We start from the raw sequence: 115,343 nt of genomic DNA on the forward strand, positions 1-115,343 counted from the left end.
AAGAAAACGAGTCATTAGAGCAAGCTTTAGCCCAACATAAGATAGCGGGCTTTGGGGTGTATGAAGTAAATACCAATGCTTATTTAAGCCATAGAATTCTCAGTAGTGATGCCCCTAATGAAAATCTATTAATTAGTACCACCAAAGTTGAGAAGCACAGCATTACTGAAGCATTGGCTGAAACTCAATTTACAGATTTTATTGAGAAAAATAATTTGAAAAACGCCATTGGTCTTTTTCATTGCCAAATCTCTCAGGCTTCAGTCACCCCTTCAGGTCGACCAAAAAAGAGATTCTTTATTGCATTATGTGTGAATAACCAAGTGTCAATTATTGAAAGAACTTTCATTGGAGATATGCAAGCAGTACAAATCCGCGCTGCTAAGACTGCATTATTCTTGTTATTAAAAGCGCTATAAACCTTAGTAAGCTAGGGATGTTGTAGTTGCTCTGAATGAGTAGATAAAGCCATCAGGTTTATTGAATAAACTTGATGGCTTTTTTGGTTCTAAGCTAGTTAGGATTTATTGATTTCGAATATGGTTTTCGATTAACGACTTGTTATAGCCATGAATGGTTGAGCCATTAAACTGTAATAAGGGCACAGCTTGGCCACCTAGCATTTTGAACTGCTCATAGCCTTCAGCGGACCTTTCTATGTCGTATTCGCAATAATTCACATTATGTTTGGCTAATAATTGTTTGGTCTGCTTGCAGTAGCCACACCAAACGGCACTATAAAGTACAATATCGTTTTGCTCAGAGGCATTACAAGCTAAGGCTTCAGGGACGGACTGAACTCTACTAGCGTTAATCATATAAAAGCTTGCCATTAACACGGTAGCGGTTAGCACTAAGGTAAATAATGTGATGGGTTTCATACGTCACCTGATCTTTAAAATATGTGCAAGTGAGTATAGATAGGATAGAGCTAGAAGTCTAATGAGTCTGGAAATGCTTTGTGTTGGTATCTTTCGATATGACTTATTTCAATACCAACAAATAGACCAACATTTATAACTTAGATAAGAGTTTGTTGACTACTTTGAGCTGTTAAAACAGGCATAAAAAAAGCCACTTAACTATAAGTGGCTTTTTTTAATAAAATATTTGGTGGAGATGGCGGGAGTTGAACCCGCTACGAGCTTATGCAGTCTGACACAATCCGACAAGAAGCCTTGAAACATAAGGCTTTTGATTTTTGGTTGTCAGATTACATCGGACTGTTTGACGTGATAGCACGTCAAAAATCACGTCACAGATTAATCCGTCCTAAGCTTACTCATCTCAATCTTATTCTTATCACCATGAATCCAGCGGCCGTATCTTTTCATAAGCATCTGAATACTGTGGCCTAGTTGATTAGCAACAAACACTGGATTCACTCCATCCATCAATAGCATAGTAGCATAGGTGTGCCTGGCGTTATATGCTGGGCGCTTTCTAATGCGACACGCTTCCATAGCTCTACTGATTCTTAGTCGTGGCGGTTTTTCATTAAAAAATGGCTGGCTAGTCTCAGGGCATATCATCACATAATCATTATCAAGCTTTAGTGCTTGTAGCGCTTCAAACGCTGCTTTGCTTCTGTCGTTAAGATACACTTCACGCACTGTATGAGTTTTAGTGACGCTTTTCTCAACACCGCGCACCCTCGTTTTATTGATGATAATAGACCCATTAAACCAGTCTATATCTGACCATCTCAGAGCAAGCAATTCACTGGGTCGGCACCCCGTCCAAAACGCCACCTCAAAATACCAATAATAAAAATGCTCATCACCATCAAGATTCTTATCAAGCCAGGTCAGTAGCGCATTCATCTCATCTCTGTTGAATGGGTCCGGCAACCCCGTCTGCACTTTCTTGTTATTGATGTCAGACATAGGGTTGTAGCTTTGGTCAATCAACTTCATTTCAACGGCTTTATCAAAAACCCCGCGAAGTGGTACCAAGCAATTATTTAAGGTCTTATCAGTTTTAAAACCCCTGTCGGCAATAGCATCTTTAATCTGGTCACTGGTGATTTCATCAATACGAGACAAGGCAAAGTAGGGCATCCAGTGCTTATTAAGAGCTGATAAGTAATCTTTCTTAGAGTCAGTATTGGCTTCGCAGTGCTTAAGATACTTTTGTGCGACTTCTTGAAAAAGAACGCCGCTAGTAACTATCGATTCAGCTTGATAACCCTTGGCGGCATTGATGTCGGCATCGGTTAAGATGCCCCATTCGGCTTTTGTTGCTAATTCAGCTCTAATTTTAGAGGCTGCAGCGATACCTTCCGCAGTCGGCGGGTGTGGGAGCGTGATGTTGTACCGCTGTTTGCGTCGCTCAAAGTAGATTTGGACACTGCCGGTGCGGATTCGCACTCCTGTTGGCAGTTTTTTGCTTGTTGATTTAGCCATTTGTTAAATCCAGTTACTGAGTAATAGATTCGATTGTCAACTTTAACCCAGACTTCACCTTGCTTCCAACTATCTTTTCGTAAATCATAAAACCGACTTCTGGGTATGCCGGTCAGCTCTTCGAACTTTGGTGCGCTCACCCAGTCAATCTCGACTACAGCGACATTATCATCTGACATCTTTAGATCCTCCGTTTATTTCATCAATTGAATAAACCCACGGTGCCATGTTGTCTTCATAGTGTTCGTTAATAAACACTTTGGCGCTATCAATACAAGCAAATCCACCGCAATGGTCAGTGTGGCTATCTGATAGACGGGTTTTTTTAACTAAATACTTACCATTAATGTCATCCAATATCACATATAAGTGAGTAGGGCCTTTGGCAACAATGCGAGTATCATCAAAAGGATTTGCATTCTGATAATGCCATTGTAGAGGCCTGACTGGCAGTTCATCTCGCTGGCGTCTACTGAGCACACCAGCTGTTTGAATCATCGACTCTCTAACTAAATTCATGCTAATACTCCAAACATATCTAATTGATCATCTGCTTTTGCAGGTTTAGCGCTTCGCTTAGCTGGCGCTAAATCCCTGCAAAAATGCTCTCTGCAATACTCAAACACATCAGCAATCGTTGTACTGCTATCCATGATTTCAGCTATTTGATTACTACCCAATTTAATAGTGCTTTTTAAACACTTGCCATTTTTGTAGATAGTCATAAATGAAAACCGACTACCTAAAAACACCATTATTTTTTCTTGCATTAAATGCTTGTCGTCTTCATGAGTAAACCAAACAGCCTTTTCCCATTGTTGGCCAATATTTGAATAACGGCTTTTTTCTGCTTCACATCTGTACCTATTCATTTGCGCTTCTCCCGTCTTGCTATTCTTGCAAGCTCGGCGCTTATACGCTTGTCACGCTCAATGGCCTTGCGCTGATTATTGATAGCTCTTTCTGGATCAATAGAACCATAGTTTTTTCTTGAAACTTTACCTGTTAAGCTTTCAGCTTGTTTTTCGGGGTGATCAGCAAGCCAGGCTTCGACAAGCTCAACTGGTATGCTGGGCTTACGTGGCAATGATTGATTTGTTTGTATTAGCATGAATTAATCCTCCTTAAACAAAGCCAAGCTACTGTTAACAGCTCGGCTGGCTCGACTGACTAGCTCCTTTAGACGCTCTTCGTTGCCGGCCATACTCGCAAGCTCTTGTTCGAGCGCACAAACCCTAAACTCTAGCTCATCTATCTCATAAGATAGATCATGATTTTCATCTTGTAATTTTCTGAGTTGTCCGGACTCTTCGGGGTTTAAGTTACGCTCCAGCCGACAGGCTAAAGCGTAAGCTAGTGAGTCATAACCCTCATCTGTTGCCAACGCTATCAATTCAAATTCAGATGCATTAGCGAATCGGCGGTTCATTAACAGGTCCATGATTAACCCTCAGCACCAATTTCTTCAGCAATCATATCTAGCGTGTCGCTAAGTAGCTGTAAATCAGGCTGTGCAAAGTCACCAGACTTGTCTTCAATCACACCGCGCATACGCTCAACGTCATCTAATGACTGGCATGATTTGATGTTATTCATAAGATTGGCGTACTCAAGCTCCAGCTTCTTATCTTTCCAAGTTTTACGTAGAGCTTCCAAGTCATCATTTTTGATGTTGATATCTGTATCTTCAGACATTTCTTTAATTTCTTTGCCGATACCATTAATTTGCTCTAAGTCTTCAGCTTGGCCAATGAGGTTGATTAATTGGGTGGTATCAAAATACTCAATAGCCGGCGCTTCAACTGTTGCCGCCTTTGCTTTGACACGCTCAAGGAGGGCAGAGGCACCGGCGTTTTTGGTTTTAACCGGCTTGGCTGGAGTAACGTCAATCGCACGGTCTTTCTCTTCTTCAGTGATCCCAAAGCCACTTAGCACGTCAGCGAACTTGTCACGTAGAGCGTAAGCACGTGCACGGTTTTTCATCATGCGCTTGGGGTACTGAGTCCAGGGACCTTGTTTACCAGCCAACCCTGCTTTTTTAGCGTCTTGCATACTAAAGGTTACGCTGTGGGGCTCTTGGCCAATTCGCTTAACAGTGACCGTTGCATATTCATCTGTAACTTCTTCAGTGATATCTTCAAGCATTCCTGAGCTTTGGCAAATGGCCACTACTGCATCACCCCAGATGGTAGGACGGCCATTAACTACAGCGATATTTTGCAGTGATTGCAGGGGTTTTAAGCCAATCTCGCTACCCATTTGCATGGCGATTAAAATATCAGCCGGTTTACCTTTGAAGTTCTTGGGCACCATTTCAGATGCTGCTAACATTTCGCTAAACTGCCAGGCTTCTTGATAGTTTTGAGGGTTGATAAAACCAGATGATTGAGTTTGTTGAGGTAAGTTATTCATTGTTTTATTCCTTATTTAATGATTATTTGATTCGCATCACACGGCTGGCTGACTGTTTGACGTACTTGGCAGCAAGTTCAGGCATATCTTTTTTAAAGCTATTGCTATCAAATCGGTTGCTGACCTGAGCCTTATATGTCACTGCAATATCACCATCGATTGCCAAGGCTTCATTGTCACCAATCGTGCAAATAAGCTTGGTTTGAGCAGCTTCAATCTGCTTTTTAAGTAGCTTTTCAGCTTCTTTCAGTTCTACGTACTCGTTGAACACTTTCACTTCATCACTATCAATGTTTACATCAATTACAGTATCAGGGTTATGAGTGGGGTACTTATTCTTAGCGTTTTGAAGCGTGGTTGGCTCCGGTGGTACACCTGCTAATACATTGTTAACCCAAAAGTCTTCGGCCACTTCAAACAGCACATCGATTAACTCTTGATTGCGCTCGATGCGATACTGACGGTACTTGTTACCACCGATTAAAACAGCCATGTAGCAAACTTGGGTATCAGTCACGCCCATATACCACTGCGCTTGACACATATACTGATCAGGTACTTGATCAGACTCTTCATCACCCCAGTCTTTAGCGACGTACTCAGATGCTGTCTTAATCTCTAAGATAGTATCGGTAGTAAGCTTGCCGTCTTTAAATCTAACGTTGCCGCTAATCTCTGGATTGATAACAGCGCGGTCAATGTTGGCCACTGCAAATTTATGGACCGGATGACGCATCATAAAGTTAACGTTTTGGATCTTAAGGTCGTTACGCTTGGCAAACTCAGTAGCGACCACTGGTTCTAAGGTGGTGCCCCAGTAAGCAGGTTCGCCGGCGGTATCTTCAACTGGCTGCGTTTTGCTGACATAAACATCGTAGGCGGTAGCGTAGGGGTTAACACCCATAATTGCTGATATATCACTGCCACCAATACCGGTTTGACGAGTCGTTAACCATTCTTCACGGCTCATGTTTTTGGTGCTAAGCGCAAGGTTTGATGCGTACTTTTTAAAGCTTTCTAATATTGCTAAATTACTCATAATCTTTTGCCTCCATTAAGGACATTTCGTAGTCGTAGTTATCGATGTACTGCTGCTGATTGCTTTGTTCTTTGTCTAGCGCAAGCAGCGCTACATGGGTTGAGCAGCCACCTACAATGGCTGCTAATAGGGCTGTAGCTAATGCCTTCATCATGCGTCCACCTCGCTAACTTCAACGACTTCTTGAAAATCTACCCAGCGCTTCAAGCTATGAATGATGTGACCGCGTGCTTGCATGATTGTTTCCCCATAGACGTACTCAGTAATGTACGCCCCTTGGTCGATGTAGCTGACTCGATATAACTTTTCCATCACCATCCCCTTAACCGTATAAAAAATCAGAATTTGTGAAACCAAGTGAGCCCATACTGTCGCGCTCTTCATAAGGCTCTTCACCCCATAGCATTGGCTCGATTTGGTCACGCATGATGTTGAAGATCTCGTCAGTGATTTCGAACTGCATTGGCTCTTCACCGTCTTTTAATGCTTCAATAACTTCCAGGCTTTTTACATTGCCATGTTCGTCTGATTTGAAGCCAACTTGAATCAAGTCATAACCTTGTTCGAAGAAGAAGAAGCCAGTCTTCTTGCGATAACCTTCGTTAATTTCGTAGTCATAACCAAGGTCCAACTTGAGTTTTTCTAAAATTGCTGTCATAATGCTTACCTCTCTTAAGTGAGTGAGGCCCCTTTTGATGTGGTAGTCGGAGGGGATTTTTTGTGGGTGACTGTTTAGTTAGTACGCGATAGCCGTCGATTAAAACGGCTATGACTTACTAGCTATTGCTGCACCTAAAAGGGTAGATTGACCGTAAAGCCAACCACTCTGTATTTCTGTTTACGCGCTTTAATGACATTTTTAACAGCTCTAATTGCATTGTCATCTTCTACATACATACAACCTTCGCCATTCCATAACTTAAATTTGAACCACTTGCTTCTCATGCAAACTCCTTCTTAAGCTGCTGATATATAGCTCGCTGACTAGTTTTTGATAAACTACGTGTTATTTTCTTAATCGCCTTACCTTCTGGGGTAAAAACCGTTTTCATTAACTTTTCAGTGTATGAAGTTGGCTCGGTTGATATAGCCACCGCTTGCTTACGTAGCGCTCTTGCTTTTCTTCCGTTCATATCTCTATCCTCGGTTGTGGTCATAGACCTTTGGTTAACACACAACAGCCGACTACTTGAATCGGCTGTAATTTGTTAGCCTTTAATCATGTTTTTAAATAATCAAAGCATCATCGTCTGATTGCTTGTCTTTGTTGCTGATGTTTATAAGGTAACTTAACTTACCTTTTATGTCAAGAAGGAAAGTAAGAAAAGTTACTTTTTAATTTACAAGGACAAAAAAACCGCCCTCAAGGCGGCTTCGTTCACATCATTTTGTGTTTTTTAAGAAACAAAGGATTTTGCTTCTCGAATTGCGGGCATAAAAAAACCGCCAGAGAGGCGGCTTTAATTATTCAGCGAGGATGTTGTGTTAAGAGTGGGGTATTTACAAGATTGGTCTACAAAATCATTAAGCTTTAAGAATGTATATCTATTAGAACCTGCTATGGGAGGAGTAGAATAGACATATTTAATGAAATCATTCCAATACAAATTTTTTGTATTCTCAATAACAGAGTCTAAAATCTTTTTAAGATTAGAATCTATATCAGGTATATCACCTTCATAGCGAAACATGACTTTAGGAGTGCCATAAATTGTTTGTGTCTTAACTATTTCAATTTCAGGATCCTCATTAGCTACTTCATATACATTGTGTACGAAAGGACCATAATTATCAAAGTACCAGTATATATCAGTAACTTGGTTCCCAGTTGCTTTAATAGACTCCCAATCTGCTAAATAAATCAATTTTGTTAGTCTTGCATTTGACAGTTCATGAGAATGCGGATAAACAGCACAAATATACCTTATTAGATTATTAAGTGTATTCATAATTTATCCTCGTTAACAATAGTTTTCTTTAATATAGAATGGTTATATTTTAACAGCTCGATAAGGATACCCTCATGACTCTCTAAAAAATTATTTACTTCTTCTAAATTAAAGTCTTTATCCACTGTAGTGCTTTCACAGAGAAGTACGCCGATTCTTGTACCTAGATTTTCAGTAATTATATAAGGATAAAAGCTTCTGCTTTTCATATTAAAATTTCTAGTGACTTCTTTGTTTATACCTAATTCCTTAGTTTGAGCTAAATACTCACTATCATCGCCACTCAAATAAATAGTCTGAGAGTTTATTTCTACATCAATAAAAGCCTTGCCTATAACGCCCTGGTCCTTTTGAAATCTAAGTCTGTTAATCTTTTTGAATTCAATATTATCACTATGCCGACCAAAGATATGTAAGAATTCTTGTTCATTATCGTTATTATCCACTTCTACATGCATATATAGAGATATTCTTTCGTTTACAGTAAATTTTAAATTTGAAGAGATAAATGCCAGAAACCTTGAAGTTATATTTCTAGCATCAGCTAGATGCTCGATTTTTAGGTCAGAAATTGCCTCTTGTGCTTCATTTAAATATTCCTTTACCTCATTAATAATAATATTTTTTTCTTTCAATTTAGAGTTTAGATTATTATTATCATGGTCTAATTCTTTCAGTTTGAGTTTTTCAGAATTTCTTTTTTTAATATGCCTGCATGTAAGTATTGGATATAAAGTTATAAAAGCTAATAAAACATAAAAAGATTTATTGTATAAAATGGTACTGAGGGGAATATTTTCTTGTCTTATAATCTTCTGAAGAGATTGCATGGATGATGTTAGCGTAAGACCTACAATGAAAAGAACTGGAGCTTCTATGAATTTAAAAAAATCAAATAAATTTACCTCTAACCATTTTACTAACCTTACAATTAAAGAGTCAGGTTCATTATTATCAATCATGTATTAAATATACCTTAGGTAAGTATTAAGATTCAGAAAAAAACTAATTTCATAATACAAGTTCAAACGTAAGAAATATATTATATGAATAACGGATAAAACAAAATTAAATAGTGGTATCTAATTTCTTCTTATGCTCGATCGCCACACCTAAAACATCAAAGGTTATGTTGGAAGAGTTCTCTATATGTCATTCTGCTAGTGAAAAGTTTGTTGCCTGCAGGAAAATGAGAAGGTACAGACATAAGGCCTCCAGTTTTAAATATCAAATCTTTACCAATCGGAGACGTTATAACCGTACTTCTTGGCAAGCTTAACAGTATCACCGTCAAAATTATGACAAGCTTGAGCATAAAGTATGCCATCACCATACAGAACGCCAGGCATTGCCATATCTGTATTAATAGGCAGTGTTGTGATTTGGTCCCCATTTTGAACAGTAGGTGAAGATAAAGAACAAGTTATAAATAAATTATGGGAGTTATGATTCCAAACGATTTTCTTAGAGCCCCAAGCCTGTCTACCACCGACAACGTTTAGTTTAATGAGGTGATAACCAGGCTGATTTTCAATTAATTCAAATTTCATGACCTTTGCAATACTGCAGGGGTCATGATAACAATTTTCAGAAATTGCACCTTTTTGAATACCTCTATGATCAAAGGTAGGAGCAGCGAATGCAGATGTACTTAGTGCACTTAAAATAGTAATGAATAGCATCTTCTTCATAATATATCCTTATTAATTACCCCACAAATCCCCATACACCCCACAGTTACGCTCAATAGCATCCATCGTATCTTCAGTGCTATGAACGCCATTACGCCAAGCATCGACGCTTTCTTGGATATATGCCCGGCAGTTTTTTGGCAATCCCGATTCATCGCCGTATTCTGGTTTCCTATTGAGGCCATTGCTTACTATTTTGATTCATTTGATTATACGCAAGACACCGTTCGAGGAATTTGATGTCATCTTTCAGATTCTCCTCAAAATAAGACTTTAAAAGACTGTAGGCTTTTATGATATCTTTTTTCACCCAGCACCTATCGCCACCAACATATAATTCCACATCATCTGAAGGTCCATCTTGCAATTCGACACTCAAAGGATTGGTAGTTATCTTGCAATAAGGATTGTCCACATCATAGTTTTCAGCCAGCCAACCTATTTCAAAATAAACTCCTTTATTTGCTACTTTCTCGTCATCGCTATGACACAAGCAGTCTCTAAATTTCTTAACTTTTTCAAAAAGCTCTTGATGTTCTTCCCAAGAGCCAACTAAGGAATATCTTTTTTGCATCAAATCTCTAGTAGAAATTAAAATATTCAATAAAGCGGAGTAAAAAAGAGGGTGCCCCGGCTTATCAATAATTCCAGTTGACAAAACAGTCTCAACCCTTGCGATTGAAAATTTTATACTCGGGATAAACTGATCTTTAACACCACTTAAGTCTTCATCTCCTGTCCATCTGTGAGAAGCATAAGGCATCTTCTTATCTTTCATCCTAAAGTTCCTTTAATCTGTATAGAAAGCATACCCAAAATGCCAGTCTGGCATGACAGCCTCCTTGTTATCTAAGTTTTTTCTTATGCTCAATAGCCACGCCACAAACTGCAAAAGGGGCATGTCTACTATCAATCACAGGGAAATCTGGATTCAACGGCACTAACTCTGAATATTCAACGCCATCATCATCAAACCCACGTGGGCGCCATTTCTTAAAAGTCACTTCTTTGTGACCATTCCTTAACGCAATAACATAATCACCTGGCGTAGGCTGAATATCTGGATCTACAAGCACCATATCGCCTGAATTAAAGTCCGGCATCATGCTCAGACCTTCAATAATTACCCAGTAAACGTGAGCACCATACTCGCCAATAACAGGTTCAAATACATCAGAGACTGCATCATCGTAATACTCACAAAACTCACCGGCCTGGACATAGTTTAGGACTGGTACTCTTCGTATATTTTCATTTGATACTACTTTGAAGTTGTCGCCATCTGGTATGCCATCAACAAGATAGCCTATTGAACATCCGAATACTTTTGATAGTCCATCTATAAACTCATGTTTTGGGAAGTTAGAGTCTTCCTCCCAGTTTTTAATAGCGGTTTTAGACACGCCAATCTTAGCCCCCAAGGCATCACGAGAAAGTTTTTTACTCTTTCTCAGATTAAAAAGACGTTGCCCTAAAGTTTGCATTTCAAATATTCCTATTACTTTTATTGGTAAGTTATCTTACCAGTTGATAAGGTAAGTTTTCTGTGCTTTAATAGGTAACTAAACTTACTTTTTGAGAACCAAAGGAAACTTTATGGCTATGTCTAAAGAAGAAGCTTTAAGTTACGCGAATGGGTCTGTCAATAAGCTGGCAGAGCTTTTGGGTATTTCTCATGCTGCTGTATCTCAATGGGAAGAAGATCAAATACCTGAATTGCGCGAATACCAGCTCAAAGCACTTAAACCTGAACATAAATTTAAACCACAAACCGAGGAGGCTTAATCATGTGCCACACCCCGATATATGCATTATCAGATGAATTGCGTGAAACCGCACGAGAGAACCATCGCATTTTATTGCAGCGACTTGCAGATGTTGGTCAAAAAACAGTTGCCGAAATTGTTGGTGTTACTGAAAGCAAGATGAGTCGTTTGAAAGACACGACAGACGGGAAGGGTGACCTTGAGCTCTTTGCTTCAATTGCTGCCGTGCTCGGTATAAAACTGACAGATAGGGATGCCGTTTACTGTGACCGAGACATGGCCCAGGCAATGGCCACTATGCTACGCACGAGCGTAAATAGCCCTGATTTTATCGACATTATTTTTAGCGGTGGAGATAAGAAGTAATGGCTATAAAAATTACTCATCCTTTGCAAAAGACAGTTGATCAGATTATCGAAGATGAGCTTGGCACAGAGTTGGTGGCAGGCGTGCAGATATCGCTGGCAAGTTTTGAGCATATTCGGAACAAAGAATACGTGCGCAGACGACTAGAGCAGAGGGGGTTTAAGTTGATGAGCGGTCATGCAGCTAGATACTCGTACAAGCTCCCAGATAATAAAAATGAGCTAGTCGAAGAGAGTGTCAAACCAAGGAAATACTTAAAGCAAGATGTAATGAATCGGTTTGTTGAATGTGGTCAAGTTACAACAGCGGGTTTGAATTTAAGAGAAAGGAAGCGGCTTATCACCACTATTTCCTACCTAAGACGCACTGGGATGCTTATTAAAAGCGAGCGAGTCTGGCTGCCGAAAGTAGGGTTTTATGAAATAACCTACAAAATAAAAAACCTCTGATAACTGCGAATTATCAGAGGCGTGTTAATTAACTTTTATCGGAAAACTAACGTAAGGAATTATGACATGAAACTACCAGCTATTCAAGAAAACAAAGATTTACAACAAGCAGTATCAGCCAGAGAGCTTTATCAGTTTTTAGGTGGAAATGAGCGCTTCTCCAAGTGGTTTGGCCGAATGGTTGAGTATGGATTTGAAGAAAATTTGGATTATTTAGGGTGTACATTTTGGTACGCCCCTGCCGGACAAGAGCTTCAGGATTATTTGATGTCAGTAGATATGGCAAAAGAAGTGTCAATGATCCAGCGCTCAGAAAAGGGCAAGCAAGCCAGACAGTATTTCATTGATTGCGAAAAAAGGCTTTTAAGCAATCAGGCTAGGGTGGCTAGGGTGCCACAAACTTTTGCTGAGGCTTTACAGCTAGCAGCGGACCAAGCAAAACAACTGGAATTAGCCAAGCCCAAGATTGAACACTATGACCGAGTGGTGGAGCGTAAAACACTATTAAACGCTACCCAGGTTGCATCAAAGATAGGTATGACAGCCCAAAGATTAAATAAGGCGCTATCAGTGGCCAATGTTTATGACCAGCGTATTAAACGCTCCAAGACGTTTAGCAGTTGGTTTGTAGAGAAAGGCTTGGGTGAAATGAAACAAACGGCTAGCGGCTATCCACAAGCACTATTTACCACCAAAGGCGAGGCATGGGTCATCGAAAATTTTAGTAGCGAGGTGGCGTAATGAACACCGTTAGAAAAGAGGTTTACCAAATGGAGAGATTTACAGCCAAGCCTAAATGGTGGGGGCGTTTACGTCATAAAGCTCGACTAACTCCAGCTGAGTTTTTGGTATTGGATGTGATATTCGATAAAACAATCGACTGGAAGAAAACTACAGACAGGATATCTATTTCTCAGTTTCAAGAAGAGCTGGGGATGAGTAATAAGGGCGTTATAAATTCACTCAAAAGCTTGAGCAAAAAAGGTCTTATTTTTCTGCTAAAACAGGATAGAAAGACTAACACGATTAGCATAAAAATGAGTGCAATTGAAGCTTATGCCAGCATATCAACTAGTGAACTCAGTTCACAAGACAAAAAAGCAACTAGTGAACTCAGTTCCAAAACTAGTGAACTCAGTTCATATCAACTGGTGAACTCAGTTCACACACACTATAACCTAAACCATTACCCTATCCCTTTTATATATATACAGGGTTATGCAATTTTAAAAAGCTATGACGTTTGTAAAAAAACACAAGCTAAGTTAGCTAAAAAAGAATTGGATAACCAAGCTGAAAGTTTGATTAGTTTTTGGAATAACAATCACGGTAAATCTAAATCAGCAGACGTTAAGTCTAGTGTTTGGTTGGCAACAGTAAAAGCGAGGTTGAAGAACTTCACAGTAGCAGAAATTCAGATGGCAATGCTAAGTGTGATCAAGAGTGAATGGCATCAGCAAAACGGACAAGTGTTGATTAAGAACGCAATCAGTAGTGACAAACGATGCGACGACTCAATAGCCAGATACCACCAGATGAACAATCAGAATACAGGGAACAATCATGCAAACAATCAATCAGCTAGCACCACAGGTAACGGACAGTATCAACGAGAAACACAAGAACAATTCGAGCAAAGGCTTCAGAGAGAATTTAACGAGCAATTTGGAGGGAAAATACAGTCCAATAGTGATCCAAGCAGCTACAGCTAAGGTTATGAAATTGTTTGCAGAATTTAAGAAAGAATACGATGGATTGGTGGATTACAAACAGCACAGATACACAGCACAGACAGCCAAAGAATGGGGTTTAGAGTTGCTTGAGGCAGGTATCAACAAAGAGCAATTTGCCAAAGGTGCTTACCTGTCAATCAAGCGTCAAAAGTACCCACCTGAAAGAGCCTACACGTTTATTGAATTATGCAGGGAAGGTGAAGTAAGCGAATACCCAAACACCCAGACAGCATTTGAAATCGCTTGTCGTAACTGTGGCATGAGAGGCGAGGTAAACCGAGACTGGCAACATCCAGTAATTTTAGAGACAGCAAATCGCATTGGATGGGGAGTGTTAGCTCAAGCTACAAACGGATTCATCAAGTATTTTGAGCAAGTTTATTCAGGAGTTATCGCAGAACACCAGAATGGTGCTGAATTTACCATACCAGAAGCTAGACGCATTGAGGCACCAAAGAAAACCAAGCTCGATGACGATAGCCCGGTAGCTCAAGACTGGGAAAAGCTAAGAGCAAGAATGTTAGGGAAGCGGAGAGAAACGACATGAAAAAACACATCGGTACCGGCAAGGTAGTCAAGAAGTCGGAATGGCTAGGGGTTAACAAAGTGAAAGTCACTTACTCAGACTTATCAAGCGAAGAGTTAACGCGCCAAGCCTATGATCAAGTTATTCGAGAGGTGAAAGATGCGTAAAGCTAGGGGGTTAACAGAAGACCAAGTGCAACAAGTCGTGCTCAATTGGTCAAGACGGCAAACATACAAATCACGTCCCTTGTTTGATTATCTGCATCATTCCCCCAATGGGGGCAGCCGTCATTCTTTAGAGGCTGCTAAATTCAAACGTATGGGGGTTAAGGCGGGTTATCCAGACTTAATACTTGATATTGCTAAGGGTGGTTATCACGGGCTCAGAGTTGAGCTTAAACGAGACAAGAGAAGCTACCTAACAAAGATTCAAAAAGAGCGCATACAGATGCTCAATGACGAGGGGTATCTAGCGGTGGTAGCCAAAGGCGTAGATGAAGCCATCGAGACAATCCAGACGTATTTAAATCTTAAAGATAAAGGGGAGTCGCTTGAACAAGGTGTTGCTAAATAGATTTGGTACCAGTCCTCGGTTGCAGTTGGCCTGCGGTGATTGGCTTCAGCATGGCATGCATGCTAAGACTGTTAAGTTTGATATTGGCCAAGGCGGTGAGGTGCCGCAAGTTAATTGGGAGGATAGGAGTGCGGCTATCGCTCTAATAAAACATGGTCCAACCAAAGCGCTGGCAAGCTTATTGCTGTGGGGGAGTAACGAGCATTGGAATTGGTCAGATGACTTTGACGAAGTTGTACGTTATTTGACTAACGAGATGCTAAAGCGCTGTGATGCAGACGATAGGCAAGCACCAAAGGGTTGCAGTCACAGCCGTGAGGAATTGGCTTATCTCATATCTCGCATGACATTGCATTTCGAGTTGTATAATCTGTGGGATTTGTACTCGCTTGAGGGGCAGCTACTGTTCAGTGGGATCAATGTGCCAGCTAACACTTATCGGCAAGTGTGGAAGAAGTACCAAGACTATATGCTTGATGATACCCAAAGGCTGGCACTAGACGTGGAACATGCTGTCCAAGAGTATAGGCATAGATTAGGACTATAAGGTTGCATTTACTACATAGCACAGCCATGATAGTATAGTTGAACCTATATCTAGTTAAAAATAGACACTATGAGCATACAACCTCAAACTAAAAGCATTGAAGTGCAGAGCTTTATGAACTCTTATTTGGGTTTGCTTAGTCCAAATAATTTTAGACTAAAGCTCTGGCTTAGAGATGCAGAAGCATTGCGCAAATCCAATCCAGTCGATAGTTATATGATTGAGGGTTGGGTTAGCCGCGCTCAGGGTAATCTTAATGATGCGGTGAAGAAGGTTGCAAATGCAAGTAAGCTTGATGATTCTGTGTTAGGCAACTTGGCTACGATGTACTCTTCAGCCGGTAGGTTCGATGAAGCAGAGAAACTATGCTTATCAATACTTCAGAAAGATAATTATGATTGGTATGCGTTTCATCAGATGTTAGTTAATACATCCGTTACGTTAAATCAAACTAGGTTGAAAAAAGCCATGAATCTTTTTAAGCCAGTAGATGAAAAAGCACAAGTTCTATTAAATATAGGCAATATTTATTTAGAAGATATAGTTAAGGCTCATGAGGTGCTAGAAAAAGTAGGTGTCACAATCGCCACATACCGATCTATAATGGAGATGGCCACAGTTGTTAAAAACAATAAATACCTAGGAGATAGCAAGTTAAAACTAAGCATGCAGGTCAACGAAGTCGGTAAAATACTAATCATAGATGAAACATTATTTAATGTGACTGTTGACGATTGTATTGATTTGAATGAGCAATATTTTGATTCTATTTTAAGCTTAGAGTGCCCATTTGATGAGTTGAAAAAAGTGGTGTATAACTTTAGACCAGGAGAAGAAAAAGAGGATTTAGAGTCTGAGGCCTCTAGTTATAAGGAGTTTGTCGAATGGGGGTGAGTATATCTGATCTACATAAAACTATTGATAGCTTATTCCCTGATTTAAACTCTATAGATAGCGAGGGCACTCAGAGAGCTTGTGTAAACAGAAAGTATTACGCTACCTACCATCATCTATTAGAAGTTTTAAATAACCACTTCAGTTATGACCTTAGCAATGAAGGTAGGTTTGGTAATACGGGACATCATAAAAGAGTTGTTTTGGCTTTTGAAGACGTATATATGACCACAGGAAGCAAGAATGCGCAGCAGTTATACTTAAAAATACAAAACTTCATTTCTAAACGACATAAAGCGGACTATTATTTAGATTCTGATTTTGATGAATTTGACTATAAGCAGTCAATTAAGTTTGCTAATGACATACCAGATTTGGCGAATAAATTGGTTGAAGAACTAAAAAACAAGAGGGCGTAAAATAAAGAATACTTGAACCTCTCTGACAGATAAGGTAGTATTTATATAAAGTGGTCTTACGTGTAAGTAAGGCGTTATTAAAAGCGATTGATTTAATTATCAGTCGCTTTTTTTGTGCCTGTAATTTAATAGCATCATCTGGCTGAATGCTGTTTATAACCTTATAGCTTCTACGTTCCTCATATCTGAGGAGCGAGCCAATGAGGATATCACGCTCTTTTACCTCTCCCACGTTGGCAACAGCGTGGGCTTTTTTATATCTGGAGTTTGTGTTGGCTACACCATGCCGAGCACCACGCTGTCCAAACTTAACAACACGCAAAGACAAAGGTTATTGTGATGATCACAAAGACAGACGCAGCAATTGGGCTAGACATCAACAACGACACGGCAATACAACCGAGCGTGGTTACGGACACGTATGGCGCAAACTTCGCACGCAGATACTGCAGCGTGATGATTATCTTTGCGTATCTTGTCGAGACGCGGGCAGGCTTGTACCAGCCACTGACGTTGATCACATAGTGCCTAAATCACAAGGCGGTACAGATACACCAGACAATCTCCAATCGCTGTGCAAGCCGTGTCACAGACGCAAGACGGCGACTGAAAACAAGATCGGTTACTTTATGCCTGAGTACTTGAAGCCTATCCCTCAATCGGTCATCGTTTTCGGACCGCCTGCATCGGGTAAAACAACATGGGCAGTCAAGAATACACCCAATGCATTTATTGTAGACCTGGACTTGATTGTTCAGAAGATGACAGGCAAACCTAAATACATCAAGACCGAAGAAGAAAGGTTGCTAGGTATTAATAAGCGAAATCAAATTATGCTGGAGTTAGCAGTCAGCGGCGAACCTTGTACGATAGTTTTAACAGGCTCTACGGTAGAGCAAAGAAGATGGTGGGTCGACAAATTGAAGCCCAAGCAAGTTGTACAGCTTAGAGAGCCAGACAGTGTGCTTATAGAAAGAATACATGAAGATACAAGTAGGCCTAGTAGCGTCAAAAAAAGACATTTAGAGGTAGTGCGCTGCTATGAATATGACTGAGTCAGGGGGAGGGCGGGTGAAAAGCTCAGAGGGCTTGCCGAAATGACCGACCCCCCACACAGATTTTTACGACCGCGAAATTAAAAGTTTAGGTTGCCCCGAAAAATAGGATTTATTTATGAGAGGACGTAAGCCCAAGCCAACGGCTCTAAAGAAGCTGGCAGGTAATCCGGGCAAGCGTAAGCTCAATGATGCTGAGCCGGACTTCACTGAGATAACAGATGTCGAGCCACCAGAATGGCTGCCAGACTTGGCAGTAGAAATGTGGCAAACAGTAATGCCTGAATTGTTAGCCGCCAAAGTCTTAACCGTACCGGACCTGCATAATGTTGAAGCTTTTTGCACAGCATACGCAATGTGGCGAGATGCGGAAGATCACGTTAAGCAATTTGGTGTTGTCATAGAAACGGAAAGATCCACAATTAAGAACCCAGCTGTCACTGTAATTAACGAGGCCAAAAAACAAATGCGTGAGTTCGGCGCATTGCTTGGACTTGATCCAAGTTCTCGTCAAAGATTAGTTGGACCCAAAAAGAGCGAAGACAAAGGAAACCCCTTTGATGACTTTTAAATAACAAATAACTAGATAGAGTTAACGATGAAATGTCCCGTAAATATCCTAATGTCGCAAAAGCTGAAAAGTACGCTCGCGACGTGGTTGCGGGAAAAATCATTGCATGCAAATGGATTAAGCTTGCATGTAAACGTCATTTAGACGAAAAAAAACTAAGCAGAAGTAAGGACTTCCTATACAGGTTTGACCCTGAGAGAGCTGAGCGAGTAGCTAAGTTTATCCAGTTGCTACCACATACGAAGGGCAAGTGGGCTAGAGAACGTCTGCCAATAACGCTTGAACCATGGCAGTTATTTAGTATTTGCATACCATTTGGCTGGATAATTAAGAAAACAAAAACGCGCCGGTTCCGGCGCTTACTTGTTTTTGTGCCTCGTAAAAATGGTAAATCAGTGATTGCTGCAGGTATTGGCCTATATATGTTCGTGGCCGATAACGAGTTCGGGGCTGAAGTCTACTCAGGCGCCACAACAGAGAAGCAGGCTTGGGAGGTTTTTAGGCCGGCCAAGCAGATGGTTGACCGTACGCCGGCATTAAAAGCACGCTTTGGTATTGAGTCAAATGCATCAAACATGAACGTACCGTCCGATGGTAGTCGCTTTGAGCCGGTTATTGGTAAGCCTGGCGATGGTTCGAGTCCATCATGTGCTTTGGTTGATGAATACCACGAGCATAAAGATTCGGACCTGTACGACACGATGGAAACCGGTATGGGCGCCCGTGACCAACCAATGATGGTAGTTATTACCACTGCAGGAGCAAATATTGGCGGACCTTGCTACACGTTAGTACGTGACGCACAAAAGATGCTCGATGGTGCGTTAGACATGCCCGACATGTGGGCCATGATCTACACAAAAGACGAGGAAGATGAGTGGTCTAGTGAGCTAGCACTGCGTAAAGCAAACCCGAATTACGACATATCAGTAAGCGGTGAGTTTTTAAGAGCAAGATGCCGCGATGCAATGCAGTCAGCCCACAAGCAAAACACGTTCAGAACCAAGCACGTCAACGAGTTTGTGGGCGCCAAATCTGCTTGGATGAATATGTCTAAGTGGCAAATGGCGCCAGAGCGTAAATCACTTGAGGAGCTACAAGGCAGACCGTGCTATATCGGTCTGGATTTAGCAACCAAGATTGATATTGTCGCCAAAGTGATGGTGTTTCCGCCAACGGATGACGACCCTTATTACCATGTCCACGGTAAGTACTACATTCCAGAAGCCCGCTTGATGGAAGAGGGTGAGGTGAATAGCGAGCGTTATAAAGAATATGACGCGCTAGGACTCCTTACCGTGACGGATGGCGAGGTTATTGATTTTAGCGCCATCGAGGATGACTTAGCTTGTGATCTGGAGACACACAATGTGCAAGAGATTGCATACGACCCATGGCAAGCAGCTCAGTTGGCCCAGAACATGGAAAACGAGGGAGCAGTGATGGTAGAGATTCGTCACACTGTTCAAAACATGTCAGAACCCATGAAAGAGGCTGAAGCACTGGTGTTGTCACAGCGCTTAGCACACGGCAACTGCCCTGTGATGACTTGGATGATGTCCAACGTGGTGGCGACACTGGATAAAAAAGACAACATCTATCCGAACAAAGAGCGAGCTGAAAATAAAATCGATGGCCCGGTGGCGTTAATCATGTCACTGGCACGAGCTACTTTACACAATCAATCTAACAATATTGATGATTATTTAATGGACCCTGTCATAGCATGAGTAATTTAACTGACGAATCATGGTGGTCACGCCTGAAGCGGTCCATGTTTGGGGGCGCTACACGTCTTGATAAAGGCGGCGAGTCGATACCATTTACTGGAGAATCAACAGCATCAGGTAATGCTGTAAATGCCGAAACAGCCTTGAAACTTGCAACAGTCTGGGCTTGCGTGAGAATGCGCTCACAAACTATCTCGAGTTTGCCATTACATATTTATGATAGCAATAAACATATAGCTGCTGACCATCCTCTATACCGCATTTTACACGACACTCCCAACGCCGACATGGTGGCCAGCGAGTATTGGGAGGCTATGATTGCCTCCCTGGACTTGTGGGGTAATGCATACTCATTAATTAGCCGCAATGCAGCTAAAGCTGTGGTCTCCTTGGAGATATTAAATCCTGAGAAAATGACGGTAATACGCTCAAAAAGTGGCGAGATTACTTATAAATATGAGTCTAATGGCAAGACAATAACTTATTACGAGGATGATGTTTTGCATATTAAGGGCTTTACAGTAGATGGATTGGTGGGTTTATCGCCAATAAAGTATCAAGCTAATACAATGGGCATGCAAATAGATGCGAATAATGCAGCCGCTCAAGAATTTAAGAATAATTTAAAAGTGGGAGGCTTTTTAAAGTCTGGCGAAAAGGTGCTGTCGAAAGAGCAGCGGGAGCGAATGCGCGAAAACCTAGCTACCTTTGCCCAGCCAGAAAACTCTGGAAAATGGATGGTGCTAGAAGCAGGAATGGAGCCTGCTGGCGCTGCTAATATTCGTATTAACCCTCAGGACGCCCAGCTTTTAGAATCACGTTATTTTGGTATCGAAGAAATCTGTAGAGCATTCGGTGTGCCGCCTCAGCTTATCTATCATACTGACAAAGCCAGCAGCTGGGCTTCAAGCCTAGAGCAAATGAACCAGGGCTTTTTAACTTATTCGTTGCGACCAGTATTAGTGCGAATCGAACAGACTATTGCAAGAAAGCTGCTACCCCCTGCTGATCGCATTAAGTACAAGCCTAAATACAGTGTAGAAGGTCTGCTTAGGTCAGATAGCCAAGGGCGCGCTAATTTTTATAGCCAGATGTTGCAAAATGGCGTCATGTCTCGTAACGAGGTTCGAGATCTTGAAGACCTGCCAAAGCGTGAAGGCGCTGATGATTTAACTGTGCAATTGAATTTAACACCCATTCATAAACTGGGGCTAGATAATGAAAATTAAGACTAAAGATGTAAGTTTCGAAGTAAAAGCCGTTGAAGATAACGGCTTTTTTTCTGGCTATTGTTCTGTGTTCGATGTCGAAGATAGTTATGGTGATGTCGTTAAAAAAGGTGCTTATGCAGACACTATCAAGGCATGGGCGGACAAAGGAAAGATGCCACCAATCTTATGGCAACATAACCGCGGCGAGGTAATTGGCGTTTGGACCAAGCTTTATGAGGACGATCATGGCCTATATGGAGAAGGAAGGCTATTAATAGATGATGTTGCTAAAGCCAAAGAAGCCCATGCGTTAATGAAACATGGTGCAATTGATGGTTTGTCAATTGGCTACAAGGTTAATAAATGGTCCTACAACGAAGACAGTGAAGTGCTGGAGTTGCTGGCAATCGATTTGAAGGAGGTGAGTGTAGTTACATTTCCCGCTAATGAAGATAGTCGAATAGACAATGTGAAATCAACACTGATGAAGGGCGAACTGCCCACTTTACCAGAATTTGAAAAGTTCCTGCGCGAGGCAGGCTTTTCGAAAACGCAAGCCACGGCGATTGCTGGGCATGGCTTGCGCGTACTCATTCAGGGCGAGCCTGAAGAAGCTAAACAGCAAAATGATGAATTAAGCGAAGTGCTTGATTTACTAAAGAAACTAAATACACAGGAGTCGTTATGACTGACGTAACAAAAGAGCTCGCCACTGAGTTTGCAAAATCAGTTGACAGCGTAAAAGCTTTGGGAGAAGAATTAAAGGGAAAAATGTCGGCTGGCGAAAAAGGCTTGGAGGATTTAAAAAGCCAAGTCGATGAAGCTTTGACACAGATGAACGAGGTGAAAACTCGCTTAGATGATACTGAGCAGAAGCTTGCTCGCCGAGGCAACGATGGTGAAGTTGCACAGAAGTCATTTGGGCTGCAGCTTTTTGAGTCTGATAGCTTCCGTGATTTCGCTGAAAATCCAGCAGCGGGCAAGTCTGCCAAGATCTACACCAAAGAGACAATCACGAGTGCTACTACAGATGCAGCTGGTTCAGCCGGCACACTAGTAACCGAACAGCGTTTACCTGGTATTGTGGCCACGCCTGACCGCCGTTTAACTGTGCGCGATCTATTGGCCTCAGGCACTACTAACAGCAGCTCTATTACCTATATGCGAGAGACCGGATTTACAAATAGTGCGGCTCCTCAAGTAAAAGAGGGTGATTTGAAGGCGCAATCAGACATTAAGTTCGATGAGCAGCAAGTGAGCGTAAAGACTTTGGCTCATTGGGTTAAAGCATCACGTCAGATTCTAGACGACGCACCAATGCTTGAATCTTATGTCCGTGGTCGCCTGATGTACGGTCTTAAGTTAGTAGAAGAGCAGCAGTTGTTAAATGGTGATAATACTGGCGGTAACTTGCATGGCATTATCCCTCAAGCTACTGCGTTTGCAGACCCAGCCACATTAGCTGAGTACACCATCATTGACCAACTACGCTTAGCACAATTACAAGCTGTGTTAGCTGAATATCCAGCAACAGGCCATGTGTTAAACCCAATTGATTGGGCGAAGATTGAGCTAACTAAAGATGCCGAAAATCGCTATATCATCGGCCAGCCCCAAGGTGTAGCTAATCCAACTCTATGGGGTCTGCCAGTAGTTAGCACGCAAGCAATGGGCGCTGGTAAGTTTTTGACTGGCGCATTTAGCTTGGCTGCACAGGTGTTTGACCGTCAGCAAGCAGCGGTTGCTGTTTCAACAGAAAACCAAGATGACTTTATCCGTAACTTAGTGACAATTCTTTGCGAAGAGCGCTTAGCATTAGCGGTTTATCGTCCAGAAGCGTTTGTTTACGGTTCATTAACTGCTAAAACCGCTTAAAGTCAAGACCAACGTTAGTTGAGAGGCGTTCACCATATGTGGTGAGCGCTTTTTTATTAATCCAAAGTTAATTAGCTAGTTAATTTTGCATTGATAAAAGGAGTCAGATCATGAAATACGTAGTCTTAAAGCAGCACTATGGTGACCGCCAATATTTTGAAGGCGAAGAACGTGAGGTTGACAACAAGACAGATGCTAAAGTGCTCATAGATGCTGGTCTTATCTACCTTAGTAAGGGCTCAGGCACTGAAGAGAGAGCAGCGCCAAAAGCTCGAAATAAGATGGCGCCTAAAGCAAATAATAAATCTGAGTAAATAACATGATCACACTTGAGCAAGTCAAATTCCAATGCCGTATCGAGCAAGACGTTTATTATGAGGACGGCTTGCTCAATGACTATATTGCAGCTGCTCGTAATCATGTGCAGGCCCACTTAGACCGCACGATTTATCCTGATGCGGTGCCAAGCGATGACCCGGATGGCTTGGTAGACAACGCAAGTATTGACCAGGCAATGCTATTGCTGGTTGCTCATTGGTACGCCAATCGTGAAGCAGTATCTGAGTCAGTAATGACGGAAGTGCCACTTGGTGTACGTCACTTACTGCAACCCTATAGACGCATGGGGGTTTAAATGAATGCTGGCAAGTTAAGACACCGCATTAAGCTTTATAAGAGCAAAACAAAATCATCGCCTATGGGTGGGGGCGGAGCATTAATATGGGAGCATGTACTGACACTATCCGCCGCGTTTGAACCACTATCTGTAAAAGATATGTTGGCAGCTCAAGCGGCCAGTAGTGAGGCTAAAGTACGTTGTACCTTACGGTACCGGCATGATGTGGATAGCAAAATGCGAGTTGGCCATAGAGGCCGCATGTATGAGATTGATGGCGACCCTCTGCCAGATGCCAACAGTGGCCTCGAATACATGACTTTAATGTTAAAAGAGGTGGCCAATGGCTAGTGACTGGGGTTCAGTTGATATTAAAGGGCTCGACGAACTTGACGCCAAGCTTGCACTGCTAGATAACGAGCTGGCTGGCAAGTCTCTATATAGCGCTTTAAACGTTGCTTTAACTCCAGTTGTTAAAGAGGCTAAAGCGCGAGCGAGTGTAGCACCTGAACCGCACATAATGACAACCGCCGGCGGTCGTAAGGTTGAAGTTCAGCCTGGGCTGCTTGAGTCAGCTATCCGCAAACGCAGACTGCCGAAGTCTGAGCATACAGGAGAGTTCGCCCAAGGGGCGGTGATGGGTGTTTATGTTGGTAAGGGCACAAAACAAAAAGAATACCCTAGGTATTGGCATCTTATTGAACATGGCACATCAAAAATGAGATCAGCGCCATTTTTGCGCCCTGCTTTTGATCACAACGTAGACAATATGGTGAGCCGCTTTGCTAAAAAGCTGGCTCAAAATATAGACAAGCATCTGGAGTAATCAATGATAGCGGGAGTGAGAATTAATACTCTATTGTCACCCATGGTTAATGGCCGGCTTTACCCCGATATGCTAACAGAGCACGATGACAAAAATATCCCGTATATTGTTTATCAGAATATAAGCACGGTGCCCGAAGTAACACTGGATGGTGTGACAGGGCATGAGTGGGTCCGCATGCAAATAGACGTATATCACAACGATAAATACCAGGCTGTACTACTCGCAAATCGAGTAGTGCAAAAAATTAATGACAACATACAACCAAGCATTTATAGCGCGAGACAGTCGCTTCGCGAGGGTAATTTATATCGCGAGTCGATCGATTATGAGTTCTGGCAAACCGCCCCAACAGAAGACGAAATGGAGTAATCACCATGGCAGTAGAAAATTTAGTAGATAGCTTTTACCAGCTATTAGTATCTAGCACCGAGTTAGAGTTTAAAAAAGTAAAGCATTTGCAAAAATGCGAGCCACCGACCAGCGAAAAAACATTAGATGATGTGACGGCAACTGATGATAAGCGTACAGTCAAAGCAGTTGTTGATTTCACTGAGGATAGCGAAATTGAGTTTGAATTTGTGCTTGATCCGACTGACGAAGAGCATCTGCTAATACAAAGTGCATATGAAGATAATACAGAGCTGAACTGGCAGTATAAACTCGTCAAAGCGACGGGATTGAGCCGTCAGTTCAAAGGCATGGTCAGTAAATTAACTCCGAACACTGATGATAATAAAAAGAAAGTCCGCATGACTGGGACAATCACTATCACCAGCGACCCCACAAAAGTTTTAGCCGAATAATCACCAGAGTTTAGCATAAGGATAATACAGATGAAAAAGAACGAAACTAAAGGTGTTTTAGATAAAGCCGCCATTCTGGCATTTGCCAGCAATGCCGCTTTAAAAGTTGAGAAAATCGAACTGCCAGAAATGGGGGGTGAGGTTTACATCAAAGAGCTTACAGCGGGCGAGCGCGAAGCTCTTGAAAAACAGATGCAGAGCCAAACTGATAAAAATGCTGTACGCGCCACAGTGTTTGTACATAGTGTTTGTAACGCAGATGGCGAGCTGATGTTTGATGTTGAAGACATCGAAGCAATTAAACAATTGCCAAGCCGTCCAGTCATTAAAGTGTTCAACCGCTCAAATGAAATCAACGGCATCACCCCTGAGCAAGTAGATACTGCAGAAAAAAACTCCTAAGCCATCCTAGTCGTAGATTTTTATTCAAGCTTGCAGGTCATCTTGGCATGACAGTCTCACAGCTATCATCTGAGATGACATCGCAAGAACTGACAGAGTGGATGGCGTACGATAGATTTGACCCGATTGGAGGGTTTCGACAAGATTTGCAGACAGCGCATTTGTTATATGAAAAACGGGGTGGCGATGATAAAAACATTTCTGACTTCTTACCTGTTAACCCAAATCCAATGACTGACGAGCAGCGCGCAGAGCTTGAAAAGCAGAAACGGATTGCTGAGTTGCAAGTTCAAACAGAGCAAATGATTGCTATGTTTGACAGTATGTAATGCTATAGACAGCTGGTTATTTGTGATTTTTCGTACTATGATTGAGCCTTTAATATTAATATTTGGAGGCTGAATGTTGCGCAAAATTATAAATATCATACTTTACTTAATTGCAGCGTTTGTAGCCTTCATGGCTATAGCAATGATATTTGCAGCAAATGTGAATAATTTTAAAGCATTTGTTGTGCTAATAATATCGGCTGCTGTTTTTTTGCCAGAGGTGCAGGCCTCAATTAATAGGATGGTTGGAAAGAACATTAATGCCATTGCTTATATTTTTTTAGGGTTTGTTTTATTCATCTGTGGAATACTCATTGCTGCGGGGACCGAGTCACAAGTAAAAGGGTCGAAGAGCCCCGAAGCTATTGTCCAAGATAAAGAAGCTATCGAAGTCGAAGAAGACAGTAAAGATGCAACTGCCACCCGTAAAAAAGAGGAAGATATAGAGCCCTATCAGGATGTGGTGTATCGAATGACAAAAGATGAATATCCAAAGGCATATGAAGCATGGGGTGGAGAGTGGATTGAAAGGATTAATGATAGCATGTTACCAGCTGTTAGAGCAGTAGATAAGAAAAGACAGTGTGACAAGCCTGTTATGATTAATTTATCAGAGCAAGAAAGTATTACTCAGCAAAAAGCCGTTTATTTCGTCGACTGCGAGAATGGCAGACGCTTCTACATAAATATAAACGATGTGAATGAAGGTAAAGACATATATACAGATGATGATGTCAAACGGAGAGTAAAACGAGAAGAAAATTTACGATTAGCGGACTGCCAGATAACGATTAAAAATAGCCTAAAAAACCCAAGGTCGTTTGATATAGATATTAGTACAGTTCAACATGGTTATGATGCAAGCAAAGAGCTGAACACCGTGAAATTTAGATTTTATGCTCAAAACGGTTTTGGAGCAGAAATAGCAAATATCGGCAAATGTAGCTTTGATAAAGCAGGCTCTGTGGTCAACATAGATGTCCAGTAAAAATAAAATCGAACTACTCCACTGCCAAAATAAATGATTTTTATTTAGCCAAGCCCTCAATCGAGGGCTTTTTTTACGCCCGGAATAAGGAGTATTAACATTGGGTAAAGTCTTATCACGCTTAGATATCTTACTGCATGCTAATACTGCTAATTACCGCCGCGATATCAAGCAAGCAACAAACGAGACCAAAGCAGAGCTAAAAAGCGTCTCCGATGCAGCAGTTGCAAGTGGCAAGAAGATTGATGCATCACTTAACTCGTTACTTAATATGAAAAACGCTATTGCTGGCGTGGGTGTTGCTGCATTTGCATCATCTATCATAAGTACGGCTGATCAAATGCAGGATCTTGCTAGTAAGATTCGGATTAGCACTAACAGCACTGAAGAATATGTTGCAGTCATGCACCAGTTGCGAGATATCTCGCGCGAAAACGCAGCATCTTATGGAGCAACAGTTGAACTGTATGCTGATTCACGTAGGGCATTAAAAGAGCTTGGTAAATCACAGCAAGAGACTATTGATTTTACGAATAATTTATCTAAAGCAATGCGCGTCGGTGGTGGCGAAGCACAGGCTCAAGCCGCTGCATTAACTCAGCTTGGTCAGGCTCTAGCATCAGGCGTTCTAAGAGGTGATGAATTTAACTCAGTTGCTGAGCAGGCGCCAGTTTTGCTTGATTTGCTTGCAAAAGAGTTAGACACAACGAGAGGAGCTTTGCGTAAATTAGCAGCCGATGGGGCGTTGACTTCAGATGTAATTTACAACGCTATATCATCAGCAACTGACGTTCTAGACGAAAAGATGTCTAAAGTGACAGTAACTCTCACTCAAGCAGTGGGGGTGTTTAAAGATCAGTATGCAATTTTTGTAGATGACATAGTTAACCAGAACACAACCATAGGTCAGAACCTGGGTCAAATGGTATTAGTCGCCGCTGATAACTTTGCAACACTAGCCAAGGCAGGTATAGCGGTCAGTGGCGTGTGGCTAGCAAACACAGTGGCAAGCTCAGGCCTAACAAAGTCAATAGCGGGGCTGGTGGGCGCACAAGTAGCGTCAGCAAAAGCCGCGGTCACAAATGCTATGAGCACTCAGAGTCAAATAGCAGCAATTAATAAATTGCACACAAACATGATGTTACTGCGCATGACTAAGACGCATTACATCGCATTAGCAAAGCAAGCTGTCGCAAGTACCGTGGCGTACACTCGCTCATTGGCTGGGCTGGCTAGCGGCTTTAATGCATCAACTGCGGCAGCTGCTATGCACAATAGAGCGATAGCAGCGGGCAATGCAACAAAAAAAGTTGCTGTAGCAAGTACCATGCTTGCGACAAGTGCAACCAGGAGTATGGGCAACGCGCTTAAGTCTGTTGGCAGTATTATCACCAAGCATCCTCTTATGATAGTAGCTGCGACGTTGTCAGCAATTGTCGTGCAGACACACGGCCTACAAGGTGCCCTGAATAGTCTAGGCGATGCGTTAAGCGTTGTTGGCATCTTATTTACTGACATGGTCTCAGTGGGAGTCAACGGCATTGGCTGGCTGTGGGATAGCACTACCAACTTTTTAAACAGCCTTATGGGAGACTCTCAGACTGCAACCGAAACATCTGGTGGTTATTTTGCGACTCTATTCGCCGGCACTGAAGGCGGGTTTGTTGGCATGTTGCAAGTAGCTGCTAGTGTCTTTGATGACATCCTATCTGCAGTAGTGGCTTTTGCTCGCATGAGCTGGACAAATCTAAACCAGTTTGTCATTAGTGTGAAGAACGCTTTTAAAAGCATGGGAAATCTAGCTCTAAGTGTGTTTGATGCAATGGTTAACTCTGCTTTCAGCAGGATTAACTTTGTCTTGAGCGGGATTAATTTAGTCAAGAAGGCTGCTAGTTCAGTCCAAGGATTCTTTGGAGGGGATAGTAGTTATACGCCTATTGACTTGTTGCCAGCTTATAAGTCTCAAAGATACGCTTATGAAGACACCAACTATGTTGGTTACACAGAGTCGTACACTCAAATCACTGCCGCTAGAAGCTTGACTGACAGCGCAATCGCTCGACAAAAAGACATTAAAACAAACGCAGACGCTGCAAGAGACGCGTTAAATAAAACTGGAGTAGCTGCTGAACAGGCTGGAGAATCTGCCAAGAAAGCGGCCGACAAGGCGAACAAAGGTCTTAAAAATGTCAAAAAAGGTCTGACGGATGCTGAAAAAGCAGCTCAAGCTCTTTATAGGTCTTTCCTGAGCGCAGAAGCTGAGCTTAGAAAGTCTATCTTCATGCTGGACCCGCAGACAACTTTTAGCGAACTGGCTTACGATCTATCAGATGCAACAAACGAGATGTCGAAGTTTGATGAGCAAATGAAGCAAGTTTTACGCTCGCTCGCTAAAACCAAAGATATAAAACAATTCAATAATCAAATGAGAGATGCTGACGAGGAGATTGGAAGAGAAATTGAATTGTTGCGCGCTACTAATGATCTTGAGCGTGAGCGCCTCACAATCCAGTATGAAATACAAGACGAGCTTAAAAAATACCAGTCTCTAAAAAATGCTGGGCTAACCGCTGATTACAATGCAATTGAGACGCGATTAAAATATTTAGAAGCTGACAAGCTGCAATTACTACACTACCAGACAATCGATTCTGTAGCTAAAGACTTGGAAGGTACGATAAATGATTTATATCGACAAACTGCATTGCTTGATAATGACAGCCCTGTCGAAGCGCTACTGTACGACCTCAAAGCGTCTGGAAAATTGGCGAACGCAACAGAAGAGGAAATGCAGAATCTAACCAGTGCTGTCAATGCCGCTAGAGATGCATACGAAGCGTTTACACAAGCAAAATTAGCTAGCGAAATAAAGCTAGAAGTACGTAATAGCGCGGCACAACTCCGTACAGAGTTGCTTGATTATGCAACACCAGGCACGACTTATGATCAGAATGACAAATTGCTAGCCGACTCACTTGAGAAACTGCGACAAGCTCGAGAGCTAGAGCAGATGCAGCAAGATGAGTATGACAGACTTGCTGAGATAGCAAAAAAACGTCATTACGACAAAATGATCGAGCTGAATCAGATGTATGCTAGCGACACACTAACGTCTATGGTCGGTATGACTCGAACGTTATTTAGCGAACAATCAAGCGCATATCGCTTTATGTTTGCAGCACAGCAGTCATTTGTAATGGCGAGCGCTGGCATGAATATGTATGAGGCTTGGGGTGACATGATGGCTCAGGGCGTAAGCTTACCCGACAAATTAGCTGGAGCTGCAACAATTGTTGCAGAATTCGGGAAAATTATCTCAGCAGCAAGCTCATTAACTCTTGATTTGCCGGGCTACCGCGGCGGTGGCTTTACCGGAGCTGGACGTGTGAATGAAGTCGCGGGACTTGTGCACAGAGAAGAATTTGTCGCAAACGCTGGCGTGACTCGTACGTATCGACCTGAATTGGAAGCTATGCACAACGGAACCTACAAGCGCAACAGTGGCAACACTAATATCAATGTGAGCGTTAAAGTCGAAAGTAATGGTCAGAGCACAGTTGAGTCGAATCAGCAATTGGGCAAACAGCTTGGCGCGGGGCTTGTCGAGAAGATTAAGCAGGTCTTGGTGCAAGAGAGTAAGCCTGGGGGTTTGTTATATGCTTAAAACATTCACATGGTCCGTTGACATGGGCCCTAGCGCCCAAACATCACACCGTGTTGGCAGAAACCAGTTCGGTGATGGCTACGCTCAAAAATTTAAGATGGGCATAAACAATAAAACAAAGAACTGGTCTGGCACAAAAAAGGGAGACTACAGAACAATCATCAAACCGATTATTGATTTTCTAGACGAGCATGAAGGCTACCTGCCTTTTTTGTGGACCGACCCGCACGGCGAGACTCGGCAATACACTTGCTCAGATTATCCCGTAGTCCAAACAAAAGCCAATCACTGGCAAATTACGCTTAATTTTGAGCAAAATCACAGCGTTTAACCCCTCTTAATCAACCATACGCCCCACAGCTATCAGCTCGGGGCTTTTTTTGGAGCAAATAAAATGGCGATAAAATTACCAGACCCAGGCAACGGCATTCCCGAGCAAAAAACCGGCAATGACGAATGGACTAACATGAAGATTGTGCGCGATAACTTTGCTGATCAGAGTAATGCAGCTAGTAAGCTTGTGGGATCAGCATCAGGTCAAGTACCTCTAAACAGTCATCTAGGTACAGCTTCTAAGGTGAATGTTGGTACAAGTGATGGTCAAATTCCGTTAGCTGAGGACATACAAGCAGTAGCGTTTGGGCGTACCATCGAGAGTGCACCAGAGGGAGTTGATGCCGCAAACTTAAAAAAGGGTTTTATTTACACAAATGCCAACACAACAGGGCTTCCACCGCAAATAACATCGAGTTATCTTGGCGTTTTAAACACTTTTGCAGGATATTACAGTTCCGCAGGCCCGACAGATAGTCAGTATTTCTACTCCTACTTTGACGACAATATTTATTTTAGAGGTCGGAGGTTTAGAGACGCTGCATATCGAGATTGGAGGCTTATCTACCACTCGGGCAACACAACAAAAGACTCCGCAACAGGCTTTTTAAAAGTATCAAGCCCCGTCTTGCATGTGTATAACGATAGCATCACTAAGATACATGAAGCAGAACAGCTAGATATTACAGTTGAAAAGAAGAGTGTGGGTCACTACGAGATACATGGTACTACTGGACTGCGTAAGAATGATGGTTGGTTTATGTCACCACCTCGTGATGTTCACGGAAACGTGCTTTGCATGGTTGATATTGAAGAAAAAGATGGTGTTGTTATCTTGAGAACATACAAGAAGAAGTTTGATTTTGAGACAGTGTCAATCGTGCATGATTTTGATAATCCGATGGATATCCCAGACGGGGTTTGTGTTGAGTTCCGCTTCAATGACTTACCACAAGACGAGGTGCTAGATGAGCCAGCTATCTAATGACCTCCAAAAACTCTCAGTTTCGGGTCTCGTTACGCTTTATGAGTTAGATGCAACTCAATTGGGTGGTGACATTTACCGTTGGCATGGTCACATAAGTCATCAAGACTGGGTGTATATTTTTGAGCATGCAAGCAAAAAGCAGTATGCGGACAAAACCAAATACACAAAGCCAATCGCCAAAGACGAAGTGCATAAAAGAAATATAATCTGGCAGGGCAAGACGTTCACTCCAATGCCTATAAGTGCAGATGGGCTTGAGGTGCGTGGGGATAGTAGGCCGTCATCACCGTCTTTAGCAGTTGCTAACATGATTGACGGCCAAGCTGGGGCAATAGGCATACTATGCGCTTACTTTAACGACTTTGTTGGAGCCAAGCTTAAGGTAATCCGTGTGCTCGCTAAATATCTTGATTCTGCTAATTTTGCGGACGGCAACCCTTCAGCTGACCCTACTCAGTTTAGTTTTCAGAACTGGGAAATCAATAAGAAGTTGCGCGAATCGCTTAGCGAGAAATCAAGCGAAGTTGTCTTTGAGTTGAGCACACCGCTTACTGCGCAAAATCAAAAAATACCGGCTCGCACTATCACAAAATACTGTGATTGGTGCGTCAAAGGTAAATACCGAGGTGAGTCGTGCGGCTATACGGGTGCGGCTATGTTTACTGAAGACGGCAAGCCTACAGACAACCCCGCGCTTGATAAGTGCGGTGGCCTTATTAAAGACTGTAAGCTCCGATTTGGCGAAAACCAGCCACTAAGACATGGCGGGTTCGCATCGTCTCGTATCAGCTAAGGTGAATCATGAAACTGACTAAAAAAGCAAAAGACGCAATCATTGAGCATGCAAAGCAATGCTACCCACGCGAATGTTGCGGCCTCATCATTAATCGTCAGTATGTACCATGCAATAATATTGCCAGTCGTTCAGAGGATTTTGTGATTGACCCGCGTGACTTGGTAAAAGCAGAAGAGCTTGGTAAAGTGCAAGCGATTGTACACAGTCATCCAGACGGCACTTGTCAGCCTTCTTTAGTTGATAATCAAAACATTGATAAGCATGGCGTACCGTGGGTTATTGTCGGATATCCTGAAATTGAATTTGGTATCTATTACGAGGGTGTCAAACAGCCACTTATCAATCGTCAGTATGTTCATGGCGAATTAGATTGCTTTACTATCATCAAAGACTACTATGAGCGTGAGCTTGATATTACGCTTGATGATTTTGAGCGCGTTGACCGCTGGTGGGAAACGGCAGAGTCCAGTCTGTATCTTGATAACTATAAATCACAAGGTTTCATCGAGGTTGATGAATTACAACGTCACGATATTATTTTATGTGCTGTGCAACCCACTAAGCAAGTAAACCACGCTTTAATATACTTGGGTGATGACGGCAGTCTAAAATCAGAAGATACCGAACCTTGCATTGGTGATCATATCATTTTGCATCATCCGTATGGCAGACGCTCAAAACGTGAGATTTATGGTAATGCCTGGCAAGGTCGTACAGCCTTAATCATTAGACATAAAACTTTATTTGGTGATGAGAATGCTGAAAAAGATTGAGCTACACGGAGTATTGGCTGACAAATTTGGCAAATACTTTGAACTAGACGTAGCAACCCCGCGCGAAGCATGCGAAGCCTTAAGTTATCAAATACCAGGCTTTAGAAAGTTTATGAAGACCGCTCATGATAGCGGTCTTTTTTTTGCTGTGTATAACGATGACAACAATATCGGACCTGAAGAGATTGAGCAGCAAACAGGGGCATCTATCATTCGCATCGTCCCCAAGATTATCGGCTCAGGTGGTGACTCATTGGGGATTTTGCAAGTGGTGGCAGGCGTAGCTCTTATTGGGCTAAGTTTTACGCCATTTGGTGCCCCTTTTTCAAGTGCATTGATGGGAGCAGGTGCAGGGCTATTGTTGGGGGGTGCAACAACGCTATTAATGCCTACACCAAAAATCGACCCGCGAGACCCTAGCGAGAATAAGCCAAATTACGGCTATGGCGGGGCGGTCACAAGTGTTAAATCCGGTAACTGCGTACCATTACAGTATGGCCGTGGCCGCATTGGCGCGCATCTACTAGGCGGTATGAGTGTAAGCGAGGACACATAATGCAATTAATCTATGGCTCCAAGGCTGGACAAAAAAAGCCACATACGCCGCGTATATCTGACGATACTGTTGCGTCTATTACTAAGATTACAGCCCTTTATTTGCTGGGCGAGGGTGAAATACGTGGCTTAGTTAACGGCTCAAAAAGCATTTACTTCGAAGACACACCACTTGAAGATGAGAACGGCCATCGTAACTTTGAAAACGTAGAATGGGAAATTCGACACGGTACTGTTGATCAGACTCATATACCTGGTGTGCCTAGTGCCAGTACTGAGAGAGTGATCAACACAGAGTTGCGCAGTAGTGTACCATGGACTCGCCTAATAACTGATATCGAGTTATCTAGTATCAACGTCAATGTGTCGTGGCCACGTCTGTCAAAAATGGAAGACAATGGCGATGTAAACGGTACCACAGTAGATTACGCTATCGACGTACGTACAGATGGTGGCGCTTGGGTGACTATGGTCAGCAAATCACTTACTGCAAAGACATCTGGCCGCTATCAACGTACTCACAATATCCCGCTGCCGGATGCTAATAATAACTGGCAGGTCCGTGTCCGTAAAATCACAGAGGATGGTGATAACGAGCGTCTATTTAATCAGATGCACATTGATAGCATTGCTGAGATTATTGACGCTAAATTATGCTATCCACACTCCGCTGTTATCAAGCTAACATGGGACTCACGTGCATTTGGCAACACTCCAAAAGTATCGTTTGAGACATATGGTCGTTATGTCAAGGTGCCTGTTAATTATGATGCAGAGACCCGAAAGAGCACTGGTATTTGGACTGGCGAATTCAAAGAAGCTTTTACAACAAATCCAGCTTGGATTTACTATGACCTAATCACAAATGATAGATATGGCCTAGGCAACAAATTAAAGCCGTACATGATCAACAAGTGGGCCATTGAGCATATCGCAAAAATCTGTGATGTCATGGTCGATGACGGTAAAGGTGGGTTAGAGCCTCGCTATACCTGCAACTTATATCTACAGACGGCTGAAACAGCTTTTGACGTACTGCAACATATTGCTGGCATCTTCCGTGGCATGGCATTTTGGAATGGGTCACAAATCATATTAGACGCAGATACCTATAAAGACTGTGATTATGTGATTACCCGTGCCAACGTTATAAATGGCGAGTTTGTTAAGACCGGTACAGCTGCGAACGAACGTCACACTATCGCAAAAGTTGGCTACTCGAACCCAGATAATAACTACGAAGTAGATTATGTCTTTGTACGTAACGAGCGGGCTATCGCCGAGATTGGCATCAACATACTTGATTTATCAGCTATCGCTTGTACTAGCGAGGGTGAAGCTTATCGCTTTGGCTTAGCTGCTTTATTAACTGAACAGAATAGAACGCAAACCGTATCATTTACCATGGGTTTAGATGGTGCATTACCAAGTGTGGGTGACCGTATTGATATCCCGGATATTATGTTCACTGGTCACAATACTGGTGGGCGTATATCTAGTGTTAATAAAGATCGTACAGTCATTACTGTTGACAGAGACAATGTGCCTGTATCACCAGGCGACAAGTTGGTTGTTAACTTAGAATCTGGCAAAGCACAAACTCGTGAAACTCTGTCGATCAATGGCCGAGAAATCACTGTCAGCAAGCCATTTGATGCGGTATCACGCGAGAACGTGTGGGCAGTAAGTAGCGATGAACTGCCAACTATGTCGTTTATCGTACTGTCAGTACGTGCAAACGAGGACGGCACACAGTATAGCTACACAGCACTGCAATACGATGCAACCCTGCAGCAGCAGATTGACAATGGCACTATTATTGAGAATAAGCCGCCGCTGCCACCGCTTGTGTCAATGATCATTGATGCGCCACAGTCAATAGCTCTATCTACTCGTCATCGCATTGAGCAAGCGCAAACTATCACTACGCTTGTAATAACTTGGGAGCAAGTAAAAGATGCTGTTGCGTATGACGTCGAGTGGCGAAAAGATGATGGCGATTGGATAAGCGTACCACGCACAGGTAATATTTCAGTGGAGGTTGATGGTGTGTACAGTGGCAATTATATTGCCCGCGTGCGTGCTGTCAGTGCGTTTGATGCTGTCTCAAAGCCTATCACATCTACTCTAACAAAAGTTGAAGGCAAGGCTGGCAAGCCGCCAAGTTTGTTGTCATTAAAAGCCACCGGCACTTTATTTGGCATGGAGCTTAATTGGTCATTTGCAAAAGGCTCAGGTGACGCTGCTTACACTGAAATACAAGTTGCATCTGCCCCAGATACTAATGTGGCTCTACTTGGACAGTACAGCTATCCAACCAACAACGCCAAGCTTAACGGCTTACAAAACGGACTGGTGCAGTATTACCGTGGCCGTATTGTCGACAAACTAGGTTTTAAGGGTGACTGGAGTAACTGGGTCAAAGGCCAAGTGCTTAATGACTCAAGCCAAGTGCTAGATTTAATTGCCGGTGATATTGAGCAGTCGCATCTACATCAAGAGCTAGGCGAAAAAATAGACAAGATTGACATTGTTGACGATAAAGTATCGCAGGAAACTAGAGACAGAATACAGGCAATCATTGACGCAGAGTCTAAGATTGATAAAAAAGCTAATCAAGCTGACTTTATACAGTTTCAGGAAGATACGAGCAACGAGTTCGGCGTGCAAGGCGAAAAACTGGAAGGTGTTATTGCTGACTATCGTCCGCGTCACGCCGATAAAAACCGACATGCTGATAAGAGTAGGTCTGCCCAGTGGACATACTGGAAAACTGTTGCTCGTGATAACTATGCAACAAATGAGCGTATCACTGTATTGCAGTCTGATGTCGCAGACAGCAATGCGACATACACTCAAAGTCTGAAAACCCTTGCAACATCAACCGAGGCGTTAGCCAGTAAGACTGATACCCTGCAAACCACGGTTAGCGGCAATACAGCGAGCATTCAGCAACACAGTAAGTCTATCAATGGTCTATCGGCTGAGCACACTTTAACGCTTGACGTTAACGGTTATGTTACAGGGGTTGGTAATTATAACGACGGCAAAAAAGGCAGCTTTGCAATTAGAGTTGACGAGTTTTGGATCGCTTCCCCGGATAACAAGTCCAAAGTTAGACCCTTAGTCTATTATCCAAGTTCAACCACTATTAATGGGGTTGTCGTCCCGAATGGGCTGTATCTTGACGGCAATATCTTTGCAAAAGGCTCAATTACAGCAGATAAGATACACGCTGAGTCATTATCGGCTTTAACAGCAAACATCGGTCACTTTAAGTCAGCACCATCTGGGGCTAGGCTTGAGATTAAAGATAGTGTGCTAGAGGTTTACGACAGTAATAACAGATTACGTGTTCGCATGGGGGTTTGGTAATGCCGCAAGGGTTGCAAGTTTTTGATGAAAATGGCAAAGAGGTGTTTAACTCAAGCACTAGAACCTTCCAAGTTATAAAGAAGGTAGTGTTTAAAAAAGATACTTCCCTAACTATAAGCCACCCACTTTTCAACAAAGATTCAGGGTTAACCCCTATGTTTATTGTGTCCCCTGCATTTTTTGGGGGTAAGGTAGCTAGCATTGAGCATCTCGGTGGAGACACTATCAGGCTCGACATGGTTGAAGGCGGTAAGTTTGAGCAAACAGCCCCTTGGATAGGCACTAGCTACTTTAACGACCATTCAAATATGACTCTGTTATTAGGGGTATACTGATGGCTGACTATCATGGTTTTCAGGTTCTTAGTGAGCGTGGGGATGTTCAATTATCTGACAAGGCTTACGATATAACTTGGCAAAACGCAACTGAGTTGAAGGGTGAAGGAGAGTTCTCTGGAGACTTTATAGCTGTCGAACCAAGAGATGGCGAAACCTTCTACCCTTTTCCACTTAAACTACGCATAGGTGGGTGGTCTGATGATACGGTGTTTGCAGATATTAACCCAGATAAAATACAAATGTATAAGGGTAGTGGTAGGGTACATTTTTTTGGATATACAACCACTCCGCCAGTTGGTGAGAACTTTGGGCTTCAAGTGTTCAATGAAAACAAAGAGCTGACGTTTTCTAGTGGGATGTTGAGCTTAGACATTTTAGAGGTTGTTGAGGTAGATGATGTTAGGATAAATACCAACTCTGTCATATCAAGACACTTTGTAGGTGACAGAAAGGTAGCCATAGTCCCACTAGGAAATCCCTTTCTGATGGTTAGGGAAGGGGATAAATACGACCACTTTGATGTGTGGTCTGCAAGTTTTAGTAGGGAAGGTCAATATATAGTGACAAAGTACATAAAGTCTAGGGAGTCTTATATACCCTCATTTATAGGTTTTAGGTATACCTCAAGGTCATCACTTCAATTCTTAATAATCGACTTAAAGGGGTTTTAAAATGAAGAATCTAGTTGTAATTTTCTTTCTCTTATCCTCTGGCTGTACTGCTAGAAGCGATTACAGGGAGAATTTCAATGATAAAACACACACCTCTGACGCACTTTACAAAATATCTCAAGATGATATTAAAGACAGAATAGAAGCAGACCGTTTTGAAAGGCTGCTTCTAAATAAGAAAACACAATAACCACCTTCAGGTGGTTTTTTTATATCTAAAAGGGGGCGATATGCTCAAAAAGATTTTAAGCTGCGGCATTTGCATCAAAAAACAAATGCTGTGGCTGTTAGCTGCATTGCTGCTACTAATGACAGCGGCGGTAGCAAGCTCGGGAAAACCTCCAGACACTGTAACTCTAAACAATTACGGTGTAGGAGTGCCATTCCTCAAATCGTGGATTTCGATTTGGATTTTTGCCGCGGCCGGTGGTGCAGGGTCGCTATTTTTTAAGATTAAAGCGATTGACGAGCACTTTCGCTTTTTGATGATTGCTAAACCGTTCTTAGGGCTGTTTGGCGCTTTATCACTGTGCCTGGTGCTAGCAAGCAGCGTAGAGCCGCAGCCGCCTGTAATGTCGGCTTATGCGTTTGTAGCCGCTTTATTGTCAGCACCAATTTTGCAAGCATTGTTAGCTGTTGCATCACTGCCTCGCAATCAGGCCGAGCTGTTTAATACTATAAACCCATTTAAGTTCAAAGTTGTAGTAGATGATGACAACAAAGGAGCGCTAGATGACAAGTCTTAATTTCAACTTAAGCGCTGTCGTGTGCATTTTGGCAGCAGCTTATGGGTTTCGCATCTTGATCAAACATCTGCATATTGCTCGCCGCGACATGCGCACAGTAGCTTGTGATGCATTGCCTGTCATCCTAGGTACTTTATCATGGGCAACCGCAGCACTGATATTTTTAGAAATGCCAGTAACGTACAGCTCGCCGATTGAGCTGCAAAGGGTGTTTATGGTTATAACTTGGTGTTGGTTAATTAGCAGATACCGACGATGCAAAACTAAACGATTACGCCCGCGCAACTAGCGGGCTTTTTTACGTATAAAGGATTTAAAAATGAGCAAATTTAATGAGTTTTTTGACAGATTAATGCAGCACGAGGGCGGCTATGTGAACCATCCGAACGACCCAGGCGGTGAGACGATGTGGGGCGTCACTAAACGAGTTGCACAGGCACACGGATATTATGGACCTATGCGTCAATTGCCAAAAAGTAAAGCCAGGGAGATAGCAACGACATCATACTGGTTAGCGGTTAGAGGTGATGATTTACCACCGGCTGTGGCTTGGCAGTTAGTGGATGCAGCATACAACCATGGGAACCGTAATGCGGTTAAGTTTTTACAACGTGCTGTTGGGGCGGTTGACGACGGCATTATCGGGCCACGCACGCTGTCAGCAGTAAAATCGATGGATGTTAATGACGTGGTTTTACTATTTAACGCAGAGCGATTGATGTTTTATACACAGTTAAGAACCTGGTCAGTGTTTGGTAAGGGATGGGCGAGGCGCATTGTTGGCAATCTAAGATATGCTGCTAAAGATAATTAGGATGACATGCTTTGAAGTAGAATCACGTCAAAATCTTGTCATAAAAAAAGCCCCTCTGGTGAGGGGCTTGATTTTATTACTAATATTTGGTGGAGATGGCGGGAGTTGAACCCGCGTCCGCCAGCACTACGCTCATGAATCTACATGTTTAGGGTCTGTCTTTAGTTTTAGCCCGCACCGAACCGACAGTCAGGTTGGATAGGGCGATCCTTTAAGTTTGAACCTAAGTGACTAAGGCAGACACTTAAGCGAACCCATATGCGTGCGCTTCAACTCATCTAACCCACTATGGGTAAAGGGCAGAGGAGTAAGCAGGGTTTAAGCTGCTAGAGCGTAAGTTTCGTCGTTTGCGACTATAACAATATATGTTTGATTTACGAGAGGACATATACTCTCGACATGCATCATTGAGTTTCATCACCAGCGTCGAAGCCAGAACATCCCCAATGGAACGAAACATTATATAGTTAAATTTGAATTAGTACAAGATTATCTTGGCAAATCTTACATAAGATAACATATTGATAAATTTAACTAATTAATAATTTTAGCATTAAAAAAGTCAGCCGAAGCTGACTTTTTCTTTAACAACTAAACTGTAGTAGGGCAGTTATTATTCTGCGTCTTCTTCAGCTTCTTGTTGTTGTTTTGCAGATTCTACATCACCATCTTCAGAAAGAATAGTAACTAGGATGCTAGCAAAGATGTCGTGGTGAAGTTGGATGTCAACGTTGTATTCACCCACTTGACGTAAAGTACCTTCAGGTAGCTTAACTTCAGCGCGGTCCACTTCAAGGCCAGACTTGGTTAAAGCATCAGCGATATCGCGAGTACCGATAGAACCGAATAGCTTACCATCTTCACCAGATTTAGCGCGCATGATAACGTTAACATCAGTTAACGCGTCAGCACGTTTCTGTGCAGCGGCTAATTCTTCAGCTTCGATAGCTTCAAGTTCAGCACGACGAGCTTCAAATTTCTCAACGTTAGCTGGAGTAGCTGGTAAAGCTTTACCTTGAGGGATTAAGTAGTTACGACCGTAACCTGATTTTACATCGACAGTTTCGCCAAGTTTACCAAGGTTGACGATACGCTGTAATAAAATAACTTGCATGAGTCACTCCTAAGTTGGCTTACTGATGGTTGTCAGTGTATGGAAGCAATGCTAAGTAACGAGCTTGTTTGATAGCAGTTGCTAATTGACGCTGATATTTGTTAGACGTACCAGTGATACGGCTAGGAACAATTTTACCATTGTCACTGATGTATTGTTTTAGTAGCTCTACATCTTTATAGTCGATGTGAGTGATACCTTCAGCGGTAAAACGGCAAAATTTGCGACGGCGATAAAAACGTGCCATGGATACTCTCCTTAAATGAGCTTAAATTATTCGTCAGAATCGTCGTTAGACTCATCATCCTGATCGTTGTCAAAGTTTTCGCTACGTGGAGCTTTACGTGCACGCTTCTCATCAGCGCTTTTCGCTAATTGTGAAGGCTCAGTAATAGCGTCGTCACGACGAACAACTAGGCTACGGATGATAGCGTCGTTATAACGGAACAGCTCTTCAAGCTCTGCTAGAGTTTCGCCATTACACTCAATGTTGAATAAAACATAGTGTGCTTTATGGATTTTGTTAATTGGGTAAGCCAATTGACGACGGCCCCAGTCTTCAAGACGGTGAACCATACCATTGTTGTCTTGAACCAATTTGATATATCGCTCAACCATACCGACTACTTGGTCGCTTTGGTCAGGGTGTACGATAAGCACCACTTCGTAATGTCTCATTTAGGACTCCTTACGGATTAGTAGCCATTGACCCCATGTCAACAGCAAGGAGATTTATAGCAGATACGAGGTAATTATTAGATTGTATCTACATCGAAATAAATTGGTGTTGCTGTTTATAAGCTAACAATAAATTTACTAATGCTATAAAGCGCCGGATTATAACAGTTAATGCTTTTTTTAACAAGCTTTGTATCAAATGATTTCAATTCTCAAGAACTGATTGAGACTCGCCCAAAAAATGTTTACAGTAACCTGCTGACAACATCTTTAATATTTTATCTTTAATATAAGATTGTTATTCCAATAGAAGTCTCAAATAACAATAAATAGAAGATATTGCTTTCATGATTAACAACTTTAATCCACCTTTGATTTTTATAGCTTTGATTTTTATAGCAAGGTGACCCTCAGCTGAGGCTGCACACGATAAAAAGTGTTATCAAACAGGTAAATAGGTTATGAAACGTAAAGCCATTGTAATAGGCGCAACAGGGCTAGTGGGTAAAAAACTAATTAGCCAACTTAACATTATGTATGACAGTCTGATTATTATCGCAAGAAAACCCCCAAAGCACATGTCAGCTCAGATGCAGTTTTATCAACTAGGAGATTTCAACAACCTAGAAGAAACTCTGGCCAATATATCGATTGGCCCGGATACAGATGCTTTTAGTTGTTTGGGTACCACAAAAAAGCAAGCAGGAAGCGATGAAGCCTTTAAACAGATTGATTATGACTACAATCTAAATTTCGCTAAAGCTTGCTATCAAAAAGGGGTTCAAAGATTTTTTATCTTGTCAGCCTTGGGTGCAGATACTAAAAGTCGCTTCTTTTATAATCGAGTTAAAGGCAATCTTGAGAAGTCTTTGGCGGAGATTGGCTTTAACGAACTCGTTATCTTCCAGCCGTCGTTATTACTGGGTAAGCACAAAGGTCGGCTATTAGAAAATACCGCACAGAGCGCTTATAAGCTGATTTCACCTTTGGTTCCTAAAACCATGCGTGCACGGCCTATTGAGGCTGAGCGTGTGGCTGCTGCCATGGCGATGACGGCACAAAATATATATGAGCGTCATAGAGTTTCAGGGATAGAGAATACTAGAAATAAAGTGACGGTCATTGACAATAAACAAATGCTTGCGATGACTCAGCTAAAGTCTTAAGCTAATCAGACGCTTTTTTTTATTTTATAAGCCAATAATAAATAAGGAAATAACACCATGACTGAGATGACCAAAACCAACTTTGTAACTTGTGATTTGTTGGATGCTAATCCAGAAAGCCAAGTTTGCTTGCCTAATATTGAAGGGAAGTCTTTTTATAGCTTCGGTGGTAAGGATAAATTCTGTGGTGAAATCGTTACTGTAAAATGCTTTGAAGACAATAGCAGGGTAAAAGAGCTACTGAATACCGAAGGTCGTGATAGTAATGGTGAAGGCAAAATCTTAGTGGTTGATGGCGGGGGCTCTATGCGCTGTGCCTTATTGGGCGATATGATTGCTCAATCTGCTATCGATAATGGCTGGTCAGGAGTTGTGGTGTATGGCTGTGTGCGTGATGTTGATGACATGGCGCAAATGGATATTGGAGTAATGGCTCTAGGCTGCATCCCTCGCAAATCAAACCGTCGTGGTGAAGGTCAGACTGATATTGAAATTAGCTTTGGCGATATGACCTTAAATTCAGGCATGTATGTCTATGCCGATAACAATGGCATCATCGCCAGCGAAAAGCCATTGATTTAAGAGTAGTCTCTTATTCGGCAAAACCAGTCGTTTATTAATATAGAATTACTTATTAATTAATAGCGGACGGCTTATAGCTAGTCTGTAGTTAAAACTTTAAAAGGCCAACACAGCAATGTACTGCTTTGTTGGCCTTTTTTACTAAAACTCAGGCAGTAAATTATTTTTTATAATGAATTAGCGGTGCTTTAATAATCATTTGTAGTCCTCTTTTTAGCTCGTATAATAGAGACTTTATTGATAAGTAGCTGCGACTTTCTCTCAGCCCATTGGTCTTCGTTAAGGAAATTTACCACAATATTATGCCTAAACTCTCTAAGCATCCTCTTACTGATATTTTTACCTCTACCAATGAAGCCCTATTTCCTATAGATAACTCACAAAGGCGCTGGCTGTATCCGGCTCATGCTGCTGCAGGCAGTCTTTGGTTGGCCAGTCTAACAGACTGCCCCGTAGCCAATGTTGCCAATCGACTTAAGGTAGTTGTCACCAAAGACCAAAACCAGCTCAATCAAATCGAAACGGAGTTGGCTTTTTGTGGAGTGGATGCTTATGTGTTCCCAGATTGGGAAATACTGACCTATGATGAGCTGTCGCCGCATCAAGATATTGTTAGTGAGCGAATCAACCTGCTTACAGAAATGCCAAAAAGCGGCATTTTATTAATCAGTATCCAAACTTTAATGCAGCGAGTGGCGCCGCCAAGTTGGCTGATTGGTCAGCATTTTGATTTAAGTGTGGGCGATATATTTGACATAAATGAGCAGCGAGAGATGTTGGCCGCCGCAGGCTACCGGGCTGTAGATAATGTATTTGAGCCTGGTGAATTTGCGGTACGAGGCAGCGTCATTGATATCTTCGCTATGGGTCAGCCGTTTCCACTACGCTTGGATTTGTTCGACAATGAAATTGAGACCATAAAGTTCTTTAATCCCCAAACCCAGCGCACTTTATCGACTGAGACCTTAGTTGAAATAGTGTCCTCCCGATCAGATTCGGATAGTGCGACTAAACATGATTTAACGGTCGAGTCCTTGTCTTTATTACATAAATTACCAGACGTTTCTAAGCCCATTACCGAATTTCAGATCCTGCCAGCCAAAGAATTTCCTTTGGAGGAAGGCAAGGAGATGTTCCGTAATAACTTCGCGGCCATGTTCCCCAATGTTAGCAGTCGCCGATTTGAGCTACATAAAGATGTGATGGCGGGTATAGCCAGTAGTGGCCTTGAATACTATCAGCCGCTTTTCTTTGATTTAGAGGATTGGAGTCAGACCGGACATCTATTTACTTATTTACCTCAAGATGCGCTGTTTATTATTGATGAAAACATAGCGGAGTCTCAGGCAGATTATTGGTCACAAATACAGCGCCGTTATGAAGAGCGCCGTCATGATATTGATAAGCCTGTTTTAGACCCAAAACTGCTTTATTTGCCCAGCAATGAAACCAATGAAAAGTTAAATGCTTATCCTCGTATTATTTTAAGTCAAAATGAACTACAGGCCGCAGAGAGTAGTCAAGCTGGTAAGGTACGTTTGCCTGCCGTTATGCCCCCTGAGCTGCCAGTCAGTCACCAAAAAGCTGAGCCTTTGTTAGAGCTATTAACTTATGCAGAAGGTCAGTGGGGCGATCATGAAGCAGAGCGTAAGGAAGATATAGATAAGCCGCTGCCTCGTCCCATATTGGTGGTGGCGGAAACTGCCGGTCGCCGTGAGATTTTATTAGAGCTATTCCGTGGAAAAATTGACGTTAAAACCTTTGATAATTTACAGCAGTTTCTACACAGTGATCTTTATCGAGATAATGAACAAGCCGAGGGTAATAAGCCCACGGTAGGCTTGACCATTGCCCCGATAGAACGAGGGGCAGTAATAGCCAATCATTTATCGATCATTAGTGAAACCCAGCTATTTGGTAGGCAAGTGCTGCAAACCCGTCGCCGTCGTCAAAGTGATGTGTCAGAAGAGTTCCTAATCAAAAGTGTGACTGAGCTGACCGAAGGCAGCCCAGTGGTTCATATTAACCAAGGTATTGGCCGCTACCATGGCTTAGTTACTTTGGATGCTGGCGAAGGTGAGCAAGAGTTTATTCATTTAAAATACGCTGACGATGCCAGTATCTATGTCCCAGTGGCCAATTTGCAGTTGATTAGCCGTTATAGTGGCGGCGATCCTGCCTTAGCGCCTTTACATAAGATTGGCAGTGGCAAATGGGACAAAGCAAAACAAAAAGCTTTAGAGCAAATTCATGATGTGGCTGCAGAGCTGCTGAATATGCAGGCCCGCCGTCAGGCTAAAGAGGGCATTCATTTTAAAGTCGATACGGCACAGTATGAGCTGTTTGCCAGTCAGTTTGCTTTTGAAGAGACACCGGATCAGGCTAATGCTATTGATGCAGTCATACATGACATGAAGCAAAACAAGCCTATGGACCGGCTCATCTGTGGTGATGTGGGCTTTGGTAAAACCGAAGTAGCGATGCGAGCTGCTTTTATCGCCGTTAATAGTGGTTATCAAGTGGCGGTATTGGTTCCGACGACCTTGCTGGCGGGACAACACGAGGATAACTTCAAAGACCGCTTTGCTGATTGGCCAATCCGTATCGAAACCTTGTCTCGCTTTGGTGGCAAAAAATATCAAGATCAAGTGCTAGAGGACTTGGCTGCTGGCAAGGTCGATATTGTTATTGGCACTCATAAGCTGCTGCAAAAAGACGTTAAATTCGCCAACTTAGGGCTAATGATTGTCGATGAGGAGCATCGCTTTGGGGTCCGTCATAAAGAGCGTATCAAAGCGATCCAAAGTGACGTTGACAGTTTATCGATGACCGCCACACCGATTCCTAGAACCTTAAATATGGCCTTGTCTGGCATGCGTGATATGTCAATTATTGCTACGCCGCCGGCAAGACGCTTGGCCATTAAAACCTTTGTGATGCAAAAGACGGATCAGCTTATGAAAGAGGCTATTTTGCGTGAATTATTGCGCGGTGGTCAGGTCTATCTATTGCACAACGATGTGGCCAGTATTGAGCGTATGGCAGAGAATATCCGCGAGCTGGTACCTGAAGCTCGGGTAGGGGTGGCACACGGTCAAATGAATGAGCGTGGGCTAGAGCAGGTGATGCAGCAGTTCTATCACAAAAAGTTTAACGTGCTGGTGTGTACTACTATTATTGAAACCGGTATTGATGTGCCTAATGCCAATACCATTATCATTGAGCGCGCTGATAAATTTGGTCTAGCACAGTTGCACCAGTTACGTGGCCGAGTGGGACGCAGTCACCATCAAGCCTATTGTTATCTGTTAGTTCCTTCCATCAAGGGATTAAAAGGCGATGCCAAAAAGCGTCTACGTGCCGTTGAAAGGGCCAATACCTTAGGGGCAGGCTTTATGCTGGCCAGTGAGGATCTAGAAATACGCGGTGCAGGGGAAATCTTAGGCAAGCAGCAAAGTGGTAATATGCAAGCCATTGGGTTTAGCCTGTACATGGATATGCTAGAACGGGCTACCAAAGCTATTAAAGCAGGTAAAGAGCCGGACTTAAATACGCCATTATCTTTGACCAGTGATATTAACTTGCACTGCTCAGCGCTGATTCCAGAAGACTATGTCAATGATGTGCCGCAGCGACTGTTATTCTATAAACGCATCAGTAATGCACAAGACAAAGATACTTTAACCGATATTAGAACCGAGATGATTGATAGGTTTGGGGCGCTACCCGATCAAACAAGGCAGCTATTTGCCATTCATCAGCTTCGGGTTCAGGCTGAGCCTTTGGCCATCTACAAGATAGATGCCACTAGCAGCAGTGTGGTGTTAGAGTTTGCCCCAGATACCCCAGTTGAAGCTTTAGCTATTATTCAGTTAATTCAATCAGATAGCAATCGCTACCGCATGAATGGAGCATCCGGTATTCGTTACACCAATCCGGATAAGCTGCAAACTCCGCAGCAACGTGTGGAGGTGGTACGTGAGTTGTTAAATCACTTCTCAAAACATGTGACCGAAGTGCAAAAGGAGAACAGTAACAACAACCAGTAGAATTAAGCTTACTCTATTACCAAAGTTATTATGTCGTTATGGTGCTTTAATCTAATTGTCATAGCGTTTTAATCTAACTGTCATCAACTATTAGTATCTTATAGTCATCAAACAAGAGCATGACATAAATAATAAAATAAGAGATGAATAAGGAGAGACAGGAAATGATGATTAATAACGCTATTGATTTGGAAGATTTGCAAGTCCCAGAGTGGTTTGAGGATGAAGCAGAAGATGCAGTTGAGATGTAATGCAAACCAGTAAGGTCTAAACCTAAATCATGGCAGATGATGGATAAGAAACAAAAAATTAGGGATGATAATAATAACAGCAGGAATAGAATAATAAAAAATACTGAAAGTGCAAGTAGCTTGTGGCTTTTAACAGAACCGTTCAGTGGCTACCACTAGGTCGGTAGACATTGAGGGTAAGGCAGTCTTGAGTTCTCAAGGCTGCTTTTTTATGTTTATAAACTTATTAACAGCTCGCTTATTTTCTGTAAAAGATTAAACCTGTGTTAGTATCTATAATATCAAGCCAATACCTGATAAAATATCGGCTTGCAGAATCATTAAAATAATTAAGAGAGCCAATATGTTTCAACTTCATCCAACACTAGCTAAAGATTCGTTTTTAGTTGGAGACTTTCCGCTATCTACTTGTCGTCTAATTAATGACTGCCAGTTTCCTTGGTTGATTTTGGTACCTAGAGTGGCGGGTGTACAAGAGATTTATGAATTATCACCAGCGGACCAAGCTCAGTTTTTACGTGAGTCAAGCTGGCTATCGAGTCAGATGGCTAAGACCTTTAATGCTGATAAGATGAATGTGGCCGCTTTAGGCAATCAAGTACCACAGCTACATTTCCATCATATTGTTCGCTATCAGAACGACTTAGCTTGGCCAAATCCAGTATGGGGAACGCCAGCAGTACCTTATACTCAAGAAGTTTACTTGGCTATGCAGCAGACGCTTATGATGGCATTACGTGGCCATAATCAAATGCCTTTTGATTGGCAAATGCAATAATTTTCTTGCCATAAAAAAAGACACCCAGTTGGGTGTCTTTTTTTTATCAAATCATTGTAAATACAGGACGTGTCTTAGTGGTTTTCACTAGCATGGTTGAGGGTGTATTTTGGAATCTCAACCACTAGGTCTGTGTCTTCAACTTGAACCTGGCAGGATAGACGCGAGTCAGGCTCTAGTCCCCAAGCTCTGTCTAATAAGTCAGCTTCAATATCGTCCATCTCATCTAGACTGTTAAAGCCTTTACGCACAATCACGTGACAGGTAGTACAGGCTTTAGACATCTCACAGGCATGCTCAATTTTGAAGCCTTTTTCTAACAGGCCTTTACATAAGTTTTGACCGCTTTCAAGTTCGACTTCAGCACCTTCTGGGCATATCTCATGATGGGGCAATAATGTAATCTTAGGCATAAAAAATTCCAACTTTTAGTTATTAGTAAAATCTGTTTTGCAGTATCTGTATTAAAGAGTAGAGCTATATAATTATTAACTCTTTAAGTCAGTGTCTTATTCAGACCAAGTATCGGTACTGGTGCCAGCCAGCGACTGCTGCACACTTTGGTCCATAATACGCGCCGCAAAAGCATCACTTAAGGGCTTTAACTGGGCTTGTTTGTTTTCTACTTCTGCTTTTATGGCTTGCAGCACTGCGGGATCTTCAGAAGTGATATCTTGTTGAAGCGCTTCAGTTAACTTTTGCATCGCTTGTTGTAGATTGCCAGTTTCTTCTTCGCTTAATAACGAGTTGAACTCTTGTAAAGCCGACTGTAAAGCTAATATCTCACGCTCAGCTTCGACCTTAGCTTCAATTAAGCTGCGAGCCAGTTTATCTTGAGCCGCATTTTCAAAGCCTGCACGTAATAACTGCTCTTGCTGCTCATCACTCAAGCCGTAAGAAGGAGTAATCTTAATATCGCTCTTAACCCCAGAGGTAGCCTCAAAAGCACTGACGGACAGTTGGCCATTGGCATCAATGTCAAAGGTGACTTCGATGCGTGCTAAGCCTGCTTTCATAGGAGGAATACCATATAACTCAAAACGACCTAACGAACGGCAGTTTTCAACGGTATCTCGCTCACCTTGCACCACATGAATAATCATGCCAGCTTGGCCATCTTGATAGGTAGTGAAGGTTTGCTTTTTAGCCACTGGAATAGGCGTATTACGAGGGATAACCACCTCTACTAAGCCGCCCATGGTTTCTAGACCTAACGATAGCGGAGTGACATCAAGCAGTAACACATTATTGGATTTATCTTTTTTGATAAGTTGTTCAGCGACCTGCGCAGCACCTAATGCCACCACTTCATCGGGATTCAGATGAGACAGCGGTTTTTTATTAAAGAATTGTTCAACAGCCTCTTGTACCACAGGCATGCGGGTAGAACCACCCACCATGATGACCTCATCAAGCTGCGAGATATCAATATTGGCATCTCGCATTACTTGCTCACACGTTGACAAGGTGCGGCGAGTGATAGGGTCTACAATTTGAACCAAATCTTCTGCGGTTAACACCCCTTGCCACTGAGTGCCGGCAACATCTAAGGTCACAGAGACACTGTCCTCATGGGTCAGTGCTTGCTTATAAGCTTCTGCTTGGCGAGCGATGTGGGTACGCTGCTGAGCGGTTAACTGTTTTGGGTCCAATCCTGCTTGCTTTAGTAGCCAGCCCATGATTTGGCGGTCCATATCATCGCCACCTAAAGCACTGTTGCCACCCGTGGCCAGTACTTCAAAAACACCCTCGGTCATCTTTAATAGTGACACATCAAAGGTACCACCGCCTAAATCATAGATTAGGTAGATATGCTCTTGTTTTTCAGAGTCATTTTTGTCACGGTCCAGACCATAGGCTACCGCTGCTGCTGTCGGCTCATTTAATAGCCTAAGCACATTAAGGCCAGCAAGTTTAGCGGCATCTTTAGTGGCTTGACGTTGAGCCTCATCAAAATAAGCAGGCACGGTAATGACTGCACCAGCAATACTGGCGTTTGGTAGGGCAGACTGTGCGCGTTCTTCAAGGGTCTTTAAAATTTGTGCAGAGACAGCTACTGGAGAGATCTCACCTTGAGCAGTCACAAACGAGGGCATGGCTTCAACATTACTTTCGCTAGATTTTAGCTGATAAGGGTGTGAAAACTTAATATCTTGTACACTGCGGCCCATAAAACGCTTAGCTGAGATGATGGTATTGGCAGGATCTGTTTCAAAATAAGCTAAGGCTTCAGAGCCAACAACCGGTGCTGTTACACCGTCTTTATTGCCATAATAAACTACAGAGGGTAGCAAGGTGTCTTTGCCGGCATTGGCTGTTTCATTACTTAAAGTGGTTTCAAGCAAAGCGGCCTTACCTGAGCGAACCACCGCTACCATAGAGCGAGTGGTGCCCAAATCAATACCTAAAGCATATTTATGCTCATGAGGGTTTGCACTTTGGTTTGGTTCAGCAATTTGTAATAAAGACATAAAACACTCAATCTAAGGCAGAGAATTAAAAATAAAAGAAAAATAGAGGCTTAACTATATATAAAGACGTCTTTCATATCAAAGATACAAGTCATCGTCATCAGTTTGTTGTTGGCTATTATCTATGGCAATGTCCATATCTTTTTTTAGCTTAACCAAAAACTTAAGCTTTTGAGTAGCATCTTTCGCCACCGACCAATCTTGCTCAGCATACGCCGTAACAAAGCGTTGTGACTGACTCTCTATACGCTCGTCCACATTGGTTTTAAGCTTTGATATAGTCGCCAAATCATTAGCTGCTTCAGCATCATCAAGATCCATGCGCATTTCCATAGCATCATCTAAGAAGTCAAGATCAGCTATAGAGTGGTCAGTATTCAGCTCTTGACCGGATAGCTCCAATAAATAATTGGCCCGACTGTCTGGATTGCTCAAGATATCGTAAGCATGATTGATGACAGCAGAGTTTTGCTGTAATGACGCACTCTCATTACCAGTTAACTTATCAGGGTGATACTGACTTTGAAGTTGACGCAACCGTTCATTAAGCTTTGTGGGTTCTATTTCAAAAGTAATAGGTAGCTCGAATAGAGCGAAGAAATTGGCAAAAGTAGGTGCGTTATCTGACATAGGCTTTGAGTGCTATTGGTTGATGGTAGTTTGGTGGAAGCTAAAACTTAAAGCTGACGCACTAGGTCGTCAGCTGGGTCTAAATCCTAAAATCATCACTAAAGTAAGCTATTTTTATTTGAGCTATAAGCACAGCTATAACTATAGTGGCTTATCATTTAATAAGGAATCGGGTAGGGGTAAGTAGTATTGAACTGAGCTGATTAAACAGCCAAGCAACTAAACAGTAAAGGACTCACCACATCCACATTCGCCTTTTTGATTAGGGTTAGTGAACTTGAAGCCTTCATTAAGACCTTCAGTCACATAATCCATCAATAGGCCGTCTAAATAAACCATACTCTTAGGGTCAACGAAGATGTTTACCCCGTGGCTTTCAAATTTTTCGTCTACTGAATCTGGTTCATCGACGAATTCTAACACGTAGGCCAGTCCCGAACATCCAGCAGTACGAATACCGACACGAATGCCCTCACCATGACCTCGGTTATTTAAATAATCTGTAACGTGTTTTGCAGCACGTTCGGTCAGTTCTATCATTAAGACTATCCTAATGTTAAAAAATAAATTTACATCGCTTGGGCTTAATAAGGTGGCCTTACTAAGCCCATTAGCATTAAAAACGCACTAATCGCTTATCAGTTAAACTAACAATTAAGCGTCAGTTTCAGTTGCTGTGCCTGTCTTAGCACGGTAATCATTGATAGCTGCCTTAATCGCATCTTCAGCCAATACTGAACAGTGAACTTTCACTGGAGGTAACGCTAGTTCTTCAGCAATGTGCTTGTTTTTGATCTCAGAAGCTTGGTCTAGTGTCTTGCCTTTTAGCCACTCAGTTACTAGTGAGCTTGAAGCAATAGCTGAACCACAGCCGTAAGTTTTAAAGCGAGCATCTTCAATAATACCGTCATCGCCAACTTGGATTTGTAGACGCATAACGTCACCACAAGCTGGAGCACCAACCATACCGGTACCAACGTTTTTGGCATCTTTGTCTAAATTACCAACGTTGCGTGGGTTTTCATAATGGTCAATTACTTGATTACTATAAGCCATGGTGTTTCTCCTGGGTTTTAACCTAGATAAATGGGGACAATAAAAATTTATTGTCTAATTTTTTAATAATAATTAGCGTCAATTAAGCCGCAGTTTTTAGTTTAGTGTTCCGCCCACTCTACAGAGTCAAGGTCCACGCCATCTTTGTACATATCCCATAGTGGAGATAGGTCTCTTAATTTATCTACAGCTTCATGGATCTGAGTTAGGATCACATCAATGTCTTCTTCGGTTGTATAACGACCAAAGCTGAAGCGGATAGAGCTGTGCGCTAGTTCGTCTGGGCGACCAATAGCACGTAGCACGTATGAAGGCTCAAGAGTAGCAGAGGTACAAGCTGAACCTGAAGAGACAGCCATGTCTTTTAACGACATCATTAGTGATTCGCCTTCAACGAAGTTGAAGCTAATGTTAATGATATTTGGTACGCTGTTTTCAGCATCACCATTTAGATAAATCTCTTCGATGTCCTGCACGCCTTGCCATAACTTATCATGTAATTTTTGGACATGGGCACGGTCTTCTTCTAAACGTTCAGCAGCAACAGCGAACGCTTCACCCATACCAACGATTTGATGAGTGGCTAAAGTACCAGAACGCATACCGCGCTCATGACCACCACCATGCTGTTCAGCACGGATACGAACACGTGGTTTGCGGCGTACGTATAAAGCACCGATACCTTTAGGACCATAAATCTTATGACCTGAGAAGCTCATTAGATCAACTTTTAGCTCTTCAAGGTCAATTTCCACTTTACCAGCAGCTTGAGCCGCATCAACGTGGAAGATAACTCCTGCTTCACGAGTAATTTCACCAATGGCTTTAACATCAGTTATTGTGCCTAATTCGTTATTCACCATCATTAATGAAACTAAAATGGTGTCTTCACGTAAGGCTTCTTTAACTTGCTCTGGTAAGATAAGGCCTGTACTTGGCTGAGGTTCGATGTAAGTAATTTCAAAACCTTCTTGCTCAAGTTGACGGCAAGTATCTAATACCGCTTTGTGCTCAATTTTACTGGTGATGATATGCTTACCACGGCCTTCGTAGAAATGAGCTGCACCTTTAATGGCTAAGTTATCAGACTCAGTAGCACCAGAGGTGAATACAATTTCACGAGGATCGGCATTTACCAAATCAGCAACTTGTTGACGTGCATTTTCTACAGCTTCTTCAGCTTGCCAGCCATAACCATGTGAGCGAGACGCTGGGTTACCGAAGACCCCTTCAAAAGTCATGTATTCAGCCATCTTCTTTGCTACTCTAGCATCAACAGGGGTGGTGGCTGCATAGTCAAGATAGATAGGACGGTTTAAGTTACTCATGCTGGATTAACCTCATTGGCTGGAAATATTATATTTGAATTTGTAGTTGTACTTTTTTCTGTCTTTTCAGTGGCTGCTTGATGAAGTAGCTGTTGACGATGAGAAACGTCTTTAACATTCTCCATTTGCAACAACTGATCTAAAGAAATGTTTTTTAAATATTGTTCGATGTGGGTTGATAAAGCACACCATAAGTCATGGGTAAGACACATTGCGCCACCTTGACAGTTGCCTTGACCGCCACACTGCATGGCATTCACTGATTCATCAACGGCAGTGATAATGGTCATTACATCTATTTCAGCCAGAGGTTTGGCTAAATGATAACCGCCTGAGGCACCACGGGTACTGGTCACCAATCCTGCTTTACGTAACTTAGAAAACAATTGTTCTAAATAAGAAATAGAAATGGATTGGCGCTTGGCAATATCAGATAGGGAGACAGCATTTTTTGAATCACCATCTTGGATAGCCAGGTCAAGTAACGCGGTTACCGCGTATCTACCTCTAGTTGTTAAGCGCATTTAATGTCTCCACGAGTTCATACTTGATTAATTAAGTCCTATTATAGTTAATTCCGAGTAATGCAGTCAAGATTAATTGGTGGCTTAATTGTAATAGAGAGGTTATTGCCATAATACTCGAAATAAACTAGGTTAATTTATTACTAATCACCTAGTTAACTTATTAATTACCAACAGATACCTAACCCTAAATCAGTAAGAGAGTTATGAATTTTAGACGCCGATATTATAGCAAATTATGACTGTAAATTATCGATAGTTTATGGCTTCGCAAAAGTGTGTGGTAGTTGATTTGAGACCATGGGTTCAAGTTTTCAATGCTAACTTGATTATTATTAGCGTTTAATTACCACATCATAGGATTGGAGAATAAAAAAAGCCTTAATAGACGGCTGTGTCCATTAAGGCAATTAAAAAAACATTCATAATATGAGGTTTAGTCTGTTGAGAGGTAATATGCCAAGTTTCTGCTCAGCCTAGTAACTGTCGAATAAAACCAATAACTAACAATGAAAATTAACTAACAATGAAAATACAGTAGGTTAGCTTAACCAGCCAATCACAGCAGCGATAGCAATTAAGGAAGCCACAATAAGGGCAATCATGGTTGTTTTCTGTTTGCTGTGAGCTTCTTTTAAACTAATCTCAAGTTCACGGTTACGCATACTCAAAACATTAAGTTGTTGTTGCTGCTCTTCAATACGGGCTTTATAGTCTGGCTTGTTTTGCTCTTTTGCTTCTTCAGTTGTCTCTTTACCTTTGCCTTTAACCGTTTTGATAATCCCTTGGAAAAGACTGGCAACCCCTAACTGTGATAAAAAGTTACGAACTTCACTGACCGTTTCTGTACCACCACGCATAGTGATCTTGTTGATCTGAGTCACATCATTACTGACCAAAGAGTTGATCAACTGATGGCTATAAGCATTGATGACCACGTCAGGCTCTGTAGTAGACGGAGGAAGCTCGCTGTCTAATAAGATGCCCTTATTGGTGAAGGTAGCATAGAATTGAGTGTGGGGCAGGTAACTGCGCACACAGACCACAGTGTTTTTTTGAGCCAATGGATAGACTGCTTTACGTAGGTTTGCGTCGAATCTTAAAACAAGCGTAATGGCTGACTCTGCAAATACCAGTACAATATTAAGTAGAGAGTTTGAAATTGAATTTTGACTCATACTAAACCTATTTGAATTTTGTTATACGAAGAGATCACTCATCATATTTATTAAAGTTATGGAATTCTGCTGACTAATGCTGATTAAGAGCACAAGCTTTAAATCATTCAGAAATTATAACCTTCATTTATGAAAAATTTGATAAATAATAGCATAAAGTAACGTAGTCGCTATAAGTATGATACGGATTAATAAAATTAACTGCTAAATAAAACAGCGGTGAGAAAAGATTATAAAATATTAGATATCACTTGAAACAACGTGGTTTTAAAGGTATAAAGTCAATGTAAGTGGTGTCTCAAGCCGATTTGAGTAAGCAATTGAACAGTAAAATGTAAATTTACTTGCACATTTCTGAACCCCTTGCTATAACAGCAGGAGAAACCCCACGTTCAGAAAATACTAAAATTGGAAAGGTGCACTTTTTTTGCACTGATGTGTAGTATTTAAGGGCTTGGTTATTGCTTATTTAGTTTTTAAGCGATAGAATTTACCTCCGAACTTAAATCATTTTAAAGGAAGTCTCTATGAATAAATCAGAATTAGTAGATAGCATCGCTGAGAAAAGTGGTCTGAACAAAACTCAAGCTGCTGACGCTCTTAATGCAATGATGGAAAGTATTGGTGAAGCTCTAGAAAATAATGACACTATTTCATTAGTAGGTTTCGGTACTTTCAGCGTTAAAGACCGTAAAGCACGTACTGGCCGTAACCCTAAGACTGGTGCTGAGCTTCAGATTCCAGCAAGCCGTGTACCACACTTTAAAGCAGGTAAAGGCCTTAAAGATCGCTTAAACTAAGCCGACTATGTGCTAAGTTAAGTAAATACCCTGTCTGATTGCAGACAATAACGCACCTTAGGGTGCGTTTTTTTTGTGTCGGACCTTATTTTCACGTATGATATTGCGTTAACCTCTTATTAACCTATGACTGATATGTACTATGGAATCGATACGTAAATTTCTTAAAAGTTGGCCTGGTAGAATTTTCTTAATGCTTTGTTTATCGCCTTTGGTAATCCTAGGGCTTGAGAGCTATTTCACTGGGTCAGCCAATGCAAATGATGTGGCTAAAGTAGGCGATCAAACGATCAGCCGCGCTGAATACCAAGATGCTATTAATAATCGCAGAAATGAACTGCTACAAAATGGGGTAGAAGCCAGTGCGATTAATACCAATGCTTTAAATCGTGAAGTTCTAGACAGCCTAATCAACCGAGCCTTACTTAGAAACCAAGCGGATCAGTTGGGTATGCACGTATCAGATCAGGTTATCAACAACTTGCTGTTACAAGACCCTCAGTTTTTAGACGAAAATGGTCAATTCTCAAACGATCGCTTTGCTTTTTCATTACAGCAGCAAGGCATTACTAAAGACCAGTTATTTGCGCAGTATCGTCAACAGCTAAACCTAATGCAGCTTTATGCCAGTGTGGCACAAACAGCGCTTTACCCAGAAGCTGAGATTAATGACCTATTGGCGCTACAGCTAGAAACTAGAGATGTTTGGGTATATCGCTTGCCTTGGGAGCAATACAAAGACAAAGTGTCTGTGTCAAATAAAGAGATTGAAGACTATTACAATGAGCATAAAAACGAGTTGAACAGTGTGGCTATGGTTGATCTAGCGTACATTCAGCTGGATCCAAGCAAAGTAGCCGTTGCAGAAGTGACTGATGAAGAAATTCAAGCTCAGTATGATGCCTATAAAGCTAACTATGCGGGTGATTACAGCCAAAAGCTCAGTCAAATTTTAGTGACAGGTGACAATGCCCAAAAAACCATACAGCAAATTGAAAGCCGTTTGAAAAAGGGGGAAAGCTTTGAGAAATTGGCTAAGGAGCTTTCCGAAGACCCAGTAAGTGCTGCCAAAGGCGGTGATATCGGTACCTTTAATCCTGAAGTGTTTGGCGCAGATGGTTCAAAAGTTGCCCAAGCCATTGAAGGCTTAAACAAAGGTGAGGTTTCAGCTCCAGTTAAAACTAGCTTTGGTTATCAGCTGTTTAAAGTTACTGAAATGTCTGGCGCGGGTGTGCCAAGTTTAGACAGTGTGCGTGAGGAGCTTGTGGCACAAGCCAAACGTCAAAAACGTGAAGAGCTAATTGCGGATAAGATTACCCGTATTAACGAGATGGCTATTGATGGGGTGAGTATTGAAGATATTGCCCAACAAGAAGAATTAAGTGTACAGAAAATTAAAGATTACACTAAAAAGGACAATAAAACAGCTTTGGCCCAGCCAGCGGTTATTGAAGCGGCCTTTGATGACTACGCTATCCAAGATGAGTCAGTGAGCGCCAGTATTAAAGTTAATAATGGAACATTGTGGGTGCAGCCTACCAACTATCGTCCCGTTAAGCCTTTAACGCTGAAGCAAGCTACCGCGCAAATCAAAAACGTTTTAGTGAAGCAAAAAGCCAGCGCCCAAGCTTTGGCAGCCGCTCAAAATATCAGTAAAACAGTGAATGATAAAGGAATGCAGGCTGCTCAAGCTAAATTCCAGTCCTTAGGGAATGTCAATCGTCAGAGCTCATTGCTAACGGTTGATGAACAAGCTATTGCCTTTAGTAAAGACAGTGCTAATGGTAAGCAAGTAGCTGTATCTGAGAAGACTGAAGAGGGGGCAACGGTTCTGGTATTGGGTCCTATCACTAAGGGTTCTATGAAGGATGTTCCTGCTGCTGAGCTTTCTCAAGCAATGTTTGATATGAGAAGCATCCGTGGCCAAGAGTACTTTAGTGATTATGTTGAGTACTTAAAAGGCGCTACCAAAATCGAGAAGAACGAAAAAGTGATTAATGAGGTAGGGGGAGTATAAGACTCACCTTATCATGGTTGATTTAAACCCTTTAAGTTTTAGCAGACCAAAAAATACCGCCTCAATTGAGGCGGTATTTTTTTCTATCTAAGTAATACAGCAAGTTTTTCACTTATAGAACAGGTAAAACAGGTTCAATTAGTGACGGAAATGGCGCATGCCAGTGAACACCATAGCGATACCATGTTCATTAGCGGCAGCAATGGTTTCATCATCACGGATTGAACCACCTGGCTGAATAATGGCCTTAATGCCCACTTCAGCAGCGTTATCAATGCCGTCTCTGAAGGGGAAGAAGGCATCTGATGCCATTACTGCGCCTTCAGTCTTAAGGTTAGCATGCTCTGCTTTGATAGCTGCGATACGAGCTGAGTTAACACGGCTCATCTGACCAGCACCAACACCGATTGTGCGCTTATCTTTACCATAGACGATAGCATTAGATTTAACATACTTGGCAACAGTCCAAGTAAATAGAAGATCTTCTAACTGCTCAGCAGTAGGCTGTAAGTCGGTCACTACTTGTAAATCATCTGCAGTGATTAAGCCCAAGTCTTGATTCTGAATCAATAAACCGCCCGTCACGCGTTTATAGTCAAATTGAGCAGCACGGTTTTGTGGGTTAGGTAACTCACCACAGGTTAATACGCGGACGTTTTTCTTCGCAGCTGTAATTTCAAGGACGCCTTGCTCTAAGCTTGGAGCAATAATAACTTCAGCAAATTGATTATCAACGATAGCTTTAGCAGTTTGCTTAGTTAGCGGACGGTTGAAAGCAATGATACCACCAAAAGATGACTCAGGGTCGGTGCTAAAGGCAGTTTTATAAGCTTCAGTTTGATCTGCATTGATCGCCACACCACAAGGGTTAGCATGCTTAACGATCACACAAGCAGACTCAGAGAATGATTTTACACACTCTAAAGCAGCATCGGTGTCGGCGATGTTATTGTAAGATAGCTCTTTACCTTGATGCTGTTTGGCAGTAGAGATGCTGCCTTCGCCTGAGCCGTTCTCTTCTACGTAGAAAGCCGCTTGCTGATGTGGGTTTTCGCCATAGCGTAAATCTTGAGCTTTTTTCAATTGCACGTTGAAAGTACGAGCAAAGTTATTTGGCTCTTCAAACGACTGTAAGCGGCTACCTAAGAAGTTAGCAATCATGCCATCGTAATGAGCAGTGTGTTCAAAGGCTTTAACGGCCAAATCAAAACGGGTCTTTTGGGAGAGGCTACCCGCTTCTTTTAGCTCTGTCAAAATAGAATCGTAGTCTGCAGGATTGGTAACGATAGCCACGTGCTCATGGTTTTTAGCAGCAGAACGAACCATTGTTGGCCCACCAATGTCAATGTTTTCAATAGCATCTGCTTTGGTGACATCTGGTTTTGCAACGGTTTGGGCGAATGGATATAAGTTGACCACAACCAAGTCGATAGGGCGAATACCGTGCTCGCTCATGACGGCATCATCTTGACCACGGCGGCCTAAAATGCCCCCATGAATTTTTGGATGCAGGGTTTTCACACGGCCATCCATCATCTCAGCGAAGCCGGTGTAGTCTGCTACTTCAGTCACTGCGATACCATTGTCAGACAATAGGCGATAAGTACCACCTGTTGATAATAAATCATATCCTGCTTCGATTAGGCCTTTGGCAAAGCTTTCGATTTGAGCTTTATCAGAAACAGAAATAAGAGCGTACGGCTTATCAGACATAGTTTTTCCCATAGTGTATACGATAAAAAGGGTGATTAGATTCTGAAATCATCGTGGGTTTTAAGTAATTGTCTTAACCGTGTCAGGCTAAGACCCGAGTATATTAGTGCAAAACTGAAAATATGACAAAACTTTAGCTCACTAGGAGTAAAGTTCGCTAGCCCATTATCTGTTTTGCCCTAACATAAAGCGTTAACTTTTATATAAAAATAAAAGCAAAATAAAAAATTACATCAAACCATACTGCTGCATCTTCTTGCGTAAAGTGCCTCGATTTAATCCCAATATTAGAGCAGTTTTAGACTGATTGCCCTGGGTTTGCTCAAGAACGACTTCCAATAGCGGCTTTTCCACTTCTTGCAGTATGGTCTGGTATAGATTGGTCGCTGTTTCTCCTTCAAGTTCTATAAAATACTGCTCAACCGCTTGTTGCACATGAAAACGAAGTGGCATACGACCTTCGCTACCGTTCGCTAAAGGGCTTGCGTCACTTAAAGAAGAGATTTGGTTATCCATAGCTTTATACTAAATCTAATAGTGAATAAAAGGTGGGTTTAAATTTTAATTTTAAGAGCATTTTTAGTTAACTAGAGCAGTGCGGTTACCCCTTAAAAGTACCTGATAAGCGGTGCCAATGAGAATCGTCATGATTGTCATTTTTCTCATAAGAGTGACGGGTATCTAGATTAAACCAAGGCTGATAGGCGCTGATGACATCTTCTAGCTGCTCAGAGATTAGGCCTGCCAGCACAATGCCGCCTTTAGGTTTGATTAAAGTAGCCAAATAAGGAGCCAGCTCCATTAAAGGCTTGGCTAAGATGTTCGCAGCAATAATATCGGCTTTAGGAATGTCTCCAGCTTCAAAAGCTTTGGCAAAGTCTTCAGGTAAGAACGCCTGTAATTGCTGATCCACATCATTACGCTCAGCATTTTGCTTGGTGGCTAAAACGGCTTGAGGGTCAATATCAACACTATAGACTTGTTTCGCGCCTAGTAGAAGAGCAGCAATGCCTAAGATGCCTGAGCCACAACCATAGTCAATGACGACTTTGTCGGATAGATCTTGGTCAGTTAGCCAGTCTAGGCATAGGCGAGTAGTTGCATGATAGCCGGTACCAAAGGCTAAGCCCGGATCCATCATAATGTTTATCGCCTCTGGATTAGGAGGGGTCATCCACTTAGGAACAATCCATAAGTTATTGGTACATTCAATAGGGGCGTAATGTGACATCCACTCGCGTTCCCAATCCGTATCGGCAAGGGCAGTGGTCCAGACGCGTCGGGCATTAACTTGCACAGCAATGGTCTGTGCTGCCGACTCAATGTCTTGTGCATTATCTGCGGTGAACAGACCCGTTAGGATAACTTCGTCCCACAAAGGAGACTGACCAGGCAATGGCTCAAATAACGGCTGATCTCCAGCATCTTCTAAGCTAATTGAAAGTGCGCCTTCTTCTAATAACAGGCTTTCTGCCAAGTCCACATCTTGCTTTGCACACTGCAGGTGTAATTGCTGCCAATCCATAATGATCCTTAGGGTAAATAAACTTTATAAAATGGTATATTTTAACGTGATACTACTTAGGTTGATAGCCTTTATCTTGAGAGGGCAGCTTTTGCTTCCTTAATGACTCGGCTGTTGCCCTGAGCCTGCCCAGCTATCAAAATAATTTGCCACAAGGCTCTTTTTCTGGCTTCAGTCTGAGCCACCACCAATCCACGACGGGCCATGGCTTCTGCCTTCAAAGGTTGGTTTTGTTTTAAGGCCACTTGGCCCAAATAGAAGTAAACTGCTGAGGATTGAGGGGCTAAGCGCTGCGCTCGGGTGAAAGTGGCTTGAGCGGCAGAGACTTGGCCTTGACGCAATTGCTCAACCCCAGTATCCATTAACTTTTGAAAAGCAGGAATAGTGCTACCATCTTGGATAGAGGTGGGTCTATTAGTCGATTTTTTTGAATTTTGACGTGCCTGCTCCAGTAAGCTTTGCTGTACTGTTTTTGCATCTGCTACGGGAGGCTTAGCTACCGGAGCTTCATTGGTGGCAATAGGGCTAGAGGGGACAGGAGAGGTGGGTCTGGTTTGGCCCACAGCATTAGGGTTATTGCTAGGAGTGCTGTCTTTAGTAGTGGCATGCTCCTCGCTACTTTCTGTGGGAGACTCTACCGAATAGGAGGGTTGGTGATGAAAACCTGACTCTTGTGCCACAGCTTCAGTATTGTCGTCCACCTCCAAAATTGGGTAGTCCTCTTCAATGCCTTGGTAAACAGGAGAAGAATCTGAAGCAGTAGTTGGATTTGGGCTGGTTTGACTGGTGGGCTGGGTCACAGTCACTGAAGAAGGGGCTGATAAGCCATCAGTACTTTGACAGCCGGTCACAGCACCTAGCATAATTATGCCAAGCGCTGAACTCGTCAGTAAGGATTTTAAGGGACTAACTTTGGCGGAACTTCTAGCCGCTGTTGCAGATGTTGCAGATGTTGTAGTTATAACAGATACTTGGGATTGCATAGACATAATTTCAATCCAAATTGGTAAGTTGGAGGCAGACCATTAAGCAAAGCCGACTCATTGATAACGATGAGTCAGCTTTGGCACTCTAAAGATTAGATGTTAAAAAAGTTAAACTCAGCGGCAAGATTAAAACCATTCTAGAGCTTTATCATACCAAGTGTCGCCTGAATTCTCACTGTTATTATTGTTTGAAGCCCCGCCTTCCTCATTTTGAGAACCCATACCGCCCTCATTATTTTCACCGTTTGAAGCGCCAGAGGGCATACCCTCTTGGACACTATCTAACTCACGACTTCGATTCAATAGCGCTTTACGTTGATCGTTGAGCCAGCGCATTTGTTGGCGTGATTGTTCTTGTTGATAAAGCTCTAAGGCGCAGTCACTGGCATCTTCCGGTAAACTCCTGGACAGTACAGGTAGGTATCTGGCGCCTGGACAGCTTTCATGAGACAGCTTACCAGTACCGTTTTCTAACCAGAGCCACTCAACACTATCAGGCTGTACCAATTCAACAGGCGTTAGACGCAAGCGGCCCATAAAGTCTTTCCATAAGGGCAGGGCGCCACTTCCGCCACTTAGACCAATAGGTTTGTTGTCATCTCGGCCGACCCAGACCACACTGACGTAGTTACCGCTGTAGCCTGCAAACCAAGCATCTCGGTAATCATTGGTGGTCCCTGTTTTACCCGCTAAATTAAGATCGCTACCTAAAGACTTCAATGAGCTTGCCGTGCCATTTCTAACCACTTCTTGCAGCGCATAGTTGGTTAGATAGTTAACATCAGGGGGGACACTGCGTTTGGTATCAAATCCAGAGCGCTGTAAAATACTGCCTCTATCATCTACTACAGTACGGATACTAATAATAGGAGTGCGGAAGCCCCCTGCTGCCACAACTTGATACATGCCCAACATGTCCATTGGACTCAGTTCGACAGAACCTAGGAATAAAGAGGGGTAAGTGGGAATTTTTTCATTGATACCCAAGCGATGCATCTGATTGACAAGGGTACCCACTCCAAACTCTACCCCGGTATTGACAGCTGCCTGGTTGTAAGACTTCGCTAGCGCCGTGGTTAAAGGCACATAACCATGATCCACCCCATCATAGTTTTTGGGTGTCCAGCTGCTACCATCAGACAGGTTCAGGGTAACAGGACTGTCATTGACCGAGCTGGCAAGATTGTACTTGCCACTTTCAAGAGCCGTCATATAGATAAAAGGCTTTAACAGGGAGCCGACTTGACGCTTGGCATCTACCGCACGGTTAAATCCAGTAAATTCACTGCCACTACCGATGGCAGCAACCAGCTCACCTGAAGCGGGATTCGCACTCAATAAGGCTGCTTGTAAAGGTTTGGTTTTACTGCTTTTTTTGCGTAGCGCTGACAGCTGCTTTTGTACCGCATTATCAGCTGCGAACTGAGCAATAGGATCTAAGGTACTAAAAACTCTTAGCCCTTCGTTCTTTAGGTCTTCCGGATGGTAGTTTGACTGCAGTTCACGTTTTACAATATCTAAAAAGTCTGGAAAACGGCTTTTACCCACACTAGGCTTTTCAACCACATCAAGCGGTTTTGCGATGGCCTCTTCATAAGTTTCTTGGTCGATTTTTCCAGTAGCTAACATATTAGCCAAGACCGTATTCCGTCTGTCTAATGCCCGCTCAGGGTTACGACGAGGGTTGTAGTAGCTGGTACCCTTCGCTAAGCCAACCAGTAGGGCTTGCTGATCAATTCGTAACTCTTTTAGCGGTTGATTAAAATAAAACTGCGCCGCTAACCCAAAGCCATTAATAGAGCGGTTGCCATTTTGACCTAAGTTAATCTCATTCAAATAGGTTTGTAAAATCTCATCTTTGCTGTAGTGCATCTCTAGCAATAACGCCATAACCGCTTCATTGGCTTTACGCTTTAAAGTGCGGTCTGAGCTAAGGTAGAAGTTTTTAACCAACTGCTGAGTGATGGTCGAGCCACCCTGCATAGAACCGCCTTGCAAGTTATTATAAAAAGCTCGGCCAATGCCTTTTAAAGAGACCCCTTTATGCTGATAAAACCCTCTATCCTCAGTAGAGATTAAGGCATCAATAAGCGGCTGTGGAATTTCAGAGATCGGTAGTACGATACGATCTTCATTATTGTCTGGATAAATACCGCCAATAGTTACTGGCTCAATGCGCACAATTCCGGTATCACTAGGTTGGGTACTTTGAATGCTAGTGATCTTTGAGTCTTGAATTTTGATCTTGATAACCTGTTCAGGATCAACATCACTGGTGCTATACTGGAAGCCCCGAGTATGAATCACATACTGACCAGAGGATTTATTATAAGTACCGGTACGATCATAGTTTGAGCTGGATTTGTAGTTCAGCATCTCTAACCACGAGTCTAAATTTTTGGTGGTTAGGGTAGCACCTTGGTAGAGCTCAAGAGGTTGAGAATAGACTTTGGCAGGGATATTCCAGCGCTTACCTTCAAATTTAGCGGTAATGACTCTATCTTGCTTAATTAAATACATAGCAAGAATCACCATACCGACAATGATGATAATCAGTAATAGAAAACCAAGCACTGAGCCTCTTTGTTGTTCAGGATTTGGCGTCTTGCCTTTGAAGGTATTTAAAGAGGAGGCTGATGATTTAGAAATGGGAGATTTTGCTAAAGAAGGTTTATGATGCACGATAGTTTTACCAACATAAAAAAGACCTGATTATAATGACGGAAAACCGCCTTTTTTTCAATGTAAATGCTATTTAATACTCGGCTATTGTGCTTTAAAACTAGGTTTTCACTGCTTTTCCATAACCCAGCTCAAAAATGGATTAAATATTAATTGCTTATATTCAGATAACAGTGCTTAGTTGTTAAGACCTGATACAATAGACAGTATCTTTCCTGCGACAATTTGTTGTGAATAATGTTATGACCCATCCTAAAAATAGTTCTATCCAGCCTACCCATTCTAGTACCAGTAGCTCCACTAATTCAGCCTATTCTGACAGTAAGCCAGAAACAGGGTTGAGCCAGCAGATGCCCCTTAACTATTTGGCCGAGGACATTGATAATTTAATACTGCCTCCTGATGGGTGCTGCTTTCATTGTGCTGAGCCTGTGCCAGAGCCTCCGTTTACCGCTCATATCCTAGGTGAAGATCGATTGATGTGCTGTATGGGCTGTCAATTGGCCGCTGAAAGTATTGTTGAGGCAGGGCTTGAACAGTATTATCTTGATCGCTCAGAAATCAACCGCACGGCAAGCATGCCAACAGAGCTAGAGCGCTTAAGAGCTTATGACCATGAGGACATTCAAGCTCAATTTGTCTATGCCGCTGATGGGAAGTCGGTGGCTGAGCTTTCAGTAAATAACCTACGCTGTGCTGCTTGTACTTGGCTAATTGAAACCCGGTTGTATGAAATGCCTGGGGTCGATAAATGTCAGGTGAACTTAACCAATCAGCGGATGCGAGTGATTTGGGATGAGGACAAACTGCCTATTAGTGATATTTTGGCCACTATTAACCAAATAGGCTATGACGCCAAGCCGTATCGTCAAGATACCCATGAGGCGATGCTAGAGCGTAACAATAAAAAGATGATGATTCGTCTAGGCATTGCTGCCCTTGGGGCCATGCAAGCTATGATGTTCGCGGTTGGCATGTATTTTGGTAACTACACCAGCTTTAGTGGGATGTTGGTTGAACAAAGGGATTTTCTACGCTGGGTATCGCTGTTCGTTAGTATTCCTGTCTTTTTTTACTGTGCAGTGCCATTTTTTACCTCAGCTTGGTCGGCAATAAAAATCCGTCAGGTGAATATGGATGTGCCGGTCAGTATTGCTTTAATAGTGACCTTCTTTGCCAGTTTATATGCCACCATATCCGGAACAGGTGAGACCTATTACGATTCCGTCAGTATGTTTGTGTTCTTCTTATTGGCAGGGCGTTATATCGAGCATAATGCGCGGCTCAAAGCGGCTAATATGGCCAATGACTTGGTGGTGGTTGAGCCCACCTTGGTACAACGCTTGGGCAATGAATCGGCGCTAATACAGCAGATAGATCAGGCCAATATCACTCCCAATCAGTCGATAGAACAAAAAATTGAAACGGCCGAACATCCTTTGGTATTAACGGATGCTGAGCATCAGAAGCTGGAACAATTAGGTGAACTGATCCATGCTGCAAAACGTAGCAAGCAGTCTGAACAGCAGGAGGCACTACAAGTAGAAGGACAAGCCACTCAAAAGCAGAGTATCGTAACTGATGACGCAAGCTTAAGCTCACAACCACAAAAATATGAAACAGTAACCGCTCATACCCTAAATATCGGCGACGTGATTATGATTGAGGCGGGGAGTGAGGTGGTTGCGGACGGTATATTGTGTAGTGAAATCGCGACCGTATCACAAAGCCTGTTAACCGGGGAGAGCTTACTGATAGTTAAGCACAGAGGCGATAGAGTCATTGGTGGGTCGCAGAATGACAGTCAGCCTTTTGTGATGATCGTAACTGAACTACCCGAGAACAGCCAGATTGCTCTGATTGATCGGCTGATGAACCGAGCTCTGAGTGAAAAGCCGAAAGTGGCTGAGCAAGCGGATAAATGGGCACGTTGGTTTGTAGCCAGAATTCTGGTATTGGCCGTGTTTGTCTTTATTGCTTGGTACTTCGTTGATCCCTCTCAGGCGCTTTGGGCCACTGTCGCGGTATTAGTGGCGACTTGTCCTTGTGCTTTATCGCTGGCTACTCCGATTGCCTTAACGGTTTCAACCAATAGGCTGGCAAGTTATGGTTTCTTAACCACGCGGGGTCATACCATTCAAACTTTAGCCGAAGTTACTCATGTGGCTTTTGATAAAACGGGTACCTTGACCTATGGTAAGCCCAATCTGCTATATATTGAGCCACTTCAGTCCCTTGTTGAGTCAGAGAATGCCGAGCAAAATTCAGCGACGCGTATGGATCAAGAACAGCTGTTGGCCATTGCTGCCGCTTTAGAAGTAGGCAGTCGTCACCCTATAGCCAGTGCGTTGCTTGATGCTGCTTACCAGCTTCATTTGCCGGCTGTGACCGAGCTGGTCCATCATACTGCTGGCGGTGTTGAGGCTGTGGTCAGTGATATCGGAGGCGGTTATAAATACCGTTTGGGTCATGTTGACTTTGCCTTAAATCATACAGATTTAGACTCAGTGGCTGCTAAAGACAAGCCACAAATACAGCTACAAAAACATAATGCCAGTACTGCGGTAATGTTGACTCGATGTCGCCTGGCTGCAGAGGGTGAGACGGCGAGTGAAGTTTGGGAGCCTATGGCCCTGTACTATTTCAATGACAGCGTTAGAGAAGGGGTGGCAGAGATGATCGCTGCCTTGCAAGCTGAGAATATTGAAACAGTAATCTTGACCGGAGACCCTAGTGAGCATGCCCAAACTGTGGCCAAAGAGTTGGGGGTTGATAAGGTTTACTTCGGCTTATCACCAAGTGATAAAGTCGACCATATCAAAGAATTACAACAGCAAGGTCATGTGGTGATGATGGTTGGGGACGGTATTAACGATGCCCCAGTATTGGCCGCCGCAAATATCTCAACTGCCATTGCCGGTGCTGCTGATCTGGCTCAGGTCTCAAGTGACAGTGTCATCTTAAACGGCAAAGTGCCAGCAGTATATGATGCGAAGCGTGTGGCGGATAAAGCACAGCATATTATTAAACAAAACTTACGTTGGGCACTTACCTATAACTCAGTGGTGCTACTGCCTGCAGCTTTTGGCTATGTGCCCCCTTGGTTGGCAGCCATTGGTATGTCACTAAGCTCACTGGTTGTGGTATTAAATGCCTTACGCCTAAAAAGAGCTTAGAATAAAACAATACTGATGAAAGTTGATGAATAAAGCTAAATAGAGACATAAAAAAGGGGTTCCAATTGGAACCCCTTTTTTTGATAAGTTGATAAGATAGTTAGTTTTAAACTTAGACCGTTTAGTCTTGGAAGTGGCTTAATAAGCGCATGAATTCGAAGTACATCCAAACCAGAGTGGCTAAGATACCGATACCGAATACCCATTCATAGTCTTCTGATACGCCGGCGGCTACAGCACGCTCAACGTTATCGAAATCAAGCAGCAAGCTAAATGAGGCGATTACCACAACAAATAAGCTAAAGCCAATGGCTACTAGGCCACCAGTTTGGAATAAGAAAGGTAGAGAGGAGCCAAATAGAACGAAGCCCCACTGCACAATATAAATTAGCAGGATAGCAAAAATAGCGGACATCATGATTGAGCGGAATTTTTCATTTACCTTGATCATGCCAGAGCGATAAAGTCCTAACATTACTGCAGCGGTAACGAAGGTAGCAGCTAGGGCGTTAGCGGGAATGCTAGGGTCAATGCCCATAAACATAATCGACACGCCGCCTAAAAACAGGCCTTCTAAGATGGCATACGGAGCTGCTAAAGATTTGGCTTTTTGAGGTTTAAAAGTAATAAACAATGCCAAACCAAAAGCGGCAAACATACTGCCAAAGGTGACCATCTGAGCCATACCACCGCTGATGCCACCACTGATAATGAAGAAGAAAAAGCCCAAAGCGGCAACAGCGCTTAGACCTAATAAGAAGCTGGTTTTATGCACAACGCCCTTAACGGTCATTGATTTGCCGCCAACGGCAAGTTCTGTACGACTGACAATAGGGTTTGCCATATTGATTTATTCCTTTAGTATTTAGTTATGAATATATTAGCTATTCACAAGTTACCTAGATTTTTTTCTAAAACTTAATTTTAGCTTCAATTTATTACGGTTAGTTATCGGCTATGATAACGTACTTCTGCAAGTGAGGTAAAGTTATCTTACTTGAGGCTAAAGTTAACTCAAATCAGGAAAAAATGTGAACACATTTAAATAGTTAATGGTTACGATTGAGCGAGTTTTCAATATCGACTTTTTTTATTGTACTGAGTGCAACGGTTCTCAAGTGGCTTTTCATCGAAGCTCTTAGTGAGAATTGGACAATAGGTTAATGCAGTGAATCTGATAATGTGGTACGCTTAGCCACTCTATTTAAAGCGATACAAACTGCTAGTAAGCCTATTAAACTTTGAATAACTTAATAAATTATCAAAATTAAATGACCTATTTGATGAAGCTTAAGCCTATGGAAAGCTCCGCGCAGTCCGATAAGCTCCCACACTTATCAGATTCTCCTCATTTTCATTCTATAAAAAACCCCGCTTTTAGACGCATAGGCTTGATGGGTCGTGCTCGTAAAAGAGGGGTAATCACTACCATCCATGAGATTGGTCAACGTATTAATGAGATGGGGTTGAGTCTTTATGTGGATTCAGAAACCGCCACTTTGCCTGATCTTGAGCTTGAGAAGCTGAACCAGTTACAGATAGTTAAACGTAGTTTGCTGGGTGAGATTTGTGACTTGGTAATTGTGGTAGGAGGGGATGGATCCATTCTTCATGCTGCCCAAGCTTTAGCTCGCTACCGGGTGCCCGTATTGGGTGTAAACCGAGGTAGATTAGGGTTCTTAACAGATGTGAATCCTGATGAGGTCGGAGTTAAATTACAGCAAGTGCTGATGGGCGATTATCAATTGGATCAAAGATTCTTATTGATGATGGAGATTCAAGAGAATCATGAGATTATCCATCAAGATATGGCCCTAAACGATGTGGTATTGCACGCTGGTAAATCAGTACACATGATAGATTTTCAATTAAAGATTGATGGTCTAGATGTCTATCGTCAACACAGCGATGGTCTCATTGTGGCTACGCCCACAGGTTCAACTGCTTATGCCTTGTCCGGAGGCGGCCCTATTATTCACCCTAGTTTGGATGCGATTTGCTTAGTGCCTATGCATCCGCATACCTTATCGAGTCGTCCTATCGTGGTGAGCGATAAAAGTGAGATCATGATTCGAATCCATAAGGACAATCGTACTCAGCCGATGGTAAGTGCGGATGGGAAGCCTAGTATTGCTCTAGAGCAGCATCACAGATTATTTATTCGTAAGCATCCTGATAAGTTAACTTTATTACACCCTCCAGGTTTTGATTTTTATGAAGCATGTCGTACTAAGCTAAACTGGAACGTACATGCTGAAGAGTTTGCTTTAGATGGTGAAGAGGATTTATAGTCACTAAGTAGTATAAACTTTAGCTTTGTTGGTATTAAATGTGAGGTATTACATGAATAAAGAAGATGTATTGGCAGCAATGACTCCTGAATTAGTGGCTTCTTTTAGAACAGCAATTGAGTTGGGCAAATGGCCTGATGGCAATAAGCTAACCCCAGAGCAACGTGAGACTTGCATGCAAGCAGTGATGATTTGGGAGCACGAAAATCTGCCACCTCAAGAGCGTGTGGGCTACATTCATAAGCCTGTGAAAAAAGATGGCACTGTGGTGGGTGAGGAGTGTGATGTAGAGCATGAGCATCATTATCCCAATATGCCAAATTCTAAAGGGGATATTCAGCCGGTCAAGTTCCGCTAAGTTATCATAGCTATCTTCAATAGATAAAACAGAAATTCAAAGCAAAAAAAAGACTAACCTAGGTTAGTCTTTTTTTATTGCCAGATAATAAGGCAACTAGAGATTTTTTACATCAACCTCTGGACGAGGGGTTAATGGGTTTTTTTCCATTAAAAAGGCATTCCAACCCCAATGTAGAAAGTTACGGATATTAGCGTGATCCGTACCATTTGGAGTGGCCAGTACCGACTGGTAATGCTCACCAAACAACTTTAGGGTATCCACTTTATTTAAGCCATGATGTTTGGCAAAACCAAAAATCTTAGCACTGCCTTCATTGACACCAGGGTCATTAACGCTATCGCCATTGCTAAATTTAACAGGGGTATAACGATAAAAATCGTCGATAAAATTAATGACATCATTAAAGCCGATGGCTTTTTTATCTAGTCCGTTTAGTAGTGCAGATACGTCAGAATGTCGGATACTCATAATGGCCTCATTATTAAATCAGAACTGATTATTAGCTACTAATATTTATTATATTGTCAAAGGCATCCTCATAAAACGGATGCCTTCTTAGAACAATACGTTAAAAATGATTAGTTATCTATTAAAAAAGTCGTCATCGTCAAATGAGGTAGGGAAGTTGCTTTGCTCTAAATGCTGCATTTGAGACTGCATTGCCCGTTCATGCTGAATACGTTGATAAATCTCTTCACGATGCACGGCAATATCTTTTGGTGCATTTACGCCAATACGAACTTGATTGCCTTTCACACCCAAAACAGTGACACTTACCTCGTCACCAACCATTAAAGTTTCACCAACACGGCGAGTTAAAATTAACATGCGTCACACTCCTTATGTCGCAATTGAAAAAATTGGCAAATGCCAAATGATGAAATAGTCATAACGCTGCCCATTAAGTTTGCCCTTTAAGAAAGGCGACTTTGATTGTCCAACGCTATTTTGAAGTTATTCACTAAATTTAAGAGTATCCAATTAAATAATGGAATGCCTAAAATATAGCTAACCAACAATCAACTTTTCAAGGGAATATAAAGTGTTCAAAATAGCATTGCTATTGCTGATATATTTGCCCTAAGGATCAGATATCCTTTTAATTACACCAGCATAGACCATATTCGAACAGAACATTATAAGACTTTATAGCGGTACTGTCATTAATATTCACTATTTTTAACATACAGTCCGCTTTTTAAGCCCTATATAAATTAAAAGAGCCCGAAGACTCTTTTAACATAGCAAATTCCGTCAATAAAATTCCAGCTAATTAATGTGAAATTAAATTACCTGTTATAAACCTTATTACCTGTCTTGCTATTTAGCTAGCCAGGGAGTAAAGGTTATAGTCCAGCAACTTTACTTTCACCATCAGCGCGGTCTAAACCGAATGCTGTATGTAGAGACTTAACTGCTTTTTCTAAGTGTTGTTCTTTGATCAAAACAGAGATTTTGATTTCACTGGTAGAAATCATTTGGATGTTGATGTTGTTCTCAGCCAATACTTGGAACATTTTGCTCGCCACGCCAGCATGTGAGCGCATACCCACACCTACTAAAGATACTTTAACCACATCTGTATTGCCATGAATTTCTTTGGCATCGATATCTTGTTTAATGTTTTCTAAGATTTTTACTGCTTTATCAAAGTCAGGACGATTCACAGTAAAGCTGAAGTCAGTTAAACCTTGATCTGATAGGTTTTGTAAAATCATATCAATTTCGATATTAGCATCGCTAATAGGGGTCAAAATTGAAGAGGCAACGCCAGGATGATCAGGCACACCACGTACCACAATCTTTGCTTCGTCTCTGTTAAATGCGATACCTGAAATGACCGGCTGTTCCATGTCGTCTCCTTCGTCTACTGTAATCAGTGTGCCAACATTTTGGCGGAATTCTTCATCAAAGCTGCCGTCTTGACCTTCATCAAAACTAGACAGAACTCTTAAAGGTACTTGGTATTTACCAGCGAACTCAACAGCACGAATTTGTAATACTTTCGAGCCTAAGCTGGCCATTTCTAGCATTTCTTCAAAAGTGATTTTATCAAGCTTACGTGCTTTGGCGGTAACACGTGGGTCGGTGGTATAGACCCCGTCAACATCCGTGTAAATTTGACATTCATCAGCGCCTAAAGCAGCAGCAAGGGCTACCCCTGTAGTATCTGAACCGCCACGGCCTAAAGTGGTGATATTGCCCTCAGCATCAACACCCTGGAAGCCTGCAACCACTACCACATTACCTGCATCAAGCTGTGCCTGAATTTTCTCAGCATCAATGGCTTCGATACGGGCTTTATTGTGTTTGTTATCAGTACGAATGGCGACTTGACCACCGGTAAAAGAGCGGGCGCCAATACCAAGCTCTTTGATAGCCATAGATAACAAGGAGATAGAAACTTGCTCACCCGTAGAGACCATTTGGTCGTATTCACGAGGATCTGGAGTGCTGCTGATTTGATTGGCAAGGTCGATTAATCGGTTAGTCTCACCGCTCATGGCTGATACGACAACGATTACTTGATGTCCATGGTCATGCCAGCGCTTAATTCGCTTTGCAACATTTTTGATACGGTCGATACTGCCCATCGACGTACCACCATATTTTTGTACAATCAATGCCATGTGAAACCCTTTGAATTGAAAGTTTGGTTTTCACCATTATCTCTACTACTATCGCCCAAACTTATGCCTTAGATGAGCAACGCTGTTGATATACAGTCACTACGGCATAAGTAGTAAGAGAAAATAATAATAAAAAACGGTAATCCCTTGGTTTATTTGAATTTGTCTGTACGTGTAATGAGATTGATAACCCTGATAGAGACATCTAACCATTTGCTTAAATGAATCTGTTTTAATCGTCAAAAAAACTATTCAGACAAACGTACTTTATATCACAACAGAGCGTTACCATCAAAGAAAGCCGGAAAATTAATGATGGTAAATAGTTATGGGTAACTAAACTTATTGCAATATTCAATATTTATTCAATTTAATGTGTCAATTGGGTCAGCCATACGAGCTGACCCAAGAAGATAATAAAAATATAAATAGAGACTATAAAATGTTAGGTTATTGGCTTAGTTGGTCTGCTAACCAAGTGGGCAACTGGGCCATAACAGAGGCCAGCTTATCACTATTAGGAGCGCCGCCTTGAGCATAATCAGGCTTACCACCACCTTTTCCACCAAGCTCAGTCGCCAAGTGACGAATGATATCACCAGCTTTAATATCAGCAGTTAAAGATTTACTTACCGAAGCAGCTAAGGCCAGTTGATCACCTTTTTCACCCACCAACACAATGATGGTGTCTTGAAGTTTGGACTTCATATCGTCGATCAATCCGCGCATCGCTTTGCCGTCAATACCGTCCACTTGAGCGATTAGCACTTTTTTATCGGCAATGGTTTGTACTTGATCTACTAAAGTAGCAGCTTGAGCACTGGCGATTTTTTGATTCAGGCGCTCAATTTCTTTTTCCAGTTCACGCTGTTTGTCCGCCATGGTTTGTACTCGGTCAGCCACTTCTGGTCGTTTTGCTTTTAGCTGATTGGCTAGGGTAGTCAATTGGCTATCGGCTTGCTGTACATAACGTAGCGCGCCCATACCGGTTAAAGCTTCAATACGGCGAACACCTGCAGCAATACCTGACTCTGAAGTGATTTTAAATAGACCAATGTCCCCAGTGCGTTTCACGTGTAGGCCACCACAAAGCTCGATAGAGAAGGGCTTTTCAATGCCATCTTCAATTTCGCTGGTACCCATGGTCAATACGCGAACGGTTTCTCCGTATTTTTCACCAAATAAAGCCGCTGCGCCTTTGGCCATAGCTTCATCGATTTTCATGTGCTCAATTTGTGTTTCAACGTTGGCTTGGATTTGCTCATTCACTAAGCGTTCGATAGTAGCCAAATCTTTTGCTGACACTGCATTGTCGTAAGAGAAGTCAAAACGCAGAACTTCGCTGCTAACCAACGAGCCCTTTTGCGAGACTTTATCCCCCAGTACTTTGCGTAAAGCGGCATGTAATAAGTGAGTGGCCGAGTGGTTTCTGGCACTGGCTGAGCGAATGGCAGAAACAACTTGGGCTTCAGCAGTTTGTTTGGTATTTAAGCTGCCCATATTGACCACACCATGATGGATAATGGCTTGACCCGATTTCTTAGTGTCTTCTACATTAAAAACACCTGAACTGGTACGGATTTCGCCCATCTCACCTACTTGACCACCGCCTTCAGCATAAAAGGGAGTGCGGTCTAATACGATAACACCTTCGTCACCTTCGCTTAGCTCGTCAACTTCCTTACCATCTTGATATAAGCCAATGATATTAACTTGAGTCTCATCTAGCTTCTCATAACCGACGAATTCAGTTGGGGTTTCAACTTTGATGGCAGCTGAGTAATCGACGTCAAATTTACCCGCATCACGCGCGCGTTGACGCTGAATGTTCATTTGCTCATCAAAACCTGCTTCATCAATACTGATGCCACGCTCACGGGTAATATCAGCGGTTAAATCTACTGGGAAGCCATAGGTATCGTATAGTTTGAACGCAGCTTCTCCAGACAATACATCGCCCGATTTTAAGCTGCTTAATTCGCTGTCTAATAGACGTAACCCTTGAGCTAGGGTTTTGGCAAACTGAACTTCTTCTTTTTCGATAGCTGATTCAATGAAAGCTTGTTTTTCAACCAATTGAGGATAAGCTTCGCCCATCTCGGCTACTAACGGTGCTACCATCTTATAGAAGAAGCTGTCTTCAGCCCCTAATTTATTACCATGTCTTACTGCACGGCGAATGATACGGCGCAGCACATAGCCACGGCCTTCATTACTTGGCAATACACCATCGGCAATTAGGAAGCTTACCGCACGGATGTGATCAGCAATTACTTTTAATGAAGCTTGGTCTTCATTTTTAATGCCAAGCAAGTCCGCAGCACTATTGATTAAATTAACGAATAGGTCGATTTCATAGTTACTGTGTACGCCTTGCAAGATAGCACTGATACGCTCAAGCCCCATACCGGTATCTACGCTTGGTGCAGGTAAAGGCTCCATGGTGCCATCAGGCTGACGGTTGAACTGCATGAAAACACAGTTCCAAACTTCAATATAGCGGTCGCCATCTTCTTCTGGTGTCCCTGGCAGACCTCCTTCTACGTGCGCACCATGATCATAGAAGACCTCCGAACAAGGTCCACAAGGACCTGTATCGCCCATAGCCCAGAAGTTATCTGAAGCGTAAGGAGCGCCTTTGTTGTCCCCAATACGAATAATGCGATCAGCTGGCAGGCCAATGTCTTTGTGCCAGATATCAAAAGCTTCATCATCGGTCTCGTAGATGGTGACATACAGACGATCAGCATCTAAAGCCAACCATTCTGCTGAGGTTAAAAACTCCCAAGCATATGCAATGGCAGATTTTTTGAAATAATCACCAAAAGAGAAGTTACCTAACATTTCAAAGAAAGTATGGTGGCGAGCGGTATAGCCCACATTATCTAAATCGTTGTGTTTACCCCCAGCACGCACACATTTTTGCGAAGTAACGGCGCGACTGTAATCTCGCTTATCTATACCTAAAAAGCAGTCTTTAAACTGGTTCATACCCGCGTTAGTGAACAATAAAGTGGGATCGTTATAAGGCACTAAGCTTGATGAAGGGACATGAGTGTGCTCTTTACTCACGAAGAAATCGATAAAAGATTTACGCAGCTCGGCTGTGCTTAAGAATTTGCTTGAAGCAGGGGATACTGAATTTGATGATGTGGGCGCAGACTGAGTCACATGAACTCCTTAAAGAATGGCTGATAAGCTAAAGGTTTATTAATGATGAAAATAAAATAGGTTGCAATAAAAATCAGATTTTATAGCCGTCAAACATGCTACGAATTTATTGTAAATGTGCAGCTATAAATAATTGGGTCAAAGTTTAGCATATTTATAGCGAAAACATGACTATTCACTTCATATAGTGTCACTATGGGACGTAACTTTAATGCAATTAACCGTTGTTATTCATAGGTTATTGGTAAGCCTATTATTCATTGGCTAAGATGGCAGCATCGGTCTTGTCAATTTCATCTTTATGATACGGGCTTGATTCAATAACAATGACGGGTATATATCTTAGTTGTAGGCGTACTGGCTGATATTTGGGGTACTCTTGCTCAATGGTTTTATTGATTTGTTGTTCTAGATACCTAGCCTCGTCAGAAGAGGGTCGCGTCTCTCCACGTATCACGGCTCTGACGGTTTGATAGTCTTCTCTTGGCACAAATTGAGTGGTGGTTAACGCGTTACCTTTATCGATGAAATAGTCGTTAAGACTTTCCTTCACCTCGTTTTCAAACTTTTGCTTCTTAGTAATGGTATTAAAGTTATAGGTTAAATAAGCGCCAATACCTACTAGCAACATCAGCGGGACAGCGTTGCGACGAAAAAAAGCGACTATGGGGCTGCTTTTATAGTCATCTTCAACCAAACGCCGAAAACCGGCCGACCACAGAACCAACGCATTGGTAAACTGAATGGCAATAATGTTGGTTAGCGCTAACAATAAGGCGCCAAATCCCAATGAACTCTCACCATGAGCAAACAGTATCCCACTAGCAGCTAAAGGGGGAACCAAGGCTGTGGCTACCGCGACTCCGACCACTGCAACAGAGAGTTGAGGGGAGATCATGGCGTAGGCACCAGCAGTTCCGCCTGCCAATGCAATCATTAAATCCATAGAGGTAGGTTGGGTACGAGATAAGATCTCATTGGTAAGCGGCGAGTCTTGGTGCATCCAGCCCACGATAAAGCCGATGGCCACCACCATTGTCGCCCCAGCAAGCACTGTCAGTAATGACTTGCGTAAAAAAGGGATACGATAGTCAATAATAGCCAGTGCTGCCCCACTAATAGGCCCAAGCATCATTGCGACCAACATAGCCCCGATTACCACAGCAGCCGAGTTGACAACCAAGCCATAGCTGGCAATGATTGCTGATAACGCATTCATAATAAAATACATGCGACTGGGCAGGGCATTGGCTTCAATATCTACCCGAACACCAGGGTAATCAATTTTTACTTTGCTTTTTTGTTCAGCCAAAAATTGCTTATAAGATTCCAGCTGCGACTCTTTTTTAATTTTTTGTTTTTCATCTTCGCTAAGCTCTTCATCTTTATCCTTATCCTCACCATCCTCTTCGCTATCTTTGGCTATATGCTCTTCATACTGGGAAAGAGGTTCAGCCTCATCGACCAAAGAGCTTTGTTCTTCATTTAAGCTCTGCTTCTCTGGTTCAGCTTGTTTCTGCTCATCAGGTATAAGGTCTGCGCTATCTTTTATTGATGACTCTGCTTCTGAAGTCTTATCTGCAACCTCATTATGTTGATCAGCATTTACTTTATTTTGATTGTCTAGAGGTAAATCAACTACCTCTGAACCATCTGAATCAGCTGCTTGATTTTGGTAGGCTTTGGCGTGAATGGGATTGGCTTCTTGTTTGGCTAAGTAGTCTAGTTGTTCTTTTTTTAGAGCTTGCTCATCTGCCTTATGGTTTTGCTGTGGCTCATCTGCTACTGATGATGAAGTGGATTCAGAATTTTCCTCTTCACAAATGGCCACAGCCAGATCCATTAAAGGGGCGTTAATGTAATCTGCATCTATAATAATAAAAGGGCAGTGACGGTGTATTTTTTTATTGGGGACGGTGGTAAATAAGCTCTGGGTTAAATCAAAAGTTGCAACCTTAGGAATAAACTGAAAATAGGGCACTGGAATGTAGGAAGCATGCGGCATGAATTAACCTGTATTAAGCCAATAAAAACTAAGTTAATAAAAATAATGATTAAAGCTTAATTGTAGATGAATAAAGATGAATAAAATAAAGTTGCAGTAAAGCTAATTAAGCCAAATTAGGCTTATTTATTGCTATAAAGGCAGCTTCTTTGAGTATATCACTTAAGCGGCTGATGGTCTTTATAATAGGGCGACTGGCGGTGTGATAAAATTTTTTGTAAAAACCCTTAAAGAATCTAAGGATTTAGTGTATAACTATAGTTATTAATTATTAACTGGTAATCTTTTTTTTAAGTGAGGAATTAATTATGAACTGGCAACTACTTAGTATGATATGGGGTATGGCAGCAACTGTTCTTATCGGCGTCTTTATGATTGTCGCTTTGGTGGTTGGTTTCGATGATATCCCTCATATTATTAGTGCTGCTGTGGTAGGGGCTCTAGTGGCTATTCCAATCTCAGTGGTGGTGACTAAGAAAGTCAATCGTATTAGCTAATTTGACGATTCGATTATATTTCTTTGTATCTGTCTTTGTATATAAATGAGCTATTTATAAATTAACATCGTTATGAATATAGCTTGTCTTTAAAACTGTCAGTTTAAGGGTTTGATAATTTAATAAAAATAAAATAGACCGTAAAATAAAAAAGCCAACTTCATGAAGTTGGCTTTTTGTTTTTTGATATTCAAAACGCTACATAATCAACGCATCTTGCTGAATCTGCATGGTGTCTTTATATCTTTTTAGTTTAGAATATAAAAATACGCCAAACACTATATTCAGCACTCCTGTTACCAAAAACAGCTGAGGTAAGGAGAGTTTTAGTAAGTTAAGGATGACAATGGCAAAGATAGCGGATGTCACCATAAATATGGCGTTAAAAATATTATTGGCGCCGATGACCCGTGCCCTATGACTAATGGGCGAGTAAGCCTGCATAGCTGCATATAAAGGCACAATATAAAGACCGCCACTAAAGCCTAAGAAGAAAAGGTCCGCAAAAACACGCCAGCTGCCACTTATCTGGGACAGCTCACTAATGCCTAGCAGGGCACTTGAGTTAATATTTAGAGCAGAAAGTGAGAAATATAAATCAATGGCAAAAATACTTAGCCCAGCAATACCAAAAGGCAGTAGTTTAAAACTGACCTGGTTTTTGGTTAAAGTTTTACAAATTAAAGAGCCTGCTGAGACACCGACAGAGAATAGAGTTAGTAAAAAGATAACTACCGATTCATTACCATTTAATATAACTTTACTAAACTCGGGAGTCTGAGTTAAAAAAGTGGCGCCATAGAACCAAAACCAACTGTTACCAAGGATGATAAAGAATAGTAGAGGTAAGGAGTATAGATACTTAATGGTATCCATACTGGTGCTAAAGATATTCCAGTTGATTTTCATATCCGGTTCAACGGCTGGCGTGTGGGGAACGAACTTACTAGAAAGTAAGCCTAACCCTGCAATGAGAAGCGCCATGGCACTGACCCAATACAAGTGGTTGTCTAACTGGGTAAACACACCAGCTACTATCATACCCAGTAGAATAGACAAAGAGGTGCCTGTTTGGAAAAGCGCGTTGGCACCGACTAATTCATCTTTATGCATCGCTTGGGGTAGATAGGCGTATTTGATAGGACCAAAAAAAGTAGACTGGGCGCCTAACAAGAACAAAGCCACAAATAATAACCAGTATATTTCGAATATAAGGCCAAATGCAGCCAATACCATGATGACGATCTCTAAGACTTTAATATAAACCGTCAGCTTGGATTTTTCATATTTATCAGCCAGCTGACCGGCCAAGGCTGAAAATAGGAAAAAAGGTAAAATAAATAACATGGCCGCTAAGTTATTCAGTAAACTAACTGATGACCCTAGTTTTGCAGCGGCACTATAGGTCAGTAGTAGCAATAAAGCTTGTTTAAAAAAGTTGTCGTTAAAAGCCCCCAAGAATTGAGTAAAGAACATCGGGGTGAAACGACGACTACGGAACAGTGTGAATTGTGATGCCATAAACCGGCTTCCTAATATAATGTTAATGCCATTTAATTGTTATGGTTTTTTACAGCTCGATTAAACGTAGCAAAGTTTGATTTAACGCCAAACTTGGCTAAGTATTTTAAAATAAGCCTTCTAAAATATGCTGAGTCAGCAAGTATAATAGCCACAATTTATCACAACTAAATTAAATTTGTTTTTTTGGTTGGTTAAAATCGCATTTGCAGAGAGACAACTTAAACGTTAATCTTTCGCTAATAGAACTACTTATAGCAAGTTAATATGGATAAGAGAGCAGCAATGCCGAATTTAGACGCTTCTTTGTTGTTGACTAAGCAGTCAACTGATACTCAGTTTTCTCAGGGTCATTTCTTTGACAGTCGCTGCGGAGGTCGAAAGTTGCCTTTTCGTCCCTCTAAACTTGCGTGTGGATTATCAGTATGTTTGATGGCTCAAGCTTTTATGGCAACAGCAGCCCATGCTATTGAGCCGACTAAGCCTGAAGGGTTGACTAAGGACAGTCAGTCGTACGATCCCAACCTAGGCAGATCTCAAATACAGTCGCAAGATGAATTAGAAGAAGCGCTTATTGCACTTAAACTAAAAAGAGCAGTTGAGCAAGGGATGATTGATCCCAGTGTGCTTGAAGATTATCAGCGCGAAACGCTTAACTCTCCTGTGCCCCGACCTGGAGCGCAGAGTCAAGTTGACAGGGTAGCTAGTAGCCAAGAGACCCCCAACCGTGAAGCGAATGAGAGCAGTGAGGCTATCTTTGATAGGGTCTTTTCTGACAGACGCTTACACACCAATGAAGATGCCGGTAACCGCTTGGCCAATGCACCAGTTATGCAATCTCCACAGCAGATTGAACAGGCCTTATCGCAAATTACCCCCCAAGTTTCTCGCGATTTTAATAAACCCGTGGCTCGCTTAGACGCCACAGAGCCTCCTTTAGGCTTTGATACTGCCTTAGATGCTTCGGCTCAGATTAACCCCTCTAATAAAGAGACTTTAGGTATTATTGATGAGGGAGTTACTGAGGAGCAATTAGAGGGTACCAAGCCAGTATATGAGGCAAAGGACGTTACGGTTAATCCTGATAGCGAACAGGCAAAGTCGGCGGAGAATGCTGCGCATCAAGCGGTTAAAAACACCGCTATCGGTAAGGTTGATAATAAAGTTAAAAACACTGATACAGAAATCACTGATAACGTGGTGGCTGAGGCACAACAAAACGGTGCTGCAGACTCAGGTATTAATCCAGACGATTATTTACCAGAGTATCAAGAGGACCCTAATAATGATTTAACAGCTACGGTTATTGAGGAGCAGTATCAAGACGAGGATGACTCTAAAGCCAAGCCTGGCTTCATCAAAGGTCTTTATAACCGTTTTTTTAATGATGGTTATGCCGCATTACCAAGAATTAAGGCCAAAATTTATTTACAACAATCACCCGCCACAGCAGGGTCTGAGCCAAAACTGGTTAAAGTCGATAAAGGTACTCAGCCAGCCACTAATATTAAAGCGGCGATGGAAAACATTACCGTTGAGTCTATCTCAGATTTCACAGCAGTTACGCCAAAGCTACATCAAGAAGCTTTAAATGCAGCTCAAGCCGTGGGCTACTATGACATTAAGCTAAGCTTTAAGCGGGTTGACTCCGATGAGATAGCGGTAATCATTGAACGTCTGGGTGATCCTGTAAGAATCAATACGTCCCCCATTATTGATATACGGGGCGGAGGCGAAGATCTGCCAGAGTTTAAAGCGATTCAAGAAGACTCACCGCTTAAAGAAGGTGAGATTTTTAACCACGGCGAATATAAACAAACCAAACAAAGAATTGAAACCACAAGAGATCAGTTTGGTTTCTTTGATGGACAGTGGCTGAATAAATCAGTCGATATTATCTTACCCGATAACACTGCAGACGTGGATTTGGTCTACGATACTGGGGAGCGTTATCATTTTGACAAAGTAGTATTCTTCACTGTGGACAAAGAGACCGGTCAGCTCACTACAGATCCTGACAAACTGCCTGTTAAAGCAGAGCTGCTGCATCAATTACATAGGTTTGAGGTGGGTGATGACTTTTATGCCCCTGATGTTACAAGATTTACTAACGACTTATCTGCCACGCGCTACTTTAACTCAGTAAACGTTGAGACCATTAGACCCAATACCACTGGGGCCACTTTGGGTTTTGAAAACGATGATGAGGAAGATATCCTAACAAACGGTGATGAAGCTCAATTAAATGGACAAGCCAATGGCCAGAACTCAGATGCCATACAGTTTGATGAAAATGGCAAGCCTTTAGATACTAAAGCCATGACTAACCCTGCTTGGGAGGATGAGTTTGCTCCCATTGAATACACAGTGGATCAAGAGACTTCGGCCAAGCTTGAGAATATCACTACAAAAGCTGAGCGGTTATCGAGATTGCCGGATGATAGGGTTTTAGATGAATCTGAAGAGAAAGCAAAAAGCTTGTTGGGTAAAATATCCAATGCGGTTAGTGATGTAGTAAAGCAAGTTTTCCCGGATGAAAGAGACCCTTATTCCGATACCAGCGCTTTGCCTGATGATTTGAGTAAGACCGTATTGGCAAATCGTAAAACCCCACAAGAGGTGGCTGAAAGTAAGTCAGTCCCTCTTTATGTTTTTGTTACCGCAGATAGGCCTAGAGATGTAGATTTAGGTATTGGTTATGGTACAGATACTGGGGTGCGAGCTGTAGCGCGTATGGAACACAATTTGATTAATCGTGATGGCTATCAAGCAGGTATTAGTGTTGGGGCCTCGAAGATTAACAAATCAGTGAACCTTCATGCCAGCCGCCCTTGGAAGCATCCGTTAGATGACACGCTTAATGCCAATATTAGTTATGAGCAAGAAACCATTAACCAAGGTGAGGGTACCTTGGATTTAGAAACCAACACCATCAAAGGTGGTGTGACCCGCAATATCCGTAATGAAGGGGGCTGGAATAGAACTTATTCGGTACGCTATCGTCAAGATCAATTAGAAAGTGGTGTGACCGGCCCTGATCGTGAAAACTTACCGGTTCCTTTTAACCGAGAAGGGGCGCAGTTTAATCAAGAAGCCTTCTTGCTGGGTTATCAGATAGACAAAACGGTTACTGACAATGTTACCAATCCGACCAAAGGTTGGCATCAATACTACTCAGTTGAAGCGGGTACTGACAGTGTGTTATCTGACACAGACATGGCCATTGCTAGAGCGGGTGTGAGCGGGGTATATAGCTTTGGGGAACAAAATAAACACCAAGTGGTAGCCAGCCTAGATGGCGGATATATTTGGGCCAAAGATTTTGAAGATGTACCTTATAAGCTTCGCTTCTTCGCTGGGGGCGATCGCAGTATTCGCGGTTATGATTACAATAGTTTGTCTGCCACCGAAAAAGGGTATTTGGTCGGGGGTCAAGTGTTGGCCGTCGGTAGCACTGAATACAACTATGAATTTAAGCCGGGCTTAAGAGGGGCAGTATTTGCCGATGTGGGGAATGCTTATGATACTAACTTTGAAGCTGACACCAAGCTAGGTTTGGGCTTTGGGGTACGTTGGGCTTCACCAGTGGGCATGGTCCGAGTTGACTTAGCAGCAGGGGTTCTAGAAGACAGCATTCCTGTGCGCCTGCACTTCTTTATTGGGTCACCCCTTCAGTAACACCCTGATCTAAATGACTGAGGGAAATAAAAGCGGCTTGTGATGTTGCCGTTATATTGAATATCATTTACTATGACTTGACTTCGATTCTCTTGTGAAAACAGGCCATTCTAATCTTAAATATGTGAAGTTGTTATTAACTTTAATAGGAGTTAATCGCTAGTAAAATAGACATTTTCAACTAGCGATTAGCTCTGAGATAACTATTAAACTTTATTTTGACTTCCCTTATTGAAAACAAGCTACTTAACCCATGACCACTTCGCAAACCCCTGAGCCTAATCCAGAAAAAAACCCTACTCAGCGTGATGCTGAGCGGGTTAAGCACCATTATCCTTTGTCATTTCTGATAAAGCTTCTTGCGTTACTGTTGATTCTGTTTTTAATCATATGTATCACTTTTTATATAATGGCAGGTACGGAGAGGGGTACTAAGTTCATACTCGAAAGAATCATTTCAGAAACTGGGGTTAAATTAGAGTACTCAGAAGGTAATCTGCGCGACGGGCTTAAGGTGAAAGACATCACCATGAGTGCCTCAGAAGATGTGGACATACACTTCGTAAATACTTATGTCAAGATTGGCTGGCGTGCCTTGTTTTCTAGAGAAGTACATTTACGCGATGCTGATATCGAAACCATTGTTATTGAAAACCGTTTACCCCCCTCAGGCGATCCGTTTGAATACAAAGAGTACGAGTTACCAGTTAACTTACGCTTTGATAAAGCCCGTATTAATCGAATTATCTATAACCAAGTTGGTAGAGACCCTGTAGAAGTAACGGATATCCAAGCTGATGATTTGTATTGGGTAGGCACTCAAGTTAAGTTGGGTCGAGGCAATCTACAATATAGTGATCTCGTCAAGATTGAAGATTTAAAAGGGACTGTGACGTTAGAGGGCAACTATCCCTTAGGTTTATCTGGGGTAGTCACAGTCAAAAGCTTAGATAAAGTTTATATCGATCCCATTGAAGTCGAGGCCGTGGGAAGTGTTAAACGCACTTATGGCAAAATACGCAGTAAGTATAATGATAACAATGTCAGAGGTGTGTTTACCGTTCAGGGGTTAGATGACAACGCTCCTTTCGAAGCCAAATTAAACTGGGATGAAATTGACCTACCTTATGCTGAAGGTCAAGACATTCGCCTGCAAAACGGTTTGGCGACAGCTTCAGGGGTGCTCTCTGATATTGAGCTTCGTATTAATAGTCGACTATTGGCCAATGACATTCCTAGTGGTCATTACCAAGGGCGAGCCAACATTATTGACACCAGCAAAATGTTGGTGCATCGCTTAACTGCAAAAACTCCAGAAGGTAGCCTGTTGGCAGTGGGAGTGCTTGATTGGGAAGATGACTTCACTACCAAAGCCATGCTTTATAGTAAAGATTATAAAGTACGCAGCTTGCTGCCAGAGAGTGCCGCGCCTTATGCTCCAGAATATCTAGATGGCCAATTGGCAGTGGTATTTGATCTGCGCAATAAAGAGGGCTTAATGCAGATTAATGGCGACCTCAAGCAACGCGACGGAGAGCAGATTAAAGCTAAGGTTGTGCAAGGGGTTAAACCTAAAAATCCTAGATTTGACGCCCCCTGGTATGTCGATGCCAGCTGGCAGAATTTACGCCGCAAAGGAGTGCCTGACGTTGGAGAGATAGATAGCCCAAGCGGTATGGCCAATGTCATGTTACGTGATGATAGATTATGGGTAACCGCGGATGCTGAGATTATCAAATTAAATGTGGCTCCTGCTGGTGACTATAAGGTTAAGCTCAATAAGTACAATAATAAAATTGCGCTGCAAAACCTAAACTATGATGGGGTGATGGGTAATCTTGCCGGTAACGGTAATATTTTATTGGCCACCAATAAATCACCCCTGACTTGGGATATAGATGCCAAGACCAAAGGGCTAAAACCTCAAGCCTTTAGTGACACCATTCCAGTGACTAGACTGGTAGGGGATATCAAGGCTTCAGGTAAGATGATAGACATTACCCGTCGTCTTAATGGCAAGGTTGTCAAAGGCCAGCGTCATGCCTTTACTATTAAATCATCAGATTTATCTTCAACCCTAACTGCGCAAGTTACTTCTACAGACCCAAAAACCGGAAAGAGTACTTCTGAAAATCGCCGAGTAGATGTTATAGGCTACGGGGATGGCGTGGTTGATGTCTTAAATGGCTCCTTACAAAATTTTGATGCTAGATTTAATGGCAAGCTTGCGACTCAAGGGGTGCCCAAAGGCAATTTTATTGTTGATGCCAATGGGACTACTGAAAATATCAATATCAAAAACTTCAGTCATAAAGGAGAGGCGGGCGATATCACCGCCTCAGGTAACGTAAACTTACGTGACGGTATTGGGTGGAATGTCAAAGCCAATACCAATAAATTTAATGTTGGCTTCTTTGCGCCTCAGACAGAAGGCATTATTAGCGGTGATCTACAAACCTCAGGCAAATGGCGTAATAACCAAACCAAGCTTGGAGATTTACGTGACTTCAATGTGAAGTTTAATGGGTCAATTGATACCCCGCAATTACCAAAAGGTAAGTTGATTGTCGATGCTGGAGGTAATGCTCAAGCCATCACTATTCGTAATTTAAGTCACGTTGGTGAGGCGGGTAGTCTGGTTGCTAAAGGGAAGTTAGACGTTACCAATGGCGTAGCTTGGAATGTAGACGCCGTTATGGATGATTTTAATCTGGGCTATTTTGTCAAAGATGTGCCAAGTAACATTACAGGACGTGTGTCTAGCACAGGATTATGGAAAGACTCAGTACAGCGTATTAGTATTGATCAAATGGCGCTGCGAGGCGAGATAGATGGTGAGCCTCTATTGGCTCAAGGCAGTCTAAACACTACTTTGCATCTGCCCAAAGATATGAATCAGTATTTCGAAAGATTAAAGGCGACAGATGCTAGTGGCCAAGTTCAACAAGTTAAGAGTGTGGTTGAAACTTTAAATGCCAATAACTTGATGATGCAGTGGGGCGACAACCAAGTTGTGGCCAATGGTAATACAGAGCTTTTAGAAGCCAAGGTGAATATTCGCAATCTAAGCCAGATCAGTAAAGACTTCTCAGGCTCTGTCTTAGGCGGCTTTACTTTAATGCAAAATAAAGGCCAAGCCCTACCGACCATTTATGTCGATTTGACCGGCAATAAATTGGCGCTTCCAGGCGTGCTGTTATCACAAGGCATGATTAAAGGTAAGATTGTTGATCTAGCCAAACGTCCAAGTACCTTGGTGGTTATGGCAGACGGCTTGCAGGCCTCTGGCAGTAAATTTGAAAATATATATGCAGTATTTAATGGTACCGAACAAGACCACACCTTAACTTTAAAAGGTGATACCAATAATGCCAATACCGATGTCGGTATCCAAGCCACCATTAAAGGAAGCTTAGATCGTAAAAATGGTAGATGGCAGGGAGTGGTCGGTGACGGTGAAGTATCAACGGAGTATGTGACGTTAGCTCAAAGCCAGCCGGCACAGCTTATCGCCTCTTTTGGAGGAAAGACGCCTGAAATTCAGTTGGCAGCTCACTGTTGGGAGGCCGTGGGTCAGACCGGTAAGCTGTGTCTACGAGAGAACTTGATTGCTTCTGCTGATAAGGGTCAGGTTAACGTAGCCATTCAACAAATTGATACCTCCTTATTTGCTCCTATTATGCCTAAGGACCTTAGCTGGCAAGCCAGTCTAAATGGTAAGGCAGTCGTTGAATGGGGTAAGGGAGTTGAGCCGGTAATTAATGCCACTTTATATTCCGACAATGGGAAGTTGGGCCTGGTTCAAGAAGGTCTAGATGAAGCAGTGACTATTCCTTATAAGCGAGTGTCGGTCATTGTTAGATCGTTTGAAGAAGGCTTGAAGCTGCGTACTGATATTGATAATGGCAGTGGCGCCAAAGGCTACGCTGATGTGGTGATTGATCCTTATAAAGAGGACAAACCCATATCAGGGGCGTTGGTACTTAATGAGTTGAACTTAGCGATTTTGAAACCTTTCTTCCCAGGCATGCGAAAACTTGCTGGTAACATCACTATGGCAGGGGGTTTAGGCGGAACTCTGACCAGCCCAGTATTCTATGGAGATGTTAACTTAAGAAACGCCACTGTGGCCATGTTAGACTTACCAGTGAATCTGACCAATATCAATGCTAAGGCCAAGATAAGAGGTCAGAGCGCTGAGCTTGAAGGAACATTCTTAAGTGGTGAGGGAGCTGGTGAGTTAACAGGAACGGTAGATTGGAAGCAAGAGCTACAGGCCAAGTTACGTGTTACCGGCGAAGGTTTAGTGCTCACTCAGCCACCACTGTTGTATGCAGAGGTTAATCCAGATTTCAATATTATCGTCAAACCGATGCAGAAGTATGTCAATATTGTAGGGGCAGTTTCTGTACCTACTGCGACCATTAGACCTCCTGAGGCTAACGAAGAAGTAATCACTAAGTCTGAAGATGTGGTAGTTTTAGATCGACAGCTAGTGAACAGAATCGAGGACGTATTGGCAATCTCTAAACCTTGGTCGATCAATGCCGATATTGGTGTAGATTTGGGTGAAAATGTTAACTTCCGCGGCTTTGGTGCAGTATTGCCATTGGCAGGAGCGGTGCATATTACCCAAAAAGGCCAAGGCGTAATGAATGCACTAGGGGTGGTTCAAGTCAGTCGCCGCAGTACCGTGGATATCTTTGGCCAAAACCTTGAGTTAAACTATGCCCAAGTTCGATTTAATGGCGATGTGGTTAACCCTCGCTTAAGCATCGAAGCGGCTAAAGAGATTGAAGGTCGTACCGTAGGCTTACGCGTAAAAGGTAGAGTTTCAGAGCCTAACATCGTGGTCTTTAATAATGCTGGTTTAACTCAGCAGCAAGCCATGAATGCTTTGGTAACAGGACGCATCTCTAATCCAGGCGCCACTCAGATTAGTGAAGAAGGGTTTAAGTCTGAGGTTACCAATAACTTGGCAGCGGCCGGTTTAAGCTTAGGGTTAACAGGAACTCGAAGTCTCACCAATACTATTGGAGATGCTTTTGGCCTAGAACGTTTGACCATTGATGCCTCTGGGACAGATAGCGATACTAACGTCAACGTAACGGGTTATATCACCCCAGATCTATATATTCGTTATGGAGTCGGGGTCTTCAATGCACAAAGCAGCTTATCGTTACGTTATCAATTGACGCGTCGCATTTATATCGAAGCCACGTCGGCGGTTGAAAATGCAGTAGATGTGGTTTATAGCTTCAACTTCTAATAAAAGTAGAGTCAATAAAATAAGGGGTAACTTTTTAAAAGTCACCCCTTATTTTTTGCAGCTCTATTTGGTTAAGATAAGTCTATTATTTCGGGTTAGACGCAAACGGTACTCTTCTCCCTCATGCTGAATTCTTACTTCTTTGGTTAAAGCAAATAAATGCTCTGACTGTAACATAGGCAGCTGGTTGTCACGAAGGTTCAGTGCTCGAGAAATGATAGTGGCCATAAGCTTAATCCTTAAGTTTAGAAGTTTTTTTGGTTTCTATAGTGAGATATAGACGAATCGAAATTATCTAATTGATAATGATTATCATTAACTTTAATTATTATTGTTTATTATGTTCGATATTGCAAGAGGTTTATCAAAATAAATTTATACGTTAGCTAACGTAGCAAGGACTAACTTAGGCATTGGTCTGCTGCCTTTAGTCATAAATAACTTTTAGTGATTAACAAAGAAAGGATGTTGCTGTGATAAAGATTGATGTGGCTGTGGCGGTAATTCAGTTTGATGAGCAATACTTATTGGGATTTCGGAATGCTAAGCAGCATCAAGGTAACCGTTATGAGTTCGTTGGAGGCAAAATCGAAGCCAATGAAAGCGCTAAACAGGCTCTCATTCGCGAAGTTTTTGAGGAAATAGGGTTAGATATAGCCAACCATAGTGTGATTAATCCTTTGGGAGTGCTGCGTCATCATTATGCAGATACCGAGATGCCCAGTAAATCAAAGAGGGTTTGTTTGCATGTATTTCGAGTTACCTTAAATGAACAGCAGTTTAAACAGTTTGCTCATAAAAAAGAGGGCTGCGAAGGTCAACAGTTACACTGGGTAAGCCAAGAGGATTTGATCAATAATAAGTACTCACTGCCTGATGCCAATAAAACCATATTACAGTGGCTGAAGTTGCCAAGTACCATAGTGATTACCCAGGAGGTTGGCTCTGTGACAGCAATTAAAGAAAGCACATCCTGTAATTACCAAAGTCCAGTCAAAGATCAGTCGTCACAGCAATGGTTACGCTATTATCAGCAAAAGCTGCCTCATCAGGCCTGTGTCTATGTCAGACTAAAGCAGTCAAGCTTATCTCAACGTAAAGATCAGGTGTTAGCTCTGATGGCCATTCGACCAGATATCAAGCTAATTATAGATTATGAATTGGCCAATTATTTATATGACCCTAATAATATGGCTATAAATAATATGACTATAGCGGATCAAATTATTGCGCAGCATTTAACTCAGCAGGCGTGTGCTGATACAGATATTGAGCTGTTGTCTGGATTGCCACTGACTATAAGTGCTCACAGTTCAGCGAGTATTCAACAAGTGAATAAGGTAGCCCAATATCGATTGAATCACGACTTATCCCCTGTGGTAGGTGTTTTTGTTTCCCCTGTGCAAGCAACAAACACTCACCCTGAAGCGACTGCTCTGGGCTGGGAGGAGTTCTCTATTTTGGCCGAGGATAGTGAAGTGCCCGTCATTGCTTTAGGCGGTATAGCGCCAGAAGATATCGGACAGGTTCGACATTATCAAGGAGATAAAATAGCAGGAATAAGTAAGTTTTTACCGTAAGCTCACGTAAAAATCAAAATAGAACAAAGGATTTACAAACCGTAGCGTATTACTACACTTTTTGGATAGTAAAGAACTTAGTCGAGTAATATGATAGCTATATCGAATAATACAGTAAAAAATACAGACAACTTTAATGGAAATTTAGTCAGTTAAAAATTAAGTTACTGGCGCAAGATGACTTTTATTAAATGACTTGTCACTTTATATTAATTTTATAACTACCTTGATACTATTATGAATAAATTTAAGCACGATATCCCAGAAAGAGCCTTCATGAAAGCTTTGCTTAAGCACACAGGCATCGCTTTGGCTTTACTAGTCCCTTTAGCGGCTTACTCAACCTTCTCCCATGCAGAAACAGGTACGACTTCGACTAACGCACCTATCAGTGTGACAGCACCTACTTCTGTTGACCGAGTAGATTTAAATAAATATGCAGGGCAGTGGTATGAAATAGCCCGTATGCCTATGTATTTTCAGCGTAACTGTGCCTCTGATGTAACGGCAACTTATAACTTAAATAAGGACGAGGCCGGCAAGTTGACCTCAGTTGATGTTATTAATCAATGCCGTAAGCAAGATGGCTCGATGATGAAAGCCGAGGGGTTGGCTAAACCTGCAAATGATACTGGTAGTGAGCTAAAAGTTACCTTTATGCCTAGTTGGTTAAGATGGTTGCCCGTAGGTAAAGCGGATTATTGGATCTTACAGCTTGATGAGAACTATCAAAGCGCATTAGTCGGGACACCAGATAATAAATACTTATGGGTATTGTCACGTAAGCCTACTTTATCTGAAGCGGTCTTTGAAGATTATAAGAAGATAGCAAAAATGCAGGGCTATGATATTAATAAGCTGGAGATTACGACCCATACTGGCACGCCAAAGACTATAGTTAGTGAATAACTTCTTAATAAGTTAGTTACAGAATAAATTACAGTTACTAAATAACTAAGATTTAGCTAGCTACAGCTATGCATAAGGGTAAGGTTTCAAGAATTTGTTCCCCTATTACAAAACTAGGAAAAACCTAATCAGAACTGGTGCTTATTCTTGTAATTAATTCTTGTCCAGAACAAGGATTACTGCCCGATGTACTGGCTAAAATTGTCAATATGATTTAGAATCTACCTTAAATATAACGGTAGAGAATTGGATTCAGATCTGCTTTTGAACATCAAAAGCAGATTTTACACATATCTACCTTATTTCTTATCATTTAGCGATTATATTGATTTCACTAACCCCTTCACTTCATTTACCCAAAGGATAATTATCGTGAGTAATGCTAATACGCGCCGTGAGTTGCATCAAGTTCATTTAGCCAAATATCAAAAACAAGAGAACCAGGCTTATGAGCTAGCGAACCAACTGCATAATCTTTATAACGATAAAGACGTAAAAGTTAACTTATTTGGTGAAACACTTAATGGGCTTTCAACAGCGGATCTATTGACTAAAGTTCAACAAACTGCTGACCGTAACAATGGTCAAGCGTTGGACATTGATGATATCGTTGCTACTGTTAAAGAAGTGGTAGATAACCAAGACATTAAAACTGCAGTAGTAGATGCAGGTCAACTATTAAAAAATAAAGTAAGCGTTACTGATGCATTAGCTAAAGCTGATAAGTCAACTCCTGCTGCAAGCGAAGCAACTGATGTTGTGCTTTACGGTTTTGGTCGTATTGGTCGTATTTTGACTCGCTTATTATTAGAAGAAGCGGCTACTGACAAAGGCTTGCAACTGAAAGCTTTTGTGGTTCGCCCAGGTAAAGACGGTGATATCGCTAAACGTGCTTCTTTATTAGAGCGTGATTCAGTTCATGGCACTTTTGCAGGTTCAATCGTCGTTGACGAAGAAAACCAAGGTATTATTGTCAACGGTCGCTTCATTCAAGTTATCTATGCCAACGATCCAAGCGAAATTGATTACACCAGTTATGGTATCAATGATGCTATCGTTATTGATAACACAGGTATCTGGAAAGATGAAGATGGCCTAGGTAAGCACCTAAGAGCCAAAGGTGTGAAAAAAGTGTTATTAACTGCGCCTTCAAAAGGTGAGATTAAAAACATTGTATACGGCGTAAACAACGATACTATCGGCGATGATACTATTGTAAGTGCAGCTAGCTGTACTACCAACGCCATCACTCCTTCATTAAAAGTACTTAATGATGAGTTCGGTATCGTAAATGGTCACGTTGAGACTATTCACGCTTTCACTAACGACCAAAACCTAATTGATAACTACCACAAAGCAGATCGTCGTGGTCGCAGTGCTGTGTTAAACATGGTTATTACCAGTACCGGTGCTGCTAAAGCTGTGGGTAAAGCTTTACCAGAGTTAAATGGTAAATTAACCGGTAATGCCATTCGTGTTCCAACACCAAACGTTAGTATGGCTATCTTAAACTTAAACCTTGAAAAAGCACCTGAAAGTGCTGAAGCCCTAAATGCTTTCTTCAAGCAAGTTTCTGAAAGTGATGCTTGGCAGTCACAAATTGCATATACCGACTCTACTGAAGCGGTATCAACAGACTTCGTGGGTACTAAGCAAGTAGGTATTGTTGATGCCCAAGCGACTATCGTTACTGATAACCATGCGACTGTTTATGTATGGTATGACAACGAAGTAGGTTACAGCACTCAAGTATTAAGAGTGGCTGCGCAAATGGCTGGTGTTCATTACACCAACATCACTGCGTAATTTTCGCTTAGCTGTAGCGGGCTATAAAAGATAAATTTTATAGCCTTAAGCATTGAATGTCATAAGTTACAATAGACATAATGCGGTTGTAAATACTCGGTTAGTTTTTGACTCAGACAATGGGCTAATATATAAAAAAGAGCTTATTGAATGCGGGCAAAGAACAGCATAATGACTGAGGCGATTTGCAACGATACCCGATAATCGTTATGGTTATCGGGTATTTTTATTAAAGTAGCTAACTATATTAATTCTATGTAATCTAAAATAATGCTGTAGAATACGGCGTTATAAAACAACTCTATTTTCTAGAAAGTTATTTTTTTGAAGTATTATTTCTCTAAAATACTATTTATTTAAAATATTTTTTCTTTAAAACATTATATTTCTAAGAAGCAAATCTTCTACGATAATTAGTAGAAGACTGCAATTAGCCAATTTTCGTTAGACCAATTTAAAAGAAGTTAAGGGAGCAAGCCCAATGCGATTTATTGATGAAGCAATTGTTACTGTCAAAGCAGGCGATGGTGGTAACGGCATTGTGAGCTTTCGCCGTGAAAAATATGTGCCTCGTGGCGGGCCAGATGGGGGTGATGGGGGTAAAGGAGGCGACGTGATTGTGGTTGCTGATGACAATACCAACACCCTAGTAGACTATCGTTATACCCGTCGTTATGATGCGGGCCGTGGCCAAAATGGACAAAGTAAGAACTGCTCTGGTAAAGGGGCAGACAATATCTATCTGCGTGTGCCTATTGGCACCACCATTGTTAACAATGAAACTGGTGAAGTGGTAGGCGACTTGACTGAAATAGGTCAAGAGGTATTAGTAGCCAAAGGGGGAGATGGTGGCCTAGGCAATACCCATTTCAAAAGCTCTACCAACCAAGCACCGCGTAAAGCCACTTCAGGATTTGAAGGGGAATTAAAAGAGCTTAAGTTTGAGCTAAAAGTTGTGGCCGATGTGGGTTTAATTGGCCTACCAAACGCGGGCAAGTCTACTTTTATCAGACAAGTATCTTCAGCTAAACCAAAAGTAGCCGATTATCCTTTCACCACTTTAGTACCTAACTTAGGGGTGGTGGATGTTGGCCTACACCGCTCATTTGTTATGGCCGATATTCCAGGTTTAATTGAAGGGGCATCAGAAGGCGCCGGTTTAGGAATTCGCTTCTTGAAACATGTGGCACGTACCCGTCGCTTGTTACATATTTTAGATATAAAGCCCATTGATGGTAGTGATCCTGTAGAAAACGGCCAAGTGATCTTAAATGAACTTGAGCGCTTCTCGCCTGAGCTTGCTAATTTACCGCAGATTTTGATTTTAAATAAAATTGACCAAGTTCCAGACGCGGATGAACTTGATGAGCTGTGCCTACATATTGTGGCAGAGCTGGGTTGGACAGGAGCTGTGTTTAGAACTTCAACCTTGACCGGTGAGGGCGTAGATGATGTTAAATATCATCTGATGAATGAGATTGAGCGTGAAAAAGAGCGCGAGGAAGAAGATCCTTTATTTGCCGAAGAGCAAAGAGAAAGATTTGAGCGTCTTGAAGCTGAAGTGCGACTCAATACAGAAGAGCAAAAAGAGGCCTACCGTGCTGCCCGTCGAGCGGCCCGTGAAGCTGCTTTCAATGCCAATAATGAAGATGATGATGACGATGGCGTAGAGGTTATTTACGCCCCTTAAGGCAGCCCACTCATCCTCTGTAATCTTTTTATATCGAGTTGTGGGTTGTATTTCGGTAATAAAGTAGAGGATGAGAGAGGCCTTAAACCTTCAGCAGCTTTTTTATATTTCGAAATAGTTCAGAGTGTTAACCCAGCATATTACTATTCTATTCATTAGATTTTGGGAAGAATTATGAGTGCTAATAATAACCAGAAAAACTCTAAAGTTAGTAAAGCAAAAAGCAGTATAGCCAAGCCGATTGACTCAGACCCAGAAGACAGTCGATTTGTTACCAAGAATCGATCTTTTAATTTAAAACGAGTCATTGTAAAGATCGGTTCCTCTTTACTGACTAACAATGGTAAGGGATTAGATCGTACAGCAATCTATGAATGGGCCAGCCAGATTGCTAAGCTGCATAATGAAGGCAAAGAGGTGATATTGGTTTCATCGGGTGCAGTGGCGGAAGGCTTAGTCAGAATGGGGCTTGATGAACGCCCTAAGAAATTAGAGGCGTTACAGGCCTGTGCGGCCATTGGGCAAATGGGGCTTATAGAGACTTGGTCATCAGCTTTGATCCAGAGCGGAGTACGCAGTGCTCAGATCCTATTGACCCATGATGACTTGTCTAATCGTGAACGTTATCTGAATACAGCTAACACTTTACATAAGCTTTTGGCATGGCGAGTGCTGCCGGTTATTAATGAGAATGACACCATTACCGTTGATGAGATTAAATTTGGTGACAATGATACCTTAGGCGCAATGGCTGCGGCGATGGTAAGTGCCGATCTTTATATCATATTAACCGATCAGGACGGCGTATTTACCGACAACCCTCGCGAAAACCCTAATGCAAAAATGATTCGTCAAGAGCGCGCAATGGCAGACTATTTGTTTGATATTGCGGGAGAGGGCGGTAAGCTTGGCAGTGGAGGTATGCTGACCAAAATTAGAGCTGGTAGATTGGCGGCTATGGGTGGCTGTCCAACGGTCATTGCTAATGGTAGCCTTGATAAAGTCATTACCCGTATTGTTGAAGGTGAACCTGTAGGTACGTTATTGCAGACCAACCAAGCTGACAAAATTATTGCCCGTAAACAGTGGCTAGCGGCGCATTTAAGAATGGCTGGGACTTTATTTATTGATTCAGGAGCTGTGCACGCCATTACCGTACAAGGTAAGAGCTTATTGCCTGTAGGCGTAGTAGATATTCATGGTGATTTCGATGAAGGCGATGTGGTCGCAGTAGTCGATGAGACCACCAAAGAGCGTATTGCAGTAGGTCAAGTTAACTTCTCTTCGGAAGAAGCCAGACGTGTGGCTCGGAAAAGAACCCAAAGCTTTGACAAGATTTTGGGAGAGTCTGAGGAACGTGTGGTAATGATACACCGTGATGACATGGCTATTTTAAATAAATAAGCGCCATAAGGTGTGGAGAGCGGTATAACCTGATACCATTGATAGGTAAGAAACGGTTCCATCTATCCATTTTGATTATAATCTAGGACTTTAAAGAGATAATAATGTCTATAATGAATTCTGATTCTGTTAACAACACTCACAACTTTGCTCCGTTGAAGAATGATCGCTTACTTAAAGCATTGCGCTTTGAAGAAGTGGACATGACGCCTGTATGGATGATGCGCCAAGCCGGTCGATATCTTCCAGAATACAAGGCTACGCGAGCAGAAGCTGGTGATTTCATGAGTCTGTGTAAAGACACTGCGCGTGCGACAGAAGTTACGATGCAGCCTTTACGACGTTTTGATTTAGATGCGGCCATTTTATTTAGTGATATTTTAACCATTCCAGATGCGATGGGTTTAGGCCTTTACTTCGAAACTGGCGAAGGTCCAAAGTTTAAGCGTACCTTACGTACCGAAGCTGACTTTAATCAACTTGAACCCTTTAAAGCCACTGACTCATTAAGCTATGTTATGGATGCCGTTACCAGTATCCGTAAAGAATTAAATGGTTTGGTTCCTTTATTTGGATTCTCAGGTAGTGCTTGGACCTTAGCAACCTATATGATTGAAGGTGGCAGCTCTAAAGACTATCGTTACACTAAAGGTCTACTATACAGCCAGCCTGAGTTCTTACATCAAATCTTAGATCATGTTACTACCGCTATCATCGATTATTTAGATGCACAGATTATTGCAGGTGCCCAGCTTGTTCAGCTATTTGATAGCTGGGGTGGGGCATTAGCACACCGTCAGTTTGAGGAATTTTCTCATAAGTACAATAAGCGTGTGGTTGCTGAGCTTAAACAGCGTCATCCTGAAGTTCCTGTGGTGGTATTTACCAAAGGCGGCGGATTATGGTTAGACATTCAAGCGGATTCTGAGGCAGATTGCTTAGGGTTAGACTGGACCATGCCATTAGACAAAGCCAGAGCTATCTTAGCTGAAAGCAATAAGCAAATTGCAGTACAAGGTAACCTAGACCCGGCTACGCTTTACGGCACCCCAGAATCGATCCGTCAAGCAGTAAGAAATATGCTCGATGATGCTTATGCCGGCGGGGTAAAAACAGGTTATATAGCTAACTTAGGTCATGGTATTACCCAGTGGGTAAACCCAGACAACGCCAAAGTATTTATTGATGCGGTGCATGACTACAAGCTATAAAACGCATTCTGATTTAAAATTGAAGGGATAAAAAATAGGCTTATTTATATAAGCCTATTTTATAATGAGCGACTCAATAATCTATTAAACTCAAATAAATAAGACTAATGCAGTCAGGTTTAATGCATTGAATAGCTGAAGCGGATAACGTAAACTTTATAAATTGCAGGACTATTTGCAAAATAACGATTATATTTAATTTATCTAAGTTAGATTAAATAGTAAGAAGGATTTTATTTAATCGGCTTTTAATCAATCAGATAGGATGGGATATGTTACAAGCAGCCATTATTGGTGGAACGGGATATACAGGCGTTGAGCTTATAAGATTATTATCTTCTCACCCAAAAGTGACCATCAAATGGTTAACTTCAAGAACAGAAGCAGGCAAACCTGTCGCCAGTATTTTCCCAAGCTTAAGAGGCATATCTGATTTAACCTATAGTGACTTAGGAGAAGGGACGTTAGAAGCCCTTACTTCTTGTGATGTGGTGTTTTTCGCAACGCCTCATGGTGTGGCCATGCAACAGGCTGAAGCGTTAGTAGCAGCAGGGGTGAAGGTTATCGATTTGGCCGCTGACTTTAGACTACAATCCCTACAGTCGTTTGAGCAGTGGTATAAGCACAAGCATGCTTGCCCAGAGTTACTGAAACAAGCTGTGTATGGTTTGCCAGAGATTAACCGTGAGGCCATTAAAACTGCGAAAGTTATTGGCAATCCAGGCTGCTACCCAACCACCGCAATTTTAGGCTTAAAACCTATTATTGAAGCTCAAAACGATAAGGGTGAAGCAGTTATAGAACCTCGTATTATCATTGATGCAAAATCTGGGGTTTCAGGGGCAGGACGTCAGGCCAAGTTGAATCTTAACTATGCTGAAACCACGGACAACTTTAATGCTTACGGGGTAACTGGCCACCGTCATCTCCCTGAAATTGAGCAAGGGATCCATGAGTTGCTGCAAAGTAAATATACCCATAACATTCGTTTTGTGCCTCACTTAGTGCCTATGATTCGCGGTATGTTTACTACCATTCATTTAGGCTTAACCGACGCAGGATGTAAGCTGGACTTGCAGCAAATTTATGAACAAGCCTATCAAAATGAAAAATTCATTGATGTCTTACCAGCAGGCGAGTTCCCTGATACACGTAGCGTAAGAGCAAGCAATAGACTTAGAATTGCAGTGCACCAAGATAATGAAACTAAATCTGCCACTATTTTGGTGGTACAAGATAACTTGGTTAAAGGCGCAGCGGGGCAGGCCGTTCAATGTATGAACGTCATGTTCGGATTTGATGAGTCTTTAGGCTTAAATCATGTCCCTGTGGTTCCTTAATTTAATTTTATGAAAATGATTTAGTTAGGATAAGGCTTTATATTTCTATCTTAATTATTTTTTAGTCATAAATTTATTAAAATTAAAGTTTTAATTGTTGCTGTATATTACGATACGCTTGTTTATTTAAGTTGTTATCAATAATCTACGACATAAACATTACATTGAAGTTAATCTGTTGTTAGTTATTAGTTGGAGATTTAGGTATAATACCTTGCCTTAAATCTGCCTTAGAACATGGCGGCTTAACTAATTGCCGATTCACAAGATACGAGTCTAGAATACATGTCCACCGAAATCAGCAAATCCACTGCGAAAAATGTGAAGCGATCATCTCAAGCTGTGATGAGTCCGCTGATATTGGTATTATTTGCGAGCGCAGTATTATTGACTGGCGTTATAGCCACTGCTTTTGGCCATAAATTTGGTTATTATCGAGGCTATCAGGCATCGCAAAATGATACGAAACTTAAAGGTGATGCACAGCAACTAACTGCTGAAGATATCAAAAAGCTTAAACAGAACGTTCAAACATTAACTAGCCAATTAAATACGGCAAAACAAGAACGTGATATTAGTCTTAATAATTTAGGACAAATGCGTCAAGATATCCAAGAGTTAGAGATAAAGAACTTACAACTGATTCAGTTAAATGAAGTCTATGCTGATAGGGTGGTAGAGCAAGGTGGTTTACCGTTACAAGTGATAGGGGCGATGATGGAGCCCTTACCAGAGAATGCCTTTGAGTATCGCTTTGATGTGGCCATGTTGGCCAAAGATGGGAATCAACATCGCCTAAAACCAACTTTAACTTTATTGGATGAAGACAACTTAGTTGATGTTCCTCTAGAGCCAAGCACTTATGATATTAAGGGTGTTGCTCGTATCAGAGGTCGCTTTGTGATGCCGAAAGGATTTAGACCCAAGCAGGCTAAATTAACTCTTGAATCTAATGGACAAGAAGTTGAGCAAATTTATAATTGGCAATTGTCTAGTCCAGTAGAGAAGATGCCACTTTCTTTGTCAGAGGTTCCAGAAACCGATCAACGCCCTGTCAAAGAGGGTAAAGGTAATACAGAATAACTCATAGTTACTATTGTTGATTGAACCAAACTTTTTACCTAATAGAGTATTATGAATAAAAGTACTGACATCACTAACATCTCTCAGCAAAATCCGCATAGCTCAGCAGATTGGCATCATCCCGCCACTTTGCCTATTTTGCATCCTGTGAAAACGCTGCCCTCTAAATTAATAGATGAGGAAGGGGAAGAAGATGCCGAAGTAGAGGTTATGGTGGCTGATCCTGAACTTGCTGAGCCGCCTATGTACGCCGTGGTTATGTATAACGACGACTATACTCCAATGGAATTTGTGGTCTATATTCTTCAGTCTGAATTTCGTCATGACACCCCTAGAGCGGTTGAGATTATGCTAAATATTCATAATCAAGGCCGTGGTATTGCCGGTATTTATCCCAAAGATATTGCGGAAACCAAAGCCAAAAAAGTCAATCAAACCGCTCGCAAGGAAGGGTATCCTTTATTAACCCAAATTGAGCCTCATCAAAGTTAATTTTATAGCTTTCCTCATAAATACTAATCTTTTCTAAAGCCTACTTCTTCAGGCCTTCACCTCGCTTAAATCCTCAATAACTCATTGAAATAAAGACCTAAATCTTTGTTTGTTTTGAGTATCCTTGACCAATATCGTTACTAATATGACTTGATATTTAGGGTGTTCAACCCTATTTACTTAACATGTGGCTAAGATCTAAGTTACAAAAAAACTGTGATATAAACAATATCATATTCATAAACTACCCAAATGCCTGGTTAACTTGTTATAGTTAACTGGCTTTTAAAAAATTCTTATAAAGATCTTAGCAAATGAAAAATTACAATATTGACAGGATACCTCTATGTTAAGTCGTCATCTCGAAGTTTCCTTACGTCTGGCCATGACGTTGGCTCGACAAAAGTCACACGAGTATCTAACAGTTGAGCACTTATTGCTTGCCTTGTTAGAAAACAATAATGCTGCCACAACCTTAAAGGCTTGCGGGGCGGATATTGCAAGCTTACGCTCAGATCTTGAAGCTTATATCGAAAAGCACACGCCTACCTTAGATGCTGACTTAGAGCAAACGCCTCAGGCCACTCAAAGTTTTGACCGCATCTTACAGCGTGCTATCTTCCATGTGCAATCTATTGGTTCAGGTAGATTGGTACAAGGATCAGACATCCTAGTGTCTATGTTCTCAGAGCATGATACTTATGCGGTATATTTACTGAAAAAACAGGGCGTAAGTCGCCTTGAATTAACCCAGTACTTATCACATGGTAATGAGGGTGATGAGACTCGAGATTCAGGCTCTGAGTCTGAAGCTGGAGAAGGCAAAGGGGCTAGACTGAAAAAAGATCCTCTAAGTGAATTCGCTCAGAACTTAAATAAAAGAGCGGCAGAAGGCAAAACAGATCCATTAATTGGTCGCAGTAGTGAAATTGAGCGTACTGCTCAAGTCTTATGTCGTCGCCGTAAAAATAACCCCTTATTAGTGGGCGATCCTGGGGTGGGTAAAACCTCAATTGCTGAGGGTTTAGCTTGGCTAATTATTAATAATAAAGCGCCTAAGCCGCTACAAGGCTGCGTTATTTATAGCTTAGATATAGGCTCTTTAATAGCCGGTACTAAGTACCGTGGCGACTTTGAGAAGCGTATGAAAGCGCTGCTTGATGCTTTAAAAGCCAAGCCAAATGCTATTTTATTCATTGACGAAATCCATATGATTATTGGCGCAGGCTCTTCAATGAGCAGCAATATGGATGTGTCTAACTTGATTAAGCCAGCGTTGGCCAATGGTGAGCTAAGATGTATCGGTTCTACTACCTTTACTGAATATCGCCAGGTTTTTGAAAAAGACCATGCCTTATCACGTCGTTTCCAGAAGATTGATGTAAATGAGCCGAGCATTGACGATAGCATCGAAATTCTACGCGGTTTAAAACCGCGTTATGAAGAGTTCCATAATGTGGAATACACCGATGCTGCGTTAGTAAGTGCGGTTAAGCTATCGGCTAAGCATATTCATGAACGCTTTTTACCTGATAAAGCGATTGATGTAATTGATGAGGCGGGTGCCTACAAACGTTTAGGTATTACGCCAGAAGCGGATCAAGTAGAAGATGAAAATCAGCTAATTGATGAGCTTAATAATACCGATAGCTCAGATTTTGAGTCTGATATTGAAGCTGAAAATGAAGCAGATGAGCGTAGTTTGGCTCAGGAATTAGCATCTAATCTGCATAAAGAAGAGTCTTTAGAGGCCGAAACCTCGGATGAATCAGATAGCAGTGAAGAATCGGAAAGCGAAGAGTCGAATAAAACTCCACCTGCACCGACGGTCATTGATGTAGAAGATATTGAAGCGATTATCTCTAAATTGGCTCGTATTCCACCTAAGTCTGTGTCTAATGATGATAAGTCATTGTTACAGCATTTAGAACGTGACTTAAATCGTTTGGTGTTTGGTCAAGACGAAGCCATTAAGACCTTATCTGATGCTATTAAGTTATCAAGAGCAGGTCTTAAGGCTTCAGACAAACCGATTGGATCCTTCATGTTTGCCGGTCCAACAGGGGTGGGTAAAACGGAAGTTTCTAAGCAGTTGGCTAACTTGATGGGTATTGAGCTGGTTCGCTTTGATATGTCAGAGTATATGGAAGCTCACACCGCTTCGCGTCTAATTGGTGCTCCTCCAGGTTACGTTGGCTTTGATCAAGGCGGTTTATTAACTGAAAAAATCAATCAGCATCCGCATTGTGTGTTATTGCTTGATGAGATTGAGAAGGCTCACCCAGATGTCTTTAACTTGCTATTACAAGTGATGGACCACGGGTCGCTTACGGATAATAACGGCCGTGTTGCTAGCTTTAAGCAAGTTATCTTGATTATGACCACCAACGTTGGGGCGGAAAACATCAGCCGTGCTTCCATGGGCTTTACTAAGCAAGACCACAGTAAGGACAACACAGAGGCGTTGAATAGAGTGTTTACTCCTGAATTCCGTAACCGCTTGGATGCGATTATTCAGTTTAACCCTCTAGATCCGTCTATTGTTATTTCAGTGGTAGACAAGTTCTTAGTGGAGCTTCAAGCACAGCTGGATGATAAGCAAGTGGTGTTAGAGATTGACGACGCGGTTCGTGAGTACTTAGCAGAAAAAGGTTATGACCGTCTGATGGGGGCTCGCCCAATGCAGCGTTTGATTCAAAATGAAATCAAAAAACCACTGGCCAATATGGTATTGTTTGGTGACTTGTCAGAAGGCGGAGCAGTGCATGTTACGTTGAATGATGAGCCCTTTGAAAGCCCACTAGATAGCGATGATAAAGCTGCTACTGAAGGTAGCCGTATCCTGCTGACAGTGGTCGAAAAACATGGCCAACGTGGTGTTGAGTACGCGGAAGGCTAGGTTTTGATAATATCTTATTGATATAATCGTTGTAATTTTATTGTGGTATTGCAAAAAAGAGGTTAGCCCAAGGTTGACCTCTTTTTTTATTCTGATATTAACGTCTATAATGACCCTAAATAAAAATTTATAATTATATAAAGAGTATTCTTATGCAGTTGTTTGACTCCGATCAACCCCAAAAAAGCGAAGCTGAAAAGCAAGCCATCTTAGCACGAGTACAAATGCCTGAAGACTGGAAGTTGGCACTGGCAGATGAGCTGACCTCGCAGAATATGGATAATTTACGAGATTTTCTAAGGCAAGAATATGGGTCCGGTAAAAGTATCTATCCTAAAGCCAGTCAAATGTTCAATGCGTTTAACCTCACCCCCTTATCAGAAGTAAAAGTGGTGATTTTAGGACAGGATCCTTATCATGGCCCAGGTCAGGCAATGGGTTTATCTTTTTCTGTGCCTAAGATGATTCCGATGCCGCCTTCACTACGTAATATTGTAAAAGAGATGGCAGATGATATTGGTACCGTTCCGCCCAAGCATGGGGATTTAACCCATTGGGCAAAGCAAGGCGTACTGTTGTTAAATGCTTCTTTAACGGTACAAGAAGGTAATGCGGGCAGCCACCAGGGTAAAGGGTGGGAGCAGTTTACCGATGCCGTAATTGATGTAGTAAATGAGCAAACCTCAAATACAGTATTCATCCTGTGGGGCAGTAAGGCCAAACTTAAAGGCAAGTTTATTGACACCGAAAAGCATTTGATCTTATCGGCCGTACATCCCTCACCGTTAGCAGCCAATAGAGGCGGCTTCTTTGGTTCTAAGCCTTTTTCAAAGGCCAATGAATATCTAGTACAACATGGCAAGACGGCTATTGATTGGCAGTTGCCGCAATAGTTATTTGTAAAGCTTAAGCCTTGCTTTAATGTGAAATCTGTCCAATATATTCTGATTAAAAGCCTGATAAATGATTAATATAAACCGTTTAAAACCCCAGATAAAACCTAGTAGTTATACCGACTATTTGTCCGAAGCCAACTACTGGTCACTTAGTGATGTGGAGTTTATGCAAACGGCTTTGGCTTTGGCCAAAAATGGGGCGCTGAAGGAAGAAGTTCCTGTTGGGGCAGTGTTAGTGCATGAGGGCCAGATTCTTGGAGAAGGGTTTAATCAGCCTATACTGAGCTGTGATCCCACCTCTCATGCCGAAATAGTGGCGCTTCGACAAGCCTGTAGCGGCATACAAAACTATAGATTGCCTGCGAATACAACGTTATATGTCACTTTGGAGCCCTGTACTATGTGCCTTGGGGCCTTAATACATGCTAGGTTGGAAAGGCTGGTATTTGCCACCCAAGAGCCGCGGGCAGGAATGGTGGGCAGTCAATTAAACTTAGCAGAAATGGATTTCTACAATCATAAAATTGAAGTAAGCGCTGGTTTATTGCAGCCTGAAAGCCAAAAAATATTGAAGTCTTTTTTTAGAGCTCGACGCAATAAAAAAAAGAAGTCAAATTTGTGTATAAATCGTTAATATTATCTAGTGGTGCGCTTCTATATTTGTTATAATCTTGCACTATTTGCGTTTACAGAGTTATTAATAGGCTTATATTTAAACTATTAATTAAAATTCTAATTTAAAAAACGCTAAAAACGCACTTGATTGGCAACAGTAGCCAGTTGTAATTAGTAAATAAACTTAGAGCTAGCAAACTTAATATAGCAGTAGGTGGTAAAAAAGATGAGTTTTCCTGTTATTACAATTGATGGCCCAAGTGGCGCAGGAAAAGGCACCCTTTGTTTGAAGCTGGCTCAAGCTTTGAATTACCGTTTACTAGATTCTGGCGCTCTTTACCGCATAGTTGGTTTAAAAGCGTTTGAAGCCGGTTTGTTATCGGATCAAGAATTGACCGCAGTAGACGAAGATAATATTGCCAAACTAACTGCGCAATTAGATATTCAATTTCTTCCACGAGACAGTGGTGAAGTTGATATTGTGGTCGATGGCACAAGTGTCGCTGGCGAGATAAGAAATGAAACCGTGGGTGGTTATGCATCACGAGTGGCTGCTTTACCCAAAGTAAGAACGGCATTATTAGAATTACAGCAGAATATGGCCAATCATTCAGGTCTTATCGCTGATGGTCGGGACATGGGAACCGTGGTATTCCCTAATGCGGATGCCAAAGTATATTTAACCGCCAGTGCCGAAGCCCGAGCAGATCGCCGAGTGGAACAGTTGAGGCAAGCGGGACAAAGTGCAGATTATGAAGCCATCTTAAGCAGCATTAAGCAGCGAGATGAGCGCGATGAGAATCGCAGCGTTGCTCCGTCAAAGCCGGCGGAGGATGCTTTACTGCTAGACAGCTCCCAATTGGATGCTGAAGAAGTTTATAGAACAATTAAAAAATTCTGCCAAACCAAGGGTATTTGTTTTAGCGAATAAGTTAAAATTAGCAAATAAGGCAGATTCCCAAACTTAGACTCATCTTTTGAGTTATTTAGTTTTGGTTGTCCTCTAACAAATTTTACGTTTTTTTCAAATGAAGATGAAAAGAGCAAAACCAGCGTCAATCTTTTATCTTCATTAACTTGAACCGTACTGTGCTGGACAGGATACGGCTATATTAAGGTAATCATAATGGAATCATTTGCTGAACTATTTGAAGCGAGTCTAGAAGAGCAGGGTCTTGATATTGAGCGTGGCTCAGTTATCAGCGGTGCTGTTGTAGCAATCGATAGCGATTGGATTACAGTTGACACTGGTTTGAAGTCTGAGGGTGTGGTAGCTCGTGAAGAGTTCTTAGACGAAAATGGCGAGCTTGAAGTAGCAGTGGGCGATAGCGTTGATGTTGTTGTTGAAGCTGTTGACAACGGTATGGGTCAAACCCTACTGTCACGTGAAAAAGCTAAACGTGTTGAAACATGGAATGCGCTTGAGAAACTATTTGAAGGCGATGAAATTGTTAAAGGTATCATCTCAAGCAAAGTAAAAGGTGGTTTTACTGTTGATGTTGGTTCAGTACGTGCTTTCTTACCAGGTTCATTAGTTGATGTTCGTCCAATCCGTGACACTACGCACCTTGAAGGCAAAGAACTAGAATTCAAAATTATTAAATTAGACCAAAAACGTAACAACGTAGTTGTTAGCCGTAAAGCGGTTATGGAAGCTGAGAACTCAGCTGAGCGTGAAGAGCTACTTAATAAGCTTGAAGAAGGTATCGAAGTTGAAGGTATCGTTAAAAACTTAACTGACTACGGTGCATTCGTAGACTTAGGTGGTATCGACGGTCTACTACACATCACTGATATGGCATGGCGCCGTATTAAGCACCCATCAGAAGTGGTTGAAGTGGGTCAAGACCTTAAAGTTAAAGTACTTAAGTTTGACCGTGAGCGCAACCGCGTAAGCCTAGGTCTAAAACAACTAGGTACAGATCCTTGGGATAACGTAAGCGGTACTTACCCAGTAGGTAGCATCGTTAAAGCTCGCGTAACTAACCTAACTGATTATGGTTGTTTCGCTGAAATCTCTGATGGTATCGAAGGTCTAGTACACGTTTCAGAAATGGATCACACTAACAAAAACATCCACCCATCTAAAGTGGTTCAGATTGGTGACGAAGTTGACGTTATGATCCTAGATATCGACGAAGAACGTCGTCGTATCAGCTTAGGTATCAAACAAACTCTACCAAACCCATGGGAAGAGTTCGACAAGAAGTATGACCGTGGCGATAAGCTAACTGGTACTATCAAGTCAATTACTGACTTCGGTATCTTTATCGGTCTTGACGGTGGTATCGATGGTCTAGTTCACCTATCTGATATCTCTTGGAATGAAGCTGGTGAAGAAGCTATCCGTAACTACAACAAAGGTGATACTGTTGAAGCTATGGTTCTATCAGTTGACGCTGAAGCTAACCGTATCAGCCTAGGTATCAAGCAGTTAAGCTCTGATCCATTCAACGAGTACTTAGTAGCTAACGACCGTGGTTCAATCGTAACTGGTACTGTTAAAGAAGTAGATGCTAAAGGCGCTACTATCACTTTAGCTGACGAAGTTGAAGGTTACTTACGTGCCTCTGAAATCCAGCGTGATAAAGTTGAAGATGCTACTAAACATCTAAACGAAGGCGATTCTGTTGAAGCGAAAATCATCAGCGTTGATCGTAAGTCACGTGGCATTAGCTTATCAATCAAAGCTAAAGATGAAGCTGAAGAGCGTCAAGCTATTAAAGAGCTTGGTAGCACTCAAGCTGCTCCAGAAGCGCAGCCAAAAACTATTGGTGACTTAATCAAAGAGCAAATGCAAGAAGACTAATCTTTGATAAATAATCAATAGCTATAAGCTGTTAAAAAAAGGAGTACCTTAGGGTACTCCTTTTTTATGGTCAGTTTTTATGACCAATTATTTGATATTATTCTATAAATTGAAATAATAGTTCCACAGATGCTGTAACTTATGATTTAATATCAACAGGCTATGAAATATGCTGACTTATAAAGCACAAGGTTTTCCTTAGGTTTAAAAGTCCTATTTTTGTAGTTCGTTTAGATAGCCATTATCATATCAATAATGGTCATTTGCTTATAAGGTTTTTAAAGGACTATAACTTTAAAGGTATTTCAACTAATAATTAAGGTCACAAGGATATGACGGAAGTTATAAATAAATCAGATTTAATTCAGGATGTCTCTGCGCGTTGCGACTATATCTCTGATGCAGAGGTTGATGAAGCAGTTAGAGAGATTATTGATTTACTTTCTGAAAAACTAATTGAAAATAATCGCATTGAAGTTAGAGGGTTTGGAACTTTTTGTTTACACCATCGTGATGCCAGACAGGGCCGTAATCCTAAAACTGGAGAAGCAGTTATGGTGCCGCAAAAATCTATTCCTCATTTTAAGCCAGGTAAAGCATTACGTGAAGGCGTTAATGATAAATGGATGTAAACGTAATAGGTTTAATGATATCCTGTAACCCTTACTTTTTATATGTTAATTACATTAGGTGTTTGACTTGAAAGCTCGATTTAGAAGATCATCACGCTTTACCCGTAACACTACTATCCTATTCACTCTTATCGCTTCACTGCCATTAGTTGCTTATGCAGCTGGGGGCAGTTCTGCTGATATTGCTATCCAAACCTCTGCTTACGGGGTTCACGTTGCCTTACTGATATTTTTCGTTGTAATGTCAGTATTTGTCTCTTTTATCTGTTCAGTATCTGAAGCCGCGATATTAACCATGACGCCCTCCTATGTGGCTTCTATCGCAGAAGAGAATCCCAAAAAATCGGCGATGTTAAAAGAGATTAAAATAGACAAAATTGATCAGTCTATTGCCGCTATTTTGACCTTAAATACAGTGGCGCATACCGTAGGGTCTTTAGGGGCAGGTGCTCAGGCTACAATTGTCTTTGGAAGTGAATGGTTTGGGGTATTCTCTGCACTCATGACCCTTTTAATCTTGATTGGTTCGGAAATTATCCCGAAAACTTTAGGAACTGTCTATTGGCGTAGCCTGTCTGGACCAGTAGCTTATTTTGTTAAAGCCATTATATTTTTACTATATCCTCTGATTTGGTTCTCAGAAAAGATTACTAAATTGCTAACTCGAGGTAAAAAAGCTCACACTTTTAGTCGCAATGAATTTGCTGCTTTAGCGAGTGTGGGTGAGCAGTCGGGTCAAATTGATCCTTTAGAGTCGCGAATTATTAGAAACCTTTTAGCCTTTGGGGCGATTAAGGTTGAAGATATTATGACGCCAAGATCAGTTATGCATGCCTTTGATCAGTCGATCACAGTGGCAGAACTACTGGCAAACCGACCCAAGCTTATGTTTTCTAGACTGCCCATTTATGATGAAGACTTGGATAAAGTCACAGGCTTCGTTTTAAAATCAGACATTTTATTGGCAAAAGCCAATAATCATATGGACAAACCGTTAGAGAGCTATAAGCGTGAAATTACTTTCGTATTCTCTAAGATGAAGTTGTTTGATTTACTAGATTTAATGCTCAATAGCCGTATTCATATTGCTATCACAGTAGGAGAGTATGGTGAGGTCAAAGGCTTAGTAACCTTAGAAGATGTGTTAGAGACGTTGCTAGGCTTAGAGATTGTTGACGAAGTCGATAGAGTAGAGGATATGCAAGCCTTGGCTCGTCAAATGATGCAACGCCGTTCAGCGCGTTTAGGTATGTTGGTTGAAAATGATGACAACAACGACGAGTAATCATGAGTAAAGATAAAGTGACTTACTTTAATTTGTGACTAAATATTACAAGCCGTTAATAATCAGCTAGGATAAGTCTACTTTAAATGTAGTAATATAAATAAGCTAGGCTAAGACATTTACAACAACAATAGCGACAGTCTTCAGCTTAAATTCACGAATATTACCTTAAGGAAATTATGATGAAGAGTTTATTTGGCTCTAGAAAATCTTTAGCTGGTGCTTTGGCTCCAGTAGCTATGATTGCTGCGGTTAGCTTTGTTGCGACTCCTGCCCAAGCAGCAATCAATGAAGCTGCTGTGCAAAATTATGCCACTCAAATGAAGCAAGCCGCTAACAGCAAAAATGTCAGCAAAGTCTCAAGCTTGGTGGCAGATGAAGCATTGATCTCACTATCGCGCCGCGGTAAAACTACCAGTTTAGATAAAGCGGCGTATTTAAAGTTATTGCAAGACAGTTGGTCAAAGTCTACTAACTATAGCTATGATATCTCTATCTCTAACATAGTGATCAGTGGCGAGCAGGCGAAGGCCGATGTCAAAACTGTAGAAACTTGGGTAAGAGATGGTCAACAACGCACGATGAGCACCACCTCTCGAGCTACTTTGAAATCTGACAATAATAACGCTGTACTTTTGAGAGCAGTTTCACAAGTTACGATTGAATAAAATACCCTGATTATCCGTTTCGAAAAAGTTTGTAATATTTACAAACTTTTTCGTTTTTTGTATTGATGAAAATACTGATATACTCAAGCGTTGAAAAGCTGTCTATTAGTTAAAGTTATTAGTAATGCCTGTATTTATTAAAAAACTATTACACTTCGCAGCAAGTTGTTTTTTTATCTACTTTTAAAATTTTATCTGCTTTTAAAGTTTATTGTATAAACTATAAAACCGTTTATTCACTTATCACTCTGGGTTGTTATTGTCATGAATTTTAGAAACACCACCATTCAATTTTGTAAGCTACCTTTAGTCATTGCTATAGGCTCAGCTGTCTTAGCTGGCTGTAATAGCACAGCACCGGTACAAGGTACACAACAGGTGACTCGAGTCCCCGTTGCACAAAATGAAGCGGTATCTAATGTTCCAGCTACCCGAGGATACAGCACTTCTTTATTAGATGATGAAAGCTTGGCAGAGCTAGAGAACTTATTGGAAGCCACCGACATGAAGATGGTGGAAGACGATAAGCTAGCCATTCAGCAGTATGGTAACTTATGGGATAGGATGCGTGCTGGATTCCGTATGAGCCAGAACTATGGTTATGGTCAGCAGCAAAGAATTGACGCTCAGAAGAACTGGTTTATTAGCCGTCAAGAATATATCAATCGTCTAACGGCCCGTGCGAGTCGTTATTTATATCACACTGTGCGTGAAGCTGAGCGTCGTAATATCCCAACAGAGCTGGCTTTATTGCCTGTCATTGAGAGTTCTTACGATCCAACGGGTACCAGTAACGCAGCGGCTGCAGGCTTATGGCAATTCATTCCAAGTACTGGTCGCATTTACGGTCTAACTCAGACCCCAACTTATGATGGGCGCCGCGATGTTATTGAATCAACGCGCGCAGCTTATGACTTCTTAACGTCACTACACAACCAATTTGGTAGCTGGGAGCTGGCTTTAGCCGCTTATAACGCGGGTCCTGGTCGGGTTCAAAAAGCCATTGATGCCAACCGTGCTAGAGGTCTGCCTACCGATTACTGGTCGCTTTCACTGCCTACTGAAACCATGCATTATGTACCTCGCTTCATGGCGGTGGCACAAATTGTGAAAGACACTGGTCAATACAGCATTTATTTACCGGCCATTGCGAACCGTCAGCATTTTAGAAGTGTGCCAGTCAACTATGGCGTAAGTTTAATGGAGGTGTCACAGTTAACTGGCGTGAGTTATGATGAGTTAAAAGCTCTAAACCCTTCTTTGAGCAGTGGCAGAGTGGACAGTGCAGGACCAAACCGTGTCATTATTCCTAACCAAGTTAACGTGGTAGTAGACTCTAAGCTAAGTAGTCTAAATGGCAGCGGTGGCACTATTTTAGCCAGCAACACAAACAATAGCTCTCCTTATAATATCCCTGATTCACAATATCAGGTGCTTTCAAAATCTCCTGAAGGTTTAGCAGAGTTTGCAAGTAAAGCGCGTGCTCCACAACAAAACAGTAGCTATATTGCCCCAACGCCTTCATTTTCACCAGGGGTGACTATAAGTGAACCCCCTATTAGTGCTAGTGAAAAGAAAAGAATTGAATCTGAGCTTGCGGCATCAAATACATTGCCAACTACTTCTGCTCAGTTGACTAAGAATGATACCATCGTCCAAGAGCCGCCTTTATCAGCAGAAGAAAAAAGCTTTATTTCACAACAGATTCGTCAGCAGTCTCCAGAAGTGGGCGAAGTAGTCAGCTCGGTTGATGGTAACATTAAACTTGAAGCCATTCAGACCCAGCAGTCTATCTTAGAGGCGCGTGGTGAAGAGAAGAAGATAAGCTTTGACCGTCCAAGCTCTTCACAACAGCAAACCACCCCACCAAAGCCAACGGGTACCCGTAGTACCTATACGGTACAGCGCGGCGATACCTTGGTTAATATTGCCTCACGAGCAGGCTTAAACTGGCGTGATATCGCAGATTGGAACCAAATTAATCCTAATTCTACCTTATTGGCAGGTACCAGTTTATACCTCTACAATGCTAAGCCAATTAAACCATTAGATACAGCGGTAGCCAAGCCTGATATCACTCAAGCTGACGCTCAACCAAATACCTATATCGTACGTCCAGGCGATACTTTAATCGGTACCGCTAATCGTGTGGGCCTAAGTGTCTCTCGTTTGGCCAGTTATAATGGTTTGCCAACCAATGCTCAGTTGCGTGCAGGTCAAAAGCTGTGGTTAATCCCAGGTATGGTTAAAACCAGTGAGACTAGCAGCAGCTCAAGTAGCTCTTCATCGGTCTATAGCGGTAAGACCCAATCTTATACCGTACAACGTGGAGAGGGCCTGATAGGGCTTGCATCACGCTTTAATATTCCAGTGACTACTTTAGCGGCAATGAATGACATGAGCCCCAATGAGCAGTTATTGGTAGGACAGCGTTTAACGGTACCTGCAGGATCAACAAGTTCAAGTAGCAGCGCTAGTTCATCAAGCTCATCAAGTAACAGTAAGACGAGTTCTTCAAGCGCTTATAGTGGTGAAACCACTAGCTATACTGTAAAAGCGGGTGAGACGCTGATCGGCATTGCTAATAGAATTGGTGTGCCTCATACCCAAATTGCTGAAATCAATAACTTCTCAGCGACCACTCAATTACAAAGGGGGCAACGTATTAAGTTACCTGCTAGTAAGCAGCAAGTCGCTCGCAGCTTGAATAATCAGACCATCAAATATAAGGTTCAGGCAGGGGATTCCTTAACCAATTTGGCTAGCCAGTACAATCTATCTGTTGCTGATCTTGCTAAAGCTAACAATCTAAGTGTTACTTCAAACTTATTGATAGGTCAGGTTATTACCATTCCAGGCAGTGGCTCAGCGGCTACGAGTAGTAGTGCCTCAAGTAGTAGTGCATCGAGTACTGCTCCTGCTACTCCTACACGTACCTCGGGTAGCTCAAAAGCGAACTATACGGGTACTTATAAGGTGAAAGCAGGAGATGGCTTAATTAACTTGGCTCGAGAGTATGGGGTGTCTACTGCTGAGTTGGCTGAAGCTAACAATATCAGCCCGACAGCAGGATTATTTGTTGGTCAAACCTTGAAGGTTCCAAGTACCAAAGCCAACACTAGCAGTGCTTCTTCTAGCTCTAATACCAGTAGCAGCGCTTCTAGTTCTAGCTCAGCACCTGCAGTGACGACGAGTGGTAATTACACCGTCAAATCTGGTGATTCATTGACTCGCTTGGCCAATCAATACGGTATGAGTGTTAGTCAGCTAGCCAGCGCCAATGGCTTAAAGAATAATGCTGATCTAAGAGTGGGTCAAAAGATTACTATTCCTGCTACTACCACCAGCTATAAGGTGAAATCTGGTGATAGCTTAATCGGCTTAGCGAAGAAGTATGGTATTACCCCAGAGAAATTAGCAGAAATGAACGGAATTAGCAGTACTGCCATGTTGCAACTGGGTCAGACCCTCAAGGTACCTGTTCAATAAGGTGCTATTAAGTCAATAAGTGGCTATTAAGCGCGTAACGTGTAAGCCATGACAACTTAGTAGGGCATAAGGCATAAAAAAAGAGCTCAGTTTAAAACTGTGCTCTTTTTTTATTTTTAACGGTATAGGGTATTTATAATTACAAGAAATGCTTAATTAAAAGGGTCTGTTTCAATA

General features: G+C 42.0%; 111 protein-coding genes and 1 other RNA gene (1 of these 112 only partly in view). 68 read left to right on the forward strand and 44 right to left on the reverse strand.

What is annotated here, in order from left to right; genetic code table 11:
* Window positions 1–419 carry the final stretch of a CinA family nicotinamide mononucleotide deamidase-related protein gene (locus tag B3S92_RS00845; RefSeq protein ID WP_296201907.1) on the forward strand. The gene continues 760 nt to the left of window position 1, outside the view, so 419 of the gene's 1,179 nt are visible here — the last part of the coding sequence; its start codon lies beyond the left edge, outside the window; its stop codon occupies window positions 417–419.
* A 105-nt stretch (window positions 420–524) separates the two neighbouring features.
* On the opposite strand, the gene B3S92_RS00850 is transcribed toward B3S92_RS00845, so the two are convergent.
* The 19 genes from B3S92_RS00850 to B3S92_RS00940 form a co-directional block, all read right to left on the reverse strand.
* Entirely contained in the window at window positions 525–881 is a 357-nt protein-coding gene (locus B3S92_RS00850) for a glutaredoxin family protein (protein ID WP_296201909.1), read from the reverse strand.
* Window positions 882–1,262: 381 nt separating this feature from the next.
* A complete protein-coding gene (locus B3S92_RS00855) occupies window positions 1,263–2,405 on the reverse strand; it encodes a site-specific integrase (RefSeq protein WP_077448548.1) in 1,143 nt (380 codons plus the stop codon).
* Window positions 2,406–2,573: 168 nt separating this feature from the next.
* Window positions 2,574–2,924 carry a hypothetical protein gene (locus B3S92_RS00860; RefSeq protein WP_296201911.1) on the reverse strand — a complete coding sequence of 117 codons (351 nt, stop codon included), beginning with the start codon at window positions 2,922–2,924 and terminating at the stop codon, window positions 2,574–2,576.
* Complete coding sequence (locus B3S92_RS00865; protein WP_296201912.1) at window positions 2,921–3,277, reverse strand: hypothetical protein; 357 nt, start codon at window positions 3,275–3,277, stop codon at window positions 2,921–2,923. Before B3S92_RS00865 ends, B3S92_RS00860 begins: the two co-directional genes overlap by 4 nt.
* Entirely contained in the window at window positions 3,274–3,516 is a 243-nt protein-coding gene (locus B3S92_RS00870) for a hypothetical protein (RefSeq protein WP_296201913.1), read from the reverse strand. The genes B3S92_RS00865 and B3S92_RS00870 overlap by 4 nt, the downstream gene beginning before the upstream one ends.
* Before the next feature lie 3 nt (window positions 3,517–3,519).
* Window positions 3,520–3,846 (reverse strand): hypothetical protein, encoded by a 327-nt coding sequence (locus B3S92_RS00875; protein ID WP_296201915.1) that lies wholly within the window; start codon window positions 3,844–3,846, stop codon window positions 3,520–3,522.
* A 2-nt stretch (window positions 3,847–3,848) separates the two neighbouring features.
* The gene (locus B3S92_RS00880) at window positions 3,849–4,817 is read right to left on the reverse strand and encodes a transcriptional regulator (RefSeq protein ID WP_296201917.1); all 969 of its coding nucleotides are present in this window, start codon (window positions 4,815–4,817) and stop codon (window positions 3,849–3,851) included.
* Between the two features lie 22 nt (window positions 4,818–4,839).
* Window positions 4,840–5,856, reverse strand: a complete 1,017-nt coding sequence (locus B3S92_RS00885) for a YqaJ viral recombinase family protein (protein WP_296201919.1) — start codon at window positions 5,854–5,856, stop codon at window positions 4,840–4,842.
* On the reverse strand, window positions 5,849–6,010 hold the full coding sequence (locus B3S92_RS00890) for a hypothetical protein (protein ID WP_296201921.1): 162 nt from the start codon (window positions 6,008–6,010) through the stop codon (window positions 5,849–5,851). The genes B3S92_RS00885 and B3S92_RS00890 overlap by 8 nt, the downstream gene beginning before the upstream one ends.
* Window positions 6,007–6,168 carry a hypothetical protein gene (locus tag B3S92_RS00895; protein WP_296201923.1) on the reverse strand — a complete coding sequence of 54 codons (162 nt, stop codon included), beginning with the start codon at window positions 6,166–6,168 and terminating at the stop codon, window positions 6,007–6,009. The genes B3S92_RS00890 and B3S92_RS00895 overlap by 4 nt, the downstream gene beginning before the upstream one ends.
* Window positions 6,169–6,178: 10 nt before the next feature.
* Window positions 6,179–6,514, reverse strand: a complete 336-nt coding sequence (locus B3S92_RS00900) for a hypothetical protein (RefSeq protein WP_296201924.1) — start codon at window positions 6,512–6,514, stop codon at window positions 6,179–6,181.
* 134 nt (window positions 6,515–6,648) lie between these two features.
* Window positions 6,649–6,801, reverse strand: coding sequence for a hypothetical protein (locus B3S92_RS00905; RefSeq protein ID WP_296201925.1), 153 nt, complete (start codon window positions 6,799–6,801; stop codon window positions 6,649–6,651).
* On the reverse strand, window positions 6,798–6,989 hold the full coding sequence (locus B3S92_RS00910; RefSeq protein ID WP_296201926.1) for a hypothetical protein: 192 nt from the start codon (window positions 6,987–6,989) through the stop codon (window positions 6,798–6,800). Before B3S92_RS00910 ends, B3S92_RS00905 begins: the two co-directional genes overlap by 4 nt.
* A 327-nt stretch (window positions 6,990–7,316) precedes the next feature.
* Window positions 7,317–7,805 (reverse strand): Panacea domain-containing protein, encoded by a 489-nt coding sequence (locus B3S92_RS00915; protein ID WP_296201927.1) that lies wholly within the window; start codon window positions 7,803–7,805, stop codon window positions 7,317–7,319.
* On the reverse strand, window positions 7,802–8,767 hold the full coding sequence (locus B3S92_RS00920) for a hypothetical protein (protein ID WP_296201928.1): 966 nt from the start codon (window positions 8,765–8,767) through the stop codon (window positions 7,802–7,804). The genes B3S92_RS00915 and B3S92_RS00920 overlap by 4 nt, the downstream gene beginning before the upstream one ends.
* Before the next feature lie 273 nt (window positions 8,768–9,040).
* Complete coding sequence (locus B3S92_RS00925) at window positions 9,041–9,496, reverse strand: hypothetical protein (RefSeq protein WP_296201929.1); 456 nt, start codon at window positions 9,494–9,496, stop codon at window positions 9,041–9,043.
* A 12-nt stretch (window positions 9,497–9,508) separates the two neighbouring features.
* The gene (locus B3S92_RS00930) at window positions 9,509–9,640 is read right to left on the reverse strand and encodes a hypothetical protein (RefSeq protein ID WP_296201931.1); all 132 of its coding nucleotides are present in this window, start codon (window positions 9,638–9,640) and stop codon (window positions 9,509–9,511) included.
* Between the two features lie 28 nt (window positions 9,641–9,668).
* On the reverse strand, window positions 9,669–10,274 hold the full coding sequence (locus B3S92_RS00935; protein ID WP_296201933.1) for a hypothetical protein: 606 nt from the start codon (window positions 10,272–10,274) through the stop codon (window positions 9,669–9,671).
* 67 nt (window positions 10,275–10,341) lie between these two features.
* Window positions 10,342–10,980, reverse strand: a complete 639-nt coding sequence (locus B3S92_RS00940) for a LexA family protein (protein ID WP_296201935.1) — start codon at window positions 10,978–10,980, stop codon at window positions 10,342–10,344.
* A 112-nt stretch (window positions 10,981–11,092) separates the two neighbouring features.
* On the opposite strand from B3S92_RS00940, the gene B3S92_RS00945 reads away from it, so the two are divergent.
* From B3S92_RS00945 to B3S92_RS01125, 37 genes are all read left to right on the forward strand, one after another.
* Window positions 11,093–11,281: a Cro/CI family transcriptional regulator gene (locus B3S92_RS00945; protein WP_320157887.1), complete on the forward strand. Its 189-nt coding sequence runs from the start codon at window positions 11,093–11,095 to the stop codon at window positions 11,279–11,281.
* Between the two features lie 2 nt (window positions 11,282–11,283).
* The gene (locus tag B3S92_RS00950; RefSeq protein ID WP_051584328.1) at window positions 11,284–11,628 is read left to right on the forward strand and encodes a CII family transcriptional regulator; all 345 of its coding nucleotides are present in this window, start codon (window positions 11,284–11,286) and stop codon (window positions 11,626–11,628) included.
* Window positions 11,628–12,077, forward strand: a complete 450-nt coding sequence (locus B3S92_RS00955) for a hypothetical protein (protein WP_296201938.1) — start codon at window positions 11,628–11,630, stop codon at window positions 12,075–12,077. Before B3S92_RS00950 ends, B3S92_RS00955 begins: the two co-directional genes overlap by 1 nt.
* 66 nt (window positions 12,078–12,143) lie before the next feature.
* Window positions 12,144–12,818: an antA/AntB antirepressor family protein gene (locus tag B3S92_RS00960; RefSeq protein ID WP_296201940.1), complete on the forward strand. Its 675-nt coding sequence runs from the start codon at window positions 12,144–12,146 to the stop codon at window positions 12,816–12,818.
* Entirely contained in the window at window positions 12,818–13,789 is a 972-nt protein-coding gene (locus B3S92_RS00965; RefSeq protein ID WP_296201942.1) for a replication protein, read from the forward strand. Before B3S92_RS00960 ends, B3S92_RS00965 begins: the two co-directional genes overlap by 1 nt.
* Before the next feature lie 4 nt (window positions 13,790–13,793).
* Entirely contained in the window at window positions 13,794–14,357 is a 564-nt protein-coding gene (locus B3S92_RS00970; RefSeq protein ID WP_296201943.1) for a hypothetical protein, read from the forward strand.
* Window positions 14,354–14,503 carry a hypothetical protein gene (locus B3S92_RS00975; protein ID WP_296201944.1) on the forward strand — a complete coding sequence of 50 codons (150 nt, stop codon included), beginning with the start codon at window positions 14,354–14,356 and terminating at the stop codon, window positions 14,501–14,503. The genes B3S92_RS00970 and B3S92_RS00975 overlap by 4 nt, the downstream gene beginning before the upstream one ends.
* Entirely contained in the window at window positions 14,496–14,909 is a 414-nt protein-coding gene (locus B3S92_RS00980; protein ID WP_296201945.1) for a VRR-NUC domain-containing protein, read from the forward strand. Before B3S92_RS00975 ends, B3S92_RS00980 begins: the two co-directional genes overlap by 8 nt.
* The gene (locus tag B3S92_RS00985; RefSeq protein WP_296201947.1) at window positions 14,887–15,456 is read left to right on the forward strand and encodes a hypothetical protein; all 570 of its coding nucleotides are present in this window, start codon (window positions 14,887–14,889) and stop codon (window positions 15,454–15,456) included. The genes B3S92_RS00980 and B3S92_RS00985 overlap by 23 nt, the downstream gene beginning before the upstream one ends.
* A 69-nt stretch (window positions 15,457–15,525) precedes the next feature.
* On the forward strand, window positions 15,526–16,350 hold the full coding sequence (locus B3S92_RS00990) for a tetratricopeptide repeat protein (protein ID WP_077448568.1): 825 nt from the start codon (window positions 15,526–15,528) through the stop codon (window positions 16,348–16,350).
* Window positions 16,347–16,769 carry a hypothetical protein gene (locus B3S92_RS00995; protein ID WP_296201949.1) on the forward strand — a complete coding sequence of 141 codons (423 nt, stop codon included), beginning with the start codon at window positions 16,347–16,349 and terminating at the stop codon, window positions 16,767–16,769. Before B3S92_RS00990 ends, B3S92_RS00995 begins: the two co-directional genes overlap by 4 nt.
* A gap of 272 nt (window positions 16,770–17,041) precedes the next feature.
* Entirely contained in the window at window positions 17,042–17,824 is a 783-nt protein-coding gene (locus B3S92_RS01000; protein WP_296201952.1) for an HNH endonuclease, read from the forward strand.
* A 118-nt stretch (window positions 17,825–17,942) separates the two neighbouring features.
* On the forward strand, window positions 17,943–18,395 hold the full coding sequence (locus tag B3S92_RS01005) for a phage terminase small subunit P27 family (RefSeq protein WP_296201954.1): 453 nt from the start codon (window positions 17,943–17,945) through the stop codon (window positions 18,393–18,395).
* A 32-nt stretch (window positions 18,396–18,427) separates the two neighbouring features.
* Window positions 18,428–20,125, forward strand: a complete 1,698-nt coding sequence (locus tag B3S92_RS01010) for a terminase large subunit (RefSeq protein WP_296201955.1) — start codon at window positions 18,428–18,430, stop codon at window positions 20,123–20,125.
* Window positions 20,122–21,354 (forward strand): phage portal protein, encoded by a 1,233-nt coding sequence (locus B3S92_RS01015; protein ID WP_296201957.1) that lies wholly within the window; start codon window positions 20,122–20,124, stop codon window positions 21,352–21,354. The genes B3S92_RS01010 and B3S92_RS01015 overlap by 4 nt, the downstream gene beginning before the upstream one ends.
* Complete coding sequence (locus tag B3S92_RS01020; RefSeq protein ID WP_414706974.1) at window positions 21,350–22,024, forward strand: HK97 family phage prohead protease; 675 nt, start codon at window positions 21,350–21,352, stop codon at window positions 22,022–22,024. Before B3S92_RS01015 ends, B3S92_RS01020 begins: the two co-directional genes overlap by 5 nt.
* On the forward strand, window positions 22,021–23,211 hold the full coding sequence (locus B3S92_RS01025; RefSeq protein ID WP_296201959.1) for a phage major capsid protein: 1,191 nt from the start codon (window positions 22,021–22,023) through the stop codon (window positions 23,209–23,211). Before B3S92_RS01020 ends, B3S92_RS01025 begins: the two co-directional genes overlap by 4 nt.
* A 110-nt stretch (window positions 23,212–23,321) precedes the next feature.
* Window positions 23,322–23,525: a hypothetical protein gene (locus B3S92_RS01030; RefSeq protein WP_296201960.1), complete on the forward strand. Its 204-nt coding sequence runs from the start codon at window positions 23,322–23,324 to the stop codon at window positions 23,523–23,525.
* A gap of 5 nt (window positions 23,526–23,530) precedes the next feature.
* Complete coding sequence (locus B3S92_RS01035; RefSeq protein WP_296201961.1) at window positions 23,531–23,845, forward strand: head-tail connector protein; 315 nt, start codon at window positions 23,531–23,533, stop codon at window positions 23,843–23,845.
* Window positions 23,846–24,178, forward strand: a complete 333-nt coding sequence (locus tag B3S92_RS01040) for a phage head closure protein (RefSeq protein WP_296201962.1) — start codon at window positions 23,846–23,848, stop codon at window positions 24,176–24,178.
* Window positions 24,171–24,653 (forward strand): HK97-gp10 family putative phage morphogenesis protein, encoded by a 483-nt coding sequence (locus B3S92_RS01045; protein WP_296201963.1) that lies wholly within the window; start codon window positions 24,171–24,173, stop codon window positions 24,651–24,653. The genes B3S92_RS01040 and B3S92_RS01045 overlap by 8 nt, the downstream gene beginning before the upstream one ends.
* Window positions 24,654–24,695: 42 nt before the next feature.
* On the forward strand, window positions 24,696–25,025 hold the full coding sequence (gene gp17 / locus B3S92_RS01050) for a tail completion protein gp17 (protein WP_296202125.1): 330 nt from the start codon (window positions 24,696–24,698) through the stop codon (window positions 25,023–25,025).
* A gap of 5 nt (window positions 25,026–25,030) precedes the next feature.
* Window positions 25,031–25,459, forward strand: coding sequence for a hypothetical protein (locus B3S92_RS01055; protein ID WP_296201964.1), 429 nt, complete (start codon window positions 25,031–25,033; stop codon window positions 25,457–25,459).
* Between the two features lie 30 nt (window positions 25,460–25,489).
* On the forward strand, window positions 25,490–25,861 hold the full coding sequence (locus B3S92_RS01060) for a phage tail assembly chaperone family protein, TAC (protein WP_296201965.1): 372 nt from the start codon (window positions 25,490–25,492) through the stop codon (window positions 25,859–25,861).
* 47 nt (window positions 25,862–25,908) lie between these two features.
* On the forward strand, window positions 25,909–26,190 hold the full coding sequence (locus tag B3S92_RS01065) for a phage tail assembly protein T (RefSeq protein WP_296201966.1): 282 nt from the start codon (window positions 25,909–25,911) through the stop codon (window positions 26,188–26,190).
* Between the two features lie 73 nt (window positions 26,191–26,263).
* Window positions 26,264–27,178, forward strand: coding sequence for a hypothetical protein (locus B3S92_RS01070; protein ID WP_296201968.1), 915 nt, complete (start codon window positions 26,264–26,266; stop codon window positions 27,176–27,178).
* Between the two features lie 271 nt (window positions 27,179–27,449).
* Window positions 27,450–30,842: a tape measure protein gene (locus B3S92_RS01075; protein ID WP_296202126.1), complete on the forward strand. Its 3,393-nt coding sequence runs from the start codon at window positions 27,450–27,452 to the stop codon at window positions 30,840–30,842.
* Window positions 30,835–31,173, forward strand: coding sequence for a phage tail protein (locus B3S92_RS01080; protein WP_296201969.1), 339 nt, complete (start codon window positions 30,835–30,837; stop codon window positions 31,171–31,173). The genes B3S92_RS01075 and B3S92_RS01080 overlap by 8 nt, the downstream gene beginning before the upstream one ends.
* Before the next feature lie 63 nt (window positions 31,174–31,236).
* On the forward strand, window positions 31,237–32,160 hold the full coding sequence (locus B3S92_RS01085) for a hypothetical protein (RefSeq protein WP_296201971.1): 924 nt from the start codon (window positions 31,237–31,239) through the stop codon (window positions 32,158–32,160).
* Window positions 32,144–32,956, forward strand: coding sequence for a phage minor tail protein L (locus tag B3S92_RS01090; protein WP_296201972.1), 813 nt, complete (start codon window positions 32,144–32,146; stop codon window positions 32,954–32,956). The genes B3S92_RS01085 and B3S92_RS01090 overlap by 17 nt, the downstream gene beginning before the upstream one ends.
* Window positions 32,957–32,964: 8 nt before the next feature.
* Window positions 32,965–33,732 (forward strand): C40 family peptidase, encoded by a 768-nt coding sequence (locus tag B3S92_RS01095; protein WP_296201973.1) that lies wholly within the window; start codon window positions 32,965–32,967, stop codon window positions 33,730–33,732.
* The gene (locus B3S92_RS01100) at window positions 33,716–34,288 is read left to right on the forward strand and encodes a tail assembly protein (RefSeq protein WP_296201975.1); all 573 of its coding nucleotides are present in this window, start codon (window positions 33,716–33,718) and stop codon (window positions 34,286–34,288) included. The genes B3S92_RS01095 and B3S92_RS01100 overlap by 17 nt, the downstream gene beginning before the upstream one ends.
* Window positions 34,288–37,662 (forward strand): host specificity protein J, encoded by a 3,375-nt coding sequence (locus B3S92_RS01105; protein WP_296201976.1) that lies wholly within the window; start codon window positions 34,288–34,290, stop codon window positions 37,660–37,662. The genes B3S92_RS01100 and B3S92_RS01105 overlap by 1 nt, the downstream gene beginning before the upstream one ends.
* Window positions 37,662–37,997, forward strand: a complete 336-nt coding sequence (locus tag B3S92_RS01110; protein WP_296201977.1) for a hypothetical protein — start codon at window positions 37,662–37,664, stop codon at window positions 37,995–37,997. Before B3S92_RS01105 ends, B3S92_RS01110 begins: the two co-directional genes overlap by 1 nt.
* A complete protein-coding gene (locus B3S92_RS01115) occupies window positions 37,997–38,671 on the forward strand; it encodes a hypothetical protein (protein ID WP_296201979.1) in 675 nt (224 codons plus the stop codon). The genes B3S92_RS01110 and B3S92_RS01115 overlap by 1 nt, the downstream gene beginning before the upstream one ends.
* Before the next feature lie 230 nt (window positions 38,672–38,901).
* Window positions 38,902–39,417 carry a hypothetical protein gene (locus B3S92_RS01120; protein ID WP_296201980.1) on the forward strand — a complete coding sequence of 172 codons (516 nt, stop codon included), beginning with the start codon at window positions 38,902–38,904 and terminating at the stop codon, window positions 39,415–39,417.
* A gap of 319 nt (window positions 39,418–39,736) precedes the next feature.
* Window positions 39,737–40,231 carry a glycoside hydrolase family 108 protein gene (locus tag B3S92_RS01125; RefSeq protein ID WP_296201982.1) on the forward strand — a complete coding sequence of 165 codons (495 nt, stop codon included), beginning with the start codon at window positions 39,737–39,739 and terminating at the stop codon, window positions 40,229–40,231.
* 87 nt (window positions 40,232–40,318) lie between these two features.
* Here B3S92_RS01125 and ssrA read toward each other — a convergent pair.
* From ssrA to rpsF, 4 genes are all read right to left on the reverse strand, one after another.
* Window positions 40,319–40,676: a transfer-messenger RNA gene (gene ssrA, locus B3S92_RS01130) on the reverse strand.
* Window positions 40,677–40,844: 168 nt separating this feature from the next.
* On the reverse strand, window positions 40,845–41,345 hold the full coding sequence (rplI, locus tag B3S92_RS01135; protein WP_296201983.1) for a 50S ribosomal protein L9: 501 nt from the start codon (window positions 41,343–41,345) through the stop codon (window positions 40,845–40,847).
* Between the two features lie 19 nt (window positions 41,346–41,364).
* Complete coding sequence (gene rpsR, locus B3S92_RS01140) at window positions 41,365–41,592, reverse strand: 30S ribosomal protein S18 (protein ID WP_007395263.1); 228 nt, start codon at window positions 41,590–41,592, stop codon at window positions 41,365–41,367.
* Between the two features lie 26 nt (window positions 41,593–41,618).
* The gene (gene rpsF / locus B3S92_RS01145; protein WP_077451993.1) at window positions 41,619–42,023 is read right to left on the reverse strand and encodes a 30S ribosomal protein S6; all 405 of its coding nucleotides are present in this window, start codon (window positions 42,021–42,023) and stop codon (window positions 41,619–41,621) included.
* A gap of 461 nt (window positions 42,024–42,484) precedes the next feature.
* Between rpsF and B3S92_RS01150 the strand changes: the two genes are divergently transcribed.
* The 4 genes from B3S92_RS01150 (at window position 42,485) to B3S92_RS01165 (ending at window position 48,849) form a co-directional block, all read left to right on the forward strand.
* Window positions 42,485–43,189 carry an NAD(P)H-binding protein gene (locus B3S92_RS01150; protein ID WP_296201986.1) on the forward strand — a complete coding sequence of 235 codons (705 nt, stop codon included), beginning with the start codon at window positions 42,485–42,487 and terminating at the stop codon, window positions 43,187–43,189.
* Window positions 43,190–43,255: 66 nt separating this feature from the next.
* Entirely contained in the window at window positions 43,256–43,771 is a 516-nt protein-coding gene (gene rraA / locus B3S92_RS01155; RefSeq protein ID WP_296202128.1) for a ribonuclease E activity regulator RraA, read from the forward strand.
* A 302-nt stretch (window positions 43,772–44,073) separates the two neighbouring features.
* Window positions 44,074–47,820, forward strand: a complete 3,747-nt coding sequence (mfd, locus tag B3S92_RS01160; RefSeq protein ID WP_296201988.1) for a transcription-repair coupling factor — start codon at window positions 44,074–44,076, stop codon at window positions 47,818–47,820.
* Window positions 47,821–48,414: 594 nt separating this feature from the next.
* A complete protein-coding gene (locus B3S92_RS01165) occupies window positions 48,415–48,849 on the forward strand; it encodes an HIT domain-containing protein (RefSeq protein WP_007395256.1) in 435 nt (144 codons plus the stop codon).
* A 74-nt stretch (window positions 48,850–48,923) separates the two neighbouring features.
* Here B3S92_RS01165 and fdx read toward each other — a convergent pair whose 3' ends face one another.
* The 8 genes from fdx to B3S92_RS01205 form a co-directional block, all read right to left on the reverse strand.
* Window positions 48,924–49,262, reverse strand: a complete 339-nt coding sequence (gene fdx, locus B3S92_RS01170) for an ISC system 2Fe-2S type ferredoxin (protein WP_296201992.1) — start codon at window positions 49,260–49,262, stop codon at window positions 48,924–48,926.
* 96 nt (window positions 49,263–49,358) lie between these two features.
* The gene (gene hscA / locus B3S92_RS01175; protein ID WP_296201993.1) at window positions 49,359–51,320 is read right to left on the reverse strand and encodes a Fe-S protein assembly chaperone HscA; all 1,962 of its coding nucleotides are present in this window, start codon (window positions 51,318–51,320) and stop codon (window positions 49,359–49,361) included.
* A gap of 78 nt (window positions 51,321–51,398) precedes the next feature.
* A complete protein-coding gene (gene hscB, locus B3S92_RS01180) occupies window positions 51,399–51,950 on the reverse strand; it encodes a Fe-S protein assembly co-chaperone HscB (RefSeq protein WP_296201994.1) in 552 nt (183 codons plus the stop codon).
* A 219-nt stretch (window positions 51,951–52,169) separates the two neighbouring features.
* On the reverse strand, window positions 52,170–52,490 hold the full coding sequence (gene iscA / locus B3S92_RS01185) for an iron-sulfur cluster assembly protein IscA (protein ID WP_007395252.1): 321 nt from the start codon (window positions 52,488–52,490) through the stop codon (window positions 52,170–52,172).
* A gap of 114 nt (window positions 52,491–52,604) precedes the next feature.
* Window positions 52,605–53,006 (reverse strand): Fe-S cluster assembly scaffold IscU, encoded by a 402-nt coding sequence (iscU, locus tag B3S92_RS01190; RefSeq protein ID WP_077451126.1) that lies wholly within the window; start codon window positions 53,004–53,006, stop codon window positions 52,605–52,607.
* 101 nt (window positions 53,007–53,107) lie between these two features.
* Window positions 53,108–54,334: an IscS subfamily cysteine desulfurase gene (locus B3S92_RS01195; protein ID WP_296201996.1), complete on the reverse strand. Its 1,227-nt coding sequence runs from the start codon at window positions 54,332–54,334 to the stop codon at window positions 53,108–53,110.
* Window positions 54,331–54,858, reverse strand: coding sequence for an Rrf2 family transcriptional regulator (locus B3S92_RS01200; protein ID WP_077451124.1), 528 nt, complete (start codon window positions 54,856–54,858; stop codon window positions 54,331–54,333). Before B3S92_RS01200 ends, B3S92_RS01195 begins: the two co-directional genes overlap by 4 nt.
* Window positions 54,859–55,400: 542 nt before the next feature.
* Entirely contained in the window at window positions 55,401–56,036 is a 636-nt protein-coding gene (locus B3S92_RS01205; protein WP_296201997.1) for a hypothetical protein, read from the reverse strand.
* A 527-nt stretch (window positions 56,037–56,563) separates the two neighbouring features.
* Here B3S92_RS01205 and B3S92_RS01210 point away from each other — a divergent pair.
* The gene (locus B3S92_RS01210; protein WP_296201998.1) at window positions 56,564–56,836 is read left to right on the forward strand and encodes an HU family DNA-binding protein; all 273 of its coding nucleotides are present in this window, start codon (window positions 56,564–56,566) and stop codon (window positions 56,834–56,836) included.
* A gap of 142 nt (window positions 56,837–56,978) precedes the next feature.
* Window positions 56,979–58,853: a SurA N-terminal domain-containing protein gene (locus tag B3S92_RS01215; protein WP_296202000.1), complete on the forward strand. Its 1,875-nt coding sequence runs from the start codon at window positions 56,979–56,981 to the stop codon at window positions 58,851–58,853.
* Between the two features lie 138 nt (window positions 58,854–58,991).
* On the opposite strand, the gene purH is transcribed toward B3S92_RS01215, so the two are convergent.
* The 5 genes from purH to mrcB form a co-directional block, all read right to left on the reverse strand.
* Window positions 58,992–60,566: a bifunctional phosphoribosylaminoimidazolecarboxamide formyltransferase/IMP cyclohydrolase gene (purH, locus tag B3S92_RS01220; protein WP_296202001.1), complete on the reverse strand. Its 1,575-nt coding sequence runs from the start codon at window positions 60,564–60,566 to the stop codon at window positions 58,992–58,994.
* 228 nt (window positions 60,567–60,794) lie between these two features.
* On the reverse strand, window positions 60,795–61,082 hold the full coding sequence (gene fis, locus B3S92_RS01225) for a DNA-binding transcriptional regulator Fis (RefSeq protein ID WP_077451030.1): 288 nt from the start codon (window positions 61,080–61,082) through the stop codon (window positions 60,795–60,797).
* Between the two features lie 85 nt (window positions 61,083–61,167).
* Window positions 61,168–62,091 (reverse strand): 50S ribosomal protein L11 methyltransferase, encoded by a 924-nt coding sequence (prmA, locus tag B3S92_RS01230; protein ID WP_296202003.1) that lies wholly within the window; start codon window positions 62,089–62,091, stop codon window positions 61,168–61,170.
* Window positions 62,092–62,162: 71 nt separating this feature from the next.
* A complete protein-coding gene (locus B3S92_RS01235; protein ID WP_296202005.1) occupies window positions 62,163–63,080 on the reverse strand; it encodes a tetratricopeptide repeat protein in 918 nt (305 codons plus the stop codon).
* Window positions 63,081–63,203: 123 nt separating this feature from the next.
* On the reverse strand, window positions 63,204–65,612 hold the full coding sequence (mrcB, locus tag B3S92_RS01240) for a penicillin-binding protein 1B (protein ID WP_414706975.1): 2,409 nt from the start codon (window positions 65,610–65,612) through the stop codon (window positions 63,204–63,206).
* Window positions 65,613–66,001: 389 nt separating this feature from the next.
* On the opposite strand from mrcB, the gene B3S92_RS01245 reads away from it, so the two are divergent.
* Complete coding sequence (locus tag B3S92_RS01245) at window positions 66,002–68,935, forward strand: heavy metal translocating P-type ATPase (RefSeq protein WP_414706967.1); 2,934 nt, start codon at window positions 66,002–66,004, stop codon at window positions 68,933–68,935.
* A 121-nt stretch (window positions 68,936–69,056) separates the two neighbouring features.
* Here the strand turns inward: B3S92_RS01245 and B3S92_RS01250 are convergent, their stop codons facing one another.
* A complete protein-coding gene (locus tag B3S92_RS01250) occupies window positions 69,057–69,779 on the reverse strand; it encodes a Bax inhibitor-1/YccA family protein (protein ID WP_296202007.1) in 723 nt (240 codons plus the stop codon).
* 427 nt (window positions 69,780–70,206) lie between these two features.
* Between B3S92_RS01250 and B3S92_RS01255 the strand changes: the two genes are divergently transcribed.
* On the forward strand, window positions 70,207–71,226 hold the full coding sequence (locus tag B3S92_RS01255) for an NAD(+) kinase (protein ID WP_414706968.1): 1,020 nt from the start codon (window positions 70,207–70,209) through the stop codon (window positions 71,224–71,226).
* Between the two features lie 52 nt (window positions 71,227–71,278).
* Window positions 71,279–71,584, forward strand: a complete 306-nt coding sequence (locus B3S92_RS01260) for a YeaC family protein (RefSeq protein ID WP_296202009.1) — start codon at window positions 71,279–71,281, stop codon at window positions 71,582–71,584.
* 96 nt (window positions 71,585–71,680) lie between these two features.
* Here the strand turns inward: B3S92_RS01260 and B3S92_RS01265 are convergent, their stop codons facing one another.
* The 5 genes from B3S92_RS01265 to B3S92_RS01285 all read right to left on the reverse strand — a co-directional run bounded on the left by B3S92_RS01265 (window position 71,681) and on the right by B3S92_RS01285 (window position 79,393).
* The gene (locus B3S92_RS01265; RefSeq protein ID WP_296202010.1) at window positions 71,681–72,055 is read right to left on the reverse strand and encodes a HopJ type III effector protein; all 375 of its coding nucleotides are present in this window, start codon (window positions 72,053–72,055) and stop codon (window positions 71,681–71,683) included.
* A 114-nt stretch (window positions 72,056–72,169) separates the two neighbouring features.
* Window positions 72,170–72,415 (reverse strand): carbon storage regulator CsrA, encoded by a 246-nt coding sequence (gene csrA / locus B3S92_RS01270; protein WP_028858219.1) that lies wholly within the window; start codon window positions 72,413–72,415, stop codon window positions 72,170–72,172.
* Window positions 72,416–72,933: 518 nt separating this feature from the next.
* A complete protein-coding gene (locus B3S92_RS01275) occupies window positions 72,934–74,217 on the reverse strand; it encodes an aspartate kinase (RefSeq protein WP_296202011.1) in 1,284 nt (427 codons plus the stop codon).
* A gap of 450 nt (window positions 74,218–74,667) precedes the next feature.
* Window positions 74,668–77,388: an alanine--tRNA ligase gene (gene alaS / locus B3S92_RS01280; protein WP_414706969.1), complete on the reverse strand. Its 2,721-nt coding sequence runs from the start codon at window positions 77,386–77,388 to the stop codon at window positions 74,668–74,670.
* A 253-nt stretch (window positions 77,389–77,641) separates the two neighbouring features.
* Window positions 77,642–79,393 carry a DUF389 domain-containing protein gene (locus tag B3S92_RS01285; protein ID WP_296202013.1) on the reverse strand — a complete coding sequence of 584 codons (1,752 nt, stop codon included), beginning with the start codon at window positions 79,391–79,393 and terminating at the stop codon, window positions 77,642–77,644.
* A gap of 308 nt (window positions 79,394–79,701) precedes the next feature.
* Here B3S92_RS01285 and B3S92_RS01290 point away from each other — a divergent pair, with 308 nt between their 5' ends.
* Window positions 79,702–79,890, forward strand: a complete 189-nt coding sequence (locus B3S92_RS01290; RefSeq protein WP_077451043.1) for a hypothetical protein — start codon at window positions 79,702–79,704, stop codon at window positions 79,888–79,890.
* 198 nt (window positions 79,891–80,088) lie between these two features.
* Here B3S92_RS01290 and B3S92_RS01295 read toward each other — a convergent pair whose 3' ends face one another.
* Window positions 80,089–81,411 carry an MFS transporter gene (locus B3S92_RS01295; RefSeq protein ID WP_296202015.1) on the reverse strand — a complete coding sequence of 441 codons (1,323 nt, stop codon included), beginning with the start codon at window positions 81,409–81,411 and terminating at the stop codon, window positions 80,089–80,091.
* Between the two features lie 267 nt (window positions 81,412–81,678).
* Here B3S92_RS01295 and B3S92_RS01300 point away from each other — a divergent pair, with 267 nt between their 5' ends.
* Window positions 81,679–85,089 carry an autotransporter assembly complex protein TamA gene (locus B3S92_RS01300; protein ID WP_296202017.1) on the forward strand — a complete coding sequence of 1,137 codons (3,411 nt, stop codon included), beginning with the start codon at window positions 81,679–81,681 and terminating at the stop codon, window positions 85,087–85,089.
* Window positions 85,090–85,342: 253 nt separating this feature from the next.
* Window positions 85,343–90,358: a translocation/assembly module TamB domain-containing protein gene (locus tag B3S92_RS01305; RefSeq protein WP_296202018.1), complete on the forward strand. Its 5,016-nt coding sequence runs from the start codon at window positions 85,343–85,345 to the stop codon at window positions 90,356–90,358.
* Window positions 90,359–90,421: 63 nt separating this feature from the next.
* Here B3S92_RS01305 and hemP read toward each other — a convergent pair whose 3' ends face one another.
* Window positions 90,422–90,586 carry a hemin uptake protein HemP gene (gene hemP, locus B3S92_RS01310; RefSeq protein ID WP_077449338.1) on the reverse strand — a complete coding sequence of 55 codons (165 nt, stop codon included), beginning with the start codon at window positions 90,584–90,586 and terminating at the stop codon, window positions 90,422–90,424.
* Window positions 90,587–90,831: 245 nt separating this feature from the next.
* Between hemP and B3S92_RS01315 the strand changes: the two genes are divergently transcribed.
* The 18 genes from B3S92_RS01315 (at window position 90,832) to B3S92_RS01400 (ending at window position 115,166) form a co-directional block, all read left to right on the forward strand.
* A complete protein-coding gene (locus B3S92_RS01315; RefSeq protein WP_296202020.1) occupies window positions 90,832–91,938 on the forward strand; it encodes an NUDIX domain-containing protein in 1,107 nt (368 codons plus the stop codon).
* A 276-nt stretch (window positions 91,939–92,214) separates the two neighbouring features.
* Window positions 92,215–92,847, forward strand: a complete 633-nt coding sequence (locus B3S92_RS01320; RefSeq protein WP_349678939.1) for a lipocalin family protein — start codon at window positions 92,215–92,217, stop codon at window positions 92,845–92,847.
* Window positions 92,848–93,210: 363 nt separating this feature from the next.
* The gene (locus tag B3S92_RS01325) at window positions 93,211–94,653 is read left to right on the forward strand and encodes a glyceraldehyde-3-phosphate dehydrogenase (protein WP_296202133.1); all 1,443 of its coding nucleotides are present in this window, start codon (window positions 93,211–93,213) and stop codon (window positions 94,651–94,653) included.
* 481 nt (window positions 94,654–95,134) lie between these two features.
* The gene (obgE, locus tag B3S92_RS01330; RefSeq protein ID WP_077451050.1) at window positions 95,135–96,343 is read left to right on the forward strand and encodes a GTPase ObgE; all 1,209 of its coding nucleotides are present in this window, start codon (window positions 95,135–95,137) and stop codon (window positions 96,341–96,343) included.
* A gap of 174 nt (window positions 96,344–96,517) precedes the next feature.
* Window positions 96,518–97,747, forward strand: coding sequence for a glutamate 5-kinase (gene proB, locus B3S92_RS01335; RefSeq protein ID WP_414706970.1), 1,230 nt, complete (start codon window positions 96,518–96,520; stop codon window positions 97,745–97,747).
* Window positions 97,748–97,851: 104 nt separating this feature from the next.
* Window positions 97,852–98,958, forward strand: a complete 1,107-nt coding sequence (hemE, locus tag B3S92_RS01340; RefSeq protein WP_296202023.1) for a uroporphyrinogen decarboxylase — start codon at window positions 97,852–97,854, stop codon at window positions 98,956–98,958.
* A gap of 272 nt (window positions 98,959–99,230) precedes the next feature.
* Window positions 99,231–100,298 carry an N-acetyl-gamma-glutamyl-phosphate reductase gene (gene argC / locus B3S92_RS01345; RefSeq protein WP_296202025.1) on the forward strand — a complete coding sequence of 356 codons (1,068 nt, stop codon included), beginning with the start codon at window positions 99,231–99,233 and terminating at the stop codon, window positions 100,296–100,298.
* A 285-nt stretch (window positions 100,299–100,583) separates the two neighbouring features.
* A complete protein-coding gene (locus B3S92_RS01350) occupies window positions 100,584–101,381 on the forward strand; it encodes a hypothetical protein (protein WP_296202027.1) in 798 nt (265 codons plus the stop codon).
* A gap of 51 nt (window positions 101,382–101,432) precedes the next feature.
* Entirely contained in the window at window positions 101,433–101,873 is a 441-nt protein-coding gene (clpS, locus tag B3S92_RS01355) for an ATP-dependent Clp protease adapter ClpS (RefSeq protein WP_296202028.1), read from the forward strand.
* Between the two features lie 346 nt (window positions 101,874–102,219).
* Window positions 102,220–104,772, forward strand: coding sequence for an ATP-dependent Clp protease ATP-binding subunit ClpA (clpA, locus tag B3S92_RS01360; RefSeq protein ID WP_296202030.1), 2,553 nt, complete (start codon window positions 102,220–102,222; stop codon window positions 104,770–104,772).
* Window positions 104,773–104,924: 152 nt separating this feature from the next.
* Complete coding sequence (locus B3S92_RS01365) at window positions 104,925–105,665, forward strand: uracil-DNA glycosylase (RefSeq protein ID WP_296202031.1); 741 nt, start codon at window positions 104,925–104,927, stop codon at window positions 105,663–105,665.
* Between the two features lie 70 nt (window positions 105,666–105,735).
* Entirely contained in the window at window positions 105,736–106,302 is a 567-nt protein-coding gene (gene tadA, locus B3S92_RS01370; RefSeq protein ID WP_296202033.1) for a tRNA adenosine(34) deaminase TadA, read from the forward strand.
* 207 nt (window positions 106,303–106,509) lie between these two features.
* Window positions 106,510–107,214 (forward strand): (d)CMP kinase, encoded by a 705-nt coding sequence (gene cmk, locus B3S92_RS01375; protein WP_296202034.1) that lies wholly within the window; start codon window positions 106,510–106,512, stop codon window positions 107,212–107,214.
* Between the two features lie 195 nt (window positions 107,215–107,409).
* On the forward strand, window positions 107,410–109,092 hold the full coding sequence (gene rpsA / locus B3S92_RS01380; protein WP_077451631.1) for a 30S ribosomal protein S1: 1,683 nt from the start codon (window positions 107,410–107,412) through the stop codon (window positions 109,090–109,092).
* Window positions 109,093–109,424: 332 nt separating this feature from the next.
* The gene (locus B3S92_RS01385; protein WP_296202036.1) at window positions 109,425–109,724 is read left to right on the forward strand and encodes an integration host factor subunit beta; all 300 of its coding nucleotides are present in this window, start codon (window positions 109,425–109,427) and stop codon (window positions 109,722–109,724) included.
* Window positions 109,725–109,791: 67 nt separating this feature from the next.
* On the forward strand, window positions 109,792–111,009 hold the full coding sequence (locus B3S92_RS01390) for a CNNM domain-containing protein (RefSeq protein ID WP_244156639.1): 1,218 nt from the start codon (window positions 109,792–109,794) through the stop codon (window positions 111,007–111,009).
* A 179-nt stretch (window positions 111,010–111,188) separates the two neighbouring features.
* A complete protein-coding gene (locus B3S92_RS01395) occupies window positions 111,189–111,677 on the forward strand; it encodes a hypothetical protein (RefSeq protein WP_095532612.1) in 489 nt (162 codons plus the stop codon).
* A gap of 264 nt (window positions 111,678–111,941) precedes the next feature.
* Window positions 111,942–115,166 (forward strand): lytic transglycosylase, encoded by a 3,225-nt coding sequence (locus tag B3S92_RS01400; protein WP_296202040.1) that lies wholly within the window; start codon window positions 111,942–111,944, stop codon window positions 115,164–115,166.
* Window positions 115,167–115,343 lie beyond the last annotated feature (177 nt).

Source organism: Psychrobacter sp. UBA3962 (assembly GCF_002385225.1).
Classification (GTDB): domain Bacteria; phylum Pseudomonadota; class Gammaproteobacteria; order Pseudomonadales; family Moraxellaceae; genus Psychrobacter.

Excerpts from the sequence above, each read along its gene's own strand:
- B3S92_RS01085 (WP_296201971.1), top strand. The coding sequence starts at position 31,237 with ATGGCGATAAAATTACCAGACCCAGGCAACGGCATTCCCGAGCAAAAA.
- hscA (WP_296201993.1), bottom strand. The coding sequence starts at position 51,320 with ATGTCTTTATTACAAATTGCTGAACCAAACCAAAGTGCAAACCCTCAT.
- B3S92_RS00885 (WP_296201919.1), bottom strand. The coding sequence starts at position 5,856 with ATGAGTAATTTAGCAATATTAGAAAGCTTTAAAAAGTACGCATCAAAC.
- B3S92_RS01400 (WP_296202040.1), top strand. The coding sequence starts at position 111,942 with ATGAATTTTAGAAACACCACCATTCAATTTTGTAAGCTACCTTTAGTC.
- B3S92_RS01015 (WP_296201957.1), top strand. The coding sequence starts at position 20,122 with ATGAGTAATTTAACTGACGAATCATGGTGGTCACGCCTGAAGCGGTCC.
- B3S92_RS01045 (WP_296201963.1), top strand. The coding sequence starts at position 24,171 with ATGGCTAGTGACTGGGGTTCAGTTGATATTAAAGGGCTCGACGAACTT.
- B3S92_RS01255 (WP_414706968.1), top strand. The coding sequence starts at position 70,207 with ATGACCTATTTGATGAAGCTTAAGCCTATGGAAAGCTCCGCGCAGTCC.
- B3S92_RS01265 (WP_296202010.1), bottom strand. The coding sequence starts at position 72,055 with ATGAGTATCCGACATTCTGACGTATCTGCACTACTAAACGGACTAGAT.
- B3S92_RS01365 (WP_296202031.1), top strand. The coding sequence starts at position 104,925 with ATGCAGTTGTTTGACTCCGATCAACCCCAAAAAAGCGAAGCTGAAAAG.
- hemE (WP_296202023.1), top strand. The coding sequence starts at position 97,852 with ATGTCTATAATGAATTCTGATTCTGTTAACAACACTCACAACTTTGCT.
- B3S92_RS01285 (WP_296202013.1), bottom strand. The coding sequence starts at position 79,393 with ATGCCGCATGCTTCCTACATTCCAGTGCCCTATTTTCAGTTTATTCCT.
- B3S92_RS00965 (WP_296201942.1), top strand. The coding sequence starts at position 12,818 with ATGAACACCGTTAGAAAAGAGGTTTACCAAATGGAGAGATTTACAGCC.
- B3S92_RS01320 (WP_349678939.1), top strand. The coding sequence starts at position 92,215 with ATGAAAGCTTTGCTTAAGCACACAGGCATCGCTTTGGCTTTACTAGTC.
- B3S92_RS00950 (WP_051584328.1), top strand. The coding sequence starts at position 11,284 with ATGTGCCACACCCCGATATATGCATTATCAGATGAATTGCGTGAAACC.
- B3S92_RS01005 (WP_296201954.1), top strand. The coding sequence starts at position 17,943 with ATGAGAGGACGTAAGCCCAAGCCAACGGCTCTAAAGAAGCTGGCAGGT.
- rplI (WP_296201983.1), bottom strand. The coding sequence starts at position 41,345 with ATGCAAGTTATTTTATTACAGCGTATCGTCAACCTTGGTAAACTTGGC.
- B3S92_RS00880 (WP_296201917.1), bottom strand. The coding sequence starts at position 4,817 with ATGAATAACTTACCTCAACAAACTCAATCATCTGGTTTTATCAACCCT.
- rpsF (WP_077451993.1), bottom strand. The coding sequence starts at position 42,023 with ATGAGACATTACGAAGTGGTGCTTATCGTACACCCTGACCAAAGCGAC.
- B3S92_RS01010 (WP_296201955.1), top strand. The coding sequence starts at position 18,428 with ATGTCCCGTAAATATCCTAATGTCGCAAAAGCTGAAAAGTACGCTCGC.
- B3S92_RS01200 (WP_077451124.1), bottom strand. The coding sequence starts at position 54,858 with ATGCGCTTAACAACTAGAGGTAGATACGCGGTAACCGCGTTACTTGAC.
- B3S92_RS00935 (WP_296201933.1), bottom strand. The coding sequence starts at position 10,274 with ATGAAAGATAAGAAGATGCCTTATGCTTCTCACAGATGGACAGGAGAT.
- B3S92_RS01260 (WP_296202009.1), top strand. The coding sequence starts at position 71,279 with ATGAATAAAGAAGATGTATTGGCAGCAATGACTCCTGAATTAGTGGCT.
- B3S92_RS00865 (WP_296201912.1), bottom strand. The coding sequence starts at position 3,277 with ATGAATAGGTACAGATGTGAAGCAGAAAAAAGCCGTTATTCAAATATT.
- cmk (WP_296202034.1), top strand. The coding sequence starts at position 106,510 with ATGAGTTTTCCTGTTATTACAATTGATGGCCCAAGTGGCGCAGGAAAA.
- B3S92_RS01300 (WP_296202017.1), top strand. The coding sequence starts at position 81,679 with ATGGATAAGAGAGCAGCAATGCCGAATTTAGACGCTTCTTTGTTGTTG.
- B3S92_RS00850 (WP_296201909.1), bottom strand. The coding sequence starts at position 881 with ATGAAACCCATCACATTATTTACCTTAGTGCTAACCGCTACCGTGTTA.
- B3S92_RS01385 (WP_296202036.1), top strand. The coding sequence starts at position 109,425 with ATGACGGAAGTTATAAATAAATCAGATTTAATTCAGGATGTCTCTGCG.
- B3S92_RS01210 (WP_296201998.1), top strand. The coding sequence starts at position 56,564 with ATGAATAAATCAGAATTAGTAGATAGCATCGCTGAGAAAAGTGGTCTG.
- B3S92_RS01305 (WP_296202018.1), top strand. The coding sequence starts at position 85,343 with ATGACCACTTCGCAAACCCCTGAGCCTAATCCAGAAAAAAACCCTACT.
- B3S92_RS01395 (WP_095532612.1), top strand. The coding sequence starts at position 111,189 with ATGATGAAGAGTTTATTTGGCTCTAGAAAATCTTTAGCTGGTGCTTTG.
- B3S92_RS00920 (WP_296201928.1), bottom strand. The coding sequence starts at position 8,767 with ATGATTGATAATAATGAACCTGACTCTTTAATTGTAAGGTTAGTAAAA.
- gp17 (WP_296202125.1), top strand. The coding sequence starts at position 24,696 with ATGGTTAATGGCCGGCTTTACCCCGATATGCTAACAGAGCACGATGAC.
- B3S92_RS00955 (WP_296201938.1), top strand. The coding sequence starts at position 11,628 with ATGGCTATAAAAATTACTCATCCTTTGCAAAAGACAGTTGATCAGATT.
- B3S92_RS01075 (WP_296202126.1), top strand. The coding sequence starts at position 27,450 with ATGAAAAACGCTATTGCTGGCGTGGGTGTTGCTGCATTTGCATCATCT.
- B3S92_RS01245 (WP_414706967.1), top strand. The coding sequence starts at position 66,002 with ATGACCCATCCTAAAAATAGTTCTATCCAGCCTACCCATTCTAGTACC.
- iscU (WP_077451126.1), bottom strand. The coding sequence starts at position 53,006 with ATGGCTTATAGTAATCAAGTAATTGACCATTATGAAAACCCACGCAAC.
- B3S92_RS00895 (WP_296201923.1), bottom strand. The coding sequence starts at position 6,168 with ATGGAAAAGTTATATCGAGTCAGCTACATCGACCAAGGGGCGTACATT.
- obgE (WP_077451050.1), top strand. The coding sequence starts at position 95,135 with ATGCGATTTATTGATGAAGCAATTGTTACTGTCAAAGCAGGCGATGGT.
- fdx (WP_296201992.1), bottom strand. The coding sequence starts at position 49,262 with ATGCCTAAGATTACATTATTGCCCCATCATGAGATATGCCCAGAAGGT.
- B3S92_RS01105 (WP_296201976.1), top strand. The coding sequence starts at position 34,288 with ATGCAATTAATCTATGGCTCCAAGGCTGGACAAAAAAAGCCACATACG.
- B3S92_RS00855 (WP_077448548.1), bottom strand. The coding sequence starts at position 2,405 with ATGGCTAAATCAACAAGCAAAAAACTGCCAACAGGAGTGCGAATCCGC.
- B3S92_RS01055 (WP_296201964.1), top strand. The coding sequence starts at position 25,031 with ATGGCAGTAGAAAATTTAGTAGATAGCTTTTACCAGCTATTAGTATCT.
- B3S92_RS01215 (WP_296202000.1), top strand. The coding sequence starts at position 56,979 with ATGGAATCGATACGTAAATTTCTTAAAAGTTGGCCTGGTAGAATTTTC.
- argC (WP_296202025.1), top strand. The coding sequence starts at position 99,231 with ATGTTACAAGCAGCCATTATTGGTGGAACGGGATATACAGGCGTTGAG.
- B3S92_RS01110 (WP_296201977.1), top strand. The coding sequence starts at position 37,662 with ATGCCGCAAGGGTTGCAAGTTTTTGATGAAAATGGCAAAGAGGTGTTT.
- B3S92_RS01080 (WP_296201969.1), top strand. The coding sequence starts at position 30,835 with ATGCTTAAAACATTCACATGGTCCGTTGACATGGGCCCTAGCGCCCAA.
- B3S92_RS01100 (WP_296201975.1), top strand. The coding sequence starts at position 33,716 with ATGCTGAAAAAGATTGAGCTACACGGAGTATTGGCTGACAAATTTGGC.
- B3S92_RS01150 (WP_296201986.1), top strand. The coding sequence starts at position 42,485 with ATGAAACGTAAAGCCATTGTAATAGGCGCAACAGGGCTAGTGGGTAAA.
- B3S92_RS01065 (WP_296201966.1), top strand. The coding sequence starts at position 25,909 with ATGACAGTCTCACAGCTATCATCTGAGATGACATCGCAAGAACTGACA.
- B3S92_RS00860 (WP_296201911.1), bottom strand. The coding sequence starts at position 2,924 with ATGAATTTAGTTAGAGAGTCGATGATTCAAACAGCTGGTGTGCTCAGT.
- B3S92_RS00940 (WP_296201935.1), bottom strand. The coding sequence starts at position 10,980 with ATGCAAACTTTAGGGCAACGTCTTTTTAATCTGAGAAAGAGTAAAAAA.
- B3S92_RS01205 (WP_296201997.1), bottom strand. The coding sequence starts at position 56,036 with ATGAGTCAAAATTCAATTTCAAACTCTCTACTTAATATTGTACTGGTA.
- proB (WP_414706970.1), top strand. The coding sequence starts at position 96,518 with ATGAGTGCTAATAATAACCAGAAAAACTCTAAAGTTAGTAAAGCAAAA.
- rpsA (WP_077451631.1), top strand. The coding sequence starts at position 107,410 with ATGGAATCATTTGCTGAACTATTTGAAGCGAGTCTAGAAGAGCAGGGT.
- B3S92_RS01095 (WP_296201973.1), top strand. The coding sequence starts at position 32,965 with ATGAAACTGACTAAAAAAGCAAAAGACGCAATCATTGAGCATGCAAAG.
- clpA (WP_296202030.1), top strand. The coding sequence starts at position 102,220 with ATGTTAAGTCGTCATCTCGAAGTTTCCTTACGTCTGGCCATGACGTTG.
- csrA (WP_028858219.1), bottom strand. The coding sequence starts at position 72,415 with ATGTTAATTTTAACTCGCCGTGTTGGTGAAACTTTAATGGTTGGTGAC.
- B3S92_RS01070 (WP_296201968.1), top strand. The coding sequence starts at position 26,264 with ATGTTGCGCAAAATTATAAATATCATACTTTACTTAATTGCAGCGTTT.
- hscB (WP_296201994.1), bottom strand. The coding sequence starts at position 51,950 with ATGTCAGATAACGCACCTACTTTTGCCAATTTCTTCGCTCTATTCGAG.
- B3S92_RS01060 (WP_296201965.1), top strand. The coding sequence starts at position 25,490 with ATGAAAAAGAACGAAACTAAAGGTGTTTTAGATAAAGCCGCCATTCTG.
- B3S92_RS01115 (WP_296201979.1), top strand. The coding sequence starts at position 37,997 with ATGGCTGACTATCATGGTTTTCAGGTTCTTAGTGAGCGTGGGGATGTT.
- B3S92_RS00915 (WP_296201927.1), bottom strand. The coding sequence starts at position 7,805 with ATGAATACACTTAATAATCTAATAAGGTATATTTGTGCTGTTTATCCG.
- B3S92_RS01195 (WP_296201996.1), bottom strand. The coding sequence starts at position 54,334 with ATGAGTAACTTAAACCGTCCTATCTATCTTGACTATGCAGCCACCACC.
- purH (WP_296202001.1), bottom strand. The coding sequence starts at position 60,566 with ATGTCTGATAAGCCGTACGCTCTTATTTCTGTTTCTGATAAAGCTCAA.
- mrcB (WP_414706975.1), bottom strand. The coding sequence starts at position 65,612 with ATGGTGATTCTTGCTATGTATTTAATTAAGCAAGATAGAGTCATTACC.
- B3S92_RS01025 (WP_296201959.1), top strand. The coding sequence starts at position 22,021 with ATGACTGACGTAACAAAAGAGCTCGCCACTGAGTTTGCAAAATCAGTT.
- B3S92_RS00945 (WP_320157887.1), top strand. The coding sequence starts at position 11,093 with ATGGCTATGTCTAAAGAAGAAGCTTTAAGTTACGCGAATGGGTCTGTC.
- B3S92_RS00925 (WP_296201929.1), bottom strand. The coding sequence starts at position 9,496 with ATGAAGAAGATGCTATTCATTACTATTTTAAGTGCACTAAGTACATCT.
- hemP (WP_077449338.1), bottom strand. The coding sequence starts at position 90,586 with ATGGCCACTATCATTTCTCGAGCACTGAACCTTCGTGACAACCAGCTG.
- B3S92_RS00875 (WP_296201915.1), bottom strand. The coding sequence starts at position 3,846 with ATGGACCTGTTAATGAACCGCCGATTCGCTAATGCATCTGAATTTGAA.
- B3S92_RS01290 (WP_077451043.1), top strand. The coding sequence starts at position 79,702 with ATGAACTGGCAACTACTTAGTATGATATGGGGTATGGCAGCAACTGTT.
- B3S92_RS01165 (WP_007395256.1), top strand. The coding sequence starts at position 48,415 with ATGTTTCAACTTCATCCAACACTAGCTAAAGATTCGTTTTTAGTTGGA.
- B3S92_RS01125 (WP_296201982.1), top strand. The coding sequence starts at position 39,737 with ATGAGCAAATTTAATGAGTTTTTTGACAGATTAATGCAGCACGAGGGC.
- B3S92_RS00960 (WP_296201940.1), top strand. The coding sequence starts at position 12,144 with ATGAAACTACCAGCTATTCAAGAAAACAAAGATTTACAACAAGCAGTA.
- mfd (WP_296201988.1), top strand. The coding sequence starts at position 44,074 with ATGCCTAAACTCTCTAAGCATCCTCTTACTGATATTTTTACCTCTACC.
- rraA (WP_296202128.1), top strand. The coding sequence starts at position 43,256 with ATGACCAAAACCAACTTTGTAACTTGTGATTTGTTGGATGCTAATCCA.
- B3S92_RS00910 (WP_296201926.1), bottom strand. The coding sequence starts at position 6,989 with ATGAACGGAAGAAAAGCAAGAGCGCTACGTAAGCAAGCGGTGGCTATA.
- B3S92_RS01090 (WP_296201972.1), top strand. The coding sequence starts at position 32,144 with ATGAGCCAGCTATCTAATGACCTCCAAAAACTCTCAGTTTCGGGTCTC.
- B3S92_RS00900 (WP_296201924.1), bottom strand. The coding sequence starts at position 6,514 with ATGACAGCAATTTTAGAAAAACTCAAGTTGGACCTTGGTTATGACTAC.
- iscA (WP_007395252.1), bottom strand. The coding sequence starts at position 52,490 with ATGATAGAACTGACCGAACGTGCTGCAAAACACGTTACAGATTATTTA.
- fis (WP_077451030.1), bottom strand. The coding sequence starts at position 61,082 with ATGGATAACCAAATCTCTTCTTTAAGTGACGCAAGCCCTTTAGCGAAC.
- B3S92_RS01350 (WP_296202027.1), top strand. The coding sequence starts at position 100,584 with ATGTCCACCGAAATCAGCAAATCCACTGCGAAAAATGTGAAGCGATCA.
- B3S92_RS00980 (WP_296201945.1), top strand. The coding sequence starts at position 14,496 with ATGCGTAAAGCTAGGGGGTTAACAGAAGACCAAGTGCAACAAGTCGTG.
- prmA (WP_296202003.1), bottom strand. The coding sequence starts at position 62,091 with ATGGATTGGCAGCAATTACACCTGCAGTGTGCAAAGCAAGATGTGGAC.
- B3S92_RS00870 (WP_296201913.1), bottom strand. The coding sequence starts at position 3,516 with ATGCTAATACAAACAAATCAATCATTGCCACGTAAGCCCAGCATACCA.
- tadA (WP_296202033.1), top strand. The coding sequence starts at position 105,736 with ATGATTAATATAAACCGTTTAAAACCCCAGATAAAACCTAGTAGTTAT.
- rpsR (WP_007395263.1), bottom strand. The coding sequence starts at position 41,592 with ATGGCACGTTTTTATCGCCGTCGCAAATTTTGCCGTTTTACCGCTGAA.
- B3S92_RS01040 (WP_296201962.1), top strand. The coding sequence starts at position 23,846 with ATGAATGCTGGCAAGTTAAGACACCGCATTAAGCTTTATAAGAGCAAA.
- B3S92_RS01250 (WP_296202007.1), bottom strand. The coding sequence starts at position 69,779 with ATGGCAAACCCTATTGTCAGTCGTACAGAACTTGCCGTTGGCGGCAAA.
- B3S92_RS01120 (WP_296201980.1), top strand. The coding sequence starts at position 38,902 with ATGCTCAAAAAGATTTTAAGCTGCGGCATTTGCATCAAAAAACAAATG.
- B3S92_RS01035 (WP_296201961.1), top strand. The coding sequence starts at position 23,531 with ATGATCACACTTGAGCAAGTCAAATTCCAATGCCGTATCGAGCAAGAC.
- B3S92_RS00990 (WP_077448568.1), top strand. The coding sequence starts at position 15,526 with ATGAGCATACAACCTCAAACTAAAAGCATTGAAGTGCAGAGCTTTATG.
- B3S92_RS01275 (WP_296202011.1), bottom strand. The coding sequence starts at position 74,217 with ATGGCATTGATTGTACAAAAATATGGTGGTACGTCGATGGGCAGTATC.
- B3S92_RS01030 (WP_296201960.1), top strand. The coding sequence starts at position 23,322 with ATGAAATACGTAGTCTTAAAGCAGCACTATGGTGACCGCCAATATTTT.
- B3S92_RS00905 (WP_296201925.1), bottom strand. The coding sequence starts at position 6,801 with ATGAGAAGCAAGTGGTTCAAATTTAAGTTATGGAATGGCGAAGGTTGT.
- B3S92_RS00890 (WP_296201921.1), bottom strand. The coding sequence starts at position 6,010 with ATGATGAAGGCATTAGCTACAGCCCTATTAGCAGCCATTGTAGGTGGC.
- clpS (WP_296202028.1), top strand. The coding sequence starts at position 101,433 with ATGAATAAAAGTACTGACATCACTAACATCTCTCAGCAAAATCCGCAT.
- B3S92_RS01295 (WP_296202015.1), bottom strand. The coding sequence starts at position 81,411 with ATGGCATCACAATTCACACTGTTCCGTAGTCGTCGTTTCACCCCGATG.
- B3S92_RS01235 (WP_296202005.1), bottom strand. The coding sequence starts at position 63,080 with ATGTCTATGCAATCCCAAGTATCTGTTATAACTACAACATCTGCAACA.
- B3S92_RS00975 (WP_296201944.1), top strand. The coding sequence starts at position 14,354 with ATGAAAAAACACATCGGTACCGGCAAGGTAGTCAAGAAGTCGGAATGG.
- B3S92_RS00970 (WP_296201943.1), top strand. The coding sequence starts at position 13,794 with ATGAAATTGTTTGCAGAATTTAAGAAAGAATACGATGGATTGGTGGAT.